The following is a 112978-nucleotide window of genomic DNA, read 5'->3' as shown; positions in this document are numbered from 1 at the left end:
CGAGCGGCCACGTGCCGCCGAACCGACGTGAACGGTCCCTCAGCGGTCCTCCGGGATCTGCGGCTCGGCGGGTGGTGCGGGAAAGGACGGCTGATCGACCACCCACAGCCACGTACCGTCCGGCTGCCGCCCGGCCACCTCGACGGTGGCGCCGCCGTCCGGCAGCACGACAGTGGTGAGGGCGAGGTCCCCGCTGCGCAGTGCGGGCTGCTGCTCTCCTGGTTCGAACCGCGGTCGCCCCTGAGGAGCCGCTCGTAGGCGCGGCGGATCTCTTCGCTGCCTTAGGTCCGCCCTCCGTCCGGGAGCGCATGACGGCGCCGGGTTCGTACAGCGGCACCAGCCCGTCGACCTCGCCCGCGTCGAGCCTCTCGACGACGAGCCGGCTGAGGTCTTCCGGCCGGACGGCACGCTCGTCCGAACCGGCGCGGCACCGGCCGCGGGGTCATGCCGGCGGTGTCCCGTCAGCCCCCGGCGTCGCCGGACTCCGCGGCTTCCCGCAGCCGTCCGAACTCCTCCGCCATCATCTGCGGAGTCCAATGCGCGTTCAGGCCGGAGGGGTTGGGCAGCACCCACACCCGCGTGTCCCCTATCCGCCACTGCTGCGGCCCCACTTGGGCCTTCTTGTCCTCGAAGGCCACCCGGTACGCGGTCACGCCCACCACCGCCAGCCAGCGGGGCCGCAGCTTGCGCACCTTCCCCGCCAGCAGACGTCCGCCCGACCGGTACTCCTCGGCGTCGAGTTCGTCAGCGCGCGCCGACGCGCGCTGGACGACGTTGGTGATGCCCAGTCCGTACGTGAGCAACTCGCGTTCCTCGTCCGGCCGCAGCTGCCGCGGGGTGAAGCCGGAGCTGTGCAGCACCGGCCAGAAGCGGTTGCCGGGGCGGGCGAAGTGGTGCCCCGTAGCGGCGGACATGAGGCCCGGGTTGATGCCGCAGAACAGCACGCGCAGGCCGTCCGCCACCACGTCCGGTACGACCCGGTCGCGCGCCGCCTCCAGCTGCTCCCGGGTGAAGCGCGGCGGACGCTCCCGCGGTGTCAGAGGATCGCTCCCGGCGAGTACGCGGCCGCTTCCGGGTGCCGCTTCGCGATCTCCTCGATACGGGCGACCACCTCGCCGACCTGTCCGGCGGCCGCGCCGGTGAACGCCAGCCGGTCGGCCATCAGTTCGTCGAGTTCCGGGCGGCGCAGCGGGATACGCTCGTCGGCCGCCAGGCGCTCCAGGAGCTCGTTGCGCTCGGCGCCCGCACGCAGCGCCAGGGCGGACGCGACGGCGTGCTCCTTGATGACCTCGTGCGCGCTCTCCCGGCCGACCCCGGCACGCACGGACGCCATCAGCACCTTCGTCGTGGCCAGGAACGGCAGGTACCTGTCGAGTTCGCGCTCCACGACGGCCGGGAAGGCGCCGAACTCCTCCAGTACGGTCAGGAACGTCTCCACCAGTCCGTCGAAGGCGAAGAAGGCGTCGGGCAGCGCCACACGCCGCACCACCGAGCACGACACGTCGCCCTCGTTCCACTGGTCGCCCGCCAGCTCGCCGGTCATCGACGCGTAACCCCGCAGGATCACCATCAGGCCGTTGACGCGCTCGCACGAGCGGGTGTTCATCTTGTGCGGCATCGCGGAGGAGCCGACCTGGCCCTCCTTGAAGCCCTCGGTGACCAGTTCCTGGCCGGCCATGAGCCGGATCGTCTTCGCCAGCGACGAGGGCGCACCGGCGAGCTGCACGAGCGTGCTGACGGCGTCGTAGTCGAGGCTGCGGGGGTAGACCTGCCCCACGGAGGTGAAGGCGTGCGCGAACCCGAGGTGCTCGGCGACCCGGCGCTCGAGTTCGGCGAGCCGCTGCTCGTCGCCGCCCAGCAGGTCGAGCATGTCCTGGGAGGTGCCGACGGGGCCCTTGATGCCGCGCAGCGGGTAGCGGGCGAGGAGTTCGGTCAACCGGCCGTAGGCGACGAGCAGTTCGTCGGCGGCCGTCGCGAACCGCTTGCCGAGCGTGGTCGCCTGCGCCGCCACGTTGTGCGAGCGTCCGGCGATCACGGTCCCGGCGTGCTCGCCTGCCAGCCGCCCCAGCCGCGCCAGGAGGGCGACCGTACGGTCCCGGACCAGCTCCAGCGAGGAGCGGATCTGCAGCTGCTCGACGTTCTCCGTCAGGTCGCGGGACGTCATGCCCTTGTGCACGTGCTCGTGGCCCGCGAGCGCGTTGAACTCCTCGATACGGGCCTTCACATCGTGACGCGTGACCTTCTCCCGCTCCGCAATGGAGGCCAGATCGACGTCGGCGAGCACACGCTCGTAGGCCGTCAGCGCCTCTTCCGGGACGTCGACGCCGAGGTCGCGCTGCGCACGGAGCACCGCCAGCCACAGCCGCCGCTCCAGCACCACCTTCTCCTCGGGCGACCACAGGCGGGCGAGTTCGGCCGAGGCGTAGCGGTTGGCCAGGACGTTCGGGATGCGGGGCACGTCAGTCACACCGCCAGATTCTACGGGGGACCTCCGGCGCGCCCCTACGGGGTGTCCCCGCAGGCCAGGGCCGCCAGCTCGGGCCTCTTGGGCGCCCGCCCGTCGCCGCTGGAGCGGCCGGTCAGCCGCCGCCCTATCCACGGCAGCAGGTACTCGCGGGCGAAGGCCACGTCGGCGCGCCGGCGCGTCAGCCACGACGGTACGGGTGTGGGCTCCAGCGGCGTGCGCCAGTCGGACTCCGCGGGATGGCCCAGGCGCTGCCACACGGCCTCGGCGACGCGGCGGTGCCCCTCGCCGGTCAGGTGCAGCCTGTCCTCGGCCCACATCCGGGGATCACTGAGCGTCTCCGCGGAGTAGAGGTCGACGACGAGGGCGCCGTGCTCGGCCGCCAGCTCGTCGATGCAGGAGAACAGCTGTTCCATGCGCCCCCGGTAGCGCTCCAGCACCGGCCCGCGGCGGCCCGGGCTGCGCATCAGCACCAGCTGCCCGCAGTTGGGGGCGAGCTTCGCCACCGACTCCTCCAGCAGCCCGCGGACCCTGGCCATGTCGCACTTGGGGCGCAGCGTGTCGTTGAGGCCTCCGACCAGCGTGACCAGGTCGGCGCCCATGGCCGCCGCGAGGTCGACCTGTTCGGCGGCGATCTGCCCGATGAGCTTGCCGCGCACGGCGAGGTTGGCGTAGCGGAAGCCGGGGCCGCGGGTGGCCAGCCGCGCGGCGAGGAGGTCGGCCCAGCCGCGGTACGTGCCGTCCGGCAGCCGGTCCGACATGCCCTCGGTGAAGGAGTCGCCGAGGGCCACGAAGCTGCTGATCGCGGGAGCGTTGGCGGTGTCGGTCACGGTCGGTCATCGTATCCGGTTGCTTCAGGCGACTTGTCGCCCGGTCGCCGCTCGGACCGGGCCCCGGCGGGGGAGGGTCAGCGCGACCCCTCCGCCGGGCTCTGGTGCACCAGCTCCCGCAGCACGTCCTCCATGGTGACGACGCCCTCCGTGCGGCCGTTCCCCTCACCCATGACCGCGGCCAGGTGCGTACGGCTCGAACGCATGGCGCCGAGCACGTCGTCGAGCGGCATCGACGCCCGCACCCGCGCGATGGGGCGCAGCGCCGTGGCGGGGAAGGCGGCATCGCGGGGGATGGCGTCCAGGGCGTCCTTGACGTGCAGGTAGCCCAGGGCGCGGCCCCTGCTGTCCACGACGGGGAACCGCGAGAAGCCGGAACTCGCCGAGAGCTGCTCCAGCTCCTCGGGAGTGACGCCCAGCCGCGCGGCCACGACCCGCTCCGTGGGCCGGGCGACCTCGCCCACCGGGCGCCGGCCGAGCTCCAGGGCGTCGCGCAGCCGCTCGGTCGCCCGGTCGTCGATGAGGCCGGCCTCGCTGGAGTCGGCGACCATCTGGGCGAGTTCGTCGTCGGAGAACGTCGACTCGACCTCGTCCCTGGGCTCCACCTTCAGCAGTTTCAGCAGGGTGTTGGCGAAGGCGTTCACGGTGAAGATCACCGGCTTCAGCGCCCTCGACAGCGCGACCAGCGGCGGCCCCAGCAGCAGGGCCGTCCGCTCGGGCGCGGCCAGCGCGATGTTCTTCGGCACCATCTCGCCGAGCAGCATGTGTGCGTAGGTCGCCAGGGTCAGGGCGAGAACGAAGGAGATGAGCCCCGCGTAGCCCGGGCCGAGGCCCAGCAGATGGAACAGCGGCTCCAGCAGGTGCTCCACCGCCGGCTCGGCCACCACGCCCAGCACCAGCGTGCACAGCGTGATCCCGAGTTGGGCGGCGGCGAGCAGCGCCGAGACGTGCTCCAGGCCCCACATGACGCTCCGTGCACGCCGGTCGCCCTCCTCGGCGAGCGGCTCGATCTGCGCCCGGCGCACCGAGATCAGGGAGAACTCGGCGCCGACGAAGAACGCGTTGGCCACCAGCGTCAGCAGGCCCACGAACAACTGGACCGCGGTCACCGGCCGTCCTCCCCTTCGGTCTCGTCCTCGTCCTCGTCCGTGTCCGGCGGCGCCGTCAGCTGCACGCGGGCGGCCCTGCGTCCGCGCGCGTCGACGACCTCGATGTGCCACCCCGCCACGTCGGCGGTGTCGCCCCGCAGGGGGATGCGTCCCAGCTCGGTCGCGACCAGACCGGCCAGCGTCTCGTACGGGCCCTCCGGGGCGCGCATCCCGATCGCGGCGAGCTGGTCGGTGCGGGTGGCGCCGTCCGCGTCGAAGATGCGACGGCCGTCGACGTCGGTGCCTGCCGGGGCCAGGTCCGGGGGCTCCTGCGGATCGTGTTCGTCGCGGACCTCGCCGACGACCTCCTCGATGATGTCCTCCAGCGTCACGACGCCCGCCGTGCCCCCGTACTCGTCGATGACGACGGCGATGCTCCGGTCGCCGCCGGGCATCCGGTCCAGCAGTCTGTCGACCGTCAGCGACTCGGGCACGAGCAGCGGCTCGCGCATCAGCTCCGTCACCGGATAGCGCATCCGCTCCTCGGCGGGCACGGCCAGCACGTCCTTGATCCGGACGATGCCGACGACGGTGTCCAGGCTGCCCCGCACCACCGGGAAACGGGAGAGCCCGGTGGCGCGTGTGGCGTTGGCGACGTCCTCGGCGTTGGCCTGCACGTCGAGGAAGGTGACCTGCACCCGCGGGGTCATCACGTTCTCCGCCGTCAGCTCCGCCAGATGCAGCGTCCGCACGAACAGGTCCGCCGTGTCCGGCTCCAGCGCCCCCTCCTTCGCGGAGTGACGGGCCAGGGCGACGAGTTCACGCGGTGAACGCGCCGAGGCGAGCTCCTCCGTGGGCTCCAGCCCCATCAGGTGCAGCATGCGGTTCGCGGTGTTGTTCAAGTGCCTGATCAGCGGGCGGAACGCCGCGGAGAACAGGCGCTGCGGGGTGGCGACGGCCTTGGCGATGGTCATCGGGCGGGAGATGGCCCAGTTCTTGGGGACCAGCTCGCCGACGACCATCAGCACGACGGTGGACAGGGCGGTGCCGATGACGAGCGCCGCCGAGGAGGCCGCCGACGCCGGTACGCCGATCGTCTTCAGCGGACCCGTGATCAGGCGCGCGATCGACGGCTCGGCGAGCATCCCGACGACGAGGTTCGTGACGGTGATGCCCAGCTGCGCCCCCGAGAGCTGGAAGGTCAGGGACTTCACCGCCTGCATGGCGCTCTGCGCGCCGCGTTCGCCGTTCTGGACCGCCCGCTCCAGATCGGCGCGTTCGACAGTCGTCAGGGAGAACTCCGCGGCGACGAACGCTCCGCATGCCAGCGACAGCAGCAGCGCCACCAGGAGGAACAGCACTTCGGTCATCGTGCCGCCTCCGCGCGGGAGCGGTCGGCGGGGGAGTGGGCCGGGCGGCGTCTGCGGCCGCGCGGCGCGCTGTCGGGAGGGTCGCCCATGGGCGGACTCTCACACCTTTCGGTCAGGGCTGCCCCGGCCCGGGGGCGGGGTAGCGGTGACGGGAACCGGCCGACGCTGGTCGCGATCGTGACGGCGGCTGTTCATGGTAGACGGGCAGGGCGCGCAGCGAGTTCCCCGCCCCGAGCAGCCGTATGCCCCGGCACGGGACGTCCCGCACCACGGGAGGTAGCTCCACGGTGTCCGGCGGGACGGGTCCCCGGCGTCGGGTGGGACGGCTCTCCGGCGGGTGCGGCGTCGCCGGCGCCACGCGCCCGCCGGACCGGCGACGAAGGCGGCACCGGAGGCGGGATACGCCGCCCCGTGGACGACGAAGACGCTCCCGACCATCAGCGTCCGAGGCTGAAAGCCCACGGCCGTGACGGCCTTCGCCCACCCTCTCCCAGCCGCTCTCGCGGATCCGGCAGCGTATCGGAATTCGAATGCGCGTACGCAAAACTCTGGGGTGGTTCTCTGCCTCAGAGGTGCGGGACCTGTCAGGCCGCAGGCCCGGACCCGGTCGCTCCGGGCTTCGCCAGCCACTGCATGTACCACTCACGGAATTCCGGCCCGGGGTTGAGCCCCTCGTCGCAGGCGAGGTCGTCCGACCAGACCTGTCCTCGGGCCGGGCCGGTCACCACCAGCCGGAAGTACGAGCCGCAGCCGATATCGGCCAGGACGAGCGAGCCCGTGAACCAGCAGGGGTCGAAGTACTCGTCGTCCGGGGCATGCCGCGGGCAGGCGCGCTCGATGGGCCACGGCTGGAATCGCCCGGTGTGGGGGAACGGGGTGGACAACAGGTCCGCCCAGTCGTCCCCGAGGTCGGCCTGCTGGCGCGCCCACTCGTCGCTGCCGAAGGGGAGGAGCCCGAAGCCCGGCCCGGCTCCGCCGCTGCCCACCGTGGTGATGAAGGAGAGGTACGAGTCCGGCAGTTCGACGCCGTGATCCTGCTCGAATCGCCGTACGAGGGTGTCCGCCACCGGCGGATGGAGCCTGTAGCGGTGCCTGCCCGCTGCGAACCGGCGGCATCCGGCATCCGCCTCGGCCAGCGCGCGGAGGCGCTCCCTCACCTCGGCCGCGTCCCACGTGTCGACGTCCACGGCGTCACGGTAGCGCTGGGCTCGACGGGACGGGGGCTCCGCCCTGGCCGGTGCTAGCGGATGAGTGCTAGCGTGGTGGTGTGGCCAAGACACAGCTGAACGTCCGGGTGGACGAGTCGACCGCGGAGACGGCGCGAGAGCGCGCCCTGGCGCGGGGGGTGAGCGTGAACCGCTACATCGAGGAGCTGGTCGAGCGGGACGCGGGCGAAGTGGGGCACACTTTCGTCGAAGCGGCCTCCGACTTCATGAAGAGCTACGAATCGCTCTTCGCCGAGGAGTTTCCCGAACCCGGCCGCTCCGGCCGCCGCGGAGGCGAGGGCCGTCCGCGTACGTGACTCTCCGCATCGATCTCGCCTGGCTGCTCATGGTCGCCGAGGCGAAGGCCCCCGGTGACCCCCTCGTGTCCGACTACGGCGCTCTCGTGGCCGCGGTCAGCAGGCACGAAGCCGCCATATTCGACCGCCCCGTCTACGCCGAACCGCACGACCGTGCTGCCTCTCTCCTCCAACTGCTCCTGCACGTGCCCGCGTTGGAGCGCGGCAACGCCCTCTTCGCGTCCGCCGTCGCCTACGCGTATCTCGTCGCCAGCGGCCTGAAGGTGACGACCTCGCCCGAGAAGATCCGTGACCTCGCCCGGTTGGTCAAGAGCGGCGAGGCGGGCGTCAGGGACATCGCCGCCGAGCTGCGCACCTGGACGCAGTGACGCCCGGCCGCTGCCGCCCGCCGCAACTCGCGGCAGGCGCACGGCACTTCGGCCGTCGAAGGTGCGTCCGCTCTGCCGGGGACGGGCCCCACACGGCTGGTCGACGGGCCCGGCGCGCAGCCGTCGTGCGTAGTGCCCGGCGCGGGCCGCGGTGGGGACGGCGCGCCCCGATGGTTCGCTCTGCCGCTGTGCTCGGGCCGGGGCCTGTCTCGGCGGTGATGGTTCGTTTACGCTGTCGCTCGCCCGAACAGCAAGCGGCTCGCGCCACGTTGTCCGCGAGCGGAGACTGGGTCCGACAAGGGAAAGAGCTGGCATGTCCGAGCCCGGCCGCGGCCGGTCCGACGTCCCGCCGACGGGTGGGGGACAGAAGGCGCCATCTCGCACAGGAAGTGGCGGCGGCCAGACGGGTTCAAGGGCTCTACACGGTGCCGGTGGTCGACGCGGACCTGCGGGCTGACGAGCCGTGGCTGGCCACGGCGTACGTTCCCGGGCCCTCGTTGCAGCACGCGGTGGCCGCGGGCTGGTCCTGGGCGCCGTCGTGATAGCCGTCGCCCTTTCAGGACGGCCGGCCGCCCGTGATGCGAGAGGCAGCGGGCGTGACGGGAGCGGTGGCAACGCCCGTCAGGCAGATCCGGGCACCAACAGGTAGATGAGCGCCGGAAGTTGCCTGTTTCCGGGTGCGTCCACGTGTCCACGTGTCCACGTGTCCACGTGTCCACGTGTCCACGAAGTCCCTGAGTCCCTGAGTCCCTTCGCTCCCACCCCTGTTGAGCCGCAGGAGCGCTCTCCACGCGGCACGACAGGGGGGCTTACGGTCTGCGCGCGCTGCCCAGCACGTGGAACGAGGACGGGAAGACAGGCCCCTCCGCGGGTACGAGGAGGCGCCTGAAGGAGACGTCGGCGAAGCCGGCCGTGCCGATGTCGCCGACGGGGTCCCGGCCCGTGTGGCAGCCGCCGAACAGCACCGGCCACACCGTGCGGTCCAGCAGGCGCTGGAGCCGCATCATCGAGCGCCGGCCCTCCGCCACCCCGTGCTCGTAGAAGCGCAGTTCGCCGCCCGGCCGCAGTACGCGGCGCAGCTCGGCGAGAGCCGCGGGCACGTCCGGCAGAGAGCAGAGCACCAGTGAGCAGACGGCCGCGTCGCACGACTCGCCCGGCAGAGGCAACGCTTCCGCGCTGCCCGGCACCACCTCCACCGGCACCGGCGCCTGCGATGCCGCCGCCGTCGCCGACTTCCGCAGATGGGGCTCGGGTTCGACCGCGAGCACGCGGGAGACGGTGGAGGGGTAACGGGAGAAGTTCAGCCCGTTACCCGGCCCGATCTCGACGACCTGCCCCGACAGGCCCGCCAGCAGCTCCGCTCGGTGGGCGCCCACTCCAGCTCGTACGTCCGCGGTTTCGCTGAGACGTGTGTAGAACCGGGCGAAGACCGGGCGGTTGACGGAGCGGTGCGTGCGCCCTGCGTCCTCTGGGGCCATGGGTTGCGTCCTTCCGTGGAGACCGTCCTGAAAACCGCGTCCGGGACCGATTCTCCCCGAGGACCCCGATATCCGGAGGCCGCGGACACGCCGACCGCGCCCCGGCGGATCCCGGTTGACGCGGGTCGCGCGCCTGCGCCGGTGCCCGCAGGGGACGTTCGCACCACGGGGACCGGGTACGGAGCTGGGACGCGGGCGGACGCCGGGGGTGTCAGGAGAGCCCGGGAGGAAGGAAGCCGCCCTTGCCGCCCAGCTCGGGGGCGAGCCAACTCGCGGCAGCCGCACGGAACTCGGCGGGATCCATGGTGCCCGCGCCCTCTGGCACCGCTCCGAGGAGAGCGGCCCCCGCCGCGCGCGGCAGGTCCTCGATGTTGCAGCGGGACGCCAGGTCGGGAGCGTCCGGCATGCTGCCGATCACCACGCCCGCGGTGTGCAGGCTCCGTGTGCGCAGCGCCTCCGCTGTCAGCGCGGTCGCGTTGAGGGTGCCGAGGCCCGCCTCGGCCACGACGAGCACGGGAGCGGAGAGCATGCCGGCCACGTCGGCGAGCGTGGCACCGCGTTCGTCGAGGTGCACCAGCAGGCCGCCGGCGCCCTCGACGAGCACGAGCTGGTGACGTGCCGCCAACTCCTGTGCCGCCGTGGCGACTTCCTCCGGACGCACGGCCGGCATCCCGGACCTCCGGGCCGCCGTCGCGGGCGCCAGCGGCTCGGGATAGCGGGCGAGCTCCATTCCTGTGACGGCTTCCCCGGCGAGGCGGCGCACCTCCGCCACGTCACCTGCTTCCGTCTCCGCGACGCCGGTCTGGGCGGGTTTCAGCACCGCGACCGAGCGGCCCGCCGCGAGGCCCGCGGCGGCCAGCGCCGCAGTGGTCACCGTCTTGCCGACGCCGGTGCCCGTCCCGGTGACGACCACGACTCCCCTCATGCGCTCAACCCTCCGCCGCCGCGGCGCACATGGCCGTGCAGATGCGCTCCACGTCCTCGTCGCCCGTCACGTACGGGGGCATCGCGTAGACCATGTCGCGGAAGGGGCGCAGCCACACCCCGGCGCGTGCGGCGGCCCGGGTGGCGCGCTCCATGTCGACCTCGTGGTCGAGCTGCACCACTCCGACCGCACCGAGGACACGTGTCTCCCGTACGCCCGGGAGCCCGGCCGCCTCGGCCAGTCCCGCCTCCAACCCGCCCTGGATGCGGCGCACTTCACCCGCCCAGTCGCCTTCGAGGAGCAGCCCCACGGAGGCGTCCGCGACAGCGGCCGCGAGCGGGTTGCCCATGAACGTGGGACCGTGCGCGAGGACGGGCACCTCCCCGCGGGAGATCCCCTCGGCGACCCGCGGGGTGCACAGCGTGGCGGCCATCGTGAGGTAGCCGCCCGTCAGGGCCTTGCCCAGGCACATCACGTCGGGAACGATCCCGGCGTGCTCGCAGGCGAACAGGGCGCCCGTCCGTCCGAAGCCGGTGGCGATCTCGTCGAGCACCAGCAGCACACCGTGCTCGTCGCACGCCTCCCGCAACGCCCGTACGTACGCGGGGGAGTGGAACCGCATGCCGCCCGCACCCTGCACCACCGGTTCCACGATCACGGCCGCCAGCTCGTCGGCGTGGCGGGCGACCGTCTCCCGGAGGTGGCGCAGATACCCCTCGTCCGGCGGGGCGTCGAAACCGGACGGCGGCGCCGAGGCGAAGACCTGGCGGGGCAGTACCCCGGACCACAACTCGTGCATCCCGCCGTCGGGATCGCACACCGACATGGGCTGCCACGTGTCGCCGTGGTAGCCGCCGCGCCACGTCATCAGACGCCGCTTGCCGCCGCGCCCCCGCGAACGCCAGTACTGCAGGCACATCTTGACCGCGACCTCGACCGACACGGACCCGGAGTCCGCGAGGAAGACGTGCTCCAGACCCGCAGGCGTGACGTCGACGAGCCGCTTCGCCAGCCGCACGGCCGGCTCGTGCGTGAGCCCGCCGAACATGACATGGCTCATCCGCTCGAGCTGCCGGTGCGCCGCCTCGTTGAGCACCGGGTGGTTGTAGCCGTGCACGGCAGACCACCACGAGGCCATCCCGTCGACCAGCTCCCGCTGCCCGCAGAACTCCTCGGCCAGCCGCAGCCGCACACCCGCGGCCGACTCCACCAGCAGCGGCTCCGAGCGACCCGGCATGGGGCCGTAGGGATGCCACACGTGCTGCCGGTCGAGTGCGAGCAACTCCTCATGCGTCATGGGTGGTTCACCTTGCCGGTCGCCGCTGCCGCTCCGTCACGCATTGGGCGGCAGCGCCGTGCCCGCGCCCCGCCTGCGCACGGAGACCAGCTCCTCCGTGCGGTGCTCCGGAAGCGTCGTGGTGCCGGCGCCCTCCACCTCGAAGCCGGCATCCGCGATCATGTCGAGGTCGGCCTGGCCGGCCTGGCCCTCGCTGGTCAGGTAGTCGCCCAGGAAGATGGAGTTGACGACGTGCAGCGCGAGCGGCTGCAGGGAGCGCAGATGCACCTCGCGGCCGCCGGCCAGCCGCACCTCCGCGTCCGGGCAGACGAAGCGGACCATCGCGAGGATGCGCATGGCCCGCTGCGGCGTGAGGTTCCACTCGTCGGCGAGAGGCGTCCCCTCGAAGGGGATGAGGAAGTTGACCGGGACGGAATCAGGGTCCAGCTCCCGCAGGGAGAAGACGACGTCGACCAGGTCCTCGTCGCTCTCGCCCATGCCCGCGATCAGCCCCGAGCACGCGGAGAGGCCCGCGGTCTGCGCCTGTCGGACCGTCTCCCGCCGGTCCTCGAAGGTGTGGGTGGTGCAGATGTCCTTGTAGGTCTCTTCCGAAGTGTTGAGGTTGTGGTTGTAGGCGTCGGCGCCGGCGGCCTGCAGCCGGTCCGCCTGCCCCTCGGAGAGCAGCCCCAGGCAGGCGCACACCTCGACGTCCGCGTGCTCGTCCTTGATGGCGGAGATGGTCCGCGAGACGCGCTCGACGTCCCGGTCGGTGGGGCCTCGGCCGCTCGCCACCAGGCAGACCCGCTTCGCACCGCCCTTGAGGCCCGCCGCGGCGGCCGACGCCGCCTCCTCCGGCTTGAGCCACGTGTACTTGAGGATCTCCGCCTTCGAACCCAGACGCTGGGAGCAGTACGAGCAGTCCTCGGGGCACAGCCCGGACTTGAGGTTGACCAGATAGTTCAGCTTCACTCGCCGCCCGAACCAGTGCCGCCGCACCTTCCCGGCCGCGGCGACGACGTCGAGCAACTCGTCGTCGGAGGTCTCCAAAACAGCGCGTGCCTCTTCACGGGTCGGCAGTTCGCGCCGCAGCCCCTTCTCAACGAGCGTCTTCAGCAGGTCCATGGTGCCGATCCTTGCTGATCTCCCCGCTCAGAGCCAAGGAGAAGGATCACAACAATGGCCGGGCCGGGTGTGTGTATCGCCACACCGCGAGGCAGGGTGCGAGCGGCTACGGTCTATGGACCGCCTACAAACGCGCCCCCGGTGGTGCGCCCGGCGTCGCCCCCGCCACACTCCCGTTCACGGACACGAGGACGCCCGCATGCAAGAGGAGTCCCGCACGCCTTCGGACCCGCCGGGAGCGCCCCGTCCCCGGGCCGCCCGGCGCGACCCGTTCGCCTGGCTCGACGAGGCCCGCCTCTCCCGTGAACGCGCGGGCCTCGTACGGACGTTGCGGCACCGCCCCGCCGACTCGGAGCTGCTGGACCTGGCGGGCAACGACTACCTCGGCCTCACCCGCCACCCCGAGGTGACCGACGCGGCCGCCGGCGCCGCCCGCCTCTGGGGCGCCGGCTCCACCGGCTCGCGGCTCGTGACCGGCTCCACCGCCCTGCACGCCGAACTCGAGGCGGAACTCGCCCGGTTCTGCGGATTCGAAGCGGCGCTGGTGGTCTCGTCCGGGTACGCGGCGAACCTCGCCGCGCTGACCGCGCTCACCGGCCGCGGCGGCCTCGTCGTCTCCGACGCCGGCAACCACGCCTCCCTCATCGACGGCTGCCGCCTCTCCCGCGCGGAGACGGTCGTCGTCCCCCACGCGGCGCCCGACGCCGTGGCGAAGGCGCTGGACGGGCACGCCGGGGACGCCCTCGCCGTGACCGACTCGGTCTTCTCCGTCGACGGTGACGCCGCGCCGCTGCCCGCCCTGCACGAGGTCTGCGGTGAGCACGGCGCCGCGCTGCTGGTGGACGACGCCCACGGCCTGGGCGTCGTCGGCGAGGGCGGACGCGGCGCCGTGCACGCCGCGGGGATCGCCGGCACGAAGGGAGTGGTCGCCACGGTCACCCTCTCCAAGGCTCTCGGCAGCCAGGGCGGCGCGATCCTGGGGCCCGCCCGGGTGATCGGCCACCTCGTCGACACGGCGCGCACCGTCATCTTCGACACCGGCCTCGCACCGGCCGCCACGGGCGCCGCCCTCGCGGCACTCCGCCTGCTGCGCCGCGAGCCCGAGCGGGCGGCCCGCGTCCGTCGCGCCGCGGCCCGGCTGCACGGTGAGCTGTCTGCGGCGGGACTGCGCACCGCGCACCCGGATGCCGCCGTCGTCTCGGTGCGCGCCCCCTCGCCGGGTGCGGCCGTGCGCTGGGCCGCGGACTGCCGCGCGGCCGGGCTGCAGGTGGGCTGCTTCCGTCCGCCCTCGGTGCCGGACGGGATCTCCCGCCTGCGCCTGACCGCACGCGCCGACCTCACCGACGCCCAGCTGACCGCCGCCGTGGCCACGATCGTGCGTACCGCCCCGGAGGGAGCGGCCGGCTGAGGCGCCTCACCGGACGAGCGCCGGCCTCCCGGGGGCGGCTCTTGCCCGGGCTCCGGGCTCCGGGGACGCCGCGCGTCCCGCGACGGGCCGCGCCCGCGTCCTCACCCGCTGCCGGAGGGCGGCGGCAGGGTCACGCGTGCCGCGCGACGTTCACCGTCCAGCACCCGCAGGGCCGTTGCGAGCGTCGTGCCGTGCAGCTCCGTCTCGCTTCGCTCGTGCATGAGCGCCAGGGCGTCGCGCAGGGACGACGCCTTGCCCACCAGCGCCTGCGCCGCGCGCAGCCTGCCGTAAGTGTCCCCGGACCGCGCCGGGTTGATCCGGCCCAGCAGGTCGAGGACCTCCAGATAGCTGTCGACGACGTTCCCCTCCGCCCTGGTCAGCGCGGGCAGCGGCGGCAGTTCGGGCGGCCACACCGCGCTCACCTCCCGGCCTGCCCGGCCGCGGCGCTCCCGCGGCTGACCGTGAGCCGGTCGATGAGCCCGTAGTCCGCCGCCTGCCCGGCGTCGAGGACCGTCTCCCGCTCCAGGTCGGCCCGCACGGTGCTCGGCGGCTGCCCGGTATGGCGTACGTACATCTCCTCCAGCCGCTCGCGGGTGCGCGTCAACTCCCTGGCGTGGACGGCCAGATCGTCGGCCTGGCCCTGCAACGCCTCGGTCAGGTGCGGCTGGTCGAGGACGATGCGGGCACCGGGAAGCGCCATGCGCTTGCCGGGTGTGCCGGCGGCGAGGAGCACCGAAGCCACCGGTCCCGCCTGGCCGAGGCACACGGTCTCGATGTCGCAGCTGACGTACCGCATCGTGTCGTAGACCGCGCTCATCGCGCTGAACGAGCCGCCGGGGGAGTTGATGTAGAGCGAGATGTCCCGCTCCGGCGCCGCCGCCTCCAGCTGGATGAGCTGGGCCATCACGTCGTTCGCCGCGGTGTCGTCGATCTGCGTGCCGAGGAAGACGATCCGTTCGCCGAGCAGCTTGGAGTACGGGTCCAGCGTCCGGGTCCCGGTGCTCGTCCGTTCGCTCAGCTCCGGCAGGACGTAGCGGGCTGTGGGTCTGTGCGGCATGGCGCCACCTCTCGTCGGTCCACCCTTCTGTAAAAAATGTACAGGATGTACGTGACGTTATGCTGGGGTCATGACCTACGAGATTCCGGTGACGCAAGCGCGCGCCGCCCTCGCCGACCTGATCAACCGTGTGGTCTACGGCGGCGAGCGCGTGGTGGTGACCCGGCACGGCAAGCCGCTGGTCGCGCTCGTCTCGGCCGCTGACCTGGACAGACTCCGGGAGATGGACGAAGCGGCCGAGGAAGGCGTCATCAGCACCTTCTCGAGCGTCCGCGAGAGCCCGTCGTCCTCTGCGGGCGAACGCCGCCGCTTCGGCATCGCCGCGGAACACAGCGGCCCGGCCGCCGGTGACAGGCGGCCGGGCCGGGAGAGTTGAGCTCCGGAAGGACCGACTCACCGCCGGGCGGCGGTGGCCGGGGCGTGCGGCGTCAGGAGCTGAGCTGCCACACGGCGTGCGCGATCCCGTCGGTGTGCAGGTCGAGCGCCTTCTCGTTGATGTTCGAGGTGTCGTCGCACTCCGAGTGGTAGCACTTGTCGTAGGACTCGCCGGCCTTGCCGTCCCACTTCTGCGCCTGCTCCTCGGACATGGTGTCCCCGGCGCCGGTGAAGGTGCCGCCGACGGTGACGCCCGCAGCGGCGAACGAGGCGTGGTCGCTGCGACCGTTGACCTCCGAGGAGGTCTCCGTCTCGATGTTCTTCTCCTTGAAGTAGTCCTTGAAGATCCCCTGGACCGTCGCGTCGTCGTCGTAGACGAAGTGGCCGGCGTTGGGGGAGCCGATCATGTCGAAGTTGAGGTAGGTGGAGATCTTCTCCGTGTCGGCCCCGAGGCTGTCGACGTAGTGCTGCGAGCCGACCAGGCCCAGCTCCTCGGCGTCCCACCAGGCGAACCGCAGGTGCTTCTTGGGCTCCAGCTTCGCGTCGGCGACGGCGAGGGCCACCTCGAGGATGCCGGCGGAGCCCGAGCCGTTGTCGTTGACGCCGGCACCGCTCTCGACGGAGTCGAGGTGGGCGCCGACCATCACGGTCTCGTCCTCGGAGCCGCCCGGCCAGTCGGCGACGAGGTTCATGCCGCCCCCGTCGAACTCCTGGATCTTGGTCTCGAATCCGGCCTTGTCCAGCTTGCCCTTGATGAACTCGACGGACGCCTTGTAGCCGGGCTGGCCGTGCGCGCGGTTGCCGCCGTTGGCATCGGCGATGGACTGCAGTTCCTTCAGGTCCTGCTGGACGTCGGCGACGGGGATGTCGGGAGCCGCGGCGGCGGACTCGTCGAGGGCGCCGTAGGCCCCGGTCGCCCCGAGGAGTGAGGCGGCCAGTGCGGCGCTGGCGGACGCGGCTATGAGGGTACGGCGCTTCGCTGTGCGGTTCACAGGGACTCCGATGATGTGGGGGGTTCGAAGTTACTGACGGGTGTGACTTGCACATGAGAATCCTCGTGATCCCCGCGTGGCGTCAAGGGCGTTTGCCGTACGGGACGTTGCGTCATGCGAGGAGCACGGAGCGCACGTGCGGGCCCGCACGCCCGGCGCACACCCTCTGAACTGCCGTTATGTCAGGGGGTGTTGGGCGCCCGGGGGAACGTGTCGCGGGTGCGCGGCAGTTCGCACCGCGGTCCTCGTCACGGCCCGCGCGGCCGCGGCCCTCCTTCCGCGCGGCGGGCGCCGAGTCCGGAACGCGCCGGTCCGGGGCGCCGAGGGCCGGCCCGGGCCGGAGGGGCGTCGGAGCACACCGGAGCCGGACGAGGAGGGCCCGCCGGGCGGCGGAGGAGCCGGTCGCCCGGCTCCGGGCAACTCCGCGTTGCCGTACCGGAGTTCGACGGTCATCCGGCCGCAGGCGCGTCGCGCCCCGGCCCCGTCCCGCCGTCCTCCCGACGTCGACGGGGTGCTCCGGCGGACTCCGCCGCTGGTCACGGCGTGACCCCTATGGCCTTCTGCTGAGGCGCGCCCACGGCGGAGCCGGTAGATTCACGACTTGGTAAAGATCATCAGAGTGACCTGTCCCTTGCCCGTGCAGGGGCGGAAGGATCCGCCCCACAGGACCGTGATCTGTGATCACCCGCCGCCTCAGGCGGTCAGCCACCCCAGGGGGAGCCCCCACGTGAACAGAAGAAAAGCGACTATCGGCGCAGCGGGCGCCGGTGCCCTCATAGCCGGCCTCATCGTGGTTCCGTCCGCCCTCGCGGACGGCGCCGGCCAGGACGGCCCCGGCACCGCCGAGGCGCGCGGCGTGAAGGCCGCCGCCGCCCACGCCGCCAAGGCAGGCATCGACTGGAAGACCTGCCCGAAGGACTGGGGATTCGACAAGCCCATCCAGTGCGGCTACGTCACCGTCCCCGTCGACTACGCCAAGCCCGGCGGCCGCACCATCAAGATCGCCGTGAACCGTGTGAAGAGCACCGGGACGAAGGACGAACGCCAGGGTTCCCTCGTCTACAACCCCGGAGGCCCGGGCGGTTCGGGCATGCGCTTCCCCGCCCGCGTCGTCGACGAGAACCCGCTGTGGACGAAGACGGCGAAGGCCTACGACTTCGTCGGCTTCGACCCGCGCGGCGTCGGCCACTCCGCGCCCATCTCCTGCATGGACCCCCAGGAGTTCGTGAAGGCGCCCAAGGCCGACCCGGTTCCGGACGACGAGGCGGACAAGACGGCCCAGCGCAAGCTGGCCAAGGAGTACGCGGACGGCTGCAAGGAGCGCAGCGAAGGCCTCCTGCCGCACATGACGACGCCCAACACCGCCCGCGACCTGGACGTCGTGCGCGCCGCGCTGGGCGACAAGAAGCTGAACTTCCTGGGCGTCTCCTACGGCACCTACCTCGGAGCGGTCTACAGCACCCTCTTCCCGGACCACGTGCGGCGGATGGTCGTCGACAGCGTGGTGAACCCCTCGCGCGACCAGATCTGGTACCGGAACAACCTGGACCAGGACGTGGCCTTCCAGATGCGCTGGGACGACTGGAAGAAGTGGGTCGCCGAGCACGACGCGACCTACGGCATCGGCGACACCCCCGCCAAGGTCGAGAAGCAGTGGGAGAAGCTGCGCGCCGCCGCGAAGAAGGAGCCCGTCGGCGGAGTCGTCGGCCCGGCCGAGCTTCTCGGCTTCTTCCAGAGCGCGCCCTACTACGACCAGGCGTGGGCCGAGGTCGCCGGCGTGTGGTCGGCCTACCTCAAGGGTGACGAGAAGGCCCTGGTCGAGGCCGCCGGTCCCGACATGGCCGACAAGGCCGGGAACAAGGCGTCCGAGAACGGCAACGCCGTCTACACGGCGGTGGAGTGCACGGACGCCAAGTGGCCCACCAGCTGGGAGAAGTGGGACAAGGACAACTCGAAGCTGCACGAGAAGTACCCGTTCCTCACCTGGTCCAACGCCTGGCTCAACCTGCCCTGCGCCACGTGGCCCGTGAAGCAGCAGAAGGCGCTGGAGATCGGCGGCGGCAAGGGGCTTCCGCCCGTCCTCATCACGCAGTCCGAGCGCGACGCGGCCACCCCGTACGGCGGCGCCGTGGAGCTGCAGAAGCGCCTCAAGGGCTCGCGTCTGATCACGGAGAAGGACGCCGGCTCGCACGGCATCACCAACGTCGAGAACGAGTGCATCAACAAGCGCGTCGACGCGTACCTCCTCAAGGGCACCGTCGACAAGAAGGACGTCACCTGCGGCCCGCACGCCACCCCGGAACCGGAGCAGGCGCCCGCGAAGGCCGAGGCGGAGGCCCGGGCCCAGCTGCCCGCGCTGCCGTGAGCTGACGCCACGCGACGACCGCTGAGGCGGCGCGGACGCACCGCCTGACGCGCGCACGGGGGCGGCCGGGTCTTCCGGCCGCCCCCTTCGCGTGTCCGGACCCTCGTCCGGTGAGGACGTCGACGTCGCACTCCCGCGGAGAAGTTTCGGCGCGCAGGTCCGGGGTCAGGTCAGCGGTGTGTTGGCCAGGACCCGGCGGAGGACGCTCCAGGAGAGGTCGGACTCGGTGGCGAAGGCGTGTTGACGCTTGCCGTCCTCGCCGATGTAGTTGAAGGAGTCGCGGGAGTGGCTCGTGCTGTCGGACGATTCGACGGCCGTCTCGCCCGGATTGAGGTAGACGTGGAAGCCGGCGCCGAAGTCGGCGCTCGAGTTCATGCAGCCCGGACCGGTGGTGCCTCCGCCGCCGTCCATCGGGCAGTAGACGCGATGGACGGCGTAGTTGTCCCTGGAGAGCCAGGCGCACTGCCCCGGGGTGAGGGTGAGCAGCCCCGTGCGCCGGGGCGTACGGACTTCGGGGCGCTTTCATGGGGCGCGTGCGCCCGTACCGCCGCTCAGGGGCACCGGAGGCACCGGACCGCGCAGCGACCCGGCAGAGGCGCTGTGCGGGACGCTCAGGCCCTGCGGCCCTCCTCGCGCTTCTCCCGCTTGCGCGCCGCCTCGCGCTCCTTGGCCTCCTGCTGCTGCTTGGCCTTCGCCTCCGGGGCGTACATGTCCACGTACTCCTGTCCCGACAACTGCAGGATCTCGTGGATGATCTCGTCCGTGACGGCGCGCAGGATCGTCCGCTCGCTCTCCATGCCCGCGTAGCGCGAGAAGTCCAGCGGCTTGCCGAACCGGATCGTCACCCGCCCGATCCTGGGCATCTTCCGCCCCGGCGGCTGCAGTTCGAAGGTGCCCACCATGGCGCAGGGGATGACGGGCACGCCCGCCTGGAGCGCCATCGACGCGACGCCGACACGGCCCTTGTAGAGCCGCCCGTCGTGGGAGCGGGTCCCTTCCGGGTAGATGCCCAGCAGCTCGTCCTTGCGCAGCACCCCCAGGCCCTCCTCGATGGCGGCCTGCCCGGCGCCCTTCCCGGAGCGGTCCACGGGGATCTGCCCGACGCTGCGGAAGAACGCGGCCGTGAGGCGCCCCTTGATGCCGGGCCCGGTGAAGTACTCGGACTTCGCGAGGAAGGTGATCCTCCTGCGCAGCATGGCGGGCATCAGGAAGTGGTCCGAGACGGAGAGGTGGTTGCCGGCCACGATGGCCGCCCCCTCGTCGGGGATGTTCTCCAGGCCCTCGATCCTGGGCCGGAAGTACAACCGCAGCAGGGGCCCCAGCAGGACGTACTTGAACAAGTTGTAGAACACGCTACGGCCTTCCCCCATGCGTTCCGGTGAGATCGCAGAGTAGTCCCCCGGCGGGCCGGCGGTGGAGGGGGGCCACACTCGGACGGGACGTTGTGAGGCTTTCGCTCCGCTTTCAGTCCCGCTGCGTGGTCACGACGCCCACGGTCACCAGTCCCAGCACCACCCACGCGAACCACAGCCAGCCGCTTCCCCCGAGGGTCACGGTGTATGCGGTCACGAGGACGAGGGCGGTCACGGTACTGACGGTGAGCGCTTTCGACGAGCGGGGCATCGTGTGCGGCGGTCCGGACGGTCCAGGCGTTCGAGGCATAGCGGCACCCTCCTCAGGAGCCCGGCCGGTGACGGGGAATCCCGTGCAAAACGGGCCGGGTCACACCCCCATCGTCGCTCCACTGCCGCCCGGAGCGCTACTACCCGGACGTCACTGCTGCTGCCGGGCCTGCAGCGAGGCGAGATAGGCGTTGTAGGCCCGCAGCTCCCTGTCGCCGTCCCGGTCCGCCGCCCGGTCCTGGCGCCGTGCCTGCCGCTCCTCCGACCTGTGCCACTGGAAGACGAGCGCGATCAGCACCAGCACCGAGGGGATCTCGCTGAACGCCCACGCGATGCCGCCCGCCGCCGTCTGGTCCGACAGCGCGCTCACGCCCAGCGAGGCAGGCGGGTCGGCGTACGTGGCGATCATCGGCTCGGAGGCCATCATCAGCGCGATCCCGAAGAAGGCGTGGAAGGGCATCCCGGAGAACAGCTCCAGCATGCGCATCAGGTAACCCGGCCGGTGCGGCCCCGGGTCCACGCCCATGATCGGCCAGAAGAAGACCAGCCCGACGAGGAGGAAGTGCACCATCATCGCCAGGTGCCCCGCCTGCGAACCCATCAGGAAGTCGAAGAGCGGCGTGAAGTACAGCGCGTAGAGGCTCGCGATGAACAGCGGGATGGTGAACGCGGGATGGGACACCACCCGCATCCAGCGGCTGTGCAGCAGCGCCGTCAGCAGCTCACGCGGCCCCTTGCGGCCCCGCCCGGCGGCGGGCAGCGCCCTGAGCGCGAGCGTGACCGGCGCGCCCAGCAGCAGGAGGATCGGCGACAGCATGCTGATGATCATGTGCTGCACCATGTGGACGCTGAACAGCACCATCCCGTACTCGTTGAGTCCGGTGCACATCGCCAGCGCCACGGTCAGCACGCCCGCCGCCCACGCGACGGTACGGCCGACGGGCCAGCCGTCGCCCCGGCGGCGCAGCCGCACCACCGCGACCGCGTAGAGCAGCAGCGCGAGGAGGCAGCCCGTCAGGAAGAAGGGCTCGCCTGTGAACTCCAGGCCACGGGCGAGTGTGAACGGCGGAAGATCCGTCGTCATGCCGTGCCCGTCGTGGTCCATCCGAAGTCTCCCGCCTTGCGCTGATCCGCCCGCACCAGCGTAGAACGCGGCCCGCGGTGGCCCGAGAGCGCCCCTGCCCGTCCCCGGGGCCCCGCAGGGCCGCCGTGGGAACGGGCAGGAGAGGCGTGACGGTGCGGCGCTCAGGCAGGCTGGAGGGCGGCGGCGATGCGCTCCTTGCGCAGCGCCTCGTACCACTGGTCGTTCACCGGCGGCAGCGCGTTGACGTCCAGAGCCAGCTTGATGAGCATGTCCGCGATCTGCGGGTTGCGGGCGAGCACCGGCCCGTGCATGTACGTACCGAAGACCGTGTCGTTCCACGCCCCTTCGGTGCCGTCGCCGGTGCCGTTGCCCTTGCCGAGCCGCACGCGCGCGAGCGGGCGGGCGCCGGAGCCGAGATGCGTGATGCCCTGGTGGTTCTCGAAGCCGGTGAGCTGCGGCAGGCCCAGCTGCTCGTCGATGTCGCCCAGCACGTCCCCGACGCAGCGCTCCGCCTCGCCCCGGGTGCTCACCACGTCCAGCAGGCCGAGGCCCTTCTGCGGTTCGCCCAGGTCGTTCACGAACTCCCGGCCGAGGATCTGGTAGCCGGCGCAGACGGAGAAGATGATCGCGCCGTTGTCGACGGCCCGCTGCAGGCCGCCGTCGCGCAGCAGCCGCTCGGCCGCGAGCCGCTGGGGCCGGTCCTCGCCGCCGCCGATCAGGTAGATGTCCGCCGAGGTGGGCACCTGCTCGTCGGACCGGACGTCCGTGCGCTGCACCGCGAGACCGCGCTGCTGCGCGCGCCGCTCCACCACCAGCGCGTTGCCCTGGTCGCCGTAGGTGCTCAGAAGGTCCGGGTAGACCCACACCACCCGCAGGCCCGTGTCACTCATGCTGCCAACTCCTCGGGTCGATGGGTCAGTTGCCGACGACGCGGCGCAGGTCCTGGAAGGCGGTGTAGTTGGCGATGGCCTCGATACGGCCGGGCGGGCAGGCCCGTACCGCCGCCACCGCGTTCTCGCACACCTGGAAGTCGACTCCGGCGACCTCCAGGCGCACCGCCAGGTCGAGTCTGCGGTCGCCGATGACGCAGATGGGGTGCCCGGCGAGCTTCGAGTAGTCCACGTCCCACAGCCAGGAGGTGTCCGTACCGTCGGCGCCGCGGGCGTTGACGGAGAGGATCACCGGGGCCGGGGGCGCGTCGATGAGGGAGAACGTCTCCAGCCAGCCGGCGGGGTTCTTCGCCAGCAGCAGCCGCACCTCCCGCTCCTGGAAGGTCACCACGTCGTAGCGCCCGGCCACGGCTGTGACGGCGTGCATGCGCTCCAGCGCCGTCTGCGGGGGGACGCCGAACGCGGCGGCCACCGCCGCCGAGGTGGCGGCGTTCGCCTTGTTGGCGCGCCCCGGCAGCTGCAGCTTGATCGGCCACGCCGACCCGTGCGGGTCGAGCACCTCGTCGCCGGAGAGCGCCCAGCTCGGGGTGGGGCGGCGGAAACCGCACTCGCCGCAGAACCAGTCGTCTCCAGGCCGCTGCATCACGCCGCCGCAGGCGGGGCACGACCAGGCGTCGTCCTTCCACTCCTGCCCGGCGGCCACCCAGACCACGTTCGGCGAGGACGAGGCCGCCCAGACGACGAGGGGGTCGTCGGCGTTGGCGATGATCACGGCCTTGGAGCCGGAGAGCCCTTCCCGCCAGCGCTCCGCCAGCATCCGGGTCTCGGCCGCGCGGTCCAGCTGGTCGCGGGAGAGGTTCAGGAGCGCGATGGCCTTGGGTGTCACGTCGCGCGCGACGGTGGCGAGGTACTTCTCGTCGACCTCGATCACGCCGTACTGGGCGTCGCTGCCGCCCGCCAGCGCGGAGGTGATCCCCGCGGGCATGTTCGCGCCCAGCGCGTTGGAGACCACGCCGCCGTTGGCGCGCAGCGCCTCCGCGATCAGACGCGTCGTGGTCGTCTTCCCGTTCGTCGCCGACACCAGGACGATGTCCAGGTGGTGGGCCACCTCGGCGAGCAGGTCCGGGTCGAGCCTGAGCGCCACCTTGCCGCCGATCACCGATCCGCTTCCGCGTCCCGCTGCCCGCGACACCGCGGCCGCTGCCCTGCCGGCCGTCACGGCGAGCTTCGCGCGCGCGGACAGCGGCTCTGGGTTGCCTGCCATCGTCCTGCTCCTCCTTGCCCCTCGGTCCGGGAGCAGCCTATCGAGGTCCGGGGCCGCACCCGAACCGCCTCACCCGGTGCGCACCGCCGCGCGGCCCGCACCCGCCGCCCGGGCTCCGCGCCGGACGGCCCGCCCGGCGCGTGTGCCGGGCCCGTACCGCTGATCACAGACCGGGCGCGCCCCGCCTGTCCTCGACCATGGAGAGGCTGCCCCACAGCAGGTCGGCGAGCTGGCTGACCAACTGCTCCCGGCTGCAAGGACGTTCACGCAGCCACCAGTCACCGGCCGCGTACGCCATCCCCACGACGCCGTGCCCCCACACCCTCGCGCGCTCCTCGCCGCCGGGGCCGAGTTCGAGGCGCTCCTCTATGACCTTGCCGAGTTCCTCGCCGAGCCGCCGCAGCAGCGGCGCCGAGTGCTGGCCCGCCTCGAAGCCCGGCTCGCCGCCGGTGCCGCCTTCGGAGGGGTGCATCAGGAAGCGGTAGACCTGGGGCCGCGCCTCGATGGCCGCGAGGTAGGTGTCGAGGGTTGCCTCTACGCGGCGGCGCCGTTCCGCGGGTGCGTCCAGGGCGCTGCGCAGCGCGCTCACGAGGGCGTCCGTGTGCCGCACGGCGAGCGCGCTGTAGAGGCCCTCCTTGTCGCCGAAGTGGCGGTAGAGGATCGGTTTGGTGATGCCCGCCTCGGCTGCGATGGCGTTCATCGACGCGCCGGGCCCTTCACGCAGCACCACGCGGTCGGCGGCCTCCAGCAGTTCTCTGCGACGGCGCTCCGCAGCGCTGCGCTGGTCGGTCTGCTGTGTGGTCTCCATGGCGCCTCCCACCCCGTCCCGTTCCGGCTGCCTCAGGCGAAACGTAACACCGCGTAGTGCGGAAGGCCGGAGGCAGCCGGGAGTTGACATTGCTACCGGCCAGTAACACACTGGCTATTACCATAGGTAACTTAGCCGATCGGAAGGACGCGTAATGGCCGACCCCGCATTCGCACTCGATCTCAACGAGGACCAGAAGGAGATCCGTGACTGGATACACGGATTCGCCGCGGATGTGATCCGGCCGGCCGCCGCCGAATGGGACGAACGCGAAGAGACCCCCTGGCCCGTCATCCAGGAGGCGGCCAAGATCGGACTCTACTCCCTCGACTTCTACGCGCAGCAGTTCTTCGACCCGACGGGCCTCGGCATCGCGATGACGATGGAGGAGCTCTTCTGGGGCGACGCGGGCATCGCGCTGTCCATCGTGGGCACCGGCCTCGCGGCGGTGGGCGTCCTCGCCAACGGCACCGAGGAGCAGATCGGCACCTGGGTCCCACAGATGTACGGCGACGTCAACGACGTGCAGGTCGCCGCGTTCTGCTCCTCCGAGCCCGACGCAGGATCGGACGTCTCGGCGATGCGCACCCGTGCCGTGTACGACGAGGCCAAGGACGAATGGGTCCTCAACGGCACGAAGACCTGGGCCACCAACGGCGGCATCGCGAACATCCACGTCGTCGTCGCCGTCGTCGACACCGAACTGGGCTCCAAGGGGCACGCGTCCTTCATCGTCCCGCCCGGCACCCCCGGCCTCACCCAGGGCCAGAAGTTCAAGAAGCACGGCATCCGCGCCTCGCACACGGCCGAGGTCGTGCTGGAGGACGTGAGGGTCCCCGGCAGCTGCCTGCTCGGCGGCAAGGAGAAACTGGACGAGCGTCTCGCGCGCGCACGCGAGAAGGCCAGGAGCGGCGAACGCGTGAAGAACGCGGCCATGGCGACCTTCGAGGCGTCCCGGCCCGCCGTGGGCGCCCAGGCCGTCGGTATCGCGCGCGCCGCCTACGAGGTCGCCCTCGACTACGCCAAGGAGCGCGAGCAGTTCGGGCGCCCCATCATCGACAACCAGGGCGTCGCCTTCCAGCTCGCCGACATGCGCACCAGCATCGACGCCGCCCGCCTCCTGGTGTGGCGCGCCTCGTGGATGGCCGCGGCGGGCAAGAAGTTCGACTCCGCCGAGGGCTCGATGTCCAAGCTGTACGCAGGCGAGACGGCGAAGAAGGTCACCGCGCAGGCCATGCAGATCCTGGGAGGCAACGGCTTCACCCGCGAATACCCCGTGGAGCGGATGCACCGCGACGCCGCGATCTACACGATCTTCGAAGGGACCAGCGAGATCCAGCGCCTCGTCATCGCCCGCACGCTGTCGGGCATGCCGATCCGCTGACACGCGCACCCGGTAGGACACGCGGAGCAGCAACCGCCGGGAGCAGGACCCCTCGGTCACCGGCCGGGGGGCCTGTGCGCTGTCGAGAACCGGTCAGCGGGCCGAAGGGAGCACGTTGCCCGGGGCGTCGAGCCGGACGTGCTGCCGGCCGGACGGGTTCGTCAGTCCCAGGAGTTGAAGAGCGTCGCCCCCAGGGTTTCCGGCTGCCAGTACCTCATCTGCTCCCGCTCCGCGGAGGACAGAGCAGTCGTGTCCGCCTCGGCGACCGGTGACAGGAGCAGCGACGCACGCAAGGCGGTGAAGCCGAGACGCTCGAGGGCGCTCGCCCAGGTCGGGGGGTCCCGGAACTCGTCGGTGTACCGGTGGCGCCGGCCGTCCACGAAGGCGACCAGCGGGTACTGGGCGTGGAAGAGCCCCACATGCGTGCCGTCTCGGTCAGTGATCGAGCCGCTGTGGAAATTCCGCGGGTACTGCCGCTCCGTGAAGCCCCCGACCCGGCCACCGGCGGCCCGGGCCGTGGCGTACCAGGCGGCTCGGCACGACCTGGGATCGATGTCCGGTACAGGCGGATCGCCGACGTCCCGGAATCCCGTCGACCCCCGCCCGAGGCGGAAGGCGCCCTGCGAGCCGTCCACCCCCACCCCCATCCCGAACAGCCACGAGAAGTCCGACGTCATGAACCTACGGTCACCGGTCTTCGGTGACAACGCCCGAACCCCGGCTGGCAGCAGGGCGTGGAGCGTGTTCGTGGCGGCAGCGTGCAGGTGTCCTGATGGTGGAGCAGGCTCCACTGCCGGGCGCGGCGCCTGCGCATACCGTTCGGGCATGTCTGTGACTGAGATCGATCAAGAGGTGGCGGCCGGGGGGCGGTTGCGCCTCTCCGGCCGGTCGGCGGCGCGCTGCCTGGGACGCCTCGTCACGGGAGTCCGCAGTCTGCTCACGGTTCCCGTCCTGGCCGGGTCCGCGTCCGTCGCCCTGCTCGGTGTCGCGCTGCTGCTCGCACCGTGGGAGTGGCGTGACCGGGTCCTGTTCGGCGCGGTGCTCGCCTTCGTCAGCGTCCCTGTCATCGCCCGTATCACCTCGGCGTTCTACGGCCTGCTGCTGGTCGTAGGCGACAGCAAGCGTCAACTCGCCGAGAGAGTCGAGGACTTGAGCCGCACCCGGTCCGGGGCCGTCGACGCTCACGACTCGGATCTGCGCAGGATCGAGCGGGACCTCCACGACGGCACCCAGGCGCAGTTGGTCTCCCTCGCGATGCGACTGGGCCTGGCCGAACGCGTTCTGGAGAAGGACCCGAAGGCGGCGCAGGCGCTGCTGGGCAAGGCCCGCGAAGGTGCGGAAGAGGCCATGACCGAACTGCGGGCCGTGCTGCGCACCATGTATCCGCCGATCCTCGCGGACCGCGGCCTCGACGGGGCGCTGTCGGCCGTCGCGGCGCGGTCCGCGGTGCCGGTACGGCTGGACGTGCGGCTGCCGGACAGGCCCCCGCTGCCGGCTCCGGCGGAGACGGCCGTCTACTTCGTCGTCATCGAGGCGCTGACCAACGTCACGAAGCACTCCGCCGCCAAGAGCGCGACGGTCACCGTTCGCTGCGAGGGGGAGCGCCTGCGGGCCGAAGTACGGGACGAAGGCCGCGGCGGCGTCGACGAGTCGAAGGGTTCGGGGATCAGGGGGATGCGGCAGCGCGTCGAGGCCGTCGACGGCACGTTGTGCGTGAACAGCCCCTCCGGCGGCCCGACTTGCGTAGCTGTGGACATCCCGTGCGGGTCGTGATCGCCGAGGACAACGTCGTGCTGGCCGAAGGGCTGGCCCTGCTGCTGCGCGCCGAGGGCCACGAGGTCCTCGCGCAGGTCTCCTGCGGCGAGGCGCTCGTGGACGCCGTCCTCGGCGAGCGGCCCGACGTCGCCGTGGTCGACGTGCGGCTGCCGCCGTCGTTCCGCGACGAGGGGCTGCGCGCGGCGCTGCGCATCCGCCGCGAGCGTCCGGGACAGCCGCTGCTGGTCTTCTCCCAGTACGTGGAGAGGAGTTACGCCCTCGAGCTGCTCTCCGACCGCGCCGGCGGGATCGGCTACATGCTCAAGGACCGGGTGGCCAGAGTGGAGGAGTTCCTGCGGGCGCTCGAACACGTGGCCGCGGGCGGTACGTCGATGGACCCGGAGGTCGTCTCCCAGGTGCTCGCCCGGCACGATCCGCTGACGGCGCTCACCGGCCGTGAACGCGAGGTGCTGCGCCTCATGGCACAGGGGTTCGCCAACGGAGAGATCGCCCGGCGGCTCGTGGTCACCGAGCGTGCCGTGCACAAGCACGTCGGGAACATCTTCGCCAAGCTCGATCTGCCCGTCGAGGACAGCGGCCACCGGCGCGTACTGGCCGTCCTCGCATACCTCAGCTGAAGGCGTCCGCAGCGCACCGAGGGCGGCGGGCGGCGCGGCCGCCGGGGCCGGAACCGCCGGGGAGCCTCGGCCGGCCCTGGTCAGCCGGCCCTGTCGGCGCGCATCAGCTTCCTGAGGTAGGCGCGGGACCAGCCGGTGATACGGGAGACGGCGGCCTGCCCGTCGCGGTCGGCGCCGCGCAGTGCCACGACGGCTTCCGTACGCAGGTCGCTGCGGGCCGCTTCGAGGGCCTCTTCCGCTTCGCGGCAGCGCCGGGCGGCCAGTTCGAGCTTCGCGGTGTCCATGCCCGGAGCATTCCACCAGCCCGGCGCAGCATGTGCGCAGCCGCGCACCGCCGCGAGATTCGCCTGCCCCGCGGGGCGTGCATCCCTTCGCCTGCCCCGCGGGGCGTGCATCCCTTCGCCTGCCCCGCGGGGCGTGGCGGTGCGACAGTGGAGAGCAGAGCAGGCAGCGCACATCACCGCCACGCCCGGAGGTCGTCACGCCATGTCACTCACCCTCGGCGGCGGGCCGCTCGCGTCGCGGCCACCGGCCACCGTCAACTACAGCATCGACGGCCCGGCGCACCGGCTGCTGTGGCAGCCCTTCCCGCGCCGGGTACGGGCACTGCTCTCCGGGGAGGAGGTCCTGGAGAGCGACAACGCCAAGCTCCTGCACGAGAGCAATCTGCTGCCGCAGGTGTACGTCCCGGCCTCGGACGTACGGCCGGAACTGCTGGAGGAGAGCCCCCACACCACCCACTGCCCCTTCAAGGGCGACGCCCGCTACTGGAGCGTCCGGGCGGGGGAGCGGCTGGCCGAGAACGCCGTGTGGGGCTACCCCGAACCGCTGCCCGGCGCAGAGTGGCTCCGCGGCCACGTCGCCGTGTACTGGGCGTCGATGGACACCTGGTTCGACGAGGACGAGGAGGCCGTCGGCCACATCCGCGACCCGTACCACCGGGTCGACGTACGGCCCACCAGCCGGCACGTGGTGGTCGAGGCCGCCGGACGCCAGGTCGCGGAGAGCAAGCGCGCCATGCTGCTGTCGGAGACCGGGCTGCCCAACCGCTACTACCTCCCGCAGAGCGACGTCCGCGGTGAACTGCTCGAACGGAGCGCCACGCGCACGCACTGCCCGTACAAGGGCCAGGCCTCCTACCTGACGGTGCGCGACGGCGCCACCGCCATCGAGGACGCCGCCTGGTGCTACGAGAAGCCGCTGGACGAGGCCCGGCGCGTCGCACGGCATCTGTGCTTCCTCGCCGACGGCGTGCAGACGTTCGTCGACGGCGAGCCGCTGGCCTGAGCCCCGGAACCGGCGGGACGTGGGGCGGGCGCGCCGCCGTCCGGCGCGGGCCCGTCCCGCCGTCGGACGATCCGGGCCGTTGGCCGATCCGGGTCCGGCGGGGCGCCCGGCGGGCCGATAATGCGGGGATGGGTCAGGTCTACGAACACATCGACGACGGGGTGCGCGCCTTCATCGAGAAGCAGCACGTCTTCTTCGTCGCCACCGCTCCGCTCGCAGCCGACGGCCACGTCAACCTCTCACCGAAGGGGCTCGCGGGATCCTTCGCGGTCCTCGACGACCGCACCGTCGCCTACCTCGATCTCGGCGGCAGCGGCGCGGAGACCGTCGCGCACCTGCGGGAGAACGGGCGCGTGACGATCATGTGGTGCGCGTTCGAGGGCCCGCCCCGGATCCTGCGCATCCACGGACGCGGCACCCCTGTCTTCCGCGACGACCCGCGCTGGGCGCGGCTGCTGCCGCACTTCGGGGAGGAGATGCGGGCCCGCACGGACCTGCGGGCCGTCATCACGGTCGAGGCCGAGAGGATCAGCGACACATGCGGCTTCGCGGTGCCGTTCATGGAGCACCAGGGGGAGCGCCCCCTGCACACGCAGCGGTTCGCCCGCGAGACCGCCGACTCCTTCGCCGCCTACTGCGAGAAGAAGGAGCACGTCGGGGTGAGCCTCGACGGTCTCCCCGGCCTGCCCCTGCCCCTCCCGCCGCGCACACTCTGACGGCGGGCAGAATTGCCACCGCCGAAACGCGTTCCGTACTCCGGACCAGTCCACCCCGGGAGCATCCGCATGAGCACCACCGCACACATCGGCGTCACCGGCCTCGCCGTGATGGGCCGCAACCTCGCCCGGAACTTCGCCCGCAACGGGTACACGGTCGCGGTGCACAACCGCACGGCGGCCAGGACCCGCGACCTGGTGCGTGACTTCGGGGACGAGGGGAGCTTCGTCGCCGCCGAGACGGCGGAGGAGTTCGTCGCCGCGCTGGAGCGGCCGCGCCGCCTCATCATCATGGTCAAGGCCGGGGCGCCCACGGACGCCGTGATCGACGAGTTCGCCGCGCTGCTCGAACCCGGCGACGTCATCATCGACGGGGGCAACGCCCACTACGCCGACACCCGCCGCCGCGAAGCCGACCTGCGCGAGCGGGGCCTGCACTTCGTCGGCGCGGGCATCTCCGGGGGCGAGGAGGGAGCGCTGCACGGCCCGAGCATCATGCCGGGCGGCTCGGCCGAGGCGTACGAGTCGCTGCGTCCCATGCTGGAGAGCGTCGCCGCCAAGGCCGAGGACGGCACCCCCTGCACGACGCACGTCGGCCCCGACGGCGCGGGCCACTTCGTGAAGATGGTGCACAACGGCATCGAGTACGCCGACATGCAGCTCATCGGCGAGGCCTACCACCTGCTGCGGGACGTCGCCGGGTTCAGCCCCGCACGCGTGGCCGAGACCTTCCGGCAGTGGAACACCGGACGCCTGGACTCGTACCTCATCGAGATCACGGCGGAGGTTCTTTCCCACACCGACGCGGAGACCGGCAAGCCCTTCGTCGACGTCGTCGCCGACCAGGCTGAGCAGAAGGGCACCGGCCGCTGGACCGTGCAGACGGCGCTCGACCTGGGAGTGCCGGTCTCGGGCATCGCCGAGGCCGTCTTCGCCCGCTCCCTCTCGGGCCACACCGACCTGCGCTCGGCGAGCGGGCACCTGCCCGGCCCGGCGGCCTCGGCCCTCGCGCCGGAGGAGGCCGAGCGCTTCGCGGAGAAGGTGGAGCAGGCCTTGTACGCCTCGAAGATCACGTCGTACGCGCAGGGCTGGAACATGATCCGCAGCGGCAGCGAGGAGTTCGGCTGGGGTATCGACCCCGGCGCGGTCGGGGCCATCTGGCGCGCGGGCTGCATCATCCGGGCCGCGTTCCTGGACCGCATCCGCTCCGCATTTGCCGCCCGTCCGGACCTGCCGACGCTGCTCGCCGACGATCACTTCGGCAAGGAGATCGGCGAGGCCCAGGGAGACTGGCGCTCGGTGGTGGCGACCGCGGTCGAGCACGGCGTCCCGGTGCCCGGCTTCTCTGCCGCTCTCGCGTCGTACGACGCCCTTCGCAGCGAGCGGCTCCCCGCGTCCCTGACCCAGGCCCAGCGGGACTTCTTCGGTGCGCACACCTACCGCCGTACGGACCGCGACGGCTCCTTCCACACCCTCTGGGGCGGCGACCGCAGCGAGGTGCCCTCGGACTGACCCCCGCGCGGCCCGTACCGCTCGTTGCGGCTGCCTCTCCCGTCCCCGGGCCTCCGCCGGCGGCCCGGGGACGGGGAGAGTGGCACCCCCGGGGAACGGGCACCCGGCGCGGGTACGGACATGCCGCTATGCGAGACCGCTGGAGTTTCCATGCCGCAGCAGTCATACGACGCCGCCACGGGCCGGCGGCCCGACCCGGTTCCGCCGAAACCCACGCCGCCGCCGGGTCCCGCCCCCGATCCCGTTCCGGGGCCGACACCGGCTCCGCCGCCCGGTCCGGCACCCGACCCGATCCCGCAGCCCCCGTCGCCCGGCCCCGAGCCGGTGCCTCCGGAGCCCGAGCCGCAGCCGGCTCCGCCGCCGTGAGCCGCCCTCCGGCCCGCAGCCGCCAGGGCACAGCCGGGCGGCTCAGAAGCGGCCCCCGGCGCTGACGCCGTGGCGCGGAGATGCGGGGGCGGAGACGCCGCCGACGCCGCGCCGACACCGCTGACGAAGCCGACGCCGCCGACGAAGCCGACGTGAAAACGCCGGGGCCGCGGGTACGGAAGCGGGAAGGGATGCGCTTGCGTACCCGCGGCCCCGGCGGTGCCCGGCGGGCGGTCAGGCCACCGTCACGAGTCCTGCCCGCCGCCGGTGCGCCGGTCCGGGCGGTTCACAGCTCGACCGCCCAGGCCACGAAGTAGATGAGGAAAAGCAGGACGAGCACGCCGATGATGATCACCGGTGCCTTGGCCCATCCCTTCGGAGGGTTGTGGCGCTCGTCCGGCCCGGCCCCGGCCGTGCTGTCCTCACCCGGCGGGGTCTCGCCGGGCGGTACCTGCCCGCCGGGTTCGAGTCCCGGAGTGTGGCCCGGCTCGTCCGGGTCGGGGTACTTCTCGTCCATGGGCTACGGGTAGGCACGTACGGGCGGTCTTACACATGCGGAGGGCGAGGTACGGCACGCGCCCCGCAACAGGCGGCGTCAGCCGCTCAGGCCGGTGACCCGCAGCGTCAGGTTGAGGCGCCCGGGGGCGAGGCCCGTCGCGGGGTCGCCGGTGCCTTCGAAGACCCTGGTCACGCCGTGGTACGCGTAGCGCGCCGGACCGCCGAAGACGAACAGGTCGCCCGACGCCAGCTCGACGTCGGTCCAGGGCCGGCCGCGCCCCGCGGTGTTACCGAAGCGGAAGCGGCAGGAGTCGCCGATGCTCAGCGAGACGACGGGGGCGCCGGACCGCTCGTCCTTGTCCTGGTGCATGCCCATCTTCGCCCGGCCGTCGTAGAAGTTGACCAGGGCCGTGTCCGGGTCGTAGCGCCCGGACGTCCAGCCCTCACCGCGCGCGTCGTCGTGCCCCGCGGTGGCGGCCACGGCGCGGCGCCCCAAGTCGGCCAGCCATTCCGGCAGTTCGGCCACGCGGCGGCCGTTCACGTCGTCCGCCGTCCGGGAATAGCGGTACGGCTGCCAGTGCCAGCCCAGGCACACCGTCCGGACGGACATCACGCCGCCCCGCGGCAGCTTCGTGTGCCGCAGCGGCACCGGTCCGCACGCCCACTCCCGGCAGGCCGCGACAAGGCTCCGCTGCTGTTCGATGCCGAGCCAGCCCGGAACGTGCACGGCGCCGGGGCCGAGGTTCACCGGAGGGCGCGGAAGCAGCGCGTCCATCGCCGGCTCCTTCCGTGAGGGACTCCGCGGGGGACGGGCAGCGGTGCGGCGCCGGGGTGCCGCACCGCGCTGCGGGACCGCCGTCGTCGGCGTCTCCCGGCGGTCCGTCCCGAACCCTACTCACCGTTCGAAAAGAGCGCCGAGTGCGGCGTCCGGATGCGGGCAAGAGAAGGGAACACCACGACGGACAAGGGGTGATCATGGAGATCGCAGGCATCATCAGCGCCATCGTGATCGGTACTGTGATCGGTGTACTGGGGCGGCTGATCGTTCCCGGACGGCAGCGCGTCGGCATCCTGCTGACCATCGGCGTGGGCATCGTCGCCGCGCTGGTCGGATCGGCCATCGCCACCTACTTCGGTGTGGGTGACACCAAGAGCGTCGACTGGATCGAGTGGCTCATACAGCTGGCCCTCGCAGCCCTCGGCGTCGCCGCTCTCGACCGCTCCAAGCGCCGCCGCCGCTGAACGGGCCCTGCCGCACGGAGAAGCCGCAGCCGCCTCCTGCCGACCCTTCCGGGCGGCAGGAGGCTTCGCTGCGGGGCCCGCCGCCGTACTGCCCGTTCTGCCAAGCCCGCCCCACGCTGCTCGAACAGCTCTACGCTGATGCTCACTTGGCCCCCACAGACCGAGGTATCAGCCCCATGAGCAGACCCCGCCTGGCCGTCGCCGTATCGGCGGCGGCCCTCGTCACGGCAGCCGCAGCAGTGGCCGTGCCCCTCTCCGCGCAGGCAGGCCCCGAGGCCGCCGCCGCAAGTTACGGCGAGACCACGTCGGTCGGCGTGCACAACGCCTACGAGAAGGACAAGTACGAGTACTTCGCCGACGCACTCGACTCCGGTGCCTCGCTCCTCGAACTCGACGTGTGGACCAACATCGTCGGCAAGGGATGGCGGGTCTCCCACAGCAACCCCACGGGCAACGACAACAACTGCGGGAACGCCGAGTCGGCCGCGGAACTGCGCTCCAACAAGCGCGACCAGGCACTCGACGGCTGCCTGGCCGACATGCGCGCCTGGCACGACGCGAACCCCGGACACCCGCCCGTGCTCATCAAGGTCGAGATGAAGGACGGCTTCTACGACAAGGCCGACCGGGGCCCCGACGAACTGGACGCCCTGCTGGGGGAGAAGCTGGGCGACGCCCTGCTGCGCCCCGCCGACGTGGTCGGCGACCACGCCACCCTGGACGAGGCCGTGGGCGCCTCCGGATGGCCCGACCGGGACGCCCTCGCGGGCAAGTTCGTCATCGAGCTGATCCCCGGCACCCTCGAGGAGGGCAACCCGGCGGACGACCTGTGGACCGACGAGGAGTACGCCACTCACCTCAAGGACCTCGCAGGCAAGGGCACCCTCGCCGAGGCCGGTGCCTTCCCCGCGGTGCACGGCGCCGAGAAGGGCGATCCCCGCACCGAACGCTACGAGGAGGCGCTGCGCCCGTGGTTCGTCCTCTTCGACGGTGACGCCTCCACCTTCACCGGCGGCGAGATCGACACGGCCTGGTACCGGGAGAACGGCTATCTCGTGGTGATGACCGACGCCCACAAGGTCGCCCCGGAGATCGACGGGACCAGCCCCACCGAAGAGGAGGCCGGCGACAGGCTCACCCAACTCGCCGCCTCGCACGCCAGTTTCATCACCTCGGACTGGGCGAAGCTGCCCTCCGTCCTGTCCAAGGTGGTGCCGCGAGGCTGAACACGCCGCGAGGCCCGGCCCGTTCACCCTTCACCGTCCGTCCCGTCCTGTTGCCCTCCCGACGTCCCGACGTCCCGGCACCTCGCGCTGCGCTGCGGGCTACCTGCGCAGCGCGAGGACGTCGTCGACGGTGTCGGCCTCGGCGGCGGTCTTGTCCGTGCGGTAGCGCAGCACCCGCGCGAAGCGCAGCGTCACGCCGGCCGGGTAGCGGGTGGAGCGCTGCAGCCCGTCGACGGCGATCTCCGCGACCAGTTCGGGCCGCACCTCCACGCCCCACGGGTGCTCGGCGACGGCGATCGCGCGCAGCTGCTCCGTCTGCCACGCGAGCAGCTTGTCGGTGAGCCCCTTGAACGTCTTGCCGAGCATGGCGAAGCTCCCGTCGGGGCGCCGGGCCCCCAGGTGCAGGTTCGACAGCATGCCCGTACGCCGCCCGTGGCCCCACTCCGCCGCGAGCACCACCAGATCGAGGGTGTGCACCGGCTTCACCTTCAGCCATGCCGCGCCGCGCCGCCCCGCGCTGTAGGACGAGTCCAGAGCCTTGACCATGACGCCCTCCTGGCCCTGCTCCAGCACCTCGCGGGCGAACTCCTCTGCCGCGGCGCGCTGTTCGGCGCTTCCGGGATCCTCCAGGACGAGACGGCGCACGCGCAGCTCCTCGGGCACCACCCTGGCGAGTGCCGCGTGCCGCTCCCGCACGGTCAGATCCACCACGTCGCGGCCGTCCACCGACAGCACGTCGAAGAACCGCGGAGTGACCGGCAGTGTCGTGCGCGCCGTCGCCACGTCCAGCTGGGAGCCCACCCGCTGGGAAGTCTCCTGGAACGGCCGCGGGCGCCCGTGGCCGTCGAGAGCGATCACCTCGCCGTCGAGTACGGCCTGGCGCGCCGCCAAGTCCCCGGCGGCGGCGACGACTTCGGGCAGCCGGTCGGTGATGTCGTCCAACGTGCGGGTGTAGAGCGCGATGCTGTCGCCGTCCTTGTGCACCTGCACCCGGATGCCGTCCAGCTTCTCCTCCACCACGGACGGGCCGAGCTTCGTCAGCGCCTCCAGCACGTTCTTCGCGCTCTGCGCCAGCATCGGCAGCACCGGGCGGCCCGTCTGAAGCTCGAACCGGCCCAGCGCGGAGGGCCCGTCCTCCAGCAGCGCCCGTGCGACGGCGCCGAGGGAGCCGCCGAACATCACCGCGCGCCGCACCCTGGCCGGGGGTGCGCCCACCGCCTCCGCCAGGCCCTCCACGGCGAACGCGTCCAGCGCGCCCTGCCTCAACTCGCCCGTCAGCAACCGGAAGAGGAAGTGCTGCTCCTCCTCGGTGGCCGCCGACATCAGCGCCGCCAGCAGCCGTGCGCGTTCCGTCTGGGCGCCCTTGCCGCGGACGGCGGCGATCTCCGTCAGCGCCCCGTCCACCGCCGCGACGGTCAACTGCGCGGCAGCAGCGGGAGGATGGCGCCCGGAGAGCGCGCTGAATCCCACGCCCGTCCTGCGTTGCGGCAGTCTCCCCGCCAAGTACGTGACCACCAGGGGCACTTCCTCCGGGGAGGCGCGGCGGAACATCCGCGCGAGGATCCCCACCTTCTCCTTGCGGGAGGAGACCGTCGTGATCTCCTGCGACGTACGGGCGACCTCAGCCAGCAGCATGGTTCCATCCTCGCCCGGCCCCGCCCGGTGCGCGGCGGCCCCGCCGGAGGCGGAGCGGATCAGCGCGCCTGGTCATGGCGCTGCGGGTCGTGGCCCCAGTTCATCAGGGAGAAACGCCAGGCCGTGTCGCTGACGTCGCCGCGCGGCCGGTGCCGCAGCTGCCGCTCTATGTGGCGGACCGCTCTGCGCATGTGCACGAGATCGTCCGCGGTGAAGTCGGCTCTGCGCGTGCGCAGCAGCCGCACGATACGGCGGCCCGCCGCGTGCCCGTGGCTCTCGCTCTGGCCCTTGTGCCGTCCGACGTTGCGGGATTCGCTGGTGGCGAGCCAGCGCTCCAGCTGTCCGGCCGGCATGTTGACGCTTTTCTCGAAGTCCGTGAAGAGCTGTTCCCGCTGGGTGCGCTGTTCCGTGTCGCTCATGAGCTGCGCCCACCTCCCTCGTGAAGGTCCGCTGCGTCGTGGGTGGCGCTGCCGGCGGTCTCCCGCGCCCGGAGCGCCTCCCTCCGCCCCGGCCGGACGGTGCCGGAACCCTCTGGGCCGCTGACCGCGCGGGTACTCTCCGCCATCTTGCGGCGGACCCTCCCGACAGCGGCGCTTCCGTGGATCCTCCAGGAGCGCCGGCCACCCCTGTCCATCTTCCTACTCATCGACATGTACATGTGCCTTTCAGGCGCTTTGCGCATTTCGACCCCCGAGTGCCCTCCCATCTCCGGTGAATGCCTGCGGCGCGTCCCGCTGCTGGTGGCGGCCGAGGTGCACGACCCGGCGGCTGCTGAAAAACTCTCCGGAGACCCTTCTGCGCCGTCCGTGACCGCACTCGGTGTGCTCTGCCGGGCCGACCTCTCAGGAAGGAGTCGCCGTGCAGCGCCGACCGAGCGCACACGTGCACGAGGCGAGCCACGACGCCCCGCCCCACGCCCTGGGCGCCGATCCCGACCAGGACACCGCCGCCGTCATCGGCACCCTCCTCGAGCGGTACCTCGCCCAGCGCCGCGAAGAGGCCGCCCGCAGCAGCGAGCAGTTCGCGCGGGACGTCATCGACGTGCTCGTCGACGTCGTCCTCCGCGGCGGCAAGCGCACCCGGCCCGCGTTCCTGTGGTGGGGCTGGCGAGGCTGCGGCGGGGAGTCCCGCGGCGCGAACGCCGAGGCCGTGCTGAAGGTGGCGACCGCGCTGGAGCTGCTGCAGGCCTGCGCGGTGATCCACGACGACCTGATGGACGGCTCGCCCTCGCGGCGCGGGGCGCCCGCCGCCCACGTCGCCTTCGCCGACCGGCACCGCGCCGCCGGACTGCGCGGCGACCCCGACGACTTCGGCGCGTACGCCGCCGTGCTCGCCGGGGACCTCGCCCTGGTGTGGGCCCACGACCTCTTCGAGAGCGCCGGCCTGGACGCCAAGGCCCGCAGGGCGGCGGCCCCGGCCTGGCAGGCCATGCGCACCGAGATCATCGCCGGCCAGTACCTCGACCTGTACGGGCAGAGCACCGGCGTGGACTCGCCCGAGGAGTCGCTGCGCGTGGCCTATCTCAAGAGCGGCCTCTACACCGTCGAGCGCCCCCTCCACCTGGGCGCGGCCATCGCGGGAGCCGGTCCCGACCTGATCGCGTCCCTGCGCAGGGCGGGACGCAGCGCCGGCGTCGCCTTCCAGCTGCGCAACGACCTCGTCGGCGTGTTCGGCAGCGACGGCTCCGGGGAACCGTCGGGCGACGACATCAAGGACGGCGCCTCGACGTATCTGACGGCCATCGCCCTGCAGCGTGCCCGCGCCCACAGCAGACACGAGGCCGAGCGCCAACTGCGCGACGCCATCGGCAACAGGGACCTGTCCCCCGAGGACCTCCGGCGGGTCCGCGATCTCCTCACCCGCCTCGGCGCCGCCGACGCCGTCGAGGCGCGCATCGAACAGCTCACCGCGGACGCCCTGACGGTCCTCGAACAGGCCCGTCTGCGGGCCCCGGCGCACGAGCGGCTCCCCGCGCTCGTGCGCCGCGTCGTGGAGAAGCGCCCCGCCGGCTAACCGGTCACGGTCGCCCGCCGGTACCCGCTTCCTCCGCGGCAGCCTCCCGGGAGGCAGCCGGCACCGTCGCGTGGAAGGTGTGGACGATGCCTCTCTGCCATCCACGCACAGCGTCGCAGCGCACCGACTCGAAACCGGCCGACCGGAGGCGGAGGGCGAAGGCTCCGGCCGTGTCGAACGCGAGGACGCTGCGCCACAGGTGCCGGTACAGCCGCCCGCCTCCCGGGCCGAGCGATCCGAGCGGCACGATGACGCCCCGGCACACCGCGGACCACACCGCCCGGTGCACCGCGGCGCCGCTGAGGGTGTACTCGTGGACGGCCAGCCGCCCGCCCGGACCCAGCATCCGCCGCAGGTCCCGGAGCACGGCGTCCGGTTCGCTCAGGTTGCGGACCAGGTAGGCGGCGAAGACCGCGTCGAACGGCCCCCGCACCCCCGCCTCCTCCAGCCCCTCCGCCGGAGCCCGCACGAAGGTGACGTCGCCCTGCCACGCCTTGGCCCCGGCCCGCTCCAGCATCCCCGCCGACGCGTCGGCCGCCACGATCCGGGCCTTCGGCGCCGCCCGGAGCACCGCCGCCGTGGAGGCGCCCGTACCGCACCCCAGATCGAGGACGCGCATGCCGTCGCCGCCGCGGGCGCGCTGGTCGCCGGTCAGCATCCGCTCGGCCGCGCGCCGCAGGTGGCGGTGGTAGCCGGGGTTCAGCGCGGTCAGGGGGTCGTACGCCCCCGCGGCCCTGTCGAACGCGCGGGTCAGGCCGCTGTCGTGGAGCACAGTCATGACCACACCCTCGCCGCCGCCCGGACGTACCGGGGCGTACGACGCCGCGGCGCGCACCGCACGGACCGCCTGCGTCCCGAATGGGGTACGGGCGTGCGCCCCGGCAGGCGCCGCGCGGCACACGGTGGTGGCATGGATGTGGCCCGCCGCGCGGGCGGACAGTCGACGTGGAGAGGGAGACAGCCGTGTCCAGCAGCGCCCCCAACCCGAAGTACACCGTCCCCGGCATGAGCCAGCAGGACGGCGGCGACGTCATCCAGTTGCTCAAGACGCGCCTGCACGCCCTCAACGACCTCGCCCTGACGTTGAAGCACATCCACTGGAACGTGGTCGGCCCGCACTTCATCGCGGTGCACGAGATGCTCGACCCGCAGGTCGACTCGGTGCGCGACATGACCGACACGACCGCCGAACGCATCTCGACGCTCGGCGGCTCGCCGCACGGCACCCCCGGGGCGATCGTGGAGGGCAGGCACTGGGAGGACTACACGATCGGCAGGGCGGAGTCCATCGAGCATCTCGGTGCCCTGGACCTCGTCTACACGGGGATCATCGAGGACCACCGCGCGGCCGTCAGGGCGACCGCCGAGAGCGATCCCGTCACCCAGGACATGCTCATCGAGCAGCTTCGGGGCCTGGAGCTCTACCAGTGGTTCGTGCGCGCGCACCTGGAGAGCGCCGGCGGCGCGCTGAGCACCAGCAGCGCGAGCTCCGAGCGTGAGGCCGCCTCGCAGGCCGGCGAGCAGGCGCGCAGGCAGCCCTGAGCGCGGGCCGGTGCGCCGGTCTGCTGCGGGCGTAGCCCGCTGAGAGCGACGGAAAAGGAGTGGACAGACGCACGCCGCGCTTTCTACTGTATCGATACAGACTTGATCGATACAGAAGGCAGGCGAGCAAGCCATGGAGCCCCGGACCACGCGAGCGACGCTGCAGACGGTGGCGGACGAGGTGGGCGTCTCACGCACGACCGTCTCCAACGCCTACAGCCGTCCCGACCAGCTCAACAGCGCGCTGCGCGAGCGGATCCTCGAGGCCGCCCGCCGGCTCGGCTACCCCGGCCCTGACGCGGCGGCCCGCTCGCTGCGGCGGGGCAGGGCGGGGGCGATCGGCCTGGTCTTCACCGAGACCCTCTCCTACGCGTTCGCGGACCCGTACTCCGTCGGCTTCCTCCGGGGAGTGGCCGAGGTCGCCGAGTCGTCCGGCACCGGCCTGCTGCTGATCCCGATGCCGCCCGGGACCGACGAGGCGGAGACGGCGATGCGCGACGCCGTGGTGGACGGCTTCTGCCTGTACTGCATGCCCGTGCGGCACCCGGCGAAGAAGGTGATCCAGGCGCGCGGCCTCCCCGTGGTCACCACCGACGAGAACGACGACCCGTCGATCCCGCACGTGGGCATCGACGAGCGCGCCTCGGCGCGGCTGGCGGCCGAGCACCTCGCCAGGCTGGGCCACCGGCGCGTCGCCGTGATGGTCGACCACGTCGTCGAACCGGGCCACGCCGGGCCCGCCACCGTCGAGGAGCAGCGGGTCTCCGAGTGCGCCGTACTCCACGGCCGTCTGGCCGGATACCGCGAGGTGCTGGAGGAGGCGGGCGTCGACTGGGCGGACGTCCCCGTCGTGGCGGCGGGCCGCAACTCACGCCCCGCCGCTGCCGCCGCGGCCGCGCACGTCCTCGACGTCGCCGACAGGCCGACAGCCGTACTGGCGACCGGTGACGTCCTCGCGCTGGGCGTGCTCGACGCCTGCGAGCAGCGGGGTCTCGTCCCCGGCCGGGACATCTCGGTCGCGGGCTTCGACGACGTGCCCGAAGCGGCCCGTGCCCGCCTGACGACGGTCCGCCAGCCGATGGGGGAGAAGGGGCGCCGCGCCGCACGGCTCCTTCTCGAACCGCGGGATCCGGGCGAGGCCGTTCCGCGCGTCCAGCTGCCCACCGAACTCGTCGTGCGTGCCACGACCGGTCCCGCGCCCCGCTGAACACCGCCCGGCCCCTGCCCTGAACAGCCGTCCTGAACGCCGCCCAGAACAGCGAACGCTCCGCCAGTACAGCGGCATTCGTACCGAACGCACCCGAACCGAACGCACCCGAACCGACGAACCGGAGGAGACGCCATGTTCCCCGTAGCAGGTCCCATGATCGTGGAGGTCACCAGGCGGCACGCCGGGTCCGCGCTGCCGGACGCGCCGCAGATCCCGGAGGAGCCGCGCCCGCCCGGCCGGTCCCGGCACACTCTCGCCCGCGCGTTGAGGCGTCTTGCCGACCGGCTGGAGCCGCCGCGCTGCACCGCCGACCACGCGCTGCGGCCGCACCCTCAGTGAACTGCGGGGTGCATCCGGCGCAGGTCTGCCCGCGTCGCCGGGTCAGGTGGTGCGCAGGAACCGGGCGCGCCAGTGGCGCTGCTCGAAGGCGTCCGGATGGGCCACCCGCTCGACCCAGGCGGTGTGGAGCCCGCGGACGGCGAAGGAGTCCACTTCCGTGCGGGTGAGCGGCCACGGCGGGCCGTCCACCTGCTCGCCCTCCTCGCGGGCGCCGGCGATCACCAGGAGCTCCCCGCCCTCGGCGACCATCTTGGCCACGTTGCCGATCGCCCGCGCCCGTACCGAAAGCGGCATGGACTGCACCGTGACGGACTCGACGACGAGGTCGAAGGCGCCCGCCCACTCCCCGGGCGGGTCGAGGAGGTCGGCCACGACGTAGTCGACGGCCGAGCCGGGGAAGCTCTCCCGCGCCTGGCGCACGGCGGTGGGCGAGATGTCGAACGCGGTCGTGCGGAACCCGAGCCTCGCGGTGTACTCGGCGTCCTGTCCCAGCCCGCAGCCCACGACGAGCGCCCGCCGGCCCGCGCCCGCGACTCCGGACTGCTCCGCCCAGCCGACGAGGAGGGGGTTGGGCGCGTCCCGGTTCCACGGCACGACGGCCTCACCCGCCGCGGCCTGGGCGTAGAGCTTCTCGAACCACCCCGTGGGGTCGTTCCGGGCGGCCGATTCCGCCGCCAGCCTGTTCGCGTCCGCTTCGCGGTCACCGTCCATGGCACCAGTGTCGCGTACTCGGCTGCCAGGGGCGCGCCGTCCGGTCGCCGCTGAACTGCCGCCTCCGGGCGGGGAGTCGGGCCAGTCGGGCCGCCGCCCATCCGCGCGGGCAGCCCGCGCGGGCCGGTCACGCGGGGCGGGCCGACGGCCGGCCCCCGCCGGCTCCTTCAGCGTCGCCACCGTCGGCTACGTCCGCGTCGCCACGACCATCCGGCACCGCGGGCTTCCGTCGGCCCGACGGCCGAACTCGGGCAGGGCGCACAGCTCCACCGTGAACCCCGCCTGCTCCAGCTTCCGCCGGGCCAGGCCCAGCCGGAACGGCCGGTAGTACATGACGAACGGCGGCCGCCAGAGGGCGTTCCGGACGCGCATCGCCGCGTCGAAGCCCAGTGCCGCCCAGTACCAGGAGGAGCGGGGCGTCGCGGGGGCAGGAAGCGGGAACGCGAAGCGCCCGCCGGGCCGGAGAACCGAGTGGGCCTGGGCGAACACACCGTCCAGCTCGTGCGGCAGGAAGTGCCCGAACGCGCCGAAGCTGACGACCAGGTCGAAGACGGGCTTGAAGGGCAGCGCGTGGACGTCGCCGCGCACCCATGAGACGGCGGGTGCCCCGGCGCCCCGGGCGTCGCCGGGAGACGGGTGGGGGAGAGCGGCTCGCTCCCTGCCCGCCTCCAGCATCCCGGCGCTGAAATCCACTCCGGTGACGCTCCTCCGGCACACCTCGCGCAGCACGGTCATACCTGCTCCGGTGCCGCAGCACAGGTCCAGCCCGTGCTCGAACGGGCCGATCTCCGCGAGCGCCCGCCGCACCGCGCAGAGGAGCGAGTCGGGGGTGCGGAAGGGCGTGTGGTCGAACTTCGGCGCGAGGAGGTCGTAGCCGTGCTCGACGGAGGAGAGTGCCTGACGGGCGAGTTCGCGAAGGCTCGGGCCTTGCGGTGTGAACATCGCGCCAGCTTAGCCCTGGTGGGGGACCGAGGTGGGAGGCTGAGCCGGCGCCGCCCTCTACCCCCCCCCGGTGGCCCGGGTTCCCTCGGCGCGGGCGACGACTACGGGGCAGCGGACGGTAGTTGCCTGTCGTCGTCCATGCGCTGTGGTCGCGCCCGTCCCGCGCTGCATGCTGCTCGCTGCCGCCGGCGGTCACGACCGCAGGAGCGCCCGTCATTCGGGGTCGCCGGCGAGGACGGGCTTCCTGGGCAGCGTGGTGAGGAAGCGGTCCACGGCCGGGGTGAGCGTCTCCGGGTTGACGACGGCGGCCAGCGGCAACTCCGTCCGGGGCTGGAGCGGGACGTACCGCACACCGGTCAGACGCAGCACCCGGGCGGAGGCGGGGACGATGCTCAGCCCCACTCCGAGCGCGACGAGTCCGAGCATGGTGGTCACGTGGTCCGCCTCGGCGACGGGTTCCAGCGCGATGTCCGCGGCCCGCAGCAGCGTCTCGACGCGGTCCCAGTAGCCGGGGCCCGAGTCGCGGGGGAAGAGCACCAGGGGCTCGCCGTCGAGCAGCCGGGTGTGCACCTCCGGCTCACCGGCGAGGGGATGCCCCTCCGGCAGTGCGAGGACCAGCGGCTCACGCCAGACGGTCCGCGACCGCAGCCCCCGGCCCGCGGGCGGCCGCAGTAGGGCCACGTCCAGTTCCGCCGAGAGCAGCGCGGTGATGAGCTGCGGGGTCTCCATCTCCCTTATGTGCAGGCTCAGTTCGGGAAGCCGCTCGCGCGCGGGTGCCAGCAGGGCGGGCAGCGCCTGGTAGAAGGCGGAGCCGACAGCGCCGACTCGCAGGGTCCCCGCTCCGCCGCTGCGGATGTTGTACGCCAGCTTCTCCACGTGCTCCGCGCCGGCGATGACTCGCCTGGCCTGCTCCGCGAGCTCCGCGCCCGCCGTGGTCAGCGACACCCCTTGCCTGTTCCGCTCGAACAACCTGACGTCCAGCTCGTGTTCGAGGCGCCGGATGCGCTGGCTGAGCGGCGGCTGCGCGATGCCGAGGCGCCGGGCGGCACGGCCGAAGTGGAGTTCGTCCGCGACGGCGACCAGCGCCTGCAGCAGGCGGAGTTCCATCAGGCGACGGCCAGTTCGTGGGGCAGGCCGTGCAGCAGCCGCGACCCGTCCTCGGTGACCACCAGCATGTCCTCGATCATCACCGCACCCACGTCGGGTGTGTACGAGGGCACCTCGACGGCGAAGACCATCCCGGGCTCCATCACCGTCCCGGACGAGGGGCTGATGTAGGGCGGCTCCTCGTGGAAGGTGTCGATCCCCACGGAGTGCCCGACGTGGCCCCGCGTGTAGGAGGGGAAGCCGTTGCTGTGCACGTGGTGGACGGCTGCCCGGAAGACGTCCCCCACGACCGTCCCCGGCCGGATCATGGAGCGGGCGATGCGCTGAGCCTCCGCCAGCACCCCGTACAGCCGCTCCGCCCGCGCGGTGCGGTGCCGGTAGGCGAAGGTCCGCCCGCCGTCGCAGCGGTAGCCGCCGACCGTCGTGCCGCAGTCGAACTTCACCAGGTCCCCCGCGGCGAGACGCCCCTCCCGCGCCCCGTAGCCGGCGGACGTACGGGAACCCACCGCAGGCAGGACCCAGTTGTCGGTGTAGCCGGCGAACCGCGCATCGTCCAGTGCGGCCCGGGTGACGCCCGACTGGTACAGCAGCCGCACGTCGTGCGCCGTCATGCCCTCCTCCAGGTGCTTCACGGCGCTGGCCATGCCGAGTTCCGACAGCTCCACGCCCAGCGCGAGCCGCTCCACCTCCCACGGCTGCTTGACGAGCCGTACGCGGTAGATGTCGTCGGTGAAGTCCTCCCAGCCCGCTCCGGGCGCGCACCGCTCCAGCCGGCGCAGCGCCGGTACGGGCAGATGCTGCATGTCCGTCGCGACCCGGCCCTGGTCCATGCCCGACTCGCGCAGCGCGGAGGCGAGGACGCCGTCGAGCTCGCCGTCGTCGTACTGCTCGGGGCGTGAGGCGGGCTGCGCGCCGGACGGGTCCGCCGCCATCTCCTCGGCCGTGTTGAGGTCCACCCACAGCCGGTAGGTCCGCAGCTCCACGTCGGGTGCGGCGGCTCGGGCCGTCTTCTCCTCGAAGTCGCCGAGCACCACGGTGACGGGCTTCCGCGGGTCAGCGGGGACCAGCGCGAAGACGGTGCCGTGCATCCGCCACCACTCGGAGACGAAGTAGCTGCGGAACCCGGTGACGTAGAAGAGGTTCGAGGGCGTCACAGCGACGTACCCCGACAGGCCCTCCTCAGCGAGGCGGCGGCGGATCGTGGCGACGGCGGTGTCGTTCAAGACGGCTCTCCGGTGGCGGGTGCGACGGCGGGTGCGGGTGCGGGCGTGCCGGTGTCCTGGTCGAGCCTGTTCCAGCGGGTCTCCTTCGCCAGGTAGGCGCTCAGGGCGGCGATGAGGGCGGTGGCCACGACGTAGAGGCTCACCGCCGTGGTGGTGTGGAAGCGGTCGACGAGGAGGGCGGCGATCAGCGGTGCGGGAGCGCCGCCGGCTATTCCGGCGACCTGGTAGCCGAAGGAGGACCCGGAGCAGCGCAGCCGCGTGCTGTACAGCTCGGTGATGAACGCGGCCATCGGCCCGTACATCACCGCCTGTGCCACCAGCCCGATGCTCACCGCGGCCAGGACCCCCGCCAGGCTGCGGGTCTCGATCATCGGCCACGCCACGAGGGCGCCCGCCGCGACGGCGAGGGAACCGGCGATGTAGACGGGGCGGCGGCCGTAGCGGTCCGAGGCGGCCGCCGACGCAGGGATGACGGCGAGCTGCAGCACGGAACCCACGATCACGGCGTACAGGCCCCAGTCGCGCGGCAGCCCGAGCGTTCCCGAAAGGTATGCCAGCGCGAAGACGGCGAACACGTAGTACGACACGTCGGAGGCGATGCGCATACCCACCGTCAGCAGGACCTGGCGCCAGTGCGTCGAGAGCACCTCGCGGATGGGCGCCCGGGCGGGTTCGGCGGCCTCGAACAGCGGCGACTCCTCGACCTTCACCCGCATCCACCACCCGGCGGCGACCAGGGCCGCGCTCGCCAGGAACGGCAGCCGCCATCCCCAGGAGAGGAAGGCATCGTCGGGCAGCGCCGTGCTCGCGGCAGTCAGCGCACCCACAGCGACGAGGTTGCCGGCGGGGACGCCCAGCTGCGTCCATGAGGTGAGGATCCCCCTCCGGTGCCGTTTGCCGCCCGCCTCCGCGTGCTCGGCGGACAGGGTCACCGCCCCGGCCCACTCGCCGCCCAGGCCGAGGCCCTGGACGAGGCGCAGCAGCACGAGCAGCACGGGCGCCGTCACGCCGATCGCGTCGTAGCCGGGCAGGCAGCCCATGAGGAAGGTGCCGCCGCCGGCGAGGAAGAGCGTCGCGATGAGCGCCTTCTTGCGGCCGACGACGTCTCCCATGCGCCCGAAGACGATGCCGCCGAGCGGGCGGGCGAGGAACGCGACGGCGTAGGTGGCGAAGGAGAGCAGCGTGCCGGTGGCGGGGTCGCTGCCGGGAAAGAAGACGTGCGGGAAGACCAGCGCGGCCGCCGACCCGAAGAGGAAGAAGTCGTACCACTCGATCGAGGTACCGGCGAAGCTGGAGATCAGGACGCGACGCAGGCCGGTGCGCTCGTCGGGTACGGGCTTTTCGACGGGGGGTGTGGCCATGCGGCCTCCTCGGCGTGGGCGTCGTTCGCCCCACCGTAAGAATGCGGAATTGCGGCGTCCAATATCAGATGCGGCTCTCGTGATACGCGTTCGGTATCACGGGTGGCGAACTGCCCACCGGAGCGGCCGTCGCCCGCGCGCACCACCCACGCCTCGCACCCTCCGCCTCGCACGTCTCGCCGCCTCGCACCTCCCGTCTAGGCACCCGCCTCAGCCGTCGCGGCCCCGGCCGGAGGGCCGCGACGGCCACCTGGCCGGGCTTCCTACTCCCGTTCGCAGGTCAGCGTGCCCTCGGCGGCGCCGTTCAGCAGGGCGGCGTGCGCCGCGGCGAGACGTTCGCCGTCGGCCTTGGCGACCTTGCGGTCGTAGGTCAGCAGGCCGTTCAACTCCCCTTCGAGGTCGGTGATCTGGGTGTAGACGGCGCCGCTGCTGCCGTCGCATGCGGCGAACTGCTCGATGTCCTCCAGCTTCGCGAGGTACTCGTCGGTGAACTCCTCCTTCTCGACGCCGACGTAGGTGTGGCGCACCGGCCACGCGTGCCCGGGCACCGCAAGGCCGAGTCCGCCGTACTCGCCGCTGACCAGCGCGCGCCGGCCGTCGGGTTCGGGCAGTTGCGCGCCGGGATAGCCGTGGGCGTCGGAGATGTCGCCGTTGCCGCCGTCGACGGCACCGCAGCAGTTGTGGCCGCTCATGTTGTTCACCAGCCGCGTCGGGTCGAGCCCCTTGGCGTAGTCGGCGATCCTGGCCTGGTCGTACTGCCCCCAGCCCTCGTTGAAGGTGACCCACATGATCACCGAGGGGTGGCTGTCGTGCTGCGCGATCATGCGCTTCATCTCGTGCTCGTACTGCTCCCGCGCGGCCCGGTCCGGTGTGCGGTCCGAGCGCATGGACGGCATGTCCTGCCACACCAGCAGGCCCAGCCGGTCGGCGTGGTAGTACCAGCGGTCGGGTTCCACCTTGATGTGCTTGCGCACCGAGTTGAAGCCGAGCTTCTTGTGCGCCTCCAGTTCGTGGGCGAGGGCCTCGTCCGTGGGCGGGGTGTGCAGGCCGTCCGGCCAGAAGCCCTGGTCGAGCGTGGCCATGGAGAAGACCGGCTCGCCGTTGAGCACCATGCGCCGCTTGCCGTCGACGGTCTCGACGCCGATCTCGCGCATGCCGAAGTAGCTCTCGACGGTGTCGGCGGAGGCCCCTTCCCCGACGGTCACCTTCAGCGTGTAGAGGTGCGGATCGCCGGGCGACCAGAGCTCGGGATCGGGCACGGGGACGTCGAAGGGGGTGTCGCCGCTGCCGGTGGCCCGTCCGACCTCCCGGCCCTTGCTCCCGGCGCCCTTCTCACCGCCCCGTTCGTCGTACGCCACCGCCGTGACGGGCACACCGTCGGGCACGCCGCGCGCCGTCACGCTCACCTGCTCACCGCTCACGTCCGGCGTCGTCTTGACGTCGGTGGTGTGCTCCGCGGCGACGGGTTCCATCCACACGGTCTGCCAGATGCCCGACGAGGGCGTGTACCAGATGCCCTCGGGCTCCAGCCGCTGCTTCCCGACGGGCGGGTTGGGGCCGCCGGGCGAGTCCGTCGGGTCGTGGACGCCGACGACGAGCTCCTGGTGCCGTCCCGGCCGCAGGGCGTCGGTGACGTCGACGGTGAAGCGGTCGTAGCCGCCCTTGTGCGAGCCCACCCGCTTGCCGTTGACATACACGGCGGCCTGCCAGTCGACGGCGTCGAAGTTCAGGTGAAGGCGCTTGCCCGAGCCGATGTCCCAGCCGGCCGGCACGGTGAACGACCGCTTGTACCACATGCGCTCCTCGTGCCGTTCGACGCCGGAGAGCTGTGACTCGACCGGGTAGGGGACGAGGATGCGCTCCTTCAGCGGGCGTTCGTCCCCGACAGGCGGCGCTTCACCCTCCTCGGCGGCGGCGAACTGCCAGACGCCGTTGAGGTTGCGCCACTCGTCGCGCTTGAGTTGCGGACGCGGGTAGGCGGGCAGCGCGTTGTCCGGCCCGACGTCCTCGGCCCACTCGGTCCGCAGCTGGTACGTGGAGCCGTTCTCGCCCGCCGTCCAGAAGCCTCCGACCGTCTCGCCGTCGGCGCCGGCGAGCCCGCCGTCACCGTCGTAGCGCACGTCGGCGGTACCGCCCTGGCCGACCACGGGCTCCTCGAGGCCGATCGTCAGCCGGTGGTCGTCCTTCGGGTCCAGGTGCGCGCGGCCCAGCGGCCACGCGACGCCGCCGATGACGGCCTCGAGATGCTCCGGGAACGCGCCGGGCGGGTCGGAGAGGCGCTGCGCGAACGCCAGTTCAAGGGTGCGCCCGGAGGGGCCCACCCGGACCTCGGCCGGTCCGTCGTACTCGAAGTCCTCCGGAGGTGAGTACGCGGACTGCGGGACCGGGGCCTTCTTCCCGCCGGGCGGCGTCCAGCGCACGTGGAGGCCGGAGCCGCCGTCCTCCTCGAAGTACTCGACCTTCACGTCGTGGCGGGTGCCCTCTTCCAGCCGCACGGGCCGGGAGTTCTGCTCGTTGTCCCAGTCGGCGACCCAGTGGTCGATGACGAGTTCGCCGTCGACCCACATGCGGAAGCCGTTGTCGCCGGTGATGTGGAAGGTGTGCTCCCCGGACGTCGCGGGGGTGAGGGTGCCCGTCCAGCGGACGCTGGCGTGGTCCGCCCGGCCGGCGCGGCCCTCGAGGCGCGGTTCCAGGTCGGCGAAGTCGAGGGAGGGGTCGAACGCGGTGGTCTGGAGGGTGCCGAAGTCGTGTGCGCCGGGGGCGGATTGGGTCCAGTACTCGCCCTTCAGGCCGTGTACCTCGGGCGGTGCGGGGGCGGACGGGGCGGCCGTCGCGGGGGGCACTGAGCCCAGCGACACCGCGAGCAGGAGGAGAAGGGATAAAACGGCGGCAGCGGCGGGCCGGTCAGGTGCGCGTCTCACGGGACCTCCGGATGAGGTGTGCAGGAGATGGTTGCGGCACTGCCCTTGCTCCGGTCCGTCTTGTATAACGTTGGAAGCAAGGGTTGTCTGCATGACAGCACGCCGGCTGGGACCTGTCCAGGTGCCCGGGTGCGGTGGAAGCGGCGGCCCGCCCGAGGTGAGGAGCGCAGGGTGAGGGTGAGCCTCAAGGACGTCGCGGCGCACGCCGGAGTGTCGGTCAAGACAGTCTCCAACGTGGTGAACAAATACCAGCACGTCACCCCGGCCACCCGGGAGAAGGTGCAGCGCGCCATCGACGCCCTGGGGTACCGCCCGAACCTGACGGCCCGGCACCTGCGCAAGGGCCGCACCGGGATCATCGCCCTCGCCGTACCGGAGTTGGGCAACCCCTACTTCGCCGAACTCGCCGGCGCCGTGGTGGACGCCGCGGCGGCCCACGACTACACCGTCCTGCTCGACCACACCCAGGGCAGCCGCGAGCGCGAACTCCTCGTCACCCAGGGCTTCCGGGCCCGCGTCATCGACGGACTGATCCTCAACCCGCTGGAGCTCGAGGCGGAGGACCTGGCGGCCCGCACCGACGACGCGCCGCTGGTGCTGATCGGCGAACGGCGCTACGACCTGCCCCACGACCACATCGCCATCGACAACATCGCCGCCGCCCGCACCGCCGTGCGCCACCTGCTGGACCTCGGCCGGCGCCGCATCGCCTTCCTCGGCGCCCGCGGCGACCGCCCCAGCCAGCCCTCCCACCTCCGGCTGCTGGGCTGGCAGGCGGAGCTGGCCGCCAGCGGCGTGGCGGCCGACGAGGCGCTGGTCGCCCCGGTGGAGGGCTGGGACCGCGCGGACGGCGCGGCCGGGATGGCGGCGTTGCTGGACGCCGGGCAGCGTCCCGACGCGGTGTTCGCCTACAACGACCTGATCGCGATAGGCGCGATGAGGGTGATGTCCGAGCGTGGGCTGCGCGTGCCGGAGGACGTCGCGGTGGTCGGCTTCGACGACCTGACGGAGGGACGGTACGGCGCCGTGACGCTCACGACGGTGGCGCCCGACAAGCAGGCCATCGCCCGGCTGGCGGTGGAGTCGATCGTCGAACGCCTGGCATGGGAGGGCGGTGACGGAGCGACCCGCCGGCTCCACCCCGGATTCGCGCTGATGGAGCGGGAGAGCACGCTCGGACGGCGCCCGGCGGGTTGAAGCGCGAGCGCTCCTGCCGCGCCTGTGCTCGCCCGCCGCGCGCGGGGTGCGCCGGTCCCGATGCGGCACGCGTCCGGCGCGCTTCGTCCTGCGAGTTCGTGCGCGCGGTGTTTACACAGTTCTTCCAACGATGTAAAAGGAGCTAGCGCCATGCCGTCTGCCTGAAACACCGTGGGGGGTACCCATGAATCCGCTCGCACGACGCCTCACCGCCACCACCGCACTCCTCACCGCCCTCGCGCTCACCACCGCATGTGCCAAGTCGGAGGACGACGCCGCGGGCAAGTCCTCCGGCTCCCAGGGAGGCGGGCAGGTCGCCGCCGAACCCACGAAGGGCGCCAAGACCTGCACCGTCGGCCAGTACGGCGGCAAGAAGCTGGACCTGAAGAAGGCCACCGTCGGCTTCTCCCAGTCCGAGAAGGAAGCGAACCCCTTCCGGATAGCCGAGACCGCCTCGCTGAAGGCGGAGGCGAAGAAGCGCGGCGTCAAGCTGCTGTCGGCCAACGCCCAGTCGCAGTTCTCCAAGCAGATCAGCGACGTGCAGGACCTCATCTCCAAGGGCGCCGACCTGCTGGTCATCGCACCGCTCAACTCGGACGGCTGGGAGCCGGTGCTCAAGCAGGCCGCCGCCAAGAAGATCCCGATCGTCACCGTCGACCGGAAGATCAACGCCAAGGCGTGCGACGACTACGTCAGCTTCATCGGCTCCGACTTCGTCGAGCAGGGCCGCCGCGCCGCCGACCAGATGATCAAGGCCACCGGAGGGAAGGGCAAGGTAGCCATCCTGCTCGGCACCCCCGGCAACAACGTCACCACCGAGCGCACCGAGGGCTTCCGCGACCGCATCGAGCAGAAGGCGCCCGGGCTGAAGGTCGTCTTCAAGCAGACCGGTGAGTTCGCCCGCGAGAAGGGCCAGCAGGTCACCGAGCAGCTCATCCAGTCGAAGCCGGACATCGACGGGATCTACGCCGAGAACGACGAGATGGGCCTCGGCGCCGTCAACGCCCTCAAGAGCGCGGGCAAGAAGGCCGGCGACGTGAAGATCGTGACGGTGGACGGCACACGCAACGCCGTGCAGGGCGTCACCGACAAGTGGATCCACGGCGTCATCGAGTCCAACCCCCGCTTCGGCCCGCTCGCGTTCTCGACACTCGACGACTTCACGAGCGGCAAGAAGGTCGCCCAGACCATCGTCATCAAGGACCGCGTCTACACCCGCGCCAACGCCGAGCGGGACCTGAGCAAGGCGTACTGATGGCGGAGTACGTGCTCTCCACCCGGTCGCTGACCAAGCGCTTCCCCGGCGTCCTCGCCCTGGACCGCGTCGACTTCGGCGTGCGGGCAGGCGAGGTGCACGCCCTCATCGGCGAGAACGGCGCGGGCAAGTCCACCCTCATCAAGGTGCTGACGGGCGTGTACGCGCCGGACGGGGGAGAGGTGCTGCGCGACGGCGGGGCCGCCTCGTTCGGCACCCCGCTGGCCGCCCAGCAGGCGGGGATCTCCACCATCTACCAGGAGGTCAACCTCGTCCCGCTGATGAGCGTGGCCCGCAACCTGTTCCTGGGGCGTGAGCCGAGAGGCCGGTTCGGGCTGATCGACTTCGACCGGATGCACCGGGAGAGCGAGCGGATCCTGAGCGAGTACGGCGTGCGCACCGACGTGCGCCGGCCGCTCGGCGAACTCGGCGTCGGCGCGCAGCAGATGGTCGCCCTCGCCCGGGCTGTCTGGGTCGACGCGAGAGTCGTCGTCATGGACGAGCCGACCTCGTCGCTGGAGCCCCGGGAGGTGGAGACCCTCTTCGGCGTCATCCGGCGGCTGCGGGACCGGGGCGTGGCCGTGGTCTACGTCAGCCACCGGCTCGACGAGCTGTACGCCGTCTGCGACTCCGTCACCGTGCTGCGGGACGGGCGCACCGTCCACACCGGCCCCCTGCAGGGCCTCGAACGGCTGCGGCTGGTCTCGATGATGCTCGGACGGGAGATCGGCGAGGTCCGGGCCGAAGGCACCACCAAGTTCGGCGGCGACCACGAGGCGGCCTCCGCCGAGCCGGTGCTGCGCGTCGACGGCCTCAGCGTGCAACATCAGCTGCACGACGTCTCCTTCGCCGTGCGGCCCGGTGAAGTGGTGGGCCTGGGCGGCCTGCTGGGGTCGGGACGCACCGAGACCGCGAAGTCCGTCGCCGGCGCCCTGCCGCCCAGCGCGGGACGGGTCACCGTCGCCGGCGCCCGCGTGCGTACGGGCTCGCCGGGAGCCGCCATCCGCGCGGGCATATCCCTGCTCCCCGAGGACCGCAAGACCGAAGGGATCGTCCCGGGACTGTCGGTGCGCGAGAACATCGCGCTCGCCGTGCTGCCCCGCCTGTCGCGGGCGGGTCTGGTCTCGGAGGCACGGATCGACTCCCTGGTGCGCACCTTCATGGAGAGGCTGCGGATCAAGGCGTCCTCGCCGCACCAGAAGGCGGGCGAACTGTCCGGCGGCAACCAGCAGAAGGTCCTGCTGGCGCGCTGGCTGGCCGCCGAGCCGCGCGTGCTGCTGCTGGACGAGCCCACACGCGGCATCGACGTCGGAGCGAAGGCCGAGGTGCAGAAGCTGGTGGACGAACTGGCCGCCGACGGCCTCGGCGTGCTGCTGATCTCCTCCGACCTGGAGGAGCTGATCGAGGGCTCCGACCGGGTCGTGGTGCTGCGCGACGGGGTAGTGGTCGGCGAGCTGACCGGGGACGAGGTCACGGAGGACCGGCTGATGGAGGCCATCGCCGCGGCTGCCGAAGAGGAGCCGCACCTGGCGGACGCCGCGCCCGGCGATGTGCGGAAGGCGGCGGCACATGACTGACACCGCCGCCGCCGCCCGCACCGTGCCCGACCGGGCCGCCCTCCACGCCTGGCTCCAGGCGTACGGCGTCTACGTGGGCGTCGCGGTGCTGCTGCTGTTCAACATCGCCTTCACCGACCACTTCCTGTCCGCGGAGAACTTCCGCACGCAGGCCGTGCAGGTGGCGCCCATCCTGATCGTGGCGCTGGGCATGGCCCTGGCCATCGGCTCCGAGGGCATCGACCTGTCGGTCGGCTCGGTCATGGCCCTCTCCACCTCCCTGGTGGCTCTCTACCTGGGGTACGGGCCGTGGATCGCGCTGCTGGTGGCGGTGCTCGGCGGCGTCGCGGTCGGCCTGGTCAACGGCTCCCTGATCGCCTTCGTCGGGGTGCAGCCCATCGTGGCGACGCTGGCGCTGATGGTCGGCGGGCGCGGCCTGGCCCTCGTCCTGCTGCCTCAGCTGAAGGACGTACGCGACCCGGGGATGCGGGCCCTCGGATCGGGGGACGTCCTGGGCGTCCCGTACCCGGTCCTGATCGCAGTGGCCCTCGTCGCCGTGGTGGCCTTCACCGTGCGGCGCACGACCTTCGGCCGCCAGCTGCTCGCGATCGGCGACAGCCGCCCGGCGGCCCGGCTCGCCGGACTGCCCGTGCGCAGGGTGCTGGTGTACGTCTACATCGCCTCCGGCGCCCTGGCAGCCGTCGCCGGCTTCCTCGCCACGGCCCGCCTCCAGGCCAGCGACCCCACGTCCCTGGGCACCCTCATAGAGCTCTCGGCCATCACGGCCGTCGTGGTGGGCGGCACCCCGCTGAGCGGCGGACGGGTACGCATCGGCGGCACCGTCGCCGGCGCCGTACTGATCCAGCTCCTGACCGCCACGCTCGTCAAGCACGACCTTCCGCCTTCGTGGACGCAGATGGCGCAGGCCGTCGTCATCGTGGCCGCGGTGTACGCGGCACGCGAGAGGGGGAAGCGATGAGCGTCGCGAAGAGCCGTCACGACGGCACCGGCAACGCGCCCGGCGAGGGCGGGTCCCCCGGCCCGTCGAAGCCGGCGGGGGCGGTGAAGCCGGCGGGCGCGGCCGCCCACGGCGGAACGGGCACACGCGCCGACCGGTGGAGCACCTTCGCCCAACAGCACGGCGCGCTGGTCGCGTTGCTGCTGACGGTGCTGATCGCCTCGGCGTCGTTCGACTCGTTCGCCGGCGCCGGGAACCTCAAGAACATCGCCGTCTCCTCCGCGTTCCTGGCGATCGTCGCCCTCGGCATGACGTTCGTGATCGTCTCCGGCGGCATCGACCTCTCGGTGGGCTCCGTCTTCGTCCTCGGGGGCGTCCTCGCGGCCTGGGGATCGAAGTACGGGCCTGCCGTCGCGCTGCTGCTGCCGCTGGCGGTGTGCGGCGCGATCGGGCTGGTCAACGGCCTTCTGATCGCCCGCGCCCGGCTGGCACCGTTCATCGTCACGCTCGCGGCGATGCTGGGCGCCCGCGGGCTGATGCTCAACATCACCGACGAGGGCAACGACACCTTCCTCATAGCGAAGGACTCGCTCTTCGCCGACCTGGGGCGCGGCAAGCTGCTCGGCATCGGCGCACCGGTGTGGATCACGCTGGCCCTGTTCCTGCTCGGCGGTCTCCTCCTGCGCCGTACGCGTTTCGGCCAGCAGGTCTACGCGGTCGGAGGCAACGAGGACGCCGCCTCGCTCATGGGGACCTCGGTGAGCCGCACGAAGGTGACGGTGTACGCGATGTCCGGTCTGCTCGCCGGACTGGCCGGGGCGCTCAACGCCGCATGGCTGGCCTCCGGCGTGACCATCCTGGGCCAGGGCATGGAGCTGGAGGCGATCTCCGCCGTCGTCATCGGCGGCACGCTGCTGACGGGCGGGCTGGGCTACGTCAGCGGCTCCCTCGTCGGCGTACTGCTGCTGAAGGTCATCCAGAACATCATCAACCAGATCGGCTCCCTCGACTCCGCGTACCAGCAGGTCGTCAGCGGCGCCTTCCTCGTGGTGGTCGTGGTCGTGCAGACCTGGCTGGGCCGCCGCCGCAAGGCCCGGCTCACCGCGCCCGGCTGACGGGACGAAGGAACGCGACGAAGAGACGCGGCGGAGGACGGGGCGAACGGACGGGCGACGCCGGGACCCGGGGCCGCCCGGCGCACGTCCCGGCGGCTGCCCGCCGAACCGCACGGGAGCGGTGCCCCACCCCGCCGCCCCGCCTTTCGTCGGCAGCGGGCTTCCCCCGGGCGTCCGCGCAGGCCGCGGAGCCTTCCGCGCCGCCCCCTCGTACCGGGGACGGCGCGCCGTCATGTTCCGGCGGTGCGGCGGGACATGGGGGAGGGGGACATGACGGGAGCGGGACACGGCGGGACGGCGCGGTGGCGGGGCCAGGAGCAGCGCCCGGGCGCTGAACGGATGATCCCGATATGCGCGCGATGAGCACTTCGTATATCTCTGAGTGGTGATCAGCGGCGCCCAGGTCGAAGGCCGCCCAGGACCGGACGCCGCCGCATCGCGTGACACGCGTACCCGTGCCCACCCCACAGCCAAGGGAAGCCGCATGACTGACACGCTCAGACGCGCCACTCTCACCGCAGTCACGGGCCTCGGCCTGTGCCTCACCCTCCTGCCCGCCGGACAGGCGTTCGCGCAGTCGCCGACCACCCGCGTCCCCTGCAACGACATCCCCGCGCTGAAGGCCGCCATCACCAAGGCGAACACCAGCGGCGGCCGGATCACCCTCGCGTCCCGCTGCACCTACACCCTGACCGCCCCCGACAACGCGGACGACGGGCTTCCGGAGATCACCGGGAACGTGACCCTGACCGGCGACCGCACCACGATCCGGCGCGCCCCGGACGCCACCCAGGACTTCCGCGTCCTCCACGTGGTCTCCGGCGGCACGCTGACCCTGAACTCCCTCGGAATCAGCGGCGGTTCGCTCGCCGACGACAACGGCGGCGGCGTCGCCAACGAGGACGGCACCCTGAACCTGAACCGCACGATGGTCAGGGGTAACCACGCCGAGATGGGCGGGGGCCTCTACAACACCGGCGGCAAGCTCAACCTCGACCGCAGCACCGCCGAGCGCAACTCCACGGACGCCTGGGGCGCCGGGGTCTTCAACACGGGCGGCGGCACGATGAAGATGACCGGCGGGTCGCTCCGCGACAACCGCGCCCTCAACAACGGCGGCGGGCTGGAGAACATCTCGGGGACCGCGTATCTGCACCACGTCTCGGTCAGGGGCAACACCGCGCTCGAAGGCGGCGGCATCCGCCAGACGATCGGCGCCACCCTGCGTCTCAGGTCGACCGAGGTACGGGACAACATCGCCGTGTCGGGCGGGGGCATGTCGAACAACGGCAGCACGGCGACGCTGGTTCAGAGCCTCGTCACCCGCAACACGGCGATCACCACCGGCGGCGGCATCATCAACGAGGCCGACGGCCAGGTCACGCTCACCGACAGCCGAGTCGTCCGCAACAGGCCGGACAACTGCGTGCCCCAGGGCACCATCGCCGGCTGCTCGGACCCCGCGGGCCGCACCGTTCCGCCCGCCGCGAAGCTGCCGCCGGCCACCGACACCAAGGCCCTCCGCTGATCCCGCGGAGGAGGGACGCGGTGCTGAGCGGGTGAGCAAGTCGGCCGCGCCGCAGGCAGGTTGACCCCTTACGTGCGGCTGCGCGCACCTGCCACCACGGCGACGGGCCACCACGTGACGGAGAGCGGGACCTGGGAGACGGGTCCCGCTCTCTGCCTTCACGACAGGGAATGCCGAACTCGCGTCCATGGTGAGGGGGTTGCACGATGGCGGGAGGAGGACCGGCACGGGGGAGAGGGCAACTGGCGTCCGACCGGCCACCGTTGCGGCGAGCGGGGGTTGTGGTGTCTCGTGACGGAGGTGAACGACCGGTCGCCGAGGAGCGGTCGTCATGCCGGCCGGGACGGTGAGTTCACCGGTGAGTTCACCGGAGCCGCGTGCCGCCGAGGACACCGGCCGTGGTCGCGCGCCCATGCCACATGACCAGAGGGGGACAAGCGATGAAGTTCCGTCCGTTGGGTGATCCCGCCGTGCAGGTGTCCGCCGTCGGACTCGGCTGCATGGGCATGTCCATCGCTTACGGTCCCGCTGACGAGCGGGAGAGTCTCGCCACCCTCGACCGGGCCGCCGAGCTGGGCGTCAACCTCCTCGACACGGCAGACGTCTACGGCCTCGGCGCGAACGAGGAGCTCATCGGCCGCTGGCTGGGCCGTCGCGGCCGCGACGCCGTCTTCCTCTCCACCAAGTTCGCGCTGAAGCGGGGCGCCACGACGGGGAGGGTGGACGAGGTCGACACCTCTGCCGCGTACGTACCGGAGGCCTGCGACGCCTCTCTGGCCAGGCTCGGGACGGAACACATCGACCTGTACTACATGCACCGCCGCGACCCGGCCGTACCCGTCGAGGAGACCGTGGGCGCCATGGCGGCGCTCGTCGAGGCCGGAAAGGTCCGCTTCCTCGGACTCTCCGAGGTCAGCCCCCGGACCCTGCGCCGGGCGCATGCCGTGCACCCCATCACCGCCGTCCAGCTCGAGTACTCGCTCTTCACCAGGGACGTGGTGGAGGGCGGGATGCTCGCCACCTGCCGCGAACTCGGCGTCGCCGTCGTGGCGTACTCACCGCTCGGCCGCGGCATGCTCGGGGGCGCGCTGCACTCCCGCGAGGCTCTGTCCGAAGGGGACAACCGCCGGAGGTGGCCGCGCTTCGCCGAGGAGAACATCGACGGCAACCTCGCTCTGGTGGAAGCCGTCCGGGACGTCGCCGAACAGATCGGCTGCACGCCCGCCCAGGCAGCTCTGTCCTGGCTCCTCGCCCAAGGCGAGGACATCGTCCCCATTCCGGGGACCAAGCGCAGGCGATACCTGGAGGAGAACTGCCAAGCCGCGGACGTGACGCTCACTCCGGCTCAGGTCGCTCTCCTGCGCGAGGCGGTGCCACCTCAGGCCGTGACCGGCGGACGCTACCCCGCTCAGGCACTGGCCCGCCTCGGACACTGAACCGCGGCGACGCACGGCTCGTCGCACCGGCACGGACGGTGCTCGCTGAGGGGAGCGGCGTCCCGGCGACCGGCCACGCTCCCCTGCCCGGCGCACCGCGTCCCACGCTGATCCACCGTTTCTGCACCGGCCCCGGTTGTTCGCCGGGCCGGAGCGGCTCGCTGAACAACTCCCGGCGCGCTGAACTGCCTTGTGACTGCGCAGCGGCCTGGCCGGCCGTGCCGGAGACAAGGAGACGCCGTGGGCGGAGCGCTGGACGAGGGCGAGGCGGAACCACAGCCGGAGATCGTGGATTGGCCGACGCAGGTCACCTTGGGGGTGACGCTCGTCGTCATGGCGGGTCTGATGTGGCTGCCGATCGCCGGCCGGTTCCACCAATGGGAGTCCGAGACGGGTGTGGAGGGTCTTCTGGCGTTCGCCTCCATGGTCTTCGCCGTCCGTTCGCACAAGGGCCGGCACAAGGCCCGCATCATCACGACGGTCCTGGTGGGGCTGCTCTTTCTCAGCCTCGGACCGATCATCGGGATCGGCTTCGCGGAGGACGGCCTGGTGGACGGGACGGAGTACGCCGTCCTGGGCATCGCCGCGTCACTGTGCTCCTTCGCCGGGGTCGCGCTGCTCTGGGCGCCGCCGTCCGCCGACTACTTCCGCGAAGTCCGCCTGCGGCGCGAGCGGAAGGAGTAGCGGCGGGACGGACGGCGCTCTGCCCTCGGTGTGACGTGGGCCGGGCCGACGGCCGTAACCGTGGAACCGTTCCTGAAGGGACCGCCCGACTTCAGCCCGCGTGAACGCGGTTGCCGTGTCAGGGATGCGTCGTCCGGGCGGTACCGGTGCAACACCCCACTCGGAGAAGACACTTCACGAACTTCCCCGGATTTCCCTGACTCCTTGGATTCCCGGGCTTCTTGGATCGGCCGGAAGGACCGAGGCGGCCTCGGCGGCATCGTTTAGCGCCCCTTTGGCCCCGGCCGCGAGGCTTGCGGACAGCCTGCCGGGCGCGGAGCCGGCCTCCGTGGCACAGGCGGGATGTGGCCGACGGGGCAGCAGCCGGGACAAGGAGTGAAGAGATGACGCAGTACCTGATCTCGTTCGACGAGGCGGCGATGGTCCTCCCCGAAGGGGAGCTGCTCGAAGTGGCGAAGGCCGCGCACGCGGTGGAGCAGGAAGCCAAGGACGCCGGCGTATGGGTGTTCGGCGGCGGGCTGAAGGACCACGGGGAGGCGAGCGTGGTGGGCACCGACGGTGCGGTGAGCGATGGCCCGGAGGGGGACGGCACGGGGCACCTCGGCGGGTTCGCGGTCGTCGACGTTGCCTCCCGCGACGACGCGGTGAAGTGGGCCGCCAGGATCGCCCAGGCCTGCCGCTGTCCTCAGCAGGTCCGCGAGTTCATGCCCGATCCGACAGCTTGACGATGTGGGCAGCTGAGCTGCGAGGCAGCCCAGCTGCCGCTCGAGCCGTACGCCGCCGGACCGGAGTGCAGACCGGCCCGGCGGCGTTTGTAGGGTCTGACCCATGGAGACGTGGAACGGGCAGGCGGCGGTCGCCCCGCCCAATTCAGGGGTGTGGCAGGCACCGACGGAGCAGGAGCAGCGGCTGTACGAGGCGAAGACGCGCGGCGACTGGGCCGCCTACTTCGATGTGCTCGCCGAATGCGAACTGTTCATGTCGATGTCCCGGCTCCAGGCCGACGGGCTGGACAGCGGCCCCCCTGCTCAGCCCTTCTGGAGCCCCGTCGTCGGGCAGTGGTGCGAAGTCGTCGTGACCGAGGGCGTGTTGCCCGCCCCGTCACCCGACCTCGTCTTCATCCTTCTCTCCCTGGACGCGGTCGCCAAGTTGTGGGAGGACAACACCGAATGGCTGGCCGTCAATCCGGGCACTCCGCTGGAGGCGTACTTCCCGCCGAATCCCGCTCTGTGGAAATGGCACGCCGGCCGCGGCAAGGGACCGAACGGGAACCTGGGAAAGCTGCGCACGCTCAGGGTGGGCGGCGTGCTCCAGGGCCCGGTCGCCCACGGCCTCGGCTGCGGCGCCCTGATGAGCGTCCTCAACGGCTCGCTGTGGAACGCGATGGGCTACCACGGGGGCGGTTACTTCGCAGAGCGGCAGACCCTGGAGGACTGGTGGGGGGTGACGGACCGGCAGAGCTGGCAGAAGGCCCAGGAGAACCTCCTCAACGGCCGAAGCGTCAGCGGCGTCTGGGAGTTCGTGCTGGACGTCCGCAGGTCCCTTGCCCGGCAGTTCGGAGGACAGGTCGACGTGGCGCTCTGGCGGGACGCCGCCGAGCGCCATCTGCGCGCCGTCGCCGCCGAGTCCGGGGAAGGGGCTTCGGAGGCCGAGATCGCAGGGGTGAAGCAGCTCATCGGCCGTATCACCCGCTACGAGGCCCGGTTCCGCGCCGACGGCGTCCTCGGGGCCAACGACCAGGTCCGCTCCGTCCTGGCATGGGACTACGGACGTGCCGCCAGCATGGCCCGCTGGGGTGTCGGCGCCCGCTTCTGCGACATCGCGGAGGCGGAGCAGGCGGTGATCCGGACCTCCCGCGTCAGCCAGGTCACTTACCACTCCTGGAAGGACTTCGCGGCCGGATACATTCTCGGCCGCTGCCTCCATTTCGACGAGGAGCACTTCGGCAACTGGTACACGGAGATGCTGGACGCGTACCGGGTGCTGGACTCGCATCCGGAGAGTCCCTGGCTCACCCTCCCCTGGAGGTAGCGGAGCGACCGGGGGCCCATAACCCGTGCTCCCCGCGGGAGTTGTGGAACCGGCAGGGCAGCGGGCCCAGTCCCGGAGCACCGGGTATCCGAGGTCCGGACCCGGTCCGGTGGCCTCAGACGCGGGTGAGACGGGCGAGGAGCCCCCGGTGCGCCCATCCTGTCCGGCGCAGTCCGAGCCAGACGTAGTAGGCGGCGATGCCGGTCGCGAGCGCAGCGGCACCGAGCGCGGACGGGACAGCGTCGATGACGGCGATCGCGACCACTACTGCGACGAGCCCGTCGAACTGCCAGGCCACGACGCGGAGTCCGGAGAGATCGCCGAGCGGCGTGACCACGGGGAGGAGGAGTTCGAGCGGCAGGTGCAGTTTCATCTCCCGCAGGAATCTGGCACCGAGCACCACGGTGAGTGACCCGGCGAGAAGCAGAAGCGCACCGGCGGGAGTCGTGTCGCGGAGCGGCCACGAGGCGACGATCGCGAGAACCCCTCCCGCGAACGTGCCGACGGTGACGGCGAGGACGGGCCATGCGAGGGTCCGGGCGAGCGTCCCTCCCCACCATTCGCCGTACAGCGGGGGCAGCGTCAGTTCGTCGCGCAGCCCACGCCAGGTCTCGCTCACCCACCCGGAGCCCAGGTAGACGCAGACCGCTCCGCCGATCCACGACGACAGGGCCAGGCGGCCTTCGGGAGCGGCTGCACCGAGCGTCAGCACGGCGCCACCGGTCAGCAGGAGCATCACGGCGGCCGTCGCGCGGCCGGGTGTGCGCAGTGCGCGGATCGCGCCTTGCGAGAGGTAGCCGCGGAGGGTGCCGTCGGTACGGATCAGGGCCGTGGTGCGGCCGCGCGGCTCGGGGCGGTAGAGGTCGAGTGCGTGGTGGAGCGTGCCCGTCCAGGCATAGGTCTGGGCCTGGGAGGCGCGTGCCGATTCACGTGCCAGCCTGGCGAGATCGACAGCGGGGACCGACCGGAAGCCGGCCCGCCCGAGGACGGCGGCCGTGGTCACCAGCGCGAGGGCAGCGAGCCACAGGCCGCCCCCGCCCTGCGGGAAGGTGTGGCTGATCACGGTGACGGCGAGCGCCCCGGCTCCCGCACCGGAAGCGAGCAGCAAGTTGCCCGGCATCTCCCGTACTTGGCCCCACAGCCAGGCCGTGGCGGCGAGGGCGCTGAGCCCCGCGGCGACCGAGAGGCTCTGCAGCGCGGTGCCGACGTCGTGGAAGAGGTCGGTGGTGAGGTAAGCCGCCGTACACGTCGAAAGCAGTACGGCCGCACCCGCGAAGCCGAGCCGGCGCCTGGCGATCGTGCCGAGGTAGGCAGCCGGGGAGATGTCGGTGGTGGTGAACACGTGCAGGAGGAAGGGCAGGATCACCAGCGGTCCCCAGAACCGGCCGGCGAGTTGGGCGCCCCAGCACACAACTGCCGCGAGCGCGCAGACGAAGGGAACCGCGTCGGCGGGGGAGTCCACGGGAACGAGCGCCGGCGACGTACTGGCGGTGTAGACGACCGGCACCAGGTAGATGAGAGCGAACAGCGCGACGAGGTAGACGGTGTATGCGCGGCCTCGCACGGTGGAGCGGTCGCCCCTGCGGGCGTACTGGTGCCACACGGCGTGGACGCGGCTCTTGGCGTCGGCTTCCGGCGCGGCGATGCTGCGTGTGGTCATCGCAGCTCCACGCGGCCGTCGCACGCTTCCACCAGAGTGGGCTCGTGGGTGGCGATCAGGAACGCTGTGCCCTCCCCGGCCCTCTCGCTGAGCAGCGTGGCCACCAGGCCGACGCGGTGACTGTCGAGGTGCCGCTCGGGCTCGTCGAGCAGGACGACGGCGGCCGGACGCACGAACGTCAGCGCGAGGCTGAAGAGTTGAAGCTGCCCGGACGAGACCTGATGGGGAAACCGCTCACCCAGCGCGGTCAGTCCCAGACGCTCGACGACCTGCTCGGCGTGCTCGGAGGACGCGGAGGCGTTGCCGTACCAGGAGGCGGCGACCAACGTCACCTGCTCCCGCAAGGTCATGTCCCTTGCCACGGGGATCGGTTCGACAAGTGAGGCCACCATGCGCCGGTGGGCAGGCTTCGCCATGTCGGCGGGCTCGCCCATCACCGAGACCGAGCCGTCCGTCAGGCTCCGGCTGCCCAGGTAGGCCCGGAGGAGCGTGGTCTTCCCCGAACCGTTGCTGCCGGTGACGCTCCACAGCTCGCCGGGCATCACCTCGAAGGTCGTGGGGGCGAGCAACGTGGTCTCGCTCATCGTGACCGTCGCGCGGTCCGCGGCGATTGCAGGAACTCCGGTCACTTTCGCTCCAGAACGACGAGCATTTCCCGAGAGCGCGAGTCGTACTCCTCGCCCGCGTACGAACCGTTGACGTTCGTCACCTCCAAGCCGGACATCCCCGCCATGAGCCGTATCTCCGGCAGCGTTGCCCAGGTGGCGGCCTCGTGAAACGCCGTCAGGGTCGTCGCACTCTGGAGCAGGAAGATGCTCATGACGGCCTGGGAGGCGCGATCCGCCGTCTGAGTAATCGTCACCATCCGGTCCCGGCCCAGCGGGTAGGTCACTGACGTCGCGTCCCCGCCGTTCCGCAGGTATTCGGCGGGGTCGGTGCAGTCGAGGAATGCCGAACCCCCGGGCTTCAAGTGCCGTGCGATCACGCTGAGCAGATCGATCTTCTCGTCGTGGCTCTGGGCGAGGAAGAACGTGTTCCGCGACAGGACGACGGCGTCGAACTCGGAATCGAGCTTGAGATTCCGGAAGTCGGCTTCGACCACGTCGATCTCACGGTCACCGCGTTTGCTCTCGAGCAGGTCCAGCGACGGTCGGGAGGCGTCGACCGCCACGACCTCGGCTCCGGCGTCGGCGAGCGCGAACGACGAGACGCCCGTTCCCGCTCCCAGGTCGAGGACGGACCGGCCGTCCAGCGGCTGGTGCGAGGAGACCCACGAAACGAGCCCGGAACCGGGGGAGATCATCGACGACATCAGGTCGTAGGCATCGACGGCCGACGCGTCGTACACACTCGGGTCACTCACGGGGTCGACCTTTCTCCACCATCTCGTTGGCCAGGGTAATGGCACCGGGCAAATTGAATCCCACCTCTGCCGTCGAGCGGTCGCTGGCGCGTACGCCGGTCACTCGAGGTGCGAATCCGATGTTCGAGCGGAGTCGGAGGTTGCGCAAATTGCTCTCTACAATCTCGTTCGACCCGGGGAGGGTGTCGGCGATCACGATGGGACGCGTAGTGACCTGCAGCATCAGCAGGGCGGGCGAATCCGCCCTGCCCTGTGAGAGACGCATGAGGGTGTCCAAGGTCGCGGGAAAAATGATGAAACACTCGGAGTTCCCGCTCTCCCCGCTGTTGACCTCGGGTGGAAGTCCCGCTTCGTCCCAGGAGTCGGTCCACACCTGACCGTTGGCCAGATGACGCAGCGATCGAACTGCCACGAATCGTGCGGCGGACCGGGTCACGGAGACGTTGACGGTCAGGCCGGGTTGCACTTGCCGCAGCAGATGGATCCACCACGGTACAAGCGCCGCACTGATGGAACCGGTGATGTGCAGGTGCAGCTCAGCGCCCTCGAATTGCTCCATGTTCATCTGCCGGCTTCCTCAACGGCGCGCGGCCCGAGGGGAATCCACTCGGACGTGAGGATCGGTTTCATCCGTTGATCCGGCGGCGCACTGGGAAAGACGTTCATGAGAAGGAACTGGAGAGCTCTCGCGTTCTCGGCCGCAACCGCCCGGCTGGCGGCGAACACCAGTTGATACGGCACGCTCTGGGTGACCCATGAGAAATCCGCTTGGTTCGCACTCATGACGGAAAGCTGCTGCATGGCGTCGAACAGTGCTTTCGGTCCCCGGCTTCCGGGATTCCACAGCACCTGGGTCCACCCGTGCGGCACTTCCGGAGTTACGTCACGCCACGGCGTCGTCCCGTCGTCGTCGGGCACGGCTTCCCGGACCAGCAAGTGGACGTTCTGCACTCCCGGGTTGGGAGCGAAGAAGCGCCAGCCGGGTATGGGCCAGCCGCCGGTGAATTTTCGGAGGTCCTGGTTGTAGGAGTCAGGCGTGTTCTGCAGCACCGTCGAGACCAGGTGCGCGGCCAGCGCCCCGACGGCGAATGTGCCTGCTGCACTCCGGATCCGGTCACTCAGCATGTATGAACCTTCTGATCGCGCCTTCGACCTTCTCGGCGTGATTCTTGTTCCCGATGATCGAACGGTGCGCCGACCCGGCGACCAGCTCGAAGCCGGCTCCCAGCTTCTTCGCCAGCACCGACTGCTGCTCGGCGTTCTCACCTGATGCGACGACGAGCACCGATTCGACCGCGGCAAGATCCGCCAAAGCCTCATCGGTGGCGATGCTCTTGTACTCGCGGATCGAGTTGACGATGTTCTTCGGCGTGAACACGAACTGCACGTGGCTGTACTGGGTGTCGGGGGTGTATCCCGCCTGGCGCTCCACCGCGTTCGGCGCCCACTCATAGATCCCAGTGAGGGCGGCGAAGAGCGTGTGCACCTGCACCTGTACGAACTTGCCGAGCCGCCTGCGATCGGAACGGTCCGCCTCGAGCAGCTCCGGATCGGTGCCGTCTACCACGACGAGCTTGCGGATGCGGCCCGCGAAACGGGAGTCGCGTGCGTAGGAGGCTGCACTCAGAGAGCCGATCGAGTGCGTCACGACTGCGATGTCGCCCTTGACCCCGGCCTCTTCGAGGACGGCGGCGAGGATGTCGCCGCTGGAGGCGCGGGACTTCGTGAAGCCGTATCCGGACCGGTGGTATCGGATGACCGTGTGGTCCACGGCCAGCCGCTCCGCGACCCACTCCCACGACTCGAGGGACTGCCCCAAGCCGCACTCCAGGACGATCGCCGGCATCGAGTGGTCGGGTCCGCCCACAGGATGGTCGACGGCATACTCCACGTCACCGATCTCGCTGCGGAGCCGCGAGGCACCCTTGGGTCCGATCCGCCGCTGCTCAGCGATCTGACGCTTCTCGCGCGCGATCAGCGCACTCGCGAGGGTCACGCCTGCGGCGATTCCGGCGACGGACTTCTCGAACGTCCTCCGTTCACCCCGGGTGTCCAGCGCATAGCCGACCGCTCCGTGGGAGCCGACGAATCCCCAGACGAACCGCGGCAGTTCCATCGTCGCCGCCACGCCGAGATGGAACGACTTGACCGCGGACAGTGCGTAGGACGCCTGCTTGCGCGGCAGCACGTAGACGAGCGGGAAGGCCGTCTCCCACGCGACGGTGCCGATGGTCAGCGCCCTGCAGAGTCTCGGATGCCTGCGCAGCAGTTCCGCGGCCGGGCCACTGCCATAGGCTTCCGTCTGCAGGACTTCCGGCAGCGCATCCCCTTGGAGCCAGCTGCTGCCGAAGGCCTTGGAGATCCCGGAGACGGCGTAACTGAGTCCGGCCTGAAAGTTGACCGCGCGCAGGAAGAGGTCGTCGGACACCTGCTCGTCGGGTATCAGCGCGGTGAGGGCGCGATACTGCGTGATCACCGCAGTCATCTGGTCCGCGCCGTCCCGACCGTACGGTGTGCGGATCTCGCTCAACCGGTTGCACGTGCCGATGACTGCCGCCGCGGCGATCTGTGCCTTGCGGTTGCCGCGCGCCATCGCCAGCCCCGCCGAGGCGGCAAGCGTGACGCCGGCGAGTACCTTGGGTGTGCGCCGGTGGTCGAGTACGCGGCCGAGCCGGTGCCGCAGACTTCCCGGCGGGTACTGCTGAGCCGATACCCCCCGAAGATATCCGTCGTCATCGAAGACCTCTTTGAGGCTGAGGGTCTCCGCAGACGCAAGAATCTGCCCGATAGCGATCGGGAGGAACACGCGATCAGCCGCATTCTGAGCGGCGGTCGCACTCGGAGCGCCCTTCCGTCGCCGTTGCCGTCTCACCAAGTTCTTCGCTTTCCGTCTCGGACTTGCGCGCCGTCGTCAGAGCGAACAAAGGACGCGTGCCGGAGAAGCATTCTTTTCCCAGGCTTCTCCGGCACGCGGATCATCCTTCGTCAGCAGACCAGGCAGATCGTGCTGCCCTGGACGACGAACTGCGCCGCGGTCGGTGTGGCCGGGGTGGCCATCGCAGGAACGTCGGAGTCCGAGTAGAATCCCGGTGCTGCTCCGGCGAGGACGCTGTTGGCGAATTCCTGCGTCGCAACCGACTCCGGACTGACGGTGTCCGGATCCGTCATCACGTTAACTCGCATTTCGCTACCCTTTCTCGTTGCTCATGCCGAGCGAAAGGGTCTCTGTGGACACCTCATGTTGCCCCTCCCCCGTCGCTCGCTCTGAATTGAACGTGCCTTGCAATGTCGGCAACTCACATTGCGGAAGCAGAGTAACCAGCGGAGCGAGAGAACGTCAACGTTCGACTGAACCTTTTTCCGGAGCATGAAGTTCCGTTGTGAGGCTGCGTGTTGGCGAAAGCGCGAGGGGAATGCCGCGCTCCGGATGGAAGGGCTGACGGCCTCCCCTCTCCGTGCTTCAGAGGGTCCGCCCTTTCGTCATTGTTCTTTCGGCCGAGGAGTTACCCGATATTCGTGGGGCATGCAACGGAATTTATTTTGCGAGGTTTCTGCGAGTTATTCCGTCCGAGAGGTTTGCATACCTTCCCGGTCGCCCGCGCCGGAGGCCGTTCCGGGGTGCCGTGTTCGAGGACGGGGGAGCGGCAACGACCCCCGAACTGTCAGGCGGCGTCCGACGATTCCGTCCCGGCCCCGGTGCCCGGCGCGGGCTCGGCCGCGGTGCCGGGTCCGGCGCGCCGGCCGAAGGACCATGCCTTCGTCCTCGCGGTCGCCGCGCCGGTGCGCTTCCTCGCCGGACGGGCGGCCTGGGCGGGAGGGGCGGCCAGCCGCATCAGGGCGTAGAGGTTCACAGCGCGGTCATCCTCACGGGAAGGCTCTCCAGCCCGTTGACCACGATGGAGCGCAGCGGCACGGCAGGCCCGGTCCTCTCGATGTGCCGTACCGAGTCGAGCAGTTCACCGAACAGGATCCTCATCTCGGTCCGGGTCATCATCGCCCCCAGGCAGAAGTGCTCGCCGGCGCCCAGCGCCATGTGGCGGTTGGGGCGGCGGGCGATGTCGAAGTCGTCGGGGTCGGTGAAGTGGCGCTCGTCCCGGTTCGCCGAGGGCGTCCACAGCACGACCCGGTCGCCTGCCTCCAGCGTGCGGCCGTGCAGCGTCACGGGCTCGGTGACCGTGCGCATGATGTGGGTGGCGCTGGAGGTCCAGCGCAGGACCTCCTCCACCGCCGTGGGCATCAGGCTCCGGTCTGCGCGCAGCCGCTCCCAGTCGGCCGGGTGGTCCAGGAACGCCGCCATGCCGCCGGACACCGCGAGGCGGATGTTCTCGGTGCCGCCGACGAGGAGGTTGTCGCAGTTGAGGAGGATGTCCTGCTCGTCGAGGAGTTCCCCGTCGACCTCACCGTTGACGAGCGCGCTCACCAGGTCGTCCTCGGGCCGGTCCATCCGCCGGTACATCAGCTCGACGAAGTACGCCATGATCTCCTGGTGCGCGACGCTGCGGACCTCCGGGTCGCCCGCGCCGAACGCCTTGCTGGTGAGCGTGAAGAGCATCTCCTGCTCGTGCTCGGGCACGCCCATGAGCCGGCAGATGACGTAGAGAGGCAGGCGCGCCGCGACGTCGGTGAGGAAGTCGCACTCGCCGAGCGCGGTGGCCCGGGCCACGACCTGCCGCACCGCACCGCGCATCGCCTCCTCCAGCGCGCGCACCGAACGCGTGGTGAACCATTCCGCGACCAGCGAGCGCAGCGCCTTGTGCCGCGGCGGATCGGTGAGGGCGAGCGTGCGGCCGCCGCCGGGGTCGTCGCCGTGGACGAGGGGGCGCAGCAGGATGCCCTCGGCCGAGCTGAAGACGCGTGCGTCGTTGTAGACGCCGCGGATGTCGTCGTACCGGGTGACCGACCAGAACGCCGGGTACTCGGTGGCCTCGTGACGGTGCACCGGGTCGTGGTCGCGCATCCAGCGCCAGGTGGGGTACGGATCCCCGGTCGCGTACAGCTCGGGGTCGAGAAGGTCGGCGAGGCCGACGGTCTCCGGGGCGAGCGTGCTCATGACGGTTCTCCTTCGGGCAGCGGCAGGGTGTGGACGAGGTCGGCGAGCCGCTTGGTGAGTTCGTGGGCGGTGGTGCTCCGGACGGCGTCCGTCCGGTAGTTGACGGCGAGTCGCAGCCGGCCGCAGGGCAGCGGCCAGAACTCGGTCTGGACCTCGAGAGGGATGTCCAGGTACGGCGGGCGCAGGTGTGTGGTGGTCAGCCCGGTCAGCGGGAGCTGCGGGAGCGCGTTGTCCTGGAGGACGAGGAGCGTCTGGAAGACGGGCGGCCGCCCGGTGCGGGGCGGGTTGAGGAGGCGTACGAGGTCGTGGAAGGCCACGTCCTGGGCGCGGAAGGCGCGGTCGACGATCCGGGCGGCCGCGGCGAAGGAGTCCGGGCCGCCGTCGAGGACGTCCCCGCGCAGCCGGAGGCACGCCATCTCGATGTGACAGCCGACGGCTTCGTCGAGCCTGCTGTCGGAACGCTGCGCGACCGGCGTGCCGACGGCGAAGTCCCGTCCGCCCGTCACCTCCGCCAGGACCTGCCCGTAGCAGGCCAGCAGGACGGCGTAGCGGGTGGTGCCCGCACCGGCGGCGGCCGCGTCCACACGGGCGGCGGCGTCCGCGTCGAGGACCCGCTCGATGCGTTGCGGGCGCCGGCCGACGTCCGCGGGGCAGGGCGCCGCGGGCCACACCAGCTCGGGTACGCCGGTGAGTTCGGCCTCCAGCGCGGCCCGCTGCGCTGCCGGATCGGCGTGGGCGAGCCGGTCGCGGCGCAGCCGGGCGGTCTCGGCGGCGGTGGGCGCGGTGAACGGCACCGCCGGGGGAGTGCCGCCGGCCGCCGCGTCGTACGCCTCGGCGAGGTGCGCGGCCAGCACCGACTCCGACCAGCCGTCGAAGGCGATGTGGTGCACCACGCAGCCGAAGATCCAGGAGCTGCCCGAGTCCAGGGGGACCAGCGCGGTACGCCACACCTCGCCGTCGGCGAGTTCCAGGGGGGCGCCGAGGCTCTCGGACAGCTCCTCGACGGCGGTGTCCGCGTCGGGCGCGGTGTCCATGATCTCCAGGACCGGTGCGGGGAGTCCGGCCGGACGGGCCAGGGGCCTCGGCGCGGCGCGGTAGGCCGTCCTCAGCACTTCGTGGCGCTCGTGCACGGCCTCGACGGCGGCGTCCAGGGCGTCCAGGTCGAGTTCGCCGTCGATGCGGAACAGCAGCAGACAGTGGGCCGAGCGGTCTTCGGGCCTGAGGAGATGGCTGGTCAGGTAGCCGGCCTGCATGGGGCTGAGCGGTACGTCGCCGCCTTCGGCGGCGGCCGGGGTCGGGGTGCCGCCCGTGAGCGCCAGCCACTGGCCCAGGGCGCGGGCGGTGGGGTGCTCGTAGAGCCGTGAGAGGGGCACCGGGCGTCCCAGTTCCGCCGCGAGCCGGGCACACACCCGGCCGGCACCCAGCGAGGTGCCGCCGAGATCGGTGAAAGCGGTGCCGGACGGTACGGACGCTACGCCGAGCACTGCCGCGAAGACGGCCGCGGCCAGCTCGACGAGCGGCTCGTCCGTCTCACCGGCCGGGGACAGGAGAGCCTCCGGGGCTGCCGCGGCGGTCGGGACGGCGGGCGGCGCCAGGTCCAGCAGGGCCTGCTCGTCCAGCTTTCCGTTGGGCGTGACGGGAAAGGCGGGGACGGCGACCACGGCGTCGGGCCGCTGGTAGTGCACCAGCTCCGTCCGCAGCTTCTCCTCGGCCCCGTGCGGCGACTCGCCCGGCACGGCGGGCACGCAGAAGGCCAGCAGACCGGTCGCGTTGCCGCCCGCGTCCCGGGTGGCAACGACCCGGCAGGCGCGGACATCTGGCAGCAGCGCCTCGATCTGCCGCTCCACCTCGGCCGGTTCGATCCGGTGGCCCCGGATCTTGACCTGCCGGTCGGCGCGGCCGCGGTAGTGCAGGACGCCGTCCTCGTCCAGCTCTCCGAGGTCGCCGGTGCGATAGACCCGCACCTCCCGGCCGCCCACCGTGATGCGGGGGAAAGCGGCCTCGGTGAGGGCCGGTTCGCCGAGGTAGCGCAGCGCGAGCCCGTCGCCCGCCACACAGATCTCGCCGTCGACGAGGTGGACTTCGGTGCCGGGGACCGGCCGGCCGACGGGGATGCCGCCGGGCAGGTCGCAGTCGGGCTCGGTGACGCGGTGCGTGGTGGCGAAGACCGTGCTCTCCACGGGCCCGTAGCCGTTGACGAGGGCGATGCCGGGGTGGCGTCGCAGGAAGGCGCGGACGTGCGGGACGGACAATCGCTCACCGCCGGTCATCACCTGCCGCAGGCCGCGGAAGGCGTCCGGGTCCTCGTCCACGATCATGTTGAGCAGGCTGCTGGTCAGCCAGACCGTGTCGGCGCCGTGGACGGCGACCGCCTCGCGCAGCCCCTGCGCCGACAGGTAGGGCTCGTCGACGACGAGGCAGGTCCCACCGCCGAGCAGCGCGCCCCACAGCTCCAGCGAGAAGGCGTCCCAGGGCAGCGCGGCCGCCAGCGGGATCACGGTGGACGGGGCGAACCGTGCGAAGGTGCCGGGGCGCACCAGGCGCGCGGTGGCGCGGTGGGGCGTGAGAACTCCCTTGGGGCGCCCGGTGGTTCCCGAGGTGAAGAACACGCAGGCGGGCGCGTCGGCACCGACCCCGGCGGGCCGGAACCCGGCCGGTTCCCCGGTGCCCCCGCACGCGGCGGGCGACCAGGCCGGCAGCCCCGCGTGCCGGGCACCCGGGGCGTCGGTGACGATCAGCCGGGCCGACAGCTGCCCCGTGACCTCCTGGATCCGCCGATCGGGCCACGCCGGGTCGAGCAGGGCGTACGCGGCGCCGCACTTCAGCACGGCGAGCACCGCGGCCACCAGCTCGGTGCCGCGCGGCAGGAGGACGGGAACCAGGTCGCCGCGGCCGACGCCCCGCGAGGTCAGCTCGGCGGCCCAGGCGTCGGCGGTCCGGTCGAGCTCCGCGTAGCTCGTCGTGCGAGCGCCGTGCACCACGGCGGTGGCGTCCGGGCGGGCCGCGGCCCAGCGGCTGACGGTGGTGTGCAGCGCTTCCTCGGAGGCGGTGCTCATGCCCGCTCCCGGAGGATCTCGCGCAGGGCACCGCCGAACCGGTCGATCTCGTCGACGGTGTTGTAGTAGTGCGTCGAGACGCGTACCGCCGTGTCCACTCCCCGCTCCGCCATGTACAGCGGGGTGTGGTGGCCGACGATCTTCCACGCGTTGATGCGCTGTTCGGCGAGGCGGGCCACGATCGTCCCGGCGGGGACGGCGGGGTGCCGGAAGGAGAGGATTCCGGACTGCTGCGTGCCGGGGGCGACGAGGTCGACGTCCGGGACTCCCGCCAGGGTGGCGCGCAGCGCCTCGAACACCTCCTTGTTGTCGAAGGGCGTGCCCTCCTCGAAGAGGGTGAGGGCCGTGTTGAAGCCGGCCATGGCGGCGGTGGAGCGCTCGGCGAGCTCCAGGGAGCGGGCGCTGCCGTCGTGGACGCGGTAGCCGGTGGCGGAGTCGATCCGTGCCACGTGCAGGTCGTGGAAGTCGGTGGCCAGCGCGGTGCGCAGCTCGGGGGCGACGTAGGCGAAGGCGGTGCCGCGCGGGCCGCGCAGGAACTTCCGCCCGGCGCCGGTGAGCAACTGGCAGCCGATGCGCGCCACGTCGACGGGGATCTGCCCGACGGACTGGCAGGCGTCGACCGCGTAGAAGCAGCGGTACGGGGCGAGGAGGCGCCCGATCTCCTCGACCGGGTTGACGATGCCGCATCCGGACGGGATGTGCGTCACCGATACGAGGGCGACGTCGTCGGCGATGTGGGCCGCCATCCAGTCCAGATCGAGGTCGCCGTCCGGCAGGGTGGGGACGACTTCGATCCTGCAGCCGGTGCGGTCGCGCAGGTTGAACAGCGGGATGAGGTTGCCCGCGTACTCGTAGGGCGTGACCCACACCCGGTCGCCCGGACCGAGTCCGAGCCGGGGCACCACGGAGCACCAGGCGCGGGTCGCGCTGTCGAACACGGCCACGTCTTCGACGGATGCTCCGAGCACGCGGGCCAGCCGGCGGTACATCTCGTCGTTGACGATCCCGTCGAGGTGGCCCTCCGTCTCGTAGCAGCCCGTGGCCGCCTCCTGGTCGAGGACGTCGGCCATGGTGCGGCGCACCTCTCGGGGTACGCGCCCGGCCCCCGCCGTGTTGAGGTGTATCAGCCGGCCGGCCATCGTGTTTCCCATCCTTTTCCACCCGCTGTCGTCGTGTGCCGATGCACTGCTGTGCTCTGCTGAACTGTGTGTGGTCGTGCCGAGGTCGAGGTCGCCGGCCCTAGTAGCCCGCGCCGACGCTGTGACCGTCGTCCTCGTGGCGCTCTGCGATGTCGGCGAGCGCGGTCAGCACCATCGGGGGGTGCTCGGCCAGCCGGTGCAGCAGGTGCAGCCACCAGTTCTCGCCGTACGTGGCGTAGATCCGGCACGGGAAGCCGGCCTCCCGGTAGGTGCGCAGCAGACCGGGGCGCACGCCGTGCAGCATCTCGACCTCCTCGACGCGGTCGAGCAGGCCGCTCGCCCTGGCGGCGGCGAGGACGGTGCCGTCCTGGGTGGCCAGGCTGAGCCGGGCGCCGCGGTCCAGCAGCAGGGCGGCGAGGCTCAGATAGCGCTCGTCGAGGGCCGGGCCGCGGCTGAGGGCGATCTCCGGGGGCACCGTGAAGGCGCCCTTGACCAGGCGGATCTTGCGGCCGTCGACCGGGATCGTGCCGATGTCGGCCGGTGTGCGGTGCAGGTACGCCTGGAGGGTTATCCCGAGGTTGGGGTGCGGGTCCGCGAGGTCGCGGTAGGTGCCGAGGACATCGTCGACGGCGTGCGCCCGTTCCATGCTGAGGACGACGTCGGAGCCGCGGGCCGCGGCCGCCTCGGTGATCCGCGCGGTGTTCTTCGTGGCGAGGTCGCGGGAGACGGTGAGCCCCACGTTGGACAGGTCGAAGCCGAGTTGCTCGGGGACCGGTTCGTGGACGAGGACGGTGAGGTACTCGTCGACGACCCGGTCGATCTCGGCGGGGTCGGAGTTCTCCTCGCCGACGAACTCCACGGCGATCCTGTACGCCTTGCCCCGCAGGACGTCCAGGTGGTCGAGGAACTCGTCCCGCCCGGGCGCCAGCACGTAGCGGCGGGCGGCAGGCGAGAGCACGTCCTGAAGGACCGACCCGGGGGTGGTGAACGCGGTACGGCAGCGTTCGTCGGCGGCGAGGAGACGCAGCCCCTGGCCGGCGGCCTCGTGCAGGGCGCGCTGGGACATCGTCGGCTTCATGAGGAGGGGACCTTCGCTTTCTCGTCGTCGTGGGAGAGCCGCTCCGTGCTGGTGAGGAGGGAGTCGGCGGGGTCCGCCGGCCTGCCCGCCTCCGCGGCGAGGATCATCAGCTGGGCGAAGGTGGGGCCGACGGCGGACGGATCGCCGCCCAGCTGCCGCCAGGTCCGGTACTTGGCGGCGTAGCTGATCACCGTCTCCTTGTCGCGCCGCCCACGCGGCCGGGTGAAGGCGCCGGCCCACATCCCGTCCCAGGCGGCGTAGGCCGGGTCGTCGAGGAGCACCTTGTGCGCCTGGCCCAGCTTCCAGAACGGGATGCCGGTGTTCATGTGGTGGACCAGGTGGTACCGGTCGTTGTGACGGCTGATCAGGAAGCGCTCCAGGAAGACGCCGTGGCGGTTGCGGGTCAGCAGGACCTGCTTGTTCTCGCTTTCGGGCATCGGATAGTGCTCGGAGAGTTCGGCCAGCCAGCCGATGGCCACGTTGGAGGTGAACAGCGGCACGAACCAGAAGAGCAGCAGCTCCGGCAGGACCCCGAACCATGCGCAGGCACCGAACACGGCGGCCCACTGGGCGGTGAACACGGCCTGTTCGGTACGGAGCGGCACCGGCACCGACACCGTGATCTGCGAGCTGTCGCAGAAGACCCGTTCACGGGCGATGTAGCCGAGGTAGGTGAAGGTGCGCAGGCCGAGCGCGGACGCGACGACCTCCTTGAGGAAGAAGTGCCGGTCGGAGCGCTCGGTGTCGTACAGGCCGCAGTCGATGTGGAAGCCGTAGTCGGGGTCGCTCTGCGCGTTGCCCAGGTTGCGGTGGTGGTTGCCGACGTGGGAGCTGCGGTAGGGCCCGTACAGGTGCCACACCAGGTAGCCGGAGAGGACCGATCCGCCGGCCAGGTTGAGGATCTTGTTCCTGGCGAGGACCTTGTGGCTGGACTCGTGCAGGAAGTGTGCGAGGAAGCGCTGCACGGAGCCGATGACGACCAGCGCCACCGGATAGAACCAGTAGGAGACGCCCACGCACAGTGCCACGGACGCGGCGACGAGCGCGTACTCGAACAGGATCGCCAGCGGGGCGTGGTGGTTGTCCAGGGTGCGGAGGTCTCTGAGACGTCTGCGGATGCCGGGAGCGAGCCGGTCGAAGTCCAGTTGCTCGAATGCGGACATGAGGATGCCTCTTGTTTCGGTCTAGGAGTGTGGGACCGCGCGGGGCGCGGCAGCACGCTCAGCGCGCGGGGGCGAAGCCGAGGGCCCGGCCGTAGAGCCGCAACTCGGCCGCGAGCGAGTCGGCGATGGTGGCGGAGCGCCTGAAGCCGTGCCCCTCGCCCGGGAATGTCAGGTAGCGGTACGGGGCCGGGCCGTCTCCGGCCGCGCGGAGCAGCCGCTCCGCCTGGGCGGGCGGGCACACGGTGTCGTCCAGTCCCTGGAGCAGTACGAAGGGGGCGCGGATGTGTTCCGCGCCATGCAGCGGGGACTGCTTGGCGTACCGGTCCTCGGAGTCGGGCCAGGGCCCGATCAGCGTGTCGAGGTACCGGGATTCGAAGTCGTGGGTCTCGTCGCGCCAGCTCACCGGGTCGAGCACCGGATAGTAGATTCCGGCGGCCCGGTAGAGGTCCGGTTCCCCGGTGAGGGAGGCGGCCGCCGTCCAGCCGCCCGCGCTGCCGCCCCGGACGGCGATCCGCTCGGCGGCGGCGAGGCCGTCGGCGACCAGTCCGCGCACGACGGTGGCGCAGTCCGCGACATCGGTCAGACCCCAGTTGCCGCGCAGCCGTTCCCGGTAGGCCCTGCCGTAGCCGGTGGATCCGCCGTACTGGACGTCGACGACGCCGATGCCGCGGCTGGTGAAGTAGCTGATCTCCTGGTTGAGGACCATGTGCGTGCGGCTGGTGGGGCCGCCGTGCACGAAGACCAGCCACGGCGGCAGTTCACCGTCGGGACCCGTGACGTCCGGATGGTACGGCGGGTAGACGTGGGCGTGGACCGGTCCGTCGCCGCCGCTGTAGGTGCGGCGGTACGGAGTGGTGGCGTAGGCGTCCAGACGGGCCCCGGTGGGCGCGCGTACCACGTCGAGGGTGCCCCGGGCGGGGTCGGCGAGAACCACGGTGCGCCGCTGGGCCGGTGAGGAGCAGACGGCGGCGATCCGCCGGCCGTCCGTCGCCGCGAAGTGCCATTCGGTGGCCGGGCCGGCGACGTTGGTGAGGGTGCCGTCGGCCGCGAGGACACCGAGCTTGCGCTCGCCCACTCCGTGGATCACCGCGAGGCGGCCGTCCAGCAGCGGCAGGCACCAGCGCAGGCCGATCCGCCAGAGCGCCTCGCCGAACTCCTCGGCACGGGGGCACAAGTTGTGCGGCTTCCCGTCGCGTCCGACGGCGTGGACGTTCCACCAGCCGCCGGGATCGCTGACGGCGTACAGGGTGCCGGAGCCGTCGGTGGCCCAGTCGGCCTGCGTGACCGCTTCCCCGTCGCCGCCCATCACGGGCGCCGCCTGGCCGAGGGTGCCGTCCGGGTGGATGCCGGCGACCATCAGGACGGTGGCGTCCCAGGGCATGTCGGGGTGGTTCCAGCCGAGCCAGGCCACCCGGTCGCCGCCGGGCTCGATACGCGGTCCGGTCATGAAGTGGTGGGTGGCGGCCAGTACCCGTACGCGCGAAGGGACGTCGGCGGCACTCCCGTCCAGCGGCAGCGCCACCAGGTGCCGCGCAGCCGTACGGGCGGTGCTGTCGGTGACCGTCTCGCGCAGGCACCACACCTCGCCGCCGCGCACCGCGAAGTCGGCGTACCGCAACTCCCCGGCCCAGGCGCCCGGCGGGGTCAGCGGGAACGGGTCGCTGCCGGGACGCCAGTGGTAGACGCGCTGGTCTGGGCCGTGGCTGAAGACGATGCCGTCCCCGGCCCGGCCGGACAGAGCGAGCCACGGGCGCCCGCCGTACTCTATGACCCGGCTGCGCACGTCCCAGCCCGCGCCGGAGGGCAGGACCTCCCGGACGCCGCCGGCGGAGGCCGCCATCAGCCCGCTGCGCCCGTCCTCCTCGGGGAGCACCTCGGTCCAGCAGACGTCCTCACCGAGGAAGCCGGTCCATTCGAGCAGGGCGTCGCCGCGGGCGGCGTCCTCGGCGCTCACGGGCGATTCCCAGGTCCCGTACGGCAGTTCGCGCGGTCCGGCGGTGCCGCGCAGGGTGTCCGTCATGCCGGGCCGTCCTTCGCGTAAGAGATGCGGGGGATGCCCGGCTCGCTGCTGTCGAGTGCGTAGCCGGGCACGGCCGGGTCGTCGCTGACCCAGAAGTGCCCGTCGAGGTCGGACCAGTCGGCCAGGCCGGCCAGCTGGGCCGCGTACGCGATGGCCCGCGGCGGCTCCAGGAAGCAGCCCAGCATCCGAGCCGCACCCTGGTCGGTCGCGGTCGTGAGGGCGGTGAGGGCGGGCAGGATGCCCCCGAAGCGCATCAGCTTGACGTTGAGGCCTCCGGCCGCGCGAACGGCGAACTCCGCGTCCGCGGGGGTGGCGACGCCCTCGTCGAGGAGGACGGCGGTGTCCGGCAGGGCGGCGCGGATCTCCGGCAGCAGCGCGGGATCGCGCACCGGGTCCTCCAGCACGGCGGGGGCGAGCGCGGTCACCAGGGGGCGCACACGTTCCCAGTCCTGCCTGTCCCAGCCGCGGTTGGCGTCCAGGATCAGCGGCGCGTCGACGCCTGCGAGCGAGCGGAGGACCTCCTCGTCGTCCGGACCGCCCAGCTTGATCTTGAGGGGGCGTCCGTCCCGGGGGACCGGGTCGCCGATGGGCACGGTGTGCAGCAGGCGTACGCGGCCGGGTTCGGGCAGGTCCAGCAGCCGCCACACCGGCACGCCGGCCGTCCTGGCGGCCCGGTCGAGGTACGCCATCTCCACCAGCATCCGGGCGGGCGCGCTGACGCCGTCGGCGTGGGCCTTGTCCAGGCCGGCGCGCAGCGCGGCGACCGGGTCGGCGACGGGCCCCGCGAGGGCGGGTGCGAGGGAGGACGCCAGGGCCTCCGCCTCGGCGGCGATGGCGGGGCCGTCCTGGCCGTATCCGATGTCGGCTGCGATCTCGCCCTCGCCGGCGGCGGTGCCGTCCGCCGGCAGCAGCCGGAGCCGCACGATGTCGACCGTCTCGATCGTCATGTGGGAGATCTGGAACGAGGCGGTCAGCGGCCGCTGTTCGACGGTGACGGACACGCGGGGCGCGGCTGCGGCCGGCGCGGTCCCCGGCGCCTCGACCGTGAACGTGACGGACTCGACGAGCCGCCGGGCCAGTTCGCGCGCTTCGTCCGCGGTCGGCGCGCCGACGACGACGGCGCCCACGCGGTCGCCGCCGGAGCGGTAGTCGGATATCAAGTCGCCCGGGGCGACGGCGAGTTCGGCGTGGAGGACGGCGGGGTGGGCACGCACCTCCTCCCAGCCCTCGACGGCAGTCACCCGCCCGGGCGGCGGGGCGAAGTAGCGGGTGGCTGCGGCCCGCGTGGCGGCGGGCAGCTCCACGGGCCTGCGGAGGACGTCGTCGTAGACAGTGCCGTACAGCTCCAGGCCGGGCAGGGCGTAGGGGAGCATCCGGTGGATCCATCCGCCGCCGATGCGTGCGTGGACCTCACCGAGGACGATCCCGCCGGCGGTCAGCCAGAGTTCGACGTGGAAGAGGCCGAAGGACAGCTCCAGCGCGGTGAGGGCCCGGGTGACGGTGTCCTCGACCTCGCGTCGGGTGCCCTCGGGCAGGCCGGCGGGCAGCACGTGCCCGATCTCCACGAAGTAGGGAGGCTCCAGCTTCTCCTTGGCCGTGACGGCGAGGACGCGCGGACGGCCCTCCACGAAGACGCCCTCGACGCTGTACTCGGCGCCCTCGACGAACTCCTCCACCAGGAACGGGGCCGCGCGGTCCGGGAGTTCGGCCAGCGCACCGGCCAGCTCCCCGGCGCCGCAGACCTTGCGTACGCCGGCGCTGTCGGCTCCGTCGCGCGGCTTGACGACCCAGGGGCCGGCCGAGGAGGCCAGGAAGGCACGCGCCTCGGCCTCGTCGGCGCACAACCGGACAGCGGGCTGCAGGAATCCGGCGGCGGCCAGCGCGCGGCGGCAGGCGTCCTTGGTGCGGATGCGGCGGACGGCCCCGTGCGGGTTGCCGGGCAGCCCGAGGGCGTGCGCGGTCGCGGCGACGGCTTCCTGGGCCATCTCCCGGACGCCGAAGACGACGGCGCTCCGCTGACCGCTCGCGGCACGGGCCGCTGCCCAGTCCGCGGTCGCGGCCGGGTCGCCGAAGTCGACGGCGCTGGCGCCGCCGGCCGCGGCGGTGACGGCGGGCGTCGCGGCCAGCGTGTCCGCGGTGTTCGTGACGTGCGTGCGCAGCCCGCGGGCGTGCGCCTGTTCGAGCGCCTGGACGGCGACGTCGACGCTGAGCGTCATCGCTCCGCCGCCGCCGACGAGGAGCAGTTCGGGCGCGGGAGTGCGGGATCCGGCGCTCATGCGGCCCACCCCGTGTCGTCGCGCAGCCGGTAGATGCGGTCCTTGAGCTGCTGGATGCGGGCGGCGTCCCGTCCGAGACCGTCGGCGGACCGGTTGCACATGTGCACCGAGCCGGTGGCCGTGTAGAGGTCGACGGTGGGCCGCATGCGCTTGCCCGGGGCGAGCTTGGGGACGAACGTGTGGACCGACTCCAGCGCCTCGATCTCCGCGACGACGTCCTCGTCGATGCTCTCGACGACGCCGTCGAGCTCGGTGTCGAGGAACATCAACGTCGCCTCGGTCACCTTGCGGTACGTGCGGCTGGCGTAGTGCTCGGCGAACTCCCGGGGGCGGGCGTACGCGAGGGCCGTGACGTCGCCCTGGTTGGCGCCGAGGCAGCGGTCGTGGAAGTCGGGCAGCAGGCCGCCGCTGGGCCGCGCGCCGACCTCAACGAGGGCAGGGCCCTCCGCGGTGACGATGACCTCGGCGTGCGTGGGCCCGTACTGGATGCCCAGCGCGTCGAGCGCCTCGTGCATGTAGGCGATGATCTCGCGGGCGGTGCCGGAGTCCGGCGGGGTGATCGAGTCGCGGTGGTAGATACGATGCGTGCCCTTGAGCCTCTTGTGGTATTGCCAGATACCGCAGGCGTACCGCTCACCGGCGTACGAGACGAAGTCGACCATGTACTCCTCGCCGTCCAGGAAGGACTGGAGGAGGACCTCGTCGTTGTGCTCGCCGAAGATGTTGACCGTGCCGAGGATCGCGTCGGCGGCCTTGCGGACCTCTTCGGCGTTCCGGCAGATGGCGACGCCGTCGGTCGCCGCGGAGGACAGCGGCTTGACGACCACGGGATACCGGCCGCGTTCCTCGGCCCAGGCGGCGAGCGTGTCGGAGCTGCCGCTCTTGAGCTGGTCGGCGCAGCGCACCCCCGCGCGGCGCAGCGCCTCGATCATCTCGTACTTGTCGCGGCGGGCCGTGGACAGGCCGGTGCCGTTGCCCGGCAGTCCGAGACGTTCGGAGAGGTCGTCGGCGAGAGGAACGCCGGGCTCCTGGCCGGCTATCACGCAGATCGGAGCGAACTCGGCGAGGCGTGCCGCGGTCTGTGCGGGCGTCCCGTGGGGGACCGCCTCCCGGTAGGCGCTGAGGTCGGGCGGCCGCATGGAGGTCATCAGCTCGGGGGTGCTCTGTACGTGCACCACGTCCACACCGAGCTTGGCGAATGCGGGCGGAAGGTGATTGCCGCTCGTGTAGGCATCCACGAGCACGGCTGTCGGGGGCACTTGCTGGCTCCTCATGTACTCCACCTTGCGTTCGGGGACACCACCGGAGCCGTTGTCGGCAACGGGGGTTTCCAGGAATTGGCAAGAGGTTGCCACAAGCGTTGCCCAAATGGCAATATGCTCCGTGCTCCACAGACAACGTCACCGCAGAGGGGAACGGCCTTGACCGTCGAAGCACCCCCCGCACCGGGCCGAAGCGGCCTGACGCGTGGGATCACACTGACCTTCGCCGTCGGAGGCGCCCTGACGGTCGCCAACATCTACTTCCCGCAGCCCCTGCTGGACGCCATCGCCTCGGGCCTCGGGGTGTCCGACTCGGCCGCCGGCCTGGTCGCCATGGCAGCGCAGGTCGGTTACGCCCTCGGTATCAGCCTGGTGGTCCCGCTCGCGGACGCCGCACGGCTGCGCCGACTCGTCACCGTGCTGCTGGTACTGACCACCGTCGGGCTGCTGGCCGCCGCCGCGGCCCCCAACCTGGCCACGCTCACCGTCGCCACCGTCGCCCTGTCGACCACCACGGTCATCCCGCAGATCCTCATGCCGACCGCCGCCTCCATGGCGGGGCCCGAGCACAGCGGACGGGCAGTGGGGACGATCGGGATCGGCCTCACCCTGGGCTCGACGCTGTCACGCACCCTCTCGGGCACGGTGGTGGAACTCAGCGACGACTGGCGCACCGCCTACCTCGTCGCCGCCGTGCTCACCGGGGGCCTCGTCCTCGTCCTGCCGCGGCTGCTGCCGGAACGGCGGAGGGGCTCCGGCCAGGACGTCTCCTACCGGAAGCTGATCGGTTCGATGCCGGGCCTGCTGGTCGCGCACGCCGAGCTGCGCCTGTCGGCGTACCTGGGCGCGACCGTCTCCGCCGCCTTCGCGGCCTTCTGGGCCACCCTCGCCTTCCACCTCGCCGGGCCGGCGTTCGGCAAGGGAGTCGCCTGGGCGGGGCTGTTCGGCCTGTTCAGCCTCCCGGCGGCGCTGCTGTCCTACTCGGCGGGGCGGCTGAGCGACGAGCGCGGCCCGTACTTCGGCAACATGCTCGCCCTGGGGTGCGCCGGTGTCGCCTTCCTGCTGCTGGGCACGGCCGGCAGCACCTCGATGACCGCCCTGGTGATCGGCGCCAACCTGCTCGTGTACGGCGGCAACTGCACGCAGATCGCCAATCAAGTGCGCATCTTCCGGCTCGACGAGCAGATCCGGGCCCGCCTCAACACCATGTTCATGCTGGTGAGTTTCGTGGGCGGCGCGGTCGGCACGATGATCGGCACCGCGCTGTTCCAGGCGTACGGCTGGACCGGCATGGTCCTCGGCTGTAGCGGCTTCCTGCTCCTCGCCGCCGCGGGGTTGATCCGGGCCCGCCGCCTCGGGTGACTCCCGCCGCCCAGGAGCCTCCCGTCCCATCGGGCGCGGGAGGCTCCTGGGCGCGACGACGCTCCGGGGCGGGTTTCAGGACTGTGCGGGCCCGTGGGCCTGGGCGAGCGTCTCGGCGAGCAGGCGCCAGATCTCGGCCGCCAGGTCGATGTTGGAAGCGGCCTGTGCCTCCTCGGCCAGCGCCCGCATCCTGCGCAGTCCCTCCTGCTCCTCGCCCTCGATGATCAGCAGCCGGCTGTCGAGGACGTCGAGGCGGACGCGGTTGCGGTAGGTCATCTGGGGCTCGATTCCCCGTACGCGGTCCAGGAGCGCACGCGCGTCCGCGAAGCGTCCCGCCTGGAAGGTGATGTCCGCCCGCAGGGACAGCACTTCCTGTTCCAGGGCGGGGATGCGCAGGAAGGTGAGGCCGGCCTCGGTCTCCTCGACGTACTGCTCGGCGGCGTCCAGCTCCGGCGGGGACTTCAGCAGGTGCAGCCGGGCGGCCGCGACGCGCAGCCGCGTCCACAGGGTGAGGTCCTCCGTGCTGCTGAAACCGTCGAGCGCCTGCTCCAGCAGCGGCTGGGCGGACTCCAGGTCCCCCTGGCGCACCCGGACGGCTGCGGCGGTCCACCGCGCCTCGGCCCACAGTGCGTCCGACCGGCCGCCGGTCAGGTCCGTCAGATCGTCCGCGTGGGTGCGCGCCTCGGAGAGCCTGCCGGCCTCCGCCTCGGCCGAGACCAGGGCCAGCAGGCTGCCCGCAAGGTCCTGGACGGACAGGTCGTGGTCGCCGGCGAGCTCGTGGGCGGTCCTGGCCGCCTCCACCGCGAGCGTGATCTCACCGCAGGCGCGCAGGCAGCGGGCCAGCTGGGTCAGGCCCCGCGCGCGCAGAGCGGGCAGGGCCAAGGTGTCGCCGACGGCGACGAGTTCCTCGAGGTGGCCTCGCTCCCGGGTGTGCCGGTTGTGGCCGCGGTGCCACTGCGCCACCTGCCACAGGGCCTGCCAGCGCAGCAGCGGGTCCTGGCCGCCGCCGGTGGACAGCGAGCGCTCCAGGGCCTCGATGGTCTCGTCGGAGTGGTCCGAGATGGCTATGGCGAGCGCTTGTGCCAGTGAATCGGTGGCGCCGGGTTCCTCGAAGGCCGCGATCTTCACGTCCAGCTGCGCGGCCAGGTACTCGACGGCGCGCGCGGTGGGCTGCCGGGCGCCGGACTCGAGCCGTGACAGATAACCGGTCGACATGCCGTCGCCCGCGAGCGCGGCTTGCGACAGGCCTCGCTCGGTGCGCAGCTGCTTGAGCCGACGCCCGAAGAAAGGTTGTTCCAGCACGTGATCAACCCCAGTGGTCGTACAGGCCTGGCAAGGAGCGGCCGGGTCGGGCTTGTCACGGTAACCCTGCGCACATTGCCGTGGTGGGAGCAGAGGCTAGCCGGGGAACCGCCACTTTGGCAAAACTTGCCCCTGGACCTGCGACATTGGTGGCGAAACGCCCTTCCGCTTCCCGGGAAGCGTTGCCAAGTGAGTTGGCAACGACTTGCCAAATACTGACTTCCTGCTCTAACTTCTCGGGCAACGGGGCGGCCACGGCTGCTTCAACGGTTCTGACCCATCCGTTCTCCGAGGAGAGTCGTGTCCCTTATGCATCCCGCTCGTGTCCGCACCGCCGGTGCCGTCGCCGTCGTCGCCTTGTCCGCTGTCGTCGCAGGCTCCACGGCAGACATCGGCTGGCCCGCCCCGCCGGTCGCCGACCACCGCGCGGGCGACGACATCGGGTGGCCGGTCGCTCCGGCCGCGGACGGTGTGAGAGCCATCGGTCGGCCCGTACCAGTGGCTGCCGGTCACCGCGCCGGCGACGACATCGGCTGGCCCGTGGCCCCGGCCGCGGACGGCGGGGGAGACATCGGCTGGCCCGCCCCGCCGGTCGCCGGTCACCGCGCGGGCGACGACATCGGGTGGCCCGTCGCTCCGGCCGCGTAAGGCCCGGATTCCACCGGCCCCTTCTCGTACGTTGCACGCCGCACAGAGAGTGATGGACTCGATGGCTCCCGACTCGACCCCGGCCCGCCCGGTCAAGACCGCAGTGATCGTGGACGGGTATTCGACCGGCACCTTCCTGCCGCCGGCCTTCGCCCGGCTCGGCATCGACGTGGTGCACGTCCACAGCACCGCCGAACCCATGTCGACCATGCTCCAGCCGGACCTCGGTGCCTACCGGGAGAACTTCCACTGCCCGGACGAGGCGGCCTTGGAGCGGACCGCCGAGGCCCTGACCGCACTCGGCCCGGTGGCCGTGCTCGCGGGGCAGGAGCCCGGAGTCCCGCTCGCCGACGCGCTCAGCGAGCGCCTCGGCCTGGCCACCAACGGCACCGCCCTCTCCCGTGCCCGCCGCGACAAGTACGAGATGATCGAGGCGTTGCGCCACGCCGGAGTGCGCTGCGCGGACCAGCACAGGAGCGCCCACCCGCAGGTCCTCGCCGAGTGGGCCGAGCGGGCGGGCTCGTACCCCGTCGTCGTCAAGCCGCTCAGCTCGGCGTCGACCGACCACGTCTACCGCTGCCACGACGCCGCCGAAGTCCTGGCGGCCGCCCGCGCGGTGCTGGGCTCGACGGACATCTTCGACCGGCCCAACACCGAGGCCCTGGTCCAGTCGTTCCTGGAGGGCACCGAGTACATCGTCGACACCGTCAGCGTCGACGGCGAGCGGTACGTGTGCGGGGTCTGGGAGTACGAGAAGCAGCTCCTGCCCGGCGGGAAGAACGTCTACGACCTCGACGTCCTGCTGGAGCCGGACGCCGCGCCGGTGCCAGAGCTGATCGCCTACGTGGACAGCGTCCTGGAGGCGCTCGGCGTCCGGCACGGCCCGGCCCACGCCGAGGTGATCATGACTCCGGACGGCCCCGCGCTCGTCGAGATCGGCGCCCGCCTCAACGGCAACATGAACCCCGGTTTCCACGACGCCTGCCTGGGAGCCAACCAGGCCGACCTCACCGCTCTCGCGTACGCCCGCCCCCGGGAGTTCACCGACCGCTACGCCGGCCTGGTCTACAGCCCGCGTGCCGCGGCTGCCGTGCACAGCACCCGCACGGAGTCCGACGGGGTGGTGGAGGCAGTGGACCAGGACGCGGTGGAGCGCATATCGGCCCTGCCCAGCGTGTACCTCGCCGGCGTCAAGCTCGCCCCCGGCAAGCGGATCAGCCCCACGGCCGACCTCCTCACCAGCCCCATGAGGATCTTCATGACCGCGCCGGACCTGGCGGCGATCCGCGCGGACCGCGACACCATCCAGAGCCTGAAGGACGAGGTGTACCTCGTGACCACGGAAGTCCGCCGTCCCAGCGTGCTGCTGCTCGGCACCGACAAGTACGTCATGCAGGCCTGCGTGCGGCACGGCGTCGACGCCGTCGTCGCCTGGGGGGCCGCCGGCTATGACCACGGTCTCGCCGAGGTCCCCGAGGAGCTGAAGGTCCTCCTGGTCGACGACCACAAGAGCCCCGAGGCGATCCTGATGGCCCTGCACCGGGCCGGACTGGGCGACCACCAATTCGACGCCGTCCTCACCTCCGACGAGTGGGCGCTCGTGACCGCCGGTCTCCTCGCCCCCCGCCTCGGCTGCCGGGCCCTCGACCCGGTGACGGCCGTGTACTTCCGTGACAAGTCGCTCCAGAAGCGCAAGGTCGCCGAGGCCGGAATCCCCGCCGCCCGGGTCACCGTGATCGAGGACGTGCACGACGTCTCGGACGTCCCGTGGGAGTACGGGAAGGCCGTGCTCAAGCCGGTCGCCGGGGCCGCCACCGCCCGCACCGCCGCCGTCGACGGCCCGGAGGCGCTCCGTACCCTCAGCCGCCGCTACCGGTCCGACCGGACCGCGCAGCGCACGTTCGTGTTGGAGGAGTACGTCGGCGGCGACGAGTGGATCGTCGACGGCTTCCTCCACGACGGCGAGGTGCGCTTCCTCGCCGTCGGCCGCTACGGCGCCCCCTGCCTGACCATGATCGACGAACAGACGCCGCTGTGGCTGCGGCACTTCGACCCCAAGGACGAGACCTGGGCATACGACCTCGCCGAACCGGTGGTCCGCCGCAGCCTCGAGGCCCTCGGCCTGCGTGACGGCGTCTTCCACATGGAGCTCTTCCACGACCCCGGCTCGGGGCGGCTCACCTTCAGCGAATGCGCCGCCCGCCGCGGCGGTGCCCTCATCCACGAGCAGATCCAGGCGAAATTCGGCGTCCACCTGGGCGAGGCCGCGCTGCTGAGCGCCCTCGGCCGGGAACCGGCCGCCGACGTCGAGCACCGGCCGGAGCTGTTCGGCACCAGCTACCTCAAGGGCCGCGCCGGGACGCTCCTGTCCTGCCCGTCGCCGGCCGAGCTGCGGGCCCTGCCCGGCGTCGAGTTCGCCAGGGTGGAGTTCCCCGCGGGAGGCACCTTCCTCGGCGACATCGACAACACCAACCACCGGATGGGCCAGGTCCTGGTGTCGGCGTCGACCGAGGAAGAGCTGCAGCAGCGCTTCGACGCCGTACGCGCCTGGTTCGACGAGCGCCTCGTCGTGGCCCCGCAGGGCGTCACGGGCCGCGAACTGCGGGCCTGGGGACGCGAGCAGCGCCCCGGCGCGGACTTCCGGGACGCATTGTGGCCGTGACGACGAAACCCGGAACCGGCACGCCCGCCGGCCGGCCGGGAGTGCTCACGCGGCTCCTGCCCGAAAGCGGCCCGCAGCGCATCCTTGCCGGCGCGACGTTCGTCAACGCACTCGGCAGCGGGATGTTCATGTCCTCCAGCGCCCTGTACTTCACCAGGGTCGTCGGACTGCCCATGTCGCAGGTGGCGTTCGGCCTGTTCGCCGGGGCGATGGTCGGCCTGATCGCCGGCGTCCTCGGCGGCCGCGTCGCCGACCGGTGGGGCGCCCGCGAGACCCAGATCGCGGTCATGCTCTCCGGCACCGTCTTCATGGGCTGCTTCCTTCTGGTCGGCTCCTTCTGGTCGTTCCTCCTCATCTCGGTCCTCACCGGCATCGTGTTCGCCGCCGACAAGTCCAGCCGGGCGCCCCTGATCCGCGCCTTCGGCGGCGACGACCCGGCCCGGTTCCGTGCCTACCTGCGGGCGGCCACCAACCTGGGCATCTCGCTGGGCGCGCTGGCCGCCGGAGTCGCCATCCAGCTCGACACGGCACCGGCGTACCTGATGCTGGTCGGCGGCCGGGCCCTGGCCTTCGCGGGCAGCGCACTCGCCCTGCTGCGGCTGCCCCGTCCGGCGCGCATCCCCGCACCGCCGCTCAGCGGCCGCTGGGACGCCCTGCGTGACCGGCCCTACGTGGTGGCCACCGTCCTCAACTGCGTGATGTCACTGCACTTCGCGGTCCCGACGTTCCTGCTGCCGCTGTGGATCGTCGACCACACGCAGGCGCCCCGCTGGATGGTCTCCGGAGTGCTCGTGCTCAACACCGTCCTGGTCATCACCCTCCAGGTGGCGGTCAGCAAGAACGTCTCCGACCCCGAGTCGGCGGGCACCCGGATGCGCTGGGCGGGCGGAGCCGTCTGCGCCGGGCTGATCCTGACGATGCAGGCCGGCAGCGTGCCCGGCTGGGCCGCCGCCGCTCTCCTCGTGACGGCCACGGCCGTCTACACGCTGGGCGAACTCTGGCACGCGGCCGCCGCCATGGAGTACTCCTTCGGGCTGGCCGCCCCGCACGCCCAGGGGCAGTACTCCGGGGTCTTCGGCCTCGGCGGCGGCGTCGCCGAGGCGCTGGCGCCCGCGGTGCTCGGCGGCCTCGCCTTCGGTCTCGGCCGGCCCGGCTGGTTCCTGCTGGGCGGGCTGTTCCTCCTCGTCGGGCTGGTCAGCCGCCCGCTCGTCTCCTGGTCCGTCCGCACCGCGCAGCAGACGCGGCAGCACGAGACCACCCCCTGAACCCTCTCCTCCCGCAGGTGCGCAACACCCCGCACCAGGCACGTCCCGTACGGGCATCCGCCCGCAGAAAGATCGGAGATCACCCCATGTCCACACCCACGCTCAGCGTCATCGACAGCGAACTCGTCGAGATCGTCGACGGCCTCCAGCTCGACCACGACGAGATCGTCGCGGCCTACCACCAGTACCTGGAGCGCCTTCCCGACGCGCCCTCCGGCAAGCCGGAGGACCGTCTGCGCCGACTGGGCCTGACGCACCGTGCGGGCGCCGCCGACCCGTGGCGCGACGCCGGCACCGGCCAGTTCAACCAGGAGACCGGCGAGAAGAACTTCGAGGAGAGCGAGTTCGCGTTCTTCAACGAGGCGCTCAGGGACACCTACTTCCACGAGCTGTACCGGCAGCTGCCGTTCCGTCCCGGCCGCATGCGCCTGGTCACGCTCCACCCGGGCGAGATCTACCACATGCACACCGACCACTCCCGCGTCGCGCACGTGGCGATCGAGACCAACGAGGACTGCCGCCTGCTCTTCCGCAGCGGCCACACCTACCACGTGCCCACCGACGGCCGGGTGCACATCCTCAACACCCTCCGCCACCACTCCGCCTACAACGCGGGTGCCACGGACCGCATCCACCTCACGATGACGCTGGCCGACTGACCCGCCGCCCGCGCACCGACCGCCACCCAAGGAGCTGAAGATGCCATCGCCGTCCGCCGCCTCCCTCGGCCGATCCCCGGCCGCGGACCGAAGCGGGGAGCAGTGGGCCGACGAGGTCCGCGCCGCCGCCACCGACCGTCCCCTGGGCGTCGGAGGGCCCCGACGCGCCCCCGCCGGACGGATCGGGGTGGTGCGCCTGCCCCTCGACGCCGGGCTGCGGGCGGCGGTCGCACGCACGGCGCGGCAGCACGCGGTCACGCCGCTGACCGTCGGGCTCGCCGCACTGGCCGTGACCCTGGCGCGGCGGACCGGGACGCACCACGTCCTGGCCGCGGCCCTCGACGTGCCGGTCGCACTCGCGGTGCGCGACGACCTGACCCGCGCCGAACTGCTGGCCGGGACGGACCTCGCGCTCGAACGGTCCACCGCCCTGTGCAGCGCCGGAGCCCCGGCGCCCGAACTGCCCCAGCCGCTGGTGGAGTTCCGTTTCGGCGAGACCGCCGACACGCTCCACGGCGATCGCGAGATCAGCATCGCCCTGCGGGACGGCGCCGGCACCGCGGACGGCGCACAGCTCGTGGCGCTGCACGACACCGGCCGGTACACCGAGGACTGCGTCGCCGCCCTCCTCGGCCAACTGCGCACGGTGCTGGAGGCGTTGTCCGAAGAGGAGGCCGCGACCGCCGGCGCGCTGCCGCTGCTCGACGAGGCCGGGCGGCGGGAACTGCTGGAGTACGGGCTGGGGGAGCCGCTGCCGCAGGACGGACGCGAGCCGGTTCACGCACGGGTCGCCGCGCTGGCGGCCGCAAGCCCCGGCGACGTGGCCGTGGTCTGCGGGGACGAGCACGTCACCCGCGGTGAACTCCACGCCTGGGCGGGGAGGATCGCCGCCAGGCTGACCGCCGCCGGTGTCCGGCCCGGCGACCGTGTCGGCGTCCTCGCCGAGCGCTCCGCGGCCATGGTGGCGGCGGTGCTCGGCACCGTGCGCACCGGGGCCGCCTACGTACCGGTCGACCCGGCCAACCCCGACGAGCGGGTCGCGGCGGTGCTGTCCGACGCCCAGGTCTCGGCTGTCGTGGTGACCGGCGGCGCCGAGGAGCGCGTGGCTCCGCTCGGAGCGGCCCTCGTCACCGCCGACGACCCCGCGGTGCGCCACGAGGGCGAAGCCCTTCCGCTCGCGGATACGGAACCCGGGGACGCCGCGTACCTGATCTACACCTCCGGAAGCACCGGGGCCCCCAAGGGCGTGGTCGTCGAACACGGCCAGCTGGCCGCCTCGACCCTGGCCCGCCGTCAGGTGTACCCCGGCGCCCCGGTCTTCCTGCTGCTCTCCCCGCTCGCCTTCGACTCCTCGGCCGCCGGCCTGTGGGGCACCCTCACCGCCGGCGGCCGCCTGGTCGTGGCCGGCCCGGACGAGTTCCGCGACCCCGAGGCCCTGCTGCGGCTCGTCGAGCGGCACGCCGTCACGCACCTGCTGTGCGTGCCGTCGCTGTACGACACGCTGCTCGCAGCCGCCGAGCGCCTCGGCACGTCCCGGCTCGCCTCGCTGACCACCGTGATCACCGCCGGCGAGGCACTCCCGGAGACGCTGCTGCGGCGCCACGTCCGGACGCTGGGCGGACACAGCAGCCTCGTGAACGAGTACGGGCCGACCGAGGCCACCGTCTGGGCCAGTTTCCGGCGCTTCGAGGACGCCGGACCCGTCGACATCGGCGGACCCGTACCGGGCGCCCGGCTCTACGTGCTCGACGGCGCCGGCCGCCTGGTGCCGCCCGGCATCACCGGTGAGCTGCACATCGGCGGCGCCGGCGTCTCACGCGGCTACCACGGCCGCCCCGACGCCACCTCCCGCGCCTTCCTCACCGACCCCTTCGCAGGCGGGGACGCCCGGATGTACCGGACCGGCGACCTGGTGCGCTGGAACCGGGCCGGCGCCCTGGAGTTCCTCGGACGCCGCGACAACCAGGTGAAGATCCGCGGCCACCGCGTCGAGACAGACGCCGTCGAGGCGGCGCTGCGCGACTTCCCGGGCGTACGCGAGGCCGTCGTCGTACCGGACGCCGCGGGGACCAAGCTCACCGGTTTCGTCGTCACCGACGCGCCGGACACACTGCCTTCCGCGCGGGAGCAGCTGGCCCGCTCGCTGCCCGAGGCCGCCGTGCCGTCCCGACTGCGGGCGCTGACCGCCCTTCCGGTCACCGTCAACGGCAAGGCCGACCGTGCCGCGCTGGCGGAACTCGCCGAGCAGCGCGAAAGTCCGCCCGCGGAGCGGCAGCCGGCGGGCGGGGCGAACCCGCCGGAACAGGCCGCCGACCCCCTCACGGGCGTGCGGGCGGCATGGGCGGAGGTGCTGGAGACATCCGCGGCCGTGCCCGGCGACGTCAACTTCTTCGACCTGGGCGGCCATTCGCTGCTGATCATCCAGCTCCAGGACGCCCTGGGCAGGCATACCGGCGTACGGCCCTCTGTCGTCGACCTCTTCCGCTGCTCCACGGTGGACGCCCAGGCCACCCTGGTCCGCTCCGGCGCCGCCGGAGGCGCGGAAGCGGCGGGGTCGAGCGCCCGGGTCGAGCAGGCACGCCGTGAACGCGCCTCCCGCGCCCGCCGGCGCCGCGCACAGCAAGGAGCGTCCCGATGACCGATCCGCTGCCGCACGTACCCGGCCCGGAGCAGCACGGGACCGGTTCCGGACCGCCGTCCGGCGCCCCCTTCTCCGGAGAGGACACCCAGCGGGACCGCTCGCTGGACATCGCCGTCACCGGCATGGCCGGACGCTTCCCCGGCGCGGCCGACATCCCCACCTGGTGGCGCGCCCTGCTGCGCGGCGAAGTCCTCACCACGCGGCTCGACCGCGACGCCCTCCTGGCCGCCGGTGAGCCGGCGAGCGTGGCGGACGACCCCGACTACGTCCCCGTACGCGGCCTCCTGGCCGACGCCGACCGCTTCGAGCACACCCTGTTCGGCATCAGCAGGCGCGAGGCCGAACTCATGGACCCGCAGCACCGGTTGATGCTGGAAGCGGCGTGGACGGCACTGGAGGACGCGGGCTGCGACCCCGTCACCGAGTCCCGGGTCACCGGCGTGTACGCGTCGGCGAGCAGCAGCGCGTACCTGCGGGCCATGCTCACCTCAGGCAGCCTGGACTCCGCGGACATCGAGGAGGTGCTGCGCGCGACCGAGCCCGACTACATGGCGACCCGGATCGCCTACCGCCTCGGTCTGACCGGCCCCGCCCTCAGCGTGCTGACCGCCTGCTCCTCCTCCCTGGTCGCGGTGCACCTCGCCGTGCAGGCGCTGCTGAACGGCGAGTGCGAGCAGGCCGTGGTCGTGGCGGCGGCCGTCGACTTCCCCCAGGCCGGCCACCTCCACCTGCCGGGCGGCATCCTCTCGGCGTCCGGCGACTGCCGGCCCTTCGACGCGGAGGCGGACGGCACACTGGCCGGCTCAGGCGTCGTCGCAGTCGTACTGCGGCCCTACGAGGACGCCGTCGCCGACGGATGCGACCCGTACGGGGCGATCATCGGGACGGCCGTCAACAACGACGGCTCCGCCAAAGCCGGTTACCAGGCGCCCTCCGCCACCGGACAGGAGGCCGTCATCGGCGCGGCACTCGCGGCCGCGGACGTCACCGCCGACTCGCTCGGATACTTGGAGGCCCACGCCACGGGCACCCGCGTCGGCGACCCCATCGAATGGTCCGCAGCATCGGCCGTCCTGCGGCGTCTCGGCGCCCGGCCGGGGCAGATCGCGGTGGGCGCGGTCAAGGCCAACATGGGCCACCTCGACGCCGCGTCGGGCCTCGCCTCGCTCATCAAGGCGCTGCTGGTGGTCCGCGAGGGCAAGGTGCCGCCCGTGGCCGGGTTCCGCAGACTCAACCCGCTGCTGGAGACCGGGGATTCACCGCTGCGCATACCCGCCGCATGCGAACAGTGGGACAGTTCGGGACCGCGACGCGCCGGAGTCAGCTCCTTCGGAATCGGCGGGACGAACGCGCACGTCGTCATCGAGCAGCCCGCCGCCGCGCCCGCCGCCGGCGAGCAGCAGCCAAACAGCGCCGAGGACCGCGTCCTGATGCTCTCCGCCGTCAGCCCGGATGCCCTACGGCACACGGAACGGCGGCTCGCGGACCGGCTCCCCGGACTCACCGGCGTGCCGCTGACCGACATCGCCCACACACTGGCGGCCGGCCGCGCCGGCCTCGCACACCGGACCGCCGTCGCCGGCCGCAGCCACCAGGAACTCGCCGACCGCCTGCGAACCGCCCCGGTGCGAGCCGCCGCCCCCGAACCGGTGGTGCTCCTGCTGCCGGGGCAGGGCAGCCAGCACCCCGGAATGGCCCTGCCGTTCCAGGAGGCGCTGCCCGGTTTTACCGCCGTACTGCTGGAGTGCCTCGAGCACCTGGAGCTCCAGCTCGCGGACCGCGTCCGGGCCGCCCTGTACGACCCCTGCTTCCCGGCCGGGGAGCTCGCCCGGACGGAACTGGCGCAACCCGCCCTGTTCTGCGTCGAGTACGCGGCCGCCACGGCACTCCGCACCCTCGGAGTCCGGCCCGTCGCCCTCGCCGGGCACAGCCTCGGGGAGATCACGGCCGCCGCCCTGTCCGGCGTCCTCGGCCTCGCCGACGCCGTCGCGCTGGTGACGGAGCGGGGACGGGCCATGCAGGCCTGCCCGCCCGGCACGATGGTGTCGCTCGCCCTGAGCGAGAAGCGCGCACTGGAACTGGCCGGAGACTTCGCCGACGGCACCGGCCACCGGCTGGAACTCGCCGCGGTCAACACCGCGGAGAGCTGCGTGCTGGCCGGCCCCGAGGCCGCCGCGGAAGCCTTCGCGGAATGGCTCGGCGACCGCGGCAAGGCGCGCGTGCTGCGCACCAGTCACGCCTTCCACACCTCGATGATCGACCCGGCTGCCGCCCGTCTGCAGGAAGCTGCGGCGGGCCTCACGCTGGGGCGCGCCGGCCTGCCGTACGTGTCCAACCCCACCGGCGCCCTGCTGGCCTCCGGCAGCACGGTCGAGCCGGGAACCTTCGCCCGACAGGCCCGCAGCACGGTGCGGTTCGCGGCGGGCCTGGCTGCGATCGCCGAGGAGTACCCCGGAGCCGTGGCCGTCGAGGCGGGCCCCGGCAGGACGCTCAGTGCGATGGCCGAGGCCGCGGGGCTGACCGCGGTGCCGCTGAGCCCCGGGCGGTCGGACCGTCCGGGGGAGGAGACGCTGCTGGCCCTGGCGGGCCTGTGGACCAGGGGCCTGCCCGTGGACGCGGCCGCCCTCGCCGGTGACGGCCGCCCGGCCCACCTGCCTGGCCACGCCTTCGCAGGCCCGCGGCTGCTCGCCCCGGCCGCGGTACCTCGCGCGTCCGGCCCCGCGGGGACGCGGCCCCGCGAAGATGCCGCCACCCAGGAAGCCACCCCGGCGAACCCGCTCGCACCGGCTGCCGCGGCCACGCCCTCCGGTGGCGTATCGGCCTCGGCGGCGACCCGGCGGACCCCGGCCGAAGCCGTGGCGGCCCTGTGGACGGACCTGCTGGGCAGCCCCGGCCTCTCGGCGGAGTCCGACTTCTACGACCTCGGCGGCGACTCCCTCCAACTGGTCCGGCTCGCCCGCCGGATCGGCGACGACCTCGGCGTCCGCGTCCCCATACGCGAACTCATGACCGGCACCACACTCGGACGGCACACGGCGCTGGTGGAGTCCCTGCTCATGGCGGGAGACCGCCCATGACGGCCTGGCTGAAGTGCGCCACCCCCCGCCCCGAGGCGGAACACCGGCTGATCTGCTTCCCCCACGCCGGCGGATCGCCGTCCTTCTTCCACCCGTGGGCCGCCGGGCTCCCCTCGTACGAGATCCACGCCGTGTGCTACCCCGGGCGCGCGGCCCGCCTGGCCGAACCACCACCGACCGAACTGCTCACCATGGCGGCCGAGATCGCCGATGCCGTGCGGCCCCTGCTCGGCGGACGGCCCGTGGCCTTCCTGGGCCACAGCATGGGCGCGGTCGTCGCCTACGAGACCGCTCGCGTACTGGAGGCGGACGGCCACAGGATCAGCCACCTCTTCGCGTCCGGCGCGCGCGCCCCTCAACTGCCCCACCCCGAAGGGTCGAAGGCGTCGGACCTGGACGACGACGCCGTAGCCGACGCACTCGCCTCCCTGGGCGGCACCGACGCCGAACTGCTCGCCGACCCGGAGGTACGGGAGTTGATCCTCCCGTACGTGTGCGGGGACTACCGGATGTTCGACGCCTACGTCCACCGTCCCGGGCCGGCACTCAGCTGCGACGTCACCGCCATCGCCGCCGACGGCGACCCGCTGGTGGCGCCGTCGCAGGTGGCGGACTGGGCGGCCGTGACCGGCGGACGCTTCACCCTGCACACCGTTCCGGGCGACCACTTCTACCTGACACCGAACCCGCCGTACCCCCTCGTCGAAGCGGCCCTGGCCTCCGGCGCGGTGCCGAGTGGCGGCTAGGGCCTCTCGTCCGCCCCAGGCCGTTCCGCTCCGGACCCCCGCGACGTCGCGGAACGGCCGGATGCCGTCCCGCACTTCCGGCCCGCCACGGCCGAGGCATCCGCTCCGCCCGCCGCGACGGCGGCTCTCCGCCTCATGGCCCAGCATCCGTCCCCGTCCTCCCGACCTGACGAAAGGCCCTCCCATGGCAGACCTGGACCCGAAGCGCACGCCGGACCACTACCTGATGTTCGCGATCGGCCCGCGGCTGGACTACGCCGCGCGGCTGCGCACCCTCGACGAGTCGGTGCGGATCTCGGTGATCTGCCGGCCCGAGCACCTGGCCCGCATCACCGAGTGCGGTGACTACCTGCGGGTGCTGGCGGTGCGTCAGGACGCCCCGGTCGAGGAGGTCGTCGCCTTGGCGCGGGCCGTTCACGCCCTGGAGCCGGTGACCCGGATCACCACCTTCTGGGAGCACGACCAGGACCGTGCGGCGGCCGTCGGCGAGGCGCTCGGCGTCGCCACCCACAGCTCGGAGACCGTACGTCTCGTGCAGGACAAGCACGCCATGCGCGAGCGGCTTCGCGAGGCGGGAGTGGACGACACGAAGGCGGGACGCGCGTACAACGAGGCGGACCTGCTGGCGTTCGGCGACGAGGCGGGGTACCCGTTCATCGTCAAGCCCACGGCGGGCACCGCGAGTTTCGGCGTCACTGTCGTCCGCTCGCCGAAGGAAGCGGCAGCCGCCTACCGCACTGCTGCGGGAGACTTCCCGGGCATCGCACGGCTCGGGGTGCTGGCGGAGCAGTACCACGAGGGGCCGCAGTACAGCGTCGAGGCCTTCTCCGAGGCGGCCGAGCACGTGGTCCTCGCCGTCACGCGCAAGTACTCGGACCCCGTCAACATGGTGGAGCTGGGCCACGTCCTGCCCGCGCCCCTCGACGCGGACGTCAAGGAGGCGATCGAGGACCACGCACGACGCGTCCTGGACGCCCTGGGCGTGGAGTTCGGCCCCACCCACACCGAGGTCGTGCTGACGGCCGACGGCCCGCGGGTCATCGAGACCCACCTGCGCGTGGGCGGCGACGAGATCTTCAACCTGGTCAAGGACGCGGTGGGCGTCGACATGATCGACTTCCAGACCCGGCAGGCCTTCGGCGAGAAGGTCCTCCCGGACATCCGCGCCGTCCTGGAGGCGGACGGCGAACCGCGCTGCGAGGCGATCTGGTACACGGCCCCCGGGGCGTCGGGAACTTACGTGGGACTCGCGGACGGCGTGGAGGCCGACGACCTCGACCCGGGTGTGACCGTGCTGCTGGCGCCGGGGGAGGAGCTCTCGGGCCAGGGCTCCTTCGCCCGTATCGCACGAGCCCGCGCCTCGGCACCGGATGCCGGGCAGGCCCTCGCCCGCGCCCGGGAGAACGCTGCCGGACTGTCCTTCCTCTTCCGCGTCACATCCCCCGAGCCGGGCACGGTCTGACGTCTCCGCCTGCGACGCGTGCCGTCACCGGCGCCCGCCGGAAGAGGACCGTCCTTCCGGCGTGCGCCGGTTCCGCGCCGTACGCTCCCCGTTGCTGAATCGGCAGGCGGCGTACGGTAGTTGCCCTGGCAGCGAAAGCCATTGCGGCCCCGCACGCTGTACCGGCATCGTGTCCGCATGTTGATCAGGGAAGCCAGTACCGAGGATTGGCCCGCCATCTGGCCCTTCTTCCACAAGATCGTCGCAGCGGGGGAGACCTTCACCTTCCCGAACGACCTCAGCGAGGAGCAGGGCCGGGACTGGTGGCTCCTGCCGGCCCCGGACCGCACCGTCGTCGCCGTCGACGACGCCGGAACCGTCCTGGGCACCGCCAAGATGAACGCGAACCACAAGGGCAACGGCTCCCACATCGCGAGCGCCAGCTACATGGTCGACCCGGTGCACGGCGGACGGGGCGTGGGCCGGGCGCTGTGCGAGTACACGATGGAGTGGGCACGCGAGGCCGGTTTCCGGGCGATGCAGTTCAACGCGGTCGTCGAGACGAACAGGCACGCGGTGAAGCTGTACGAGTCCCTCGGCTTCGAGATCCTCGGCACGCTGCCCGAGGGCTTCCGGCATCCGGCGGAGGGCTACGTGGGGCTGCACATCATGCACCGCTCGCTTCGCGAGACGGCAGAGGACTAGCTGTTCTGTCCATGGAGGTTGGTGACGGTGATCACCTGTAGGTGATCTTGATATGGGTGAGGGCCTTCTGGCCTGGTGTGGATTGCGACATCTGCACCGGCGACCAGAGAGGCCTTCATGCCGCACCGTAACGCACCGTTGACCGAGACCGGCCGTCTGCGTCTGGCCCGCTGCGTGGTCGAGGATGTCCGAGAGGAGGAGCGCGTCAGGCACGGGGCGGCGATGTAGTGCCGCTGTGCGGGAGGTGCGGGCCGACCGGAACTCGTGTGCAGTGCGCATTGAGGAAGGGCGGTGTACCAGTCGTCCGGGCGGGAGACCGGCCCGCCGCCGCTGCCGGAACGTACGTGACACGACTGCCCGGAGCGCAAATGCTCGGATCGTGACAGGTATTCGCCGCGCGCTTGGTATCCGGATAACCGAGGAGTAGCTTGTGGCGCCCCCACCCCCACGGGCCGTGTGCCCGCGCGAGCGAAGAGGTTCCACGTGAAGCGTGTTACTGGCCGCGCCTGGTTCTCCGTGATCTGCATATCCGGCCTGCTGGCGGCGGGCATCGCGGTTCCGAGCGCGTTCGGTACCCCTGAGGCCGCCGGCCCGAACGGCGCCTCCGCGGACGGCAGCCGGAACCCGGGCTCCGAACTCACCGTCGCGCGAGCCCGGTCCGACTCCGCGAGGATCAGCCGTCCCTCGGACCGTCGGGGGCCGAACACCCTCAAGGACGCGCACGTCACGCTCTCCTCCTACGACGCCAAGGCCGGCCGGGCCGTTCTCAGCCAGAAGGACCGGGGCGGCGGCACCGAAGGCATCGACGTCCGCAAGGGTGACGTGATCGCCAGTCCGCCCACGAAGGCGGCCCCGGAGGGTGCACTCGTCAAGGTCAGGCAGGTGCGGTCCCAGGAGAGCGGCAAGGCCGAACTTCGCACGTCCCGCGCCAACTTGGCGGAGGTTCTGGGCGGGGCGAAGGCCGACGGCAAGGTCCCCGTCTCGTCCTCTGCCTGGAGGATCGCCCCGCAGGTGCAGGGGCTCGAGGTGGCAAGGAGCGGGGCGAAGGGCTCGGGTGGAGCGACGGGACCCGGGAAGGAATCGCAAGGCGCGGGCACCAGAAGCAGCGACCTGCGTTTCGACTTCGACACCGAGCTCCCCGGTCCCGACGAGGGGCAGACCCCCGGGTCCGTGCTGGACGGCTCCCTGGCCGTCTCACCCGAGGTCGACTTCTCCTACGACGGGAACGGGTCGGACGACCCCGCCGACGTCACCGCCTCCGTCGGCATCGGCGCGGACTACGAGGCCAGTTGGCGCGTGAAGGGCACCGTCGAAGCCGACTTCGACCGGCGTCTCCCGCTGGCCGAGGCGACGGCCCATCCCGTGATCATGGTCGGCCCGGTGCCGGTCGTCGTCACGGTGAAGCTGAGCTTGGTGGCGAAGGTGAAGGCGAACGGCCAAGTACAGGTCGACGTCGACCAGAACGCGACCGGATCGGTGAAGGTGGGTACGCGGTACTCGGAAGCGTCGGGCTGGGAGCCGGAGAGCCACGCGGACGGCGAGACGCTTCCGGGAGGCAAGGCCGACGTCTCCGGCAAGGGTGAACTGCGCACGTCGGTCGGCCCCGAGGCGAACGTCAGCCTCTACGACACTGTGGGCGTTGTCGCCTTCATCGGACCGTATCTGCGGGCGACGGGCGAGTACACCGACGCATCGGACGCCCAGGGGAGCGGCCAGTGGAAGCTGTACGGGGGACTGACCCTCGAGAGCTCGCTGTTCGCGCAGCTGCCGCTGGTGATCATCGGCAACCGCCCGTCGAAGCACATCGACTTCCCGCCGATCAACCGCGAATGGTTCATCACCGAAGGCAAGTTCCCGGCAGGAACCTGACCCCGAGGGGAGCCGCGGGTTCCAGGACGGCCTGGTTCCGCGTTCGTTCACGGAGAGGTCGAGGGTGTCGCCGTCCAGGCCGTAGACGGCGTGCCGCCGTCGAGGGGACGGTGCGGGGCCGGCCGACCGGGTTGAACGAAGGCCGTGGAGACGGTGTTCTCCAGGGCTCGGGCCCGGTCGGGGCCGTGCCGTCCAACTCCGTCAGTACTGTGCAGGCGACGGGACTTGCGGGCACGAGGGGCACTTTCACCGTGGCCTATTGCACGGGCAGCAGCCCGCTCGGAAGAACTCGACTACCCCTGCGAAACCTGGCAGCGCCATTGGGCGCCGTCCAGCCAGGATGCGCCTGGGGCGTACGCGGGCGCAGAGGTTGGGCTCCGTCCACCCGGGCGATCCACGGCAGCGGCAAGCCCTCTGCCCGCCGGCGGAGCAGGCCCCGAATGAGCGTCGGTCACGCTCAACTCCTGGGCATTCTCACCCCCGCTGCTCCTTCGTCGTGCCGGGTCGGCTGTCTTCTCTGGGTACGACGCCGAGGTCCAGCTCGGCCGGGTGGCTTCTCCCATGCTCGATGGCGATCCGCACTCTGCTCTCGCGAGTTGCGTCTCGGTGCTGCCCGAGCTTGGTGTGCAAGCAACGGCGGTTCGGTGAGAATGGCAGGCCATCCGTGCTCTGTGGAATATGCTGTGAGTGATACGCAAGTGAAAGGGGAGCGACGTGCAAGGACCGGGCGCCCAGGCCGACTTCGCGGCTGTCGATGCTCTGCTGGACGCGACCGGTCCGGTGGACGACGGCCTCCCCCCTGTTCCGGAGCGGCGCCGTCTGCGCCGGGCGTGGAAGCTGACGCAGGACCAGGTCGCTGTGAAGGTCGGTGTGTCTCGGGAGACGGTCAGCGGGTGGGAAACCGGCCGGTGGGAGCCGGAGCCCGGAAGTAAGTCCCGCGCCCTGTACGTGCATTTGCTGACCGGTATTCAAAAGCGCCTGGAGGCTCGTGAAGCGGCTCAGCAGCCGCAGACGCGGAATGAGGGGCCCCCCGCTTCCGGGGCGGACACTGCGTCCCAGGGAACCGCCCCCGCAGAACGCACTCCGGCTGCCGGAGCCCCAGCCCCAGCCCCGGCCCCAGCCCCGAGAGCCTCGTCCTCGAAGCGGTCAGCCCCAACTTCGCGCCCCCCACGTCAGGTTCGCCCACGCCGCGCGAGCGGTAAGGACGCGCCGGGTGAGGGCGAGCAGTTCATCGCCGACCGCGTCCACGAAGCCCTCTCCGAAAACGGTGGGGATACTGAGGCGGCGATCGCGGATCTGGAGTACAAGGCGATCCCGGACGCGATGCATCTGCTGGAGATCAGCCGCCGCACGGGCCGGTACGACTTCACCTACCACGCTGTCCTGCCGCCGATCTTCGACAAGAAGCCCGGCCGTGAGGGCAACGACATCTGGGAAGCCCGCCCGAAATGGAGCACCCCTGCCTCGATTCTGCCCCCGGGCGCGGAGGTGACCGCGCTGGATGTCAACGGCGCATACCTCTCCGCCTTGAAGGCGCATCTGCCGATCGGCACGCTCGAGCACCATCTCGGGCCCGCGGAGGGCGGCCCGCCGTATGACAAGCGCCGCTCCGGCGTGCATCTGATCACCCCGCCCGACTGGCACCACGAGGCGCTGCCGAACCCGATCGGGAACCGCGAAGAGCCCGGCAGGTTGTGGGTCACGGAATCCACCCTGCGCCTCCTGCAGCGCTGCTCCAGCCCCCGCTACGGGCTGTGCGAAGAGCCCCTGATCCACGAGTCGTGGACCTCCGGCGAGAGTGAAGGCCTCCTGGAAGGCCTCCGACTCACTTTCGCTGCCGCACGCAAGACGGCGCTGGAGAACGAGGACGAGGTCACCCTGGCGTATGTGAAGGCGATGTACGCCAAGTTCGTCTCCACCGCCGGCTCCTCCACCTACAACCGCGAGCTGAACAGGCAGGACTGGGTCCACATCATCCGCTCCCAGGCGTTCGCGAACCTGTGGGGCAAGGCGTACAAGGCCCACACCAACGGGCTGACGGTCGCGGGGATCCTCGGCACGGACGAACTCCACCTCATCGGCGACTGGCGCACCGTCTTCACCGAAGGCCGCGACATCGCCCAAGTGAAGATCAAGAACATCTACACCCTCACCTGCGGGGAGGCGGCCGGTGCCTGAACGGAACATCAACTTTGGCCTCTTCGGCGCCGACGGCACCAAGGGCAGCCAGGCCGCCGCCGACGTCCTGGACCGCCTCGCCCTCGAAGGCGGCATCATCTCCCCGGTCACCACCCGCCGTGGCCTGAACGCCCGTCTGAACTATCTGACCCGATCCGCCGCGGGTTACCGGGCCATGCGCGAGGCCGGTATCACCGTCACTTCCCGCACCCTGCGCGCCTGGCGACGGCGCACCCAGACTCCCAGCCCCGCCAACCGGGAACGCATCGACGCCGCCTACCGCGCCTACCGGCGACACAACGTCGCGGCCCACTTGCGGCAGCGTCTGAACGCCCGGGGCGGCACCCGGGTGGAGATCCACCCCCTGGACCAGACCGGAGTACAGAACCGGCATCGGCGGGTGCTGAACTTCCGCCGCTTCACCATCCGCAACTGGGACCGCATCATCGACGCCTGGGACGCCGGCGACGACGACGCCCTCGCCGACGCCTGGGACGACACCCTCCCCGACCTCGGCAGCGAATGGGGCAAGTACGAATACGTCACCTCGGTCGCCTTCTCCGCCTGACTCCACGGGACGACAGATCCTGGTTGGCTGTTGAGCCGAAGCACGATGGGTGTCACATAGCAGGTTGGTTGTCACCGGCTGGGGGCTGGTGACTGAGCGCTTCAACTGACGGACTCTGCAGGAGAGTTGGCGGAGTGAAGTGGGCCATGGTCTGTCCAGCGCTACAACCGGGGCCGAGCAGGGCTCGACCCCGGACGGTCCCGGCGGCCGGGAGGGCTCCGACCCCGTCAGCGAGTGCACGGCAGCCAGGAAGGCCCGGTCGGTCAAGGCCGACGTCAAAGGCTCTTCAGCACACGATCAAGCGCCGACCGGCCTGCAGGCCCCCAATTCGGCTTGCCACCGGGCAGGCCGCGGTCCCCGTTCTGGCCCATCAGCAGCAGGAACAGGCTCTTCATCACGGCCAGCCCGCGCGCCCGTCGGATCGCCGCCTCATCCGCCTGTGCGTAGCTGTTGAAGAACCGAGAGGCGCCGCCCGCGGGGAGCAGCACCCAGGCGGCTGCAAGATCCCACGCCGGATCGCCGGCAAAGACGTCGCCGAAGTCGACGACACCCGCCAGTGTCCCGTCTGAGACGACGACGTTCGCGGGATGCAGGTCGCCGTGCACCCACACCCGCGGGCCCTCCCACTCGGGGGCCGCGACCGCGTCGTCCCACACGGCCCGGACGTCGTCCTCGGCGAAGCGGCCGAGGTTTACGGCCTGCAGAAAGTTGTCGAAGCCGTCGGTGCATTCCTTGGGGTGACCGCCGCGGTCCGAGGCGTCCGGAGCGTCGGCGGGCGCCTCCATATGCAGCGCCTTGAGGAAGTCCGCCAGCATGTCGGCCGCGTGATCACCGCGGGTGATCGAGCCGTGGTCCAGTGGCGTGCCTTCCACCCATGTCATTACGGTCCAGATCTTGGGGAAGCGCTCAGACGGTGCACCGCTCCGCACCGGAGTCGGGATCGGCAGCGGCAGGTGCGAAGCCAAGGTGGGCAGCCAGCGGCGCTCCTTGAGTTGCAGATCGGGTCGCTTGTCCATCCGCTGCATCCGGACGGCCAAGTCGTCCCCGAGGCGCCACATCTGGTTGCCCCAGCCGCCCGGCACCTCGCGGATCGGCAGCCCGGCCAGGTCCGGATGCTGCTCCCGCAGCAGGTCGCGGACCAGATCTTCGCTGATCTCAATCTCGGATTCGATCATGCGGAGTCACCGTACTTGAGGGCAGGCGGAGCCGATCTCGCTCTCATCGGAGATTCAGATCCCCGGTTGGCTCTCCCGCGCTCTAACCCTGCAGGGAAGCACCGAAGGGCGCGCCCGTCCGAGTTGCGACAAGCCGCGTGCCTCACAGCTGACAACCAAGCTGCCTCAACCCGTTGCATTCACTGGTTCATCCGGCCCTCCGGTGACACTACTGAGCTTCGGCTCCGGGCCCTGTGAGTAACCCATCTCATCTCGGTGGTTGGTGGTCGTCGTTGGGTTGGTTGGTGGTGGGGGGTGGGGGTTTGTGTGTGGGTGGGTTTTACGGTGCTGTGATGGGTGGGGAGATGATGTCTGGTGCTCGTGCGGGAGTGGGGGATGGGCAGGTCAGGAACGGCAGGTCTGGGGGTGCGGTGTCGGGGGGTGGTATGGCGTCGGGATCGAGGGCTGCGTTTGGGTGGCGTGTGTTGGGGCTGGTGTTGGGGCTGGTGCTGACATTGACCGGTGCTGGGGCGGTGCTCGTCAACTCCGTTCATACGGTGCTGGCGATGGGGCTTGTCGGCTCGACGGGGACGTTCACTGTGGATTACTGCACGGATCACAACCCCCTTCGGAAGAAGTCCGACTACTCCTGTCACGGGGAGTTCCTCCCTGAGGGGGCAGCCAAGGGTGGTTGGCTTCCCGCCGAACTGGATGATGCGGGTGGCGACTACGGCAAGGGTGAGCAGGTGGGGGCCTACGAGACGGTGCTGGGCGATGATTTTCATGCGCGGGAGACCGGGGTCGGGGCTGCGCTGGGGTCCTTCGTGTGGTGGTGTTTCGGCGCCGTCCTGCTCCTGATGGGCTTCTTCACCAGCCGCACATGGGTACGTAGCTTCCGGCGCAGCGAGAGCTGAAACGCTTTGGGCGCCGGCCAGAGCGCGTCTTCCAGGAGCCTTCCTGGAGCCGCCCCCGACACTTGCGTGAGCGGCCTCTGCAGCACGGTGAGACCGCCGCGTTCCTGCTCCCGACTCAGGCCACAGCGGCCCGCTTCATGGAACTCACCCGCCCTCTGTGGCAGGGCTCGTGGGTGGATGGTGCGGCAGTCATGCATGCGCCGGCATTACCCGAGGCGGACGGAGAATGGACAGTTTCGAGGTCTGCGGAGAACGTGGAAAGCCGTCCTTTTCCGCGCCTCTGGCTGGCTTAGTTGAACAGGCCGAGATCCGCGAGTTGTTGCTCGAGTTCGGCGGGGAGTGAGGTGCGTCTGCTGCGGGTGTTGCTGCGCCATACTCCGAGTCGTACCTGGTGTTCGACGTAACCGCCGGTGCCGGTTCCGTCGTCCACCATGACGGGTTCGCGGTGCTGGCGAGGAACCCGGCTGTGTCCTTCCCGCTGGTGGAACTGCCGCAGGGCGGTGAGGTTCTTCTCCCATGTCGAGGCCTCTGCGGGAAGCAGTGTCCTCCCCGCTGCGCGTTCTGGCTTCCCGGCCGTGTCCTCCGGGGCCTGGATGCCGAGTTCGGTGAGTTTCTCCCGCTGCCCCGGGCTCAACTGGTGCCAGGCGGTGGCCTGTTCGGTCAGCCAGGTGCCGATGTCCTCGCCGCCGACGTGGACGCCGGGTCGGATCTCTTCCAAGGCGGCGCCACCGTCCAGGCACTGTCGCACCTTGGCCCAGTGCCGCTGCCAGGGGATGGGCCAGGTGGGGTTCCAGTCCGGATCGATCGCCTCCAGCTCGGCCCGCCGCTGCGCCGCCCGCACAGGGTCCTTCCCCAACCCGCCGGGCTTGCGGAAGTTGGCCAGGGCCTGACCGATCGCGACATCGTCCATGATCGCGTTCTTCGGGGCCGCCAATGTCCCGGCGACGGCGTAGTAGTCGCGGGCCGCGGTCAGCTTCCGCCAGAAGGCGATGTCGTGCACGGACCAGACCATCCCCAGCTCGTCCAGCAGCTCACCCCGCCAGGGCCGCAACACACCCTCCCGCTGCTGCCGCCGCTGCTCACTGACCCAGCTCCCCAGCGCGAACGCCGACTCCTCCCTCCCACCGTCGGCCTTCTCACGCTCGGCTTTCTCAGTCTCGGCGTCTTCTCCTTCGTGCACGCCTTCGTGTTCGGTGAGGTCGATGGTGGCGTGGAGCGGGACTTGGGCGTGGCCGTGTTCGGCGACCCAGCGGCGCAAGGCGTTGTATCCGGTCAGCCAGACCTCCGATTCAGGCCGCAGGACGCGGGTGCGGAGGAAGGAGGCGATGACGTCTGGATCGCGCGGGGTGGAGAACTGCAGCAGTGCCGCTCCGGCCTCCGGCGCACCGTCACGGCTCCCGGGCTCCGAACCTGCTGCGTCCCCCTCGCTCCCGTCCCTCTCGTCCTCGTCTGGTTCGGTGCCGCCATGGTCGGCGGGCTGGTGGGGGTCGAGGGCGCGTACGTCGTCCGGGGTGCCGCTGCGGGTCGGGCGCGAGTGCAGGACCAGGCGCTCGATGATGGCTTCTTCGTGGCTGCGTAGGCCTTGGAGGACGGCGACGAGGGGCCGGTAGCTGGGGGAGGCGGTCATGTTCTGCGGGTTCTCGCCGGGTGCGAGGAAGATGGGCACGATGATCCGTGCGACTTTGCCCTCGCCGGGGTCTTGCCGCAGGGCCCGCCCGATGTTCTGGACGATGTCCACGGCCGAGCTGCGGGTGTCGGCGAAGACGACACCGCCTACGCCGCGCTCGCCGCGGATGTCGACGCCTTCACCGAGGACGCGGCAGCTGGCGAGGAAGGACACTGCCGTCTTCCACCCCTCCGCATCCCACCCGTTCGCGAAACGGTCCAGCACCGCGCGCCGCTCGCCGGCGGTGTGCTGGCCGCTCAGCCAGTCCGAGCCGACCCGCTCGGGATAGGTGAGCGGGTCGGACCCGTGGAGCTCGGCGGCGGTCTCCGGCAGCGCCCGCGCGAAGGCCATGGCCTCGAGGGTGCGGTGATGGAAGGTCATCAGCGACCGCACACCCGTGGTGTCCGTGTGCTTCAGCAGCGCAGCCTGCAAAGCGGCCAGACGCCGGCCCCGCACCTCCTCCAAGCCCGCCGCTCTCCCCTCCGCCGGGCCCGCCTCGGGGTCGCGGATCTCCAGCACGTCCACCACGAACGGCGCGAGCGTGCCCCGCTCCTGCGCCTCCATCAGCCCGTAGGTGAACACCTGCGGCCCGTACAGCGCCTCATCGTCCATGGAAGCGACCACACGCCCCTGAAACCCGCCAGAAGCCCCCTCACGGACTTCTGCGACCTCCGCACCGTCCTGACGACCGGGGGACGCGGGCACTTCCCACACTCGCGCCGTGGCGGTCATGTAGAGCCTGCGGACCGCCGGAACCCGAGCGTTGTCGTGGATCGCCGCCCACGCCTTCACCGCGTCCCCACTCGTACGGTGCGCCTCGTCCACGACGGCCAGGTCGAAGCCCTCCAGCTTCTGCCCGTAGACGCCCTGCAGGGCCCGCTCCAGCACACCCGGAACCGGCTCACCCCCCTCCAACGTCCGCCCGTCCTCGACCTCCTGAGGAGCCAGCGACGCATACGTGGCGAACACCACCACAGGGCCGCTCCCAGCCCACAAGGCCAGCTGCGGGGCACTCGTGGTGGCCCGGACACCGAGGGCACCCAGCATGGTGTCTCCGCTCAGGGAGCACACCGCGATCATCTTTCCGCGGTGGCCGGCGGCCTGCCAGGCTTCGACGGTCTGCGTGAGAAGATCCAGCGTCGGCACAAGAACCAGGACGCGCCCTCCTGGCACGAGCCTGCGGGCCGCCTCGGCCGCGATCAGGGTCTTCCCCGACCCTGGTGCGGCAATCACCGTCGCCCGCAGGCCGCCTGAGGGAACGTCACCATGAACAGGCAACTCCAGAGCGGAGATGATCGCGTCCAGCGCTTCCCGCTGATGCTTCCGAAGCTGAACCCTGGCCATCCTCTTCACCGCTTTCAATTGAATCGCATCACTCACCCTGTGCTTCGCTGCGGGCGGTAGAACGCACTGAAGATGAAACGCTGAATGGGGGCTGAAATCTGCCGCCGAAAGTCGATGAGGTTGAAAGCCGAGCCTGTAGCCCCCTCTAGCAGTGCCGGGTGATGCTGCGCTGCACCTTCGCTGGCGTCGGGCCCGCCCCTTTTGAACCTACGCGGTGGGCTGGGTGAGCACGAAGCTGCGCTGAAGGTTCGCCGCAGTCCGGGCCGAGCACGCCAAGCTCAAGCGACTCGACGGCAGAGGCCCGTACGTGATCGTTGACGTCGGCCCCCGCGCCGCAGGGGAGACACTCCACCATTGACGCCTGCAACCGCCGAGGGTTCGGCCTCACAGGGACTCCGTAGGGGAGCAAATCCCCAGGAAGCTTGAGCACTCCGCCGCCCGGTGGAGTGCGGAACGTGGTCGCCTCACCGGACCGCCGAGCAGCCACCGCGCCGGTGACGGGCCCGTTCGCTTGCTGCCCGTCGCCGGTTGGCTGCCCTCCCGGAAGGTCTGCTGCAGGACCGCTCCGTTTGATGGCCTGCAAACGGCGCCCTCACCCCGGCCTCACGGCCCTCCTGACGGAGCTCGTAGACTGGCGCCGCTGTGATGTGAGGTCAATTCACATTCAGGTTGGGGGGGGATGTTCCATGGGGGAGATGTTTCTTGAGGACGGCCCGATTCGGCGCAAGTCCGAGGACATACGCAAAGCCAACAGCGCGGGTCGCACCAAGCGGGAGTTAGCTGATGCTGCTGCCGCCGGCAGAGCGCACGGTGGGTGGGAGTCGGGGCCGGCAAGCGACGCCTGCGTGCGCGCGTGGCAGGGACGCCTGCGTGCTCTCGGGGATTTTGTCGAGGACGCGGCTGAGGGGCTCAACAAGGCTATGGACCGCGAGATCAGCACGGATCACTCCATCGCCGACGAGATGCGCAGGGCGGCCAACCGCATGGAAGGGGGCGCCTGATGGCCGTCACAGTCGAAGAACTCAAGACCACCCGCCCACAGAAGTGGAGGGACGCCGCCGACGACGCGCTCCGGTCGTCGAAGGAGTGCCAGGACATGGCCTCATACGCCCGTGATGATGTTGCCTCGACCCTGCAGAAGTGCTGGGTCAGCGATAGTGGCGAAGCCGCCCGCCGACGCTTTGTCAAACACGCCGAGGACTTCGAAGCAGCCGCGAAGGCACTCAAAGGCCTCATGCGCACCTACGACACGCTCGCCGATGTGATCGGGGACGCCAAGCGCGAACTGGAGAGTGCGCTCGACTACGCCGACCGGTACGGCATCAAGATCGACCCGAGCGGTCGGGCCACATGGAAGGAAGGCCGTGACGAGGGCGACGGCGGCTCCCTGCAGCACGCAGCGGATCTGGTCGGCGACGCCCTGCGCAAGGCCGAGAAGGCAGACGCCGAGGCTGCTACGGAACTGCGCACCATACGGGCCCTGACCGAGATCGAGGACCCAAAACTGGTGTCCCAGGCTCTCGATGAGAACAGCCCACTGGCCATCGCGCTACGTATGCAGTATCTCGACGGTGTGCACAAGATCAACGTCTCGTCGGACCAGATAGCCGCGGTGAACAAGGCAGCAGCGGAGACAGGCATGAGTAAGAAGCTGCTGCTCGCCATCCTGTGGCAGGAACAGCAGTGGTGGCAGAACCATGACCGGGACCTCGAAGGTCCGTTGCCATGGTTCGGCGGGTTCTTCGACTCGACGCTCCAGGACACGCTAAAGCCCGACAAGTCGCTTGGTATCACGCATATGAAACTGGAGACGATTCGAGAAACGCTCCACAACAACGATGACTCGTTCAAGACCGCGGACGGTGGCCGGGTATCGGACCTGAGTGACCGCCAGCTCACCAAATACGTCGAGCAGAACCCGAATGAAGCCATCCGCTTGAGCGCGCACCACCTCAAGGATCTGCGCGAAAACGACGAGTACGGAGCCGGCACCGACAAGCAGCTGTTCACGTTGTATGCGGCCGATACACCGGACGTGCGGGAGAAGAACGAGACCTCCGGGGACGACTCCGCACACCGTGGCGGCGCCATCAAGGAGCGAGGCGAGGCCTGGGATCGCGTCGTACCGCACATCGACGACACGTTGGCATGGGACGCATTGGGCGACAAGGAACGCGCCCAGGCCATCGATCAGATCGAGAGCCAGACCCCCGCGGGACACAACGTGAGCCTCGACCCGATCTACGACACGACCGGCACTGGGGGCGGCACGGGCACCGGCCGACCGGAACCCGGAACGCCGTCACCGAGCCCCAACCCGCCCCCAACTCCGCCCAGGGACTGATTTGTTGAAGAGTGGAATGCGATCAGTCGCCCTGATCTGTCTGAGTGCCGCGTTCCTGGCCGGCTGCATGGGATCGAACGAGGGGGCAGGGGCGCCGCCACGAAAGCCCCTCCCCAGCAACGTTCCCAAGGGCCCCAACTTCAAGACGACGGACAACCTGGCATCGGCGCTAGAGAAGGCGGGAATTGCCTGCCCTGTCCTTGGCAGGACGCCGAGCGGGGACGCCACGAGGTGCGGCGCCCGACTTGGCACGGGCAAGCCGGTGGAGCTCGAACTCCATGTGGACGACCGCGACCACATCGGCACTGCCATCTCCTCGCGCCGCAATCCTCCTTACCAGCACACCCTGGTAGCCGCCGGCAACTGGTACATCCGCGTCCTCGAGCCGGACACCGCCCCCCGCGTGGCCAAGGCCCTGCACGCCGTCGTCCTCAAACCCCACGGCAAAACCGGCGCCCCTGACGACCCTCCCTACAAGGAGCAGCTCCCTGACATTCCTGATAAGCCCGCCTACAAGAACCTCAAGGCGTTGGCCGACAAGGTGGATGCGGCCGTGGGTTGTACGGATCGGGACGATGACGACAACCACCCGGCATTGAGCTGGCAATTCCTGAAGTGCACCACAGGTAGAGGCGAACAGGAGCAACAAGAGCGCTGCGCCGACCTCACCGTTTACGAGGACGCGGAATCCCGTGACGAGAGCGTCTGGTCGAAAATCACCGATGGTCGAACTCCCAAAGGCCTTGTTGCGGGCGCCAATTGGTCGGTAGCCCTGTGTGACGACGGACTGGTAGACGACGTGTTGAAGCGAGTAGGCGGAGCCAAGATCCGGTAGTAGGCCAGCGAGTGCGAAACGACGTCCTTGCTTGCGCGTGAACGCCGGAGGGGAGGTCGCCCGGTCACCGCTCCCGATACGGGCTCTCCTGGCGCCGGCCGTAGACGGGGATCGCGCAATTACCCGAGGAGTCCAGTCAGCTGCTCAGCGCCTGATCCTGAGATTCGTCCCACCCCGCAACGAGATGGCCCTCGCCGACCTGTTGCTGGTCAGCGAGGGCCGCTCGCCCCCTCTTGGCCCGGACCGCGGACCCTCCCTCCTGTTAGCCCGTCAGCCCGTGGCGATGGTCAGGTCTTGTCCGTGCGCCAGTCGGAGCAGATGTCCTCGTCGTCCTGACGTTCCTTGCAGACCTTCCAGAAGATGACGGGCCGTCCGTTCACCGTCACGCCGTAGTCCTTCGCCTTGGGGACGTCCTGCGGGTGCGACCTCCTGCTGGTCGGCTTGTGTTCAGAGGACAGGAGAAGTCGACGTAGCAGTAGTCGTCGTCAGTCAGGTCACGGTCGTCGATCCGAAACTGGTTCTGCGATGGCAGCCATCGAGCCGCGCACTGCCTGTCGGAGGACTCGTAGATCCACGGAGTGGCCGCTGTCGCCAGCGACGGAGTGGCCGCCCGTCGTATCCAGTACCTCACGCGCGCGTGTGACCGCGTAGATCAGCCGAGCCTCCGCCGGATGCACGCCCCGCGTACTGCGCTGCTCATCAGCTTCCGGGGTGAAGCCGGCGCCGATCCCCAGAGCGGGCACGATAGCGTCCAGCGCTTACTGCTGATGCTTTCGAAGCTGAAACCCTGGCCATCTACTCCATCGCTTTCAGCAGAAAATGCGAACCCATGATGCGGCGCTGAAATTCCAATAGGAAATGCTGCCGCCGAATCCCGATGAAGGTTGAGAACCGAGCCTCGGGGTCGTCACGTCTTCGGTGCTCCAGCTCGCAGCTCCAGTCGGGGAACTGCTCATCCACCAACTTGCGCACTGTCTGCACAGACACATTCAGCTGGTTGTCGTGCATGTCCACACTCGCCCGAGCTTGCGTGCATCGCCCTTCGAACGCAACCGCTTCGCGGACACCGGGGAGCCCCACGCTGGCAGGAAGGACCTGGCGAGCGAGACGAGCGGACGACGACGTGACGGCTGATGGGCGTCATTGATTTGACAGTGGTGTGGCGTCATGGATTGTGGACGGTTGAGCTGCGGTTTTTGCGTGGTGCATGTCGTTTGTATGGTGACAGTTGATGTCGTCATGCCTTGTCACGCGGTGTCGTCCCCCTCGCCCAGCGCTGGATGATGCTGCGCCGGGTCCTCGCCGGCGCTGGCTCGCCGCTATCGCGTGCAGGGAGTAGACCGCCACTGCCGGCCCTGTGTGGCCGGCCTCCCGCCATGCCTTCAGGGTCTGGGTGAGCAGGTTCAGCGTCGGCACCAGCACCAGATGTTCGGCGTCGCGTTCAGCGAAGGACTCACATCACTTCACGTTGTGCTTTGGTGCTGGAGGAAGAAAACACTGAAGGTGACATCCCATCATCCATGCCCCCGCCCTACACGCGCTCGGCTCTTAAACCTTCACCGCGATTCGGCGGCAGGCTTCAGCACAAATTCGGTGGCGCCCCAGGGAGGTCTTCCATTTCCCATACCGTACCCCTGATGCATCATCCTGGTAGGCCTGTTTAGAACAGAGAGTCAACCCACCAGCTCAACCACCATCACCGCAGTCTGCCTCACCCCTTCGAGCGATGCGAAGAAGGGAGCAGCTCCGCCGGAGGCGAAGCTGCTAGCCTGTCAGCGCGGAGCGTTGACAGGCAGTCACCCCGTTAGGGGTGACTAAGGAATTCCGGAGGAATT

General features: G+C 71.4%; 98 protein-coding genes and 1 pseudogene. 45 read left to right on the top strand and 54 right to left on the bottom strand.

All coding sequences use genetic code 11. The features are described 5' to 3' along the window. Positions 1–39: 39 nt before the first annotated feature. The 7 genes from H181DRAFT_RS30285 to H181DRAFT_RS23330 form a co-directional block, all read right to left on the bottom strand. Positions 40–168 (bottom strand): hypothetical protein, encoded by a 129-nt coding sequence (locus tag H181DRAFT_RS30285; RefSeq protein ID WP_368073288.1) that lies wholly within the window; start codon positions 166–168, stop codon positions 40–42. A gap of 293 nt (positions 169–461) precedes the next feature. Continuing rightward, entirely contained in the window at positions 462–965 is a 504-nt protein-coding gene (gene mug / locus H181DRAFT_RS23355) for a G/U mismatch-specific DNA glycosylase (protein ID WP_045866368.1), read from the bottom strand. A 71-nt stretch (positions 966–1036) separates the two neighbouring features. After that, positions 1037–2467, bottom strand: coding sequence for an adenylosuccinate lyase (gene purB / locus H181DRAFT_RS23350; protein ID WP_045866367.1), 1431 nt, complete (start codon positions 2465–2467; stop codon positions 1037–1039). A gap of 35 nt (positions 2468–2502) precedes the next feature. Continuing rightward, positions 2503–3225 (bottom strand): SGNH/GDSL hydrolase family protein, encoded by a 723-nt coding sequence (locus H181DRAFT_RS23345; protein ID WP_045866456.1) that lies wholly within the window; start codon positions 3223–3225, stop codon positions 2503–2505. 146 nt (positions 3226–3371) lie between these two features. Beyond that, complete coding sequence (locus H181DRAFT_RS23340) at positions 3372–4403, bottom strand: hemolysin family protein (RefSeq protein ID WP_045866366.1); 1032 nt, start codon at positions 4401–4403, stop codon at positions 3372–3374. Beyond that, a complete protein-coding gene (locus H181DRAFT_RS23335) occupies positions 4400–5752 on the bottom strand; it encodes a hemolysin family protein (RefSeq protein ID WP_045866365.1) in 1353 nt (450 codons plus the stop codon). The genes H181DRAFT_RS23340 and H181DRAFT_RS23335 overlap by 4 nt, the downstream gene beginning before the upstream one ends. 584 nt (positions 5753–6336) lie before the next feature. Then, complete coding sequence (locus H181DRAFT_RS23330; protein ID WP_045866364.1) at positions 6337–6939, bottom strand: SMI1/KNR4 family protein; 603 nt, start codon at positions 6937–6939, stop codon at positions 6337–6339. A gap of 80 nt (positions 6940–7019) precedes the next feature. Between H181DRAFT_RS23330 and H181DRAFT_RS23325 the strand changes: the two genes are divergently transcribed. Then, the gene (locus tag H181DRAFT_RS23325) at positions 7020–7274 is read left to right on the top strand and encodes a hypothetical protein (RefSeq protein ID WP_045866363.1); all 255 of its coding nucleotides are present in this window, start codon (positions 7020–7022) and stop codon (positions 7272–7274) included. Between the two features lie 29 nt (positions 7275–7303). Further along, on the top strand, positions 7304–7642 hold the full coding sequence (locus tag H181DRAFT_RS23320) for a hypothetical protein (RefSeq protein WP_045866455.1): 339 nt from the start codon (positions 7304–7306) through the stop codon (positions 7640–7642). A gap of 809 nt (positions 7643–8451) precedes the next feature. Here H181DRAFT_RS23320 and H181DRAFT_RS23310 read toward each other — a convergent pair. The 4 genes from H181DRAFT_RS23310 to bioB all read right to left on the bottom strand — a co-directional run bounded on the left by H181DRAFT_RS23310 (position 8452) and on the right by bioB (position 12443). Next, complete coding sequence (locus tag H181DRAFT_RS23310; RefSeq protein WP_045866362.1) at positions 8452–9120, bottom strand: class I SAM-dependent methyltransferase; 669 nt, start codon at positions 9118–9120, stop codon at positions 8452–8454. A 211-nt stretch (positions 9121–9331) separates the two neighbouring features. After that, the gene (gene bioD / locus H181DRAFT_RS23305; RefSeq protein ID WP_045866361.1) at positions 9332–10045 is read right to left on the bottom strand and encodes a dethiobiotin synthase; all 714 of its coding nucleotides are present in this window, start codon (positions 10043–10045) and stop codon (positions 9332–9334) included. 4 nt (positions 10046–10049) lie between these two features. Further along, positions 10050–11342 carry an adenosylmethionine--8-amino-7-oxononanoate transaminase gene (locus H181DRAFT_RS23300; RefSeq protein WP_045866360.1) on the bottom strand — a complete coding sequence of 431 codons (1293 nt, stop codon included), beginning with the start codon at positions 11340–11342 and terminating at the stop codon, positions 10050–10052. 36 nt (positions 11343–11378) lie between these two features. After that, on the bottom strand, positions 11379–12443 hold the full coding sequence (bioB, locus tag H181DRAFT_RS23295) for a biotin synthase BioB (protein ID WP_074468011.1): 1065 nt from the start codon (positions 12441–12443) through the stop codon (positions 11379–11381). A gap of 199 nt (positions 12444–12642) precedes the next feature. Between bioB and H181DRAFT_RS23290 the strand changes: the two genes are divergently transcribed. Beyond that, positions 12643–13851 carry an 8-amino-7-oxononanoate synthase gene (locus H181DRAFT_RS23290; RefSeq protein WP_045866359.1) on the top strand — a complete coding sequence of 403 codons (1209 nt, stop codon included), beginning with the start codon at positions 12643–12645 and terminating at the stop codon, positions 13849–13851. 101 nt (positions 13852–13952) lie between these two features. On the opposite strand, the gene H181DRAFT_RS23285 is transcribed toward H181DRAFT_RS23290, so the two are convergent. Next, positions 13953–14264, bottom strand: coding sequence for a hypothetical protein (locus H181DRAFT_RS23285; protein ID WP_045866358.1), 312 nt, complete (start codon positions 14262–14264; stop codon positions 13953–13955). Between the two features lie 5 nt (positions 14265–14269). Further along, positions 14270–14908, bottom strand: a complete 639-nt coding sequence (locus tag H181DRAFT_RS23280) for an ATP-dependent Clp protease proteolytic subunit (protein ID WP_045866357.1) — start codon at positions 14906–14908, stop codon at positions 14270–14272. Positions 14909–14978: 70 nt separating this feature from the next. Between H181DRAFT_RS23280 and H181DRAFT_RS23275 the strand changes: the two genes are divergently transcribed. After that, the gene (locus tag H181DRAFT_RS23275) at positions 14979–15284 is read left to right on the top strand and encodes a type II toxin-antitoxin system Phd/YefM family antitoxin (protein WP_045866356.1); all 306 of its coding nucleotides are present in this window, start codon (positions 14979–14981) and stop codon (positions 15282–15284) included. Between the two features lie 52 nt (positions 15285–15336). On the opposite strand, the gene H181DRAFT_RS23270 is transcribed toward H181DRAFT_RS23275, so the two are convergent. Further along, a complete protein-coding gene (locus H181DRAFT_RS23270) occupies positions 15337–16275 on the bottom strand; it encodes a M28 family peptidase (RefSeq protein ID WP_045866355.1) in 939 nt (312 codons plus the stop codon). Between the two features lie 727 nt (positions 16276–17002). Between H181DRAFT_RS23270 and H181DRAFT_RS23265 the strand changes: the two genes are divergently transcribed. Further along, entirely contained in the window at positions 17003–18640 is a 1638-nt protein-coding gene (locus H181DRAFT_RS23265) for an alpha/beta hydrolase (RefSeq protein ID WP_045866354.1), read from the top strand. A 165-nt stretch (positions 18641–18805) separates the two neighbouring features. Here the strand turns inward: H181DRAFT_RS23265 and H181DRAFT_RS23260 are convergent, their stop codons facing one another. The 7 genes from H181DRAFT_RS23260 to H181DRAFT_RS23235 all read right to left on the bottom strand — a co-directional run bounded on the left by H181DRAFT_RS23260 (position 18806) and on the right by H181DRAFT_RS23235 (position 24308). Further along, positions 18806–19015: a hypothetical protein gene (locus tag H181DRAFT_RS23260; RefSeq protein ID WP_139131754.1), complete on the bottom strand. Its 210-nt coding sequence runs from the start codon at positions 19013–19015 to the stop codon at positions 18806–18808. A 236-nt stretch (positions 19016–19251) separates the two neighbouring features. Then, positions 19252–19992, bottom strand: coding sequence for a lysophospholipid acyltransferase family protein (locus H181DRAFT_RS23255; RefSeq protein WP_045866352.1), 741 nt, complete (start codon positions 19990–19992; stop codon positions 19252–19254). Positions 19993–20104: 112 nt separating this feature from the next. Next, positions 20105–20302 (bottom strand): hypothetical protein, encoded by a 198-nt coding sequence (locus H181DRAFT_RS29235; RefSeq protein ID WP_139131753.1) that lies wholly within the window; start codon positions 20300–20302, stop codon positions 20105–20107. A gap of 111 nt (positions 20303–20413) precedes the next feature. Next, complete coding sequence (locus H181DRAFT_RS23250; RefSeq protein WP_045866350.1) at positions 20414–21367, bottom strand: cytochrome c oxidase assembly protein; 954 nt, start codon at positions 21365–21367, stop codon at positions 20414–20416. 140 nt (positions 21368–21507) lie between these two features. Next, a complete protein-coding gene (locus tag H181DRAFT_RS23245) occupies positions 21508–22236 on the bottom strand; it encodes a type 1 glutamine amidotransferase (RefSeq protein ID WP_045866349.1) in 729 nt (242 codons plus the stop codon). Positions 22237–22261: 25 nt separating this feature from the next. After that, complete coding sequence (locus H181DRAFT_RS23240; protein ID WP_045866348.1) at positions 22262–23500, bottom strand: MurT ligase domain-containing protein; 1239 nt, start codon at positions 23498–23500, stop codon at positions 22262–22264. Between the two features lie 163 nt (positions 23501–23663). Further along, entirely contained in the window at positions 23664–24308 is a 645-nt protein-coding gene (locus H181DRAFT_RS23235) for a TetR/AcrR family transcriptional regulator (RefSeq protein WP_045866453.1), read from the bottom strand. A gap of 154 nt (positions 24309–24462) precedes the next feature. On the opposite strand from H181DRAFT_RS23235, the gene H181DRAFT_RS23230 reads away from it, so the two are divergent. Further along, positions 24463–25692, top strand: a complete 1230-nt coding sequence (locus H181DRAFT_RS23230; protein WP_045866347.1) for an acyl-CoA dehydrogenase family protein — start codon at positions 24463–24465, stop codon at positions 25690–25692. Between the two features lie 161 nt (positions 25693–25853). Here the strand turns inward: H181DRAFT_RS23230 and H181DRAFT_RS23225 are convergent, their stop codons facing one another. Then, positions 25854–26369, bottom strand: coding sequence for a hypothetical protein (locus H181DRAFT_RS23225; protein WP_052708689.1), 516 nt, complete (start codon positions 26367–26369; stop codon positions 25854–25856). 148 nt (positions 26370–26517) lie between these two features. On the opposite strand from H181DRAFT_RS23225, the gene H181DRAFT_RS23220 reads away from it, so the two are divergent. Together H181DRAFT_RS23220 and H181DRAFT_RS23215 are read left to right on the top strand one after the other, a co-directional pair. Then, positions 26518–27465: a sensor histidine kinase gene (locus tag H181DRAFT_RS23220; RefSeq protein WP_199810841.1), complete on the top strand. Its 948-nt coding sequence runs from the start codon at positions 26518–26520 to the stop codon at positions 27463–27465. Continuing rightward, positions 27453–28085 (top strand): response regulator transcription factor, encoded by a 633-nt coding sequence (locus H181DRAFT_RS23215; protein WP_045866346.1) that lies wholly within the window; start codon positions 27453–27455, stop codon positions 28083–28085. Before H181DRAFT_RS23220 ends, H181DRAFT_RS23215 begins: the two co-directional genes overlap by 13 nt. 80 nt (positions 28086–28165) lie before the next feature. On the opposite strand, the gene H181DRAFT_RS23210 is transcribed toward H181DRAFT_RS23215, so the two are convergent. After that, positions 28166–28369: a hypothetical protein gene (locus H181DRAFT_RS23210; protein WP_045866345.1), complete on the bottom strand. Its 204-nt coding sequence runs from the start codon at positions 28367–28369 to the stop codon at positions 28166–28168. Positions 28370–28571: 202 nt separating this feature from the next. Between H181DRAFT_RS23210 and H181DRAFT_RS23205 the strand changes: the two genes are divergently transcribed. The 3 genes from H181DRAFT_RS23205 to gndA all read left to right on the top strand — a co-directional run bounded on the left by H181DRAFT_RS23205 (position 28572) and on the right by gndA (position 31600). After that, positions 28572–29372 (top strand): DUF427 domain-containing protein, encoded by an 801-nt coding sequence (locus H181DRAFT_RS23205; protein WP_045866344.1) that lies wholly within the window; start codon positions 28572–28574, stop codon positions 29370–29372. 128 nt (positions 29373–29500) lie between these two features. Further along, entirely contained in the window at positions 29501–30088 is a 588-nt protein-coding gene (locus tag H181DRAFT_RS23200) for a pyridoxamine 5'-phosphate oxidase family protein (RefSeq protein WP_045866343.1), read from the top strand. 69 nt (positions 30089–30157) lie between these two features. After that, complete coding sequence (gndA, locus tag H181DRAFT_RS23195; protein WP_045866342.1) at positions 30158–31600, top strand: NADP-dependent phosphogluconate dehydrogenase; 1443 nt, start codon at positions 30158–30160, stop codon at positions 31598–31600. A 652-nt stretch (positions 31601–32252) separates the two neighbouring features. Here gndA and H181DRAFT_RS23185 read toward each other — a convergent pair. Continuing rightward, positions 32253–32483: a DUF6480 family protein gene (locus tag H181DRAFT_RS23185; RefSeq protein WP_045866341.1), complete on the bottom strand. Its 231-nt coding sequence runs from the start codon at positions 32481–32483 to the stop codon at positions 32253–32255. A 78-nt stretch (positions 32484–32561) separates the two neighbouring features. After that, the gene (locus tag H181DRAFT_RS23180) at positions 32562–33239 is read right to left on the bottom strand and encodes an alpha-ketoglutarate-dependent dioxygenase AlkB family protein (RefSeq protein ID WP_045866340.1); all 678 of its coding nucleotides are present in this window, start codon (positions 33237–33239) and stop codon (positions 32562–32564) included. Positions 33240–33439: 200 nt separating this feature from the next. Here H181DRAFT_RS23180 and H181DRAFT_RS23175 point away from each other — a divergent pair, with 200 nt between their 5' ends. Together H181DRAFT_RS23175 and H181DRAFT_RS23170 are read left to right on the top strand one after the other, a co-directional pair. Further along, positions 33440–33706 carry a GlsB/YeaQ/YmgE family stress response membrane protein gene (locus H181DRAFT_RS23175; RefSeq protein WP_045866450.1) on the top strand — a complete coding sequence of 89 codons (267 nt, stop codon included), beginning with the start codon at positions 33440–33442 and terminating at the stop codon, positions 33704–33706. Between the two features lie 176 nt (positions 33707–33882). After that, positions 33883–34932: a phosphatidylinositol-specific phospholipase C domain-containing protein gene (locus tag H181DRAFT_RS23170; protein WP_045866339.1), complete on the top strand. Its 1050-nt coding sequence runs from the start codon at positions 33883–33885 to the stop codon at positions 34930–34932. Positions 34933–35031: 99 nt separating this feature from the next. Here the strand turns inward: H181DRAFT_RS23170 and H181DRAFT_RS23165 are convergent, their stop codons facing one another. Then, positions 35032–36567 (bottom strand): ATP-dependent DNA ligase, encoded by a 1536-nt coding sequence (locus H181DRAFT_RS23165; RefSeq protein ID WP_045866338.1) that lies wholly within the window; start codon positions 36565–36567, stop codon positions 35032–35034. A 59-nt stretch (positions 36568–36626) separates the two neighbouring features. Next, a complete protein-coding gene (locus H181DRAFT_RS23160; protein WP_045866337.1) occupies positions 36627–36986 on the bottom strand; it encodes a DUF3140 domain-containing protein in 360 nt (119 codons plus the stop codon). A gap of 439 nt (positions 36987–37425) precedes the next feature. On the opposite strand from H181DRAFT_RS23160, the gene H181DRAFT_RS23150 reads away from it, so the two are divergent. Continuing rightward, positions 37426–38580, top strand: coding sequence for a polyprenyl synthetase family protein (locus H181DRAFT_RS23150; RefSeq protein ID WP_139131752.1), 1155 nt, complete (start codon positions 37426–37428; stop codon positions 38578–38580). 4 nt (positions 38581–38584) lie between these two features. Here H181DRAFT_RS23150 and H181DRAFT_RS23145 read toward each other — a convergent pair whose 3' ends face one another. Then, on the bottom strand, positions 38585–39358 hold the full coding sequence (locus H181DRAFT_RS23145) for a class I SAM-dependent methyltransferase (RefSeq protein ID WP_045866448.1): 774 nt from the start codon (positions 39356–39358) through the stop codon (positions 38585–38587). Between the two features lie 227 nt (positions 39359–39585). Here H181DRAFT_RS23145 and H181DRAFT_RS23140 point away from each other — a divergent pair, with 227 nt between their 5' ends. The 3 genes from H181DRAFT_RS23140 (at position 39586) to H181DRAFT_RS23130 (ending at position 41671) form a co-directional block, all read left to right on the top strand. Further along, on the top strand, positions 39586–40122 hold the full coding sequence (locus H181DRAFT_RS23140) for a Dps family protein (protein WP_045866447.1): 537 nt from the start codon (positions 39586–39588) through the stop codon (positions 40120–40122). Between the two features lie 133 nt (positions 40123–40255). Next, complete coding sequence (locus H181DRAFT_RS23135) at positions 40256–41329, top strand: LacI family DNA-binding transcriptional regulator (RefSeq protein WP_045866335.1); 1074 nt, start codon at positions 40256–40258, stop codon at positions 41327–41329. Between the two features lie 135 nt (positions 41330–41464). Then, positions 41465–41671: a hypothetical protein gene (locus tag H181DRAFT_RS23130; RefSeq protein ID WP_074468009.1), complete on the top strand. Its 207-nt coding sequence runs from the start codon at positions 41465–41467 to the stop codon at positions 41669–41671. 42 nt (positions 41672–41713) lie between these two features. Here H181DRAFT_RS23130 and H181DRAFT_RS23125 read toward each other — a convergent pair whose 3' ends face one another. The 6 genes from H181DRAFT_RS23125 to H181DRAFT_RS23100 all read right to left on the bottom strand — a co-directional run bounded on the left by H181DRAFT_RS23125 (position 41714) and on the right by H181DRAFT_RS23100 (position 49936). Continuing rightward, the gene (locus tag H181DRAFT_RS23125; protein WP_045866333.1) at positions 41714–42382 is read right to left on the bottom strand and encodes a class I SAM-dependent methyltransferase; all 669 of its coding nucleotides are present in this window, start codon (positions 42380–42382) and stop codon (positions 41714–41716) included. A 186-nt stretch (positions 42383–42568) separates the two neighbouring features. Continuing rightward, a complete protein-coding gene (locus H181DRAFT_RS23120) occupies positions 42569–43324 on the bottom strand; it encodes a class I SAM-dependent methyltransferase (protein ID WP_045866332.1) in 756 nt (251 codons plus the stop codon). A 213-nt stretch (positions 43325–43537) separates the two neighbouring features. Next, positions 43538–44431 (bottom strand): LysR family transcriptional regulator, encoded by an 894-nt coding sequence (locus H181DRAFT_RS23115; RefSeq protein ID WP_045866331.1) that lies wholly within the window; start codon positions 44429–44431, stop codon positions 43538–43540. After that, complete coding sequence (locus tag H181DRAFT_RS23110; protein ID WP_045866330.1) at positions 44431–45654, bottom strand: M24 family metallopeptidase; 1224 nt, start codon at positions 45652–45654, stop codon at positions 44431–44433. Before H181DRAFT_RS23110 ends, H181DRAFT_RS23115 begins: the two co-directional genes overlap by 1 nt. Then, complete coding sequence (locus tag H181DRAFT_RS23105) at positions 45651–47015, bottom strand: MFS transporter (RefSeq protein ID WP_045866329.1); 1365 nt, start codon at positions 47013–47015, stop codon at positions 45651–45653. Before H181DRAFT_RS23105 ends, H181DRAFT_RS23110 begins: the two co-directional genes overlap by 4 nt. 263 nt (positions 47016–47278) lie before the next feature. Continuing rightward, the gene (locus H181DRAFT_RS23100; RefSeq protein ID WP_254666950.1) at positions 47279–49936 is read right to left on the bottom strand and encodes a PA14 domain-containing protein; all 2658 of its coding nucleotides are present in this window, start codon (positions 49934–49936) and stop codon (positions 47279–47281) included. Positions 49937–50107: 171 nt separating this feature from the next. Between H181DRAFT_RS23100 and H181DRAFT_RS23095 the strand changes: the two genes are divergently transcribed. The 10 genes from H181DRAFT_RS23095 to H181DRAFT_RS23050 all read left to right on the top strand — a co-directional run bounded on the left by H181DRAFT_RS23095 (position 50108) and on the right by H181DRAFT_RS23050 (position 61696). Further along, on the top strand, positions 50108–51133 hold the full coding sequence (locus tag H181DRAFT_RS23095; protein ID WP_045866328.1) for a LacI family DNA-binding transcriptional regulator: 1026 nt from the start codon (positions 50108–50110) through the stop codon (positions 51131–51133). A gap of 184 nt (positions 51134–51317) precedes the next feature. Then, the gene (locus H181DRAFT_RS23090; RefSeq protein ID WP_045866327.1) at positions 51318–52388 is read left to right on the top strand and encodes an ABC transporter substrate-binding protein; all 1071 of its coding nucleotides are present in this window, start codon (positions 51318–51320) and stop codon (positions 52386–52388) included. Then, entirely contained in the window at positions 52388–53965 is a 1578-nt protein-coding gene (locus H181DRAFT_RS23085) for a sugar ABC transporter ATP-binding protein (protein WP_045866326.1), read from the top strand. Before H181DRAFT_RS23090 ends, H181DRAFT_RS23085 begins: the two co-directional genes overlap by 1 nt. After that, positions 53958–54923 carry an ABC transporter permease gene (locus tag H181DRAFT_RS23080; RefSeq protein WP_045866325.1) on the top strand — a complete coding sequence of 322 codons (966 nt, stop codon included), beginning with the start codon at positions 53958–53960 and terminating at the stop codon, positions 54921–54923. Before H181DRAFT_RS23085 ends, H181DRAFT_RS23080 begins: the two co-directional genes overlap by 8 nt. Further along, positions 54920–56017, top strand: coding sequence for an ABC transporter permease (locus H181DRAFT_RS23075; RefSeq protein WP_078895912.1), 1098 nt, complete (start codon positions 54920–54922; stop codon positions 56015–56017). Before H181DRAFT_RS23080 ends, H181DRAFT_RS23075 begins: the two co-directional genes overlap by 4 nt. Positions 56018–56501: 484 nt before the next feature. Beyond that, positions 56502–57545, top strand: coding sequence for a hypothetical protein (locus tag H181DRAFT_RS23070; RefSeq protein ID WP_052708687.1), 1044 nt, complete (start codon positions 56502–56504; stop codon positions 57543–57545). A gap of 440 nt (positions 57546–57985) precedes the next feature. Then, positions 57986–58981 (top strand): aldo/keto reductase, encoded by a 996-nt coding sequence (locus H181DRAFT_RS23065; RefSeq protein ID WP_045866324.1) that lies wholly within the window; start codon positions 57986–57988, stop codon positions 58979–58981. Positions 58982–59221: 240 nt separating this feature from the next. Then, on the top strand, positions 59222–59665 hold the full coding sequence (locus H181DRAFT_RS23060) for a hypothetical protein (RefSeq protein WP_045866323.1): 444 nt from the start codon (positions 59222–59224) through the stop codon (positions 59663–59665). Positions 59666–60048: 383 nt separating this feature from the next. After that, positions 60049–60390 (top strand): YciI family protein, encoded by a 342-nt coding sequence (locus H181DRAFT_RS23055; protein WP_045866322.1) that lies wholly within the window; start codon positions 60049–60051, stop codon positions 60388–60390. 103 nt (positions 60391–60493) lie between these two features. Beyond that, entirely contained in the window at positions 60494–61696 is a 1203-nt protein-coding gene (locus tag H181DRAFT_RS23050; protein WP_045866321.1) for a DUF1266 domain-containing protein, read from the top strand. Positions 61697–61811: 115 nt separating this feature from the next. On the opposite strand, the gene H181DRAFT_RS23045 is transcribed toward H181DRAFT_RS23050, so the two are convergent. The 16 genes from H181DRAFT_RS23045 to H181DRAFT_RS22970 form a co-directional block, all read right to left on the bottom strand. Continuing rightward, positions 61812–63356 carry a hypothetical protein gene (locus H181DRAFT_RS23045; protein ID WP_045866320.1) on the bottom strand — a complete coding sequence of 515 codons (1545 nt, stop codon included), beginning with the start codon at positions 63354–63356 and terminating at the stop codon, positions 61812–61814. Then, positions 63353–63985 carry an ABC transporter ATP-binding protein gene (locus H181DRAFT_RS23040; protein WP_045866319.1) on the bottom strand — a complete coding sequence of 211 codons (633 nt, stop codon included), beginning with the start codon at positions 63983–63985 and terminating at the stop codon, positions 63353–63355. Before H181DRAFT_RS23040 ends, H181DRAFT_RS23045 begins: the two co-directional genes overlap by 4 nt. Next, on the bottom strand, positions 63982–64719 hold the full coding sequence (locus H181DRAFT_RS23035; protein WP_045866318.1) for a class I SAM-dependent methyltransferase: 738 nt from the start codon (positions 64717–64719) through the stop codon (positions 63982–63984). The genes H181DRAFT_RS23040 and H181DRAFT_RS23035 overlap by 4 nt, the downstream gene beginning before the upstream one ends. Beyond that, the gene (locus H181DRAFT_RS23030) at positions 64712–65284 is read right to left on the bottom strand and encodes a CypD family RiPP peptide-cysteine decarboxylase (RefSeq protein ID WP_045866317.1); all 573 of its coding nucleotides are present in this window, start codon (positions 65282–65284) and stop codon (positions 64712–64714) included. Before H181DRAFT_RS23030 ends, H181DRAFT_RS23035 begins: the two co-directional genes overlap by 8 nt. Next, positions 65281–65844 carry a DUF5819 family protein gene (locus tag H181DRAFT_RS23025; protein WP_045866316.1) on the bottom strand — a complete coding sequence of 188 codons (564 nt, stop codon included), beginning with the start codon at positions 65842–65844 and terminating at the stop codon, positions 65281–65283. Before H181DRAFT_RS23025 ends, H181DRAFT_RS23030 begins: the two co-directional genes overlap by 4 nt. Continuing rightward, complete coding sequence (locus tag H181DRAFT_RS23020; RefSeq protein WP_254666949.1) at positions 65834–67525, bottom strand: alpha/beta fold hydrolase; 1692 nt, start codon at positions 67523–67525, stop codon at positions 65834–65836. Before H181DRAFT_RS23020 ends, H181DRAFT_RS23025 begins: the two co-directional genes overlap by 11 nt. 179 nt (positions 67526–67704) lie before the next feature. Further along, on the bottom strand, positions 67705–67902 hold the full coding sequence (locus tag H181DRAFT_RS23015) for a cypemycin family RiPP (RefSeq protein WP_139131751.1): 198 nt from the start codon (positions 67900–67902) through the stop codon (positions 67705–67707). A 479-nt stretch (positions 67903–68381) separates the two neighbouring features. Further along, on the bottom strand, positions 68382–68570 hold the full coding sequence (locus tag H181DRAFT_RS23010) for a hypothetical protein (protein ID WP_045866313.1): 189 nt from the start codon (positions 68568–68570) through the stop codon (positions 68382–68384). Continuing rightward, complete coding sequence (locus H181DRAFT_RS23005; RefSeq protein WP_045866312.1) at positions 68567–69769, bottom strand: cytochrome P450; 1203 nt, start codon at positions 69767–69769, stop codon at positions 68567–68569. Before H181DRAFT_RS23005 ends, H181DRAFT_RS23010 begins: the two co-directional genes overlap by 4 nt. Further along, a complete protein-coding gene (locus tag H181DRAFT_RS23000; protein WP_045866311.1) occupies positions 69766–72825 on the bottom strand; it encodes an AMP-binding protein in 3060 nt (1019 codons plus the stop codon). Before H181DRAFT_RS23000 ends, H181DRAFT_RS23005 begins: the two co-directional genes overlap by 4 nt. Continuing rightward, on the bottom strand, positions 72822–73964 hold the full coding sequence (locus H181DRAFT_RS22995; protein ID WP_052708686.1) for an aminotransferase class V-fold PLP-dependent enzyme: 1143 nt from the start codon (positions 73962–73964) through the stop codon (positions 72822–72824). Before H181DRAFT_RS22995 ends, H181DRAFT_RS23000 begins: the two co-directional genes overlap by 4 nt. Before the next feature lie 100 nt (positions 73965–74064). Further along, the gene (locus tag H181DRAFT_RS22990) at positions 74065–75042 is read right to left on the bottom strand and encodes a proline dehydrogenase family protein (protein WP_139131750.1); all 978 of its coding nucleotides are present in this window, start codon (positions 75040–75042) and stop codon (positions 74065–74067) included. Beyond that, positions 75039–76205 (bottom strand): fatty acid desaturase, encoded by a 1167-nt coding sequence (locus tag H181DRAFT_RS22985; RefSeq protein ID WP_078895911.1) that lies wholly within the window; start codon positions 76203–76205, stop codon positions 75039–75041. The genes H181DRAFT_RS22990 and H181DRAFT_RS22985 overlap by 4 nt, the downstream gene beginning before the upstream one ends. Before the next feature lie 58 nt (positions 76206–76263). Then, entirely contained in the window at positions 76264–78225 is a 1962-nt protein-coding gene (locus H181DRAFT_RS22980) for a S9 family peptidase (RefSeq protein ID WP_045866308.1), read from the bottom strand. After that, positions 78222–80501: an ATP-grasp domain-containing protein gene (locus H181DRAFT_RS22975; RefSeq protein ID WP_139131749.1), complete on the bottom strand. Its 2280-nt coding sequence runs from the start codon at positions 80499–80501 to the stop codon at positions 78222–78224. Before H181DRAFT_RS22975 ends, H181DRAFT_RS22980 begins: the two co-directional genes overlap by 4 nt. After that, complete coding sequence (locus tag H181DRAFT_RS22970) at positions 80498–81775, bottom strand: ATP-grasp domain-containing protein (RefSeq protein WP_045866307.1); 1278 nt, start codon at positions 81773–81775, stop codon at positions 80498–80500. The genes H181DRAFT_RS22975 and H181DRAFT_RS22970 overlap by 4 nt, the downstream gene beginning before the upstream one ends. Before the next feature lie 147 nt (positions 81776–81922). Between H181DRAFT_RS22970 and H181DRAFT_RS22965 the strand changes: the two genes are divergently transcribed. Beyond that, a complete protein-coding gene (locus tag H181DRAFT_RS22965) occupies positions 81923–83125 on the top strand; it encodes an MFS transporter (RefSeq protein WP_158715462.1) in 1203 nt (400 codons plus the stop codon). Positions 83126–83200: 75 nt separating this feature from the next. Here H181DRAFT_RS22965 and H181DRAFT_RS22960 read toward each other — a convergent pair whose 3' ends face one another. Beyond that, positions 83201–84427: a helix-turn-helix domain-containing protein gene (locus tag H181DRAFT_RS22960; protein ID WP_045866306.1), complete on the bottom strand. Its 1227-nt coding sequence runs from the start codon at positions 84425–84427 to the stop codon at positions 83201–83203. A 309-nt stretch (positions 84428–84736) separates the two neighbouring features. Here H181DRAFT_RS22960 and H181DRAFT_RS22955 point away from each other — a divergent pair, with 309 nt between their 5' ends. From H181DRAFT_RS22955 to H181DRAFT_RS22900, 13 genes and pseudogenes are all read left to right on the top strand, one after another. Then, positions 84737–85075: a hypothetical protein gene (locus H181DRAFT_RS22955; RefSeq protein ID WP_045866305.1), complete on the top strand. Its 339-nt coding sequence runs from the start codon at positions 84737–84739 to the stop codon at positions 85073–85075. 61 nt (positions 85076–85136) lie between these two features. Then, the gene (locus H181DRAFT_RS29005; protein WP_254666948.1) at positions 85137–87737 is read left to right on the top strand and encodes an ATP-grasp domain-containing protein; all 2601 of its coding nucleotides are present in this window, start codon (positions 85137–85139) and stop codon (positions 87735–87737) included. Continuing rightward, positions 87734–89002: an MFS transporter gene (locus H181DRAFT_RS22945; RefSeq protein ID WP_158715461.1), complete on the top strand. Its 1269-nt coding sequence runs from the start codon at positions 87734–87736 to the stop codon at positions 89000–89002. The genes H181DRAFT_RS29005 and H181DRAFT_RS22945 overlap by 4 nt, the downstream gene beginning before the upstream one ends. A gap of 86 nt (positions 89003–89088) precedes the next feature. Beyond that, positions 89089–89661 (top strand): aspartyl/asparaginyl beta-hydroxylase domain-containing protein, encoded by a 573-nt coding sequence (locus H181DRAFT_RS22940; RefSeq protein WP_045866304.1) that lies wholly within the window; start codon positions 89089–89091, stop codon positions 89659–89661. Between the two features lie 40 nt (positions 89662–89701). Continuing rightward, positions 89702–92299: a non-ribosomal peptide synthetase gene (locus tag H181DRAFT_RS22935; protein ID WP_078895909.1), complete on the top strand. Its 2598-nt coding sequence runs from the start codon at positions 89702–89704 to the stop codon at positions 92297–92299. Continuing rightward, complete coding sequence (locus H181DRAFT_RS22930) at positions 92296–95379, top strand: type I polyketide synthase (protein WP_078895908.1); 3084 nt, start codon at positions 92296–92298, stop codon at positions 95377–95379. Before H181DRAFT_RS22935 ends, H181DRAFT_RS22930 begins: the two co-directional genes overlap by 4 nt. After that, positions 95376–96125 (top strand): thioesterase II family protein, encoded by a 750-nt coding sequence (locus tag H181DRAFT_RS22925; RefSeq protein WP_045866303.1) that lies wholly within the window; start codon positions 95376–95378, stop codon positions 96123–96125. The genes H181DRAFT_RS22930 and H181DRAFT_RS22925 overlap by 4 nt, the downstream gene beginning before the upstream one ends. A gap of 184 nt (positions 96126–96309) precedes the next feature. Then, positions 96310–97587, top strand: coding sequence for an ATP-grasp domain-containing protein (locus H181DRAFT_RS22920; protein ID WP_045866302.1), 1278 nt, complete (start codon positions 96310–96312; stop codon positions 97585–97587). Between the two features lie 177 nt (positions 97588–97764). Then, positions 97765–98271, top strand: coding sequence for a GNAT family N-acetyltransferase (locus H181DRAFT_RS22915; protein ID WP_045866301.1), 507 nt, complete (start codon positions 97765–97767; stop codon positions 98269–98271). A gap of 483 nt (positions 98272–98754) precedes the next feature. Further along, positions 98755–100140 (top strand): hypothetical protein, encoded by a 1386-nt coding sequence (locus H181DRAFT_RS22910; protein WP_139131747.1) that lies wholly within the window; start codon positions 98755–98757, stop codon positions 100138–100140. A 714-nt stretch (positions 100141–100854) separates the two neighbouring features. After that, positions 100855–101052 (top strand): annotated as a pseudogene (locus tag H181DRAFT_RS30280) (helix-turn-helix transcriptional regulator); the annotation flags it as partial. Positions 101053–101463: 411 nt separating this feature from the next. Further along, positions 101464–102318: a hypothetical protein gene (locus H181DRAFT_RS30275; RefSeq protein ID WP_368073291.1), complete on the top strand. Its 855-nt coding sequence runs from the start codon at positions 101464–101466 to the stop codon at positions 102316–102318. After that, on the top strand, positions 102311–102886 hold the full coding sequence (locus H181DRAFT_RS22900; protein WP_045866298.1) for a hypothetical protein: 576 nt from the start codon (positions 102311–102313) through the stop codon (positions 102884–102886). Before H181DRAFT_RS30275 ends, H181DRAFT_RS22900 begins: the two co-directional genes overlap by 8 nt. A gap of 275 nt (positions 102887–103161) precedes the next feature. Here the strand turns inward: H181DRAFT_RS22900 and H181DRAFT_RS22895 are convergent, their stop codons facing one another. After that, positions 103162–104061: an aminoglycoside phosphotransferase family protein gene (locus tag H181DRAFT_RS22895; protein WP_045866297.1), complete on the bottom strand. Its 900-nt coding sequence runs from the start codon at positions 104059–104061 to the stop codon at positions 103162–103164. Between the two features lie 461 nt (positions 104062–104522). On the opposite strand from H181DRAFT_RS22895, the gene H181DRAFT_RS22890 reads away from it, so the two are divergent. Further along, positions 104523–104954, top strand: a complete 432-nt coding sequence (locus H181DRAFT_RS22890; protein WP_139131645.1) for a hypothetical protein — start codon at positions 104523–104525, stop codon at positions 104952–104954. Positions 104955–105243: 289 nt separating this feature from the next. Here H181DRAFT_RS22890 and H181DRAFT_RS22885 read toward each other — a convergent pair whose 3' ends face one another. Beyond that, complete coding sequence (locus tag H181DRAFT_RS22885; protein WP_045862477.1) at positions 105244–107964, bottom strand: DEAD/DEAH box helicase; 2721 nt, start codon at positions 107962–107964, stop codon at positions 105244–105246. A gap of 695 nt (positions 107965–108659) precedes the next feature. Here H181DRAFT_RS22885 and H181DRAFT_RS22880 point away from each other — a divergent pair. From H181DRAFT_RS22880 to H181DRAFT_RS22870, 3 genes are read left to right on the top strand one after another with little or no spacing between them, the layout of a single operon-like run. Continuing rightward, the gene (locus H181DRAFT_RS22880) at positions 108660–108965 is read left to right on the top strand and encodes a hypothetical protein (protein ID WP_139131644.1); all 306 of its coding nucleotides are present in this window, start codon (positions 108660–108662) and stop codon (positions 108963–108965) included. Further along, positions 108965–110308: a hypothetical protein gene (locus H181DRAFT_RS22875; protein WP_045862071.1), complete on the top strand. Its 1344-nt coding sequence runs from the start codon at positions 108965–108967 to the stop codon at positions 110306–110308. Before H181DRAFT_RS22880 ends, H181DRAFT_RS22875 begins: the two co-directional genes overlap by 1 nt. Before the next feature lie 16 nt (positions 110309–110324). Then, positions 110325–111143, top strand: coding sequence for a hypothetical protein (locus H181DRAFT_RS22870; RefSeq protein WP_175439691.1), 819 nt, complete (start codon positions 110325–110327; stop codon positions 111141–111143). 795 nt (positions 111144–111938) lie between these two features. On the opposite strand, the gene H181DRAFT_RS22865 is transcribed toward H181DRAFT_RS22870, so the two are convergent. Next, the gene (locus tag H181DRAFT_RS22865; RefSeq protein ID WP_045862069.1) at positions 111939–112151 is read right to left on the bottom strand and encodes a hypothetical protein; all 213 of its coding nucleotides are present in this window, start codon (positions 112149–112151) and stop codon (positions 111939–111941) included. Positions 112152–112978: the final 827 nt, after the last annotated feature.

The organism is Streptomyces sp. WMMB 714 (assembly GCF_900090125.1).
Taxonomy (GTDB): domain Bacteria; phylum Actinomycetota; class Actinomycetes; order Streptomycetales; family Streptomycetaceae; genus Streptomyces; species Streptomyces daqingensis.
This window is presented reverse-complemented; position numbering and strand designations above follow the sequence as displayed.

What these genes read in the sequence shown, in the direction of transcription:
- H181DRAFT_RS23345 (WP_045866456.1), bottom strand. Translation starts at nt 3,225, where the DNA reads ATGTCGGACCGGCTGCCGGACGGCACGTACCGCGGCTGGGCCGACCTC.
- H181DRAFT_RS23335 (WP_045866365.1), bottom strand. Translation starts at nt 5,752, where the DNA reads ATGACCGAAGTGCTGTTCCTCCTGGTGGCGCTGCTGCTGTCGCTGGCA.
- H181DRAFT_RS23320 (WP_045866455.1), top strand. Translation starts at nt 7,304, where the DNA reads ATGGTCGCCGAGGCGAAGGCCCCCGGTGACCCCCTCGTGTCCGACTAC.
- H181DRAFT_RS23310 (WP_045866362.1), bottom strand. Translation starts at nt 9,120, where the DNA reads ATGGCCCCAGAGGACGCAGGGCGCACGCACCGCTCCGTCAACCGCCCG.
- bioD (WP_045866361.1), bottom strand. Translation starts at nt 10,045, where the DNA reads ATGAGGGGAGTCGTGGTCGTCACCGGGACGGGCACCGGCGTCGGCAAG.
- H181DRAFT_RS23300 (WP_045866360.1), bottom strand. Translation starts at nt 11,342, where the DNA reads ATGACGCATGAGGAGTTGCTCGCACTCGACCGGCAGCACGTGTGGCAT.
- bioB (WP_074468011.1), bottom strand. Translation starts at nt 12,443, where the DNA reads ATGGACCTGCTGAAGACGCTCGTTGAGAAGGGGCTGCGGCGCGAACTG.
- H181DRAFT_RS23290 (WP_045866359.1), top strand. Translation starts at nt 12,643, where the DNA reads ATGCAAGAGGAGTCCCGCACGCCTTCGGACCCGCCGGGAGCGCCCCGT.
- H181DRAFT_RS23280 (WP_045866357.1), bottom strand. Translation starts at nt 14,908, where the DNA reads ATGCCGCACAGACCCACAGCCCGCTACGTCCTGCCGGAGCTGAGCGAA.
- H181DRAFT_RS23275 (WP_045866356.1), top strand. Translation starts at nt 14,979, where the DNA reads ATGACCTACGAGATTCCGGTGACGCAAGCGCGCGCCGCCCTCGCCGAC.
- H181DRAFT_RS23260 (WP_139131754.1), bottom strand. Translation starts at nt 19,015, where the DNA reads ATGAACTCGAGCGCCGACTTCGGCGCCGGCTTCCACGTCTACCTCAAT.
- H181DRAFT_RS29235 (WP_139131753.1), bottom strand. Translation starts at nt 20,302, where the DNA reads ATGCCTCGAACGCCTGGACCGTCCGGACCGCCGCACACGATGCCCCGC.
- H181DRAFT_RS23250 (WP_045866350.1), bottom strand. Translation starts at nt 21,367, where the DNA reads ATGGACCACGACGGGCACGGCATGACGACGGATCTTCCGCCGTTCACA.
- H181DRAFT_RS23245 (WP_045866349.1), bottom strand. Translation starts at nt 22,236, where the DNA reads ATGAGTGACACGGGCCTGCGGGTGGTGTGGGTCTACCCGGACCTTCTG.
- H181DRAFT_RS23240 (WP_045866348.1), bottom strand. Translation starts at nt 23,500, where the DNA reads ATGGCAGGCAACCCAGAGCCGCTGTCCGCGCGCGCGAAGCTCGCCGTG.
- H181DRAFT_RS23235 (WP_045866453.1), bottom strand. Translation starts at nt 24,308, where the DNA reads ATGGAGACCACACAGCAGACCGACCAGCGCAGCGCTGCGGAGCGCCGT.
- H181DRAFT_RS23230 (WP_045866347.1), top strand. Translation starts at nt 24,463, where the DNA reads ATGGCCGACCCCGCATTCGCACTCGATCTCAACGAGGACCAGAAGGAG.
- H181DRAFT_RS23225 (WP_052708689.1), bottom strand. Translation starts at nt 26,369, where the DNA reads ATGACGTCGGACTTCTCGTGGCTGTTCGGGATGGGGGTGGGGGTGGAC.
- H181DRAFT_RS23220 (WP_199810841.1), top strand. Translation starts at nt 26,518, where the DNA reads ATGTCTGTGACTGAGATCGATCAAGAGGTGGCGGCCGGGGGGCGGTTG.
- H181DRAFT_RS23210 (WP_045866345.1), bottom strand. Translation starts at nt 28,369, where the DNA reads ATGGACACCGCGAAGCTCGAACTGGCCGCCCGGCGCTGCCGCGAAGCG.
- H181DRAFT_RS23205 (WP_045866344.1), top strand. Translation starts at nt 28,572, where the DNA reads ATGTCACTCACCCTCGGCGGCGGGCCGCTCGCGTCGCGGCCACCGGCC.
- H181DRAFT_RS23200 (WP_045866343.1), top strand. Translation starts at nt 29,501, where the DNA reads ATGGGTCAGGTCTACGAACACATCGACGACGGGGTGCGCGCCTTCATC.
- gndA (WP_045866342.1), top strand. Translation starts at nt 30,158, where the DNA reads ATGAGCACCACCGCACACATCGGCGTCACCGGCCTCGCCGTGATGGGC.
- H181DRAFT_RS23185 (WP_045866341.1), bottom strand. Translation starts at nt 32,483, where the DNA reads ATGGACGAGAAGTACCCCGACCCGGACGAGCCGGGCCACACTCCGGGA.
- H181DRAFT_RS23180 (WP_045866340.1), bottom strand. Translation starts at nt 33,239, where the DNA reads ATGGACGCGCTGCTTCCGCGCCCTCCGGTGAACCTCGGCCCCGGCGCC.
- H181DRAFT_RS23175 (WP_045866450.1), top strand. Translation starts at nt 33,440, where the DNA reads ATGGAGATCGCAGGCATCATCAGCGCCATCGTGATCGGTACTGTGATC.
- H181DRAFT_RS23170 (WP_045866339.1), top strand. Translation starts at nt 33,883, where the DNA reads ATGAGCAGACCCCGCCTGGCCGTCGCCGTATCGGCGGCGGCCCTCGTC.
- H181DRAFT_RS23165 (WP_045866338.1), bottom strand. Translation starts at nt 36,567, where the DNA reads ATGCTGCTGGCTGAGGTCGCCCGTACGTCGCAGGAGATCACGACGGTC.
- H181DRAFT_RS23160 (WP_045866337.1), bottom strand. Translation starts at nt 36,986, where the DNA reads ATGAGCGACACGGAACAGCGCACCCAGCGGGAACAGCTCTTCACGGAC.
- H181DRAFT_RS23145 (WP_045866448.1), bottom strand. Translation starts at nt 39,358, where the DNA reads ATGACTGTGCTCCACGACAGCGGCCTGACCCGCGCGTTCGACAGGGCC.
- H181DRAFT_RS23140 (WP_045866447.1), top strand. Translation starts at nt 39,586, where the DNA reads ATGAGCCAGCAGGACGGCGGCGACGTCATCCAGTTGCTCAAGACGCGC.
- H181DRAFT_RS23135 (WP_045866335.1), top strand. Translation starts at nt 40,256, where the DNA reads ATGGAGCCCCGGACCACGCGAGCGACGCTGCAGACGGTGGCGGACGAG.
- H181DRAFT_RS23130 (WP_074468009.1), top strand. Translation starts at nt 41,465, where the DNA reads ATGTTCCCCGTAGCAGGTCCCATGATCGTGGAGGTCACCAGGCGGCAC.
- H181DRAFT_RS23125 (WP_045866333.1), bottom strand. Translation starts at nt 42,382, where the DNA reads ATGGACGGTGACCGCGAAGCGGACGCGAACAGGCTGGCGGCGGAATCG.
- H181DRAFT_RS23120 (WP_045866332.1), bottom strand. Translation starts at nt 43,324, where the DNA reads ATGTTCACACCGCAAGGCCCGAGCCTTCGCGAACTCGCCCGTCAGGCA.
- H181DRAFT_RS23115 (WP_045866331.1), bottom strand. Translation starts at nt 44,431, where the DNA reads ATGGAACTCCGCCTGCTGCAGGCGCTGGTCGCCGTCGCGGACGAACTC.
- H181DRAFT_RS23105 (WP_045866329.1), bottom strand. Translation starts at nt 47,015, where the DNA reads ATGGCCACACCCCCCGTCGAAAAGCCCGTACCCGACGAGCGCACCGGC.
- H181DRAFT_RS23090 (WP_045866327.1), top strand. Translation starts at nt 51,318, where the DNA reads ATGAATCCGCTCGCACGACGCCTCACCGCCACCACCGCACTCCTCACC.
- H181DRAFT_RS23085 (WP_045866326.1), top strand. Translation starts at nt 52,388, where the DNA reads ATGGCGGAGTACGTGCTCTCCACCCGGTCGCTGACCAAGCGCTTCCCC.
- H181DRAFT_RS23080 (WP_045866325.1), top strand. Translation starts at nt 53,958, where the DNA reads ATGACTGACACCGCCGCCGCCGCCCGCACCGTGCCCGACCGGGCCGCC.
- H181DRAFT_RS23075 (WP_078895912.1), top strand. Translation starts at nt 54,920, where the DNA reads ATGAGCGTCGCGAAGAGCCGTCACGACGGCACCGGCAACGCGCCCGGC.
- H181DRAFT_RS23070 (WP_052708687.1), top strand. Translation starts at nt 56,502, where the DNA reads ATGACTGACACGCTCAGACGCGCCACTCTCACCGCAGTCACGGGCCTC.
- H181DRAFT_RS23065 (WP_045866324.1), top strand. Translation starts at nt 57,986, where the DNA reads ATGAAGTTCCGTCCGTTGGGTGATCCCGCCGTGCAGGTGTCCGCCGTC.
- H181DRAFT_RS23055 (WP_045866322.1), top strand. Translation starts at nt 60,049, where the DNA reads ATGACGCAGTACCTGATCTCGTTCGACGAGGCGGCGATGGTCCTCCCC.
- H181DRAFT_RS23050 (WP_045866321.1), top strand. Translation starts at nt 60,494, where the DNA reads ATGGAGACGTGGAACGGGCAGGCGGCGGTCGCCCCGCCCAATTCAGGG.
- H181DRAFT_RS23045 (WP_045866320.1), bottom strand. Translation starts at nt 63,356, where the DNA reads ATGACCACACGCAGCATCGCCGCGCCGGAAGCCGACGCCAAGAGCCGC.
- H181DRAFT_RS23030 (WP_045866317.1), bottom strand. Translation starts at nt 65,284, where the DNA reads ATGAACATGGAGCAATTCGAGGGCGCTGAGCTGCACCTGCACATCACC.
- H181DRAFT_RS23025 (WP_045866316.1), bottom strand. Translation starts at nt 65,844, where the DNA reads ATGCTGAGTGACCGGATCCGGAGTGCAGCAGGCACATTCGCCGTCGGG.
- H181DRAFT_RS23015 (WP_139131751.1), bottom strand. Translation starts at nt 67,902, where the DNA reads ATGCGAGTTAACGTGATGACGGATCCGGACACCGTCAGTCCGGAGTCG.
- H181DRAFT_RS23005 (WP_045866312.1), bottom strand. Translation starts at nt 69,769, where the DNA reads ATGAGCACGCTCGCCCCGGAGACCGTCGGCCTCGCCGACCTTCTCGAC.
- H181DRAFT_RS23000 (WP_045866311.1), bottom strand. Translation starts at nt 72,825, where the DNA reads ATGAGCACCGCCTCCGAGGAAGCGCTGCACACCACCGTCAGCCGCTGG.
- H181DRAFT_RS22995 (WP_052708686.1), bottom strand. Translation starts at nt 73,964, where the DNA reads ATGGCCGGCCGGCTGATACACCTCAACACGGCGGGGGCCGGGCGCGTA.
- H181DRAFT_RS22990 (WP_139131750.1), bottom strand. Translation starts at nt 75,042, where the DNA reads ATGAAGCCGACGATGTCCCAGCGCGCCCTGCACGAGGCCGCCGGCCAG.
- H181DRAFT_RS22985 (WP_078895911.1), bottom strand. Translation starts at nt 76,205, where the DNA reads ATGTCCGCATTCGAGCAACTGGACTTCGACCGGCTCGCTCCCGGCATC.
- H181DRAFT_RS22980 (WP_045866308.1), bottom strand. Translation starts at nt 78,225, where the DNA reads ATGACGGACACCCTGCGCGGCACCGCCGGACCGCGCGAACTGCCGTAC.
- H181DRAFT_RS22975 (WP_139131749.1), bottom strand. Translation starts at nt 80,501, where the DNA reads ATGAGCGCCGGATCCCGCACTCCCGCGCCCGAACTGCTCCTCGTCGGC.
- H181DRAFT_RS22970 (WP_045866307.1), bottom strand. Translation starts at nt 81,775, where the DNA reads ATGAGGAGCCAGCAAGTGCCCCCGACAGCCGTGCTCGTGGATGCCTAC.
- H181DRAFT_RS22955 (WP_045866305.1), top strand. Translation starts at nt 84,737, where the DNA reads ATGCATCCCGCTCGTGTCCGCACCGCCGGTGCCGTCGCCGTCGTCGCC.
- H181DRAFT_RS29005 (WP_254666948.1), top strand. Translation starts at nt 85,137, where the DNA reads ATGGCTCCCGACTCGACCCCGGCCCGCCCGGTCAAGACCGCAGTGATC.
- H181DRAFT_RS22940 (WP_045866304.1), top strand. Translation starts at nt 89,089, where the DNA reads ATGTCCACACCCACGCTCAGCGTCATCGACAGCGAACTCGTCGAGATC.
- H181DRAFT_RS22935 (WP_078895909.1), top strand. Translation starts at nt 89,702, where the DNA reads ATGCCATCGCCGTCCGCCGCCTCCCTCGGCCGATCCCCGGCCGCGGAC.
- H181DRAFT_RS22930 (WP_078895908.1), top strand. Translation starts at nt 92,296, where the DNA reads ATGACCGATCCGCTGCCGCACGTACCCGGCCCGGAGCAGCACGGGACC.
- H181DRAFT_RS22925 (WP_045866303.1), top strand. Translation starts at nt 95,376, where the DNA reads ATGACGGCCTGGCTGAAGTGCGCCACCCCCCGCCCCGAGGCGGAACAC.
- H181DRAFT_RS22920 (WP_045866302.1), top strand. Translation starts at nt 96,310, where the DNA reads ATGGCAGACCTGGACCCGAAGCGCACGCCGGACCACTACCTGATGTTC.
- H181DRAFT_RS22915 (WP_045866301.1), top strand. Translation starts at nt 97,765, where the DNA reads ATGTTGATCAGGGAAGCCAGTACCGAGGATTGGCCCGCCATCTGGCCC.
- H181DRAFT_RS30275 (WP_368073291.1), top strand. Translation starts at nt 101,464, where the DNA reads ATGCATCTGCTGGAGATCAGCCGCCGCACGGGCCGGTACGACTTCACC.
- H181DRAFT_RS22895 (WP_045866297.1), bottom strand. Translation starts at nt 104,061, where the DNA reads ATGATCGAATCCGAGATTGAGATCAGCGAAGATCTGGTCCGCGACCTG.
- H181DRAFT_RS22885 (WP_045862477.1), bottom strand. Translation starts at nt 107,964, where the DNA reads ATGGCCAGGGTTCAGCTTCGGAAGCATCAGCGGGAAGCGCTGGACGCG.
- H181DRAFT_RS22880 (WP_139131644.1), top strand. Translation starts at nt 108,660, where the DNA reads ATGTTTCTTGAGGACGGCCCGATTCGGCGCAAGTCCGAGGACATACGC.
- H181DRAFT_RS22875 (WP_045862071.1), top strand. Translation starts at nt 108,965, where the DNA reads ATGGCCGTCACAGTCGAAGAACTCAAGACCACCCGCCCACAGAAGTGG.
- H181DRAFT_RS22870 (WP_175439691.1), top strand. Translation starts at nt 110,325, where the DNA reads ATGCGATCAGTCGCCCTGATCTGTCTGAGTGCCGCGTTCCTGGCCGGC.
- H181DRAFT_RS22865 (WP_045862069.1), bottom strand. Translation starts at nt 112,151, where the DNA reads ATGCACGACAACCAGCTGAATGTGTCTGTGCAGACAGTGCGCAAGTTG.